This is a genomic window from Streptomyces sp. NPDC040432 (assembly GCF_055595445.1).
In genome coordinates this window covers 56651-168307 of sequence record NZ_JBVIVP010000015.1, presented here as the reverse complement: position 1 = coordinate 168307, position 111657 = coordinate 56651, and the positions used below count along the sequence as shown (strand labels likewise).

The window sequence follows — 111657 nt, the reverse complement described above, 5'->3', positions numbered from 1 at the left end:
CGTCCTCGGTCATCACGACCGTGTTGACCGCCTCCACCGAGGCGGCGGTGTCGCTGACGCCGTCGAGGAGCGGGATGACCGCCCGCTTGAGCGGCATCGTCAGCGACAGCCCGGCCCACTCGGGGCCGAGCCCGCCCACGAACGCCGGGAGGGCGGCCTCGTCGATCTCGAACCGGTCGTACGACCAGTCGTCGAGGCCGAGCTCCCGGTAGGCGGCGCGGTGCAGCACCGGTGAGAGGGAGTGCTCGATGGGCGAACCCAGCACCGCGGCCCGTATCCGTGACATGTCGTGCCTATCCGCCGTTCTTCTGGTTCTGCCGCGCGAGGAACTCGTCCACCAGTTTCTGGTGTTCCTCGTAGGTCTTGGTGAAGGTCGTCGTCTTGCTGTCGACCGACACGAAGAACATCCAACCGCCGTGGTCGGGGTTGAGCGTGGCGTTCAGCGCTTCCTCGCCGGGGTTCCCGATCGGACCGGGGGGCAGGCCCTTGACGAAGTGCGTGTTGTAGGGGTTGTCGAGCGCCCTGGCTTCCTTGATGTTGAAGTTCAGGTGGCTGGTGCGCTTGATGTAGTTGTAGGTCGAGTCGAATTCGATCTTCTGGTTGGTGACGTCGTTCGTCTTCTTCAGACGGTTGTAGACGACCTCGGACATCTTCCGGAAGTCCTCGTGGTGCTTGCCCTCGGCGTTGACGAGGCTGGCCACCGTGATCACCTGGAGCGGGTTCTCCAGGCCGAGTTCCTTGGCCTTGCCCTCGACGCCCAGCTCGGTGTACTTGTCGGACGCGTTCTTGACCATCTGCCGGAGGATCGTCTCCGGCGTGCTGTCCTTGCCGATGTCGTAGCGCGCCGGGAAGAGGAAACCCTCCAGCGGGTCGATGAGCTTCGGGTTGTTGCCGGCCCAGGCGGGCAGACCGAGGTTCTTGGCGTCGCGCTTGGCGATCTCCTCGGTGGTGCCGGCCTGCTTGCCGAGGCGCTTGTCGATGAGCTCGTAGACCTCGTAGGTCCGCTTGCCCTCCGGCACGGTGAGCACGTTCAGCTTGCTCGGGTCCAGCATGACGGTGACGGCGGCGGCGGCCGACATCTTCTTCTTCAGCGGGTAGACACCCGGCTGGATCGCCTTGCCCTTGGCGCCGGCCGCCGCCGTGAACGCGTCGACGCTCGCGACGATGCCGTTCTTCTTCAGGATGTTGCCGATCTGCGCGATGGTGGACCCCTGGGGGATCTCCACGTCGATCGCCTCGCCGCTGCCCTCGCCCGCGAAGTCGGCGGCCGTCGCGAACCGCTCCTTGATGTAGGAGTAGCCGTAGTAGCCGCCACCGCCGACCACACCGACGATGACCAGGGCCGCGACCAGGCAGGCCGTGCCGCTGCGCTTCTTCTCCTTGGTCTTCTTGCCGCCGCCCTTGCGGTCGCCGCGACGGCCGCGCGGCTCGTCGTCGTCGCCCCCGCCACCCGTGGCGAGCAGCTCGGACTCGGCCTCCTCCTCCGGCTCGTCGACCGGATCGGGCTCCAGGTGTCGCCGACCCGGCGGCTGCGGCGGCGGGTAGGCGTCCTCGGTGGTGTACAGGTCGGGGGCCTCACCGGGGTAGCCGGTGACGGACTGTTGCGCGTACGGATCGACCACCGCGTAGGGGTCGGCCTGGACGGCGGCGACGTACTGGCCCTGGCCGGTGTCCCAGCCCTGGGCGTCGTACCCCGGCTGCTGGGGCTGCGCCTGCGGCTGGGCGCCGGGGTGCTGCGGGGCGTAGCCCTGCTGCTGGTCGGCGTACTGCGGGTACGGGGCGGCGTACTGCTGCTGGTACTGCGGGTCCGGGTACTGCTGGTCCGGGTACTGCTGCGGACCTCCCTGGTACTGCGGTACCTGCTCCTGGTACTGGTACTGGGGCACCTGCTCCTGGTACTGCGGCGCCTGCTGCTGCGGTGCGCCGCCGTACGGCACCTGGCCCTGCTGGGTCTGGTGCGCGGTCCACCCCTGGTCCCCGTAGAGGGGATCCTCGGGATGCCACGGTTCGGAGCCGCCGCCCCGGCCATACTCAGTCATCGGTCCCCTAGAGCCGCGAGACGAAGGCCACGGCTTTTCGTCGGCCGCGACACCCGGTTCCGCCTCTTTAGTGGTGGCGACGGCTGTTCGAATGCCGTCTCATTTCGCGGAACGTTACCGTATCGCGATCAGACAACCACTTCGACGCACTCGCCGGGCGGATTACCTGATACCCGTTCGGTCTCCAGGGCGTTCTGCAGGATCACCACGGCGGCCGCCTGGTCGATGACCGAACGGCCTTTCTTGGCGTTCTTGCCCGATGCCCGGAGCCCCTGGGCGGCGGTGACCGTGGTCATCCGCTCGTCCACCAGTCGGACCGTCACCGGTTTGATGCCCTTGGCCAGCTCGTTCGCGAAGGCGCGCACCTTGACCGCGGCCGGGCCCTCCCGCCCGCTGAGCGAGCGGGGAAGACCGACGACGACCTCCAGCGGCTCGTATTCCGCGACGAGCTGCCGCAACCGCCGGTGGGCGGCCGGAACGTCCCGGCCCGGGACGGTTTCCACCGGTGTGGCCAGCACCCCGTCGGGGTCGCAGGACGCGACCCCGATACGGGCGTCACCGACGTCTACGGCCAGCCGGCGGCCGCGGCGCAGCGTCATCGTCAGGCCGTCTCGGCGACGAGGCGCTCGACGGCGCCGATGGCCTCCGGGACGGCGGCCGCGTTCTGGCCACCGCCCTGGGCGACGTCCGGCTTGCCGCCACCGCCGCCGCCGAGGGTCTTGGCGGCGGCGCGCACCAGGTCACCGGCCTTGAGGCCGCGCTCGCGGGCCGCCTCGTTGGTGGCGATGACGGTGAGCGGGCGGTCGTTCGCCACGGTGAACAGGGCCACGACGGCCGGACGGTCGCCCTGGATGCGGCCGCGCACGTCGAGGACGAGCTTGCGCAGGTCGTCGGCGCCGGTGCCGTCCGGCACCTGGCCGACGACGAGGGCGACGCCGCGGATGTCCTGGGCGGCGGCGGCCAGACCGGCCGCGGCCTGGAGGACCTTCTCCGCGCGGAACTTCTCGATCTCCTTCTCGGCGTCCTTCAGCTTGCCGAGCATGGAGGCGATCTTCTCCGGGAGCTCCTCGGGGCGGCCCTTGACCAGTTCCTGGAGCTGGGCGACGACCGTGTGCTCCTTGGCGAGGAAGTTGTACGCGTCCACGCCCACCAGCGCCTCGACGCGGCGCACGCCGGAACCGATGGAGGATTCGCCGAGCAGCTTCACCAGGCCCAGCTGGGCGGTGTTGCCGACGTGCGTACCGCCGCACAGCTCCTTGGAGAAGTCACCGATCGTGACGACGCGCACGCGCTCGCCGTACTTCTCGCCGAATTCGGCGATGGCGCCCTGCTTCTTCGCCTCGTCGATGCTCATGATCTCGGCGGTGACGTCGAGCTCGCGCGACAGCACGTCGTTGATCTTCTGCTCGACGTCGGTGAGGACCGACCCGGGGACGGCGTTCGGCGAGCCGAAGTCGAAGCGGAAGCGACCGGGCGAGTTCTCGGAGCCGGCCTGGGCGGCCGTCGGGCCGAGGGCGTCGCGCAGTGCCTGGTGGGTCAGGTGGGTGGCCGAGTGGGCGCGGGCGATGGCCCGGCGGCGGTTGATGTCGATGGCGGCGTACGCGGAGGCACCGACCGTCACCTCGCCGACCTGGACGGAGCCCTTGTGCACGGAGACACCGGGGACCGGCTGCTGGACGTCGCGGATCTCGATCACGGCGCCGGAGTCGAGCCGGATCCGGCCCTGGTCGGCGAGCTGGCCGCCGCCCTCGGCGTAGAAGGGGGTGCGGTCGAGGACGACCTCGACCTCGTCGCCCTCGGTGGCGGCCGGCGAGGAGACGCCGTTGACCAGCAGGCCGACGATGGTGGACTCGCCCTGGGTGGTGGCGTAACCGGTGAACTCGGTGGCGCCGGAGCCGTCGGCGATCTCACGGTAGGCGGACATGTCCGCGTGCCCGGTCTTCTTGGCCCTGGCGTCGGCCTTGGCCCGGTCCCGCTGCTCCTGCATGAGGCGGCGGAACCCGGGCTCGTCCACGGCGAGGCCCTGCTCGGCGGCCATCTCCAGGGTGAGGTCGATCGGGAAGCCCCAGGTGTCGTGGAGCAGGAACGCCTTGTCGCCGGCGAGGACGGTGCCACCGGCGGCCTTGGTCTCCGACACGGCGGTGTCGAGGATGTTCGTGCCGCCCTTGATGGCCTTGAGGAAGGCGGCCTCCTCCGCGAGCGCGACGGTCTCGATGCGCTTGCGGTCGGTGATCAGCTCCGGGTACTGGGCGCCCATCGTGTCGATCACGACGCCGATGAGGTCCTGGACGACCGGGCCGGTGGCGCCCATGAGGCGCATGTTGCGGATGGCGCGGCGCATGATGCGGCGCAGGACGTAGCCGCGGCCCTCGTTGCCGGGGGTGACGCCGTCACCGATGAGCATGGCGGAGGTGCGGATGTGGTCGGCGACCACGCGGAGCGAGACGTCGGTGCCCTGGGCGGCGCCGTAGCGCACGCCGGTCAGCTCGGTGGCCTTGTCCATGACCACGCGCAGGGTGTCGGTCTCGTACATGTTCTGCACGCCCTGCAGGATCATGGCGAGACGTTCCAGGCCGAGGCCGGTGTCGATGTTCTTCGACGGCAGGTCGCCGAGGATCGGGAAGTCCTCCTTCCCGTCTCCGGCGCCGCGCTCGTACTGCATGAAGACCAGGTTCCAGATCTCCACGTAGCGCTCGTCGTTGACGGCGGGGCCGCCCTCGACGCCGAACTCGGGACCGCGGTCGTAGTTGATCTCCGAGCACGGGCCGCAGGGGCCGGGGACGCCCATGGACCAGAAGTTGTCCTTCTTGCCCAGACGCTGGATGCGCTCGGCGGGGACGCCGATGACGTCGCGCCAGATCTGCTCGGCCTCGTCGTCGTCGAGGTAGACGGTGATCCAGAGCTTCTCGGGCTCCAGGCCGTAGCCACCGTCCGCCACGGAGCTGGTCAGCAGCTCCCAGGCGAACTTGATGGCGCCTTCCTTGAAGTAGTCCCCGAAGGAGAAGTTGCCGCACATCTGGAAGAACGTGCCGTGGCGGGTGGTCTTGCCGACCTCTTCGATGTCCGGGGTGCGGACGCACTTCTGCACGCTGGTGAGCGTGGGGGCGGGCGGCTTGACCTCGCCCAGGAAGTACGGCTTGAACGGCACCATGCCCGCGGGCACCAGCAGCAGAGTCGGGTCGTCCGCGATGAGCGACGCCGAAGGGACAACGGCGTGACCGCGCTCCTCGAAGAAGCTCAGCCAGCGGCGGCGGATTTCAGCCGACTCCATCAGTGGTCCTCATTCCGGTTGTACGCAACCGCCGAGCGGTTGGTTCGGTGGGTGTTCTTGTCGTGCTCGATGGCCCGTAGCTGTCGCGGCCCGGGGAGGGCGGTGACGTTGCCGGGCCGATCGGGGTCCTGGGTCAACCCCAGTGCGTCGTTCAGCTCGTCCTCGCGCTGCGTCATTCCCGCCTTGACGTCGAGGGCGAAGTCCTTGAGGCGGTGCCCCGCCTCCACCGCCTTGTCCGCGGCCTGTGCGGCGAGGCTCTCCGGCGTCAGCTTCTTGAGCTGACGATTGACCTTGGTGGTGGCCCACACACCGGCGGCGGCGCCTGCGGTGAACCAGAAGGCTCGGCGGAACATCGGCGGTCTCAGCCCTTCTGCTTCCGGCGGCGGGGCGTCGGCACGGTGCGGCCGACGATCACGGTGCGCCGGGACGTCTTCTGCGGGTCGCGGCCGGTCGCCGCCCCGTCCGCGCGGCCGAGGGCCCGGCGGACGCCGTAGCCGAAGGCAGCGACCTTGACCAGCGGCCCGCCGAAGGTGGAGGCCACGGTGGAGGACAGGGCGGAGGCGTTGGAGGTGACCTCCTGCACGTCGCTGGCGATGGCGTCGACCCGGTCGATCTGGGTGCGCGCGGAGCGGACGGTGGTGGAGGCGTCCGCGAGCAGCGGCACGGCCTGCTCCGTCACGTCGGCCACCAGCTTCGTCGTCGCCTTCAGCACCTGGGCGAGCCTCACCAGTACGACGGCGAGGAAGGAGACCAGGATGGCCCAGAAGACGGCCACGAGGATCCCGGCCACCTCACCACCGGACACGATGCACCGCTCCCTGAATCGGAAAACCTATGGAGAAAGTCTCCTCCGACCTTATCGCGCCGGAGATCCGCCGCCGTACCGGAATTCGAGGGCCGGCGCCATCGCCTTGTACGCAGCGCGCCCGGACCAGTACCCTCCGTGTCCCATGCGACAGAGACCCTTCCGAATCAGGACCCGGGGCAATCTTCCCTCGGAGCTCAGCGGGTTCGTCGGGCGGGGTGGCGAACTGGCCCGACTGGGGCGGCTCCTGGATTCCGCGCGGCTGGTGACGGTCACCGGGGTGGGCGGGGTGGGCAAGTCCCGGCTGGCTCTGGCGGCGGCCCGGGCGGCCGCCGGTGCGCCGCCGGACGGGCTCGGTGAGGGGTCGGGGTCAAGCTCGGGGTGGGGTGCGCAGGAACGCCACTTCGACGGGGTGTGGCTGGTCGAGTTGTCGGGTGTCCGGGATCCGGCGTTGCTGGAGTTCACCCTCGCCGAGGCGCTCGGGCTGACGGACCACACCACCCGGCCGCCCCGGACCGTCCTGGCGGAGCACCTGTCGGGGCGGCGGCTGCTGCTGGTCGTGGACGGCTTCGAGCAGTTGGTCGAGGAGACGGCCGAGCTGCTGGCGGAGCTGCTGCGCCGCTCCCCCGGCCTGCGGGTGCTCGCGGCGGGCCGGCGCACGCTCGGCGTGGAGGGCGAACAGGTCTTCCCGCTGGCGCCGCTGGAGCCCGCCGGGGCCCTGGAGCTGCTGGTCGGGCGGGCGGTCGCCGCCGACCCGTCCTTCACCGTGACGGAGGCGGACCGTCCGCTGCTGATCGAGCTGTGCGCCCGGCTCGACGGGATCCCGCTGGCCCTGGAGCTGGCGGCGGGCCGGCTGCGGGCCCTGTCGCCCGCCCAGGTGCTCGCCCGGCTGGAGGACCGCTTCGCGCTGCTGACCGGTGGCGCGCGCGGGGCGCCGCCCCGGCACCGGGCGCTGAGGACGGCGATCGGGTGGAGCCACGAGCTGTGCGCCCCCGCCGAGCGGCTGTTGTGGGCCCGACTGTCGGTCTTCGCCGGGCAGTTCGACCTGGACGCCGCCGAGTACGTGTGCGCGGGCCCCGACCTGCCGGTGGACTCCGTGCTCGACGTGGTCGGGGAGCTCCTCGCCCAGTCCCTGCTGGTCCGGGAGGAGACCCCGGCCGGGGTCCGCTACCGGATGCTGGAGACCGTACGGCTGTACGGGGCGGGCTGGCTGGAGTCCCAGGGTGACGCCACCCGCCTGCGACGGCGCCACCGGGACTGGTACATGGGCCTGGCCACCTGGTGCGAGCTGGACTGGTTCAGCCCGCGCCAGCAGGAGGTGGCGGCCCTCGTGGAGGCCGAGCTGCCCAACCTGCGCCTCGCCCTGGAGTGCTGCCTGGACGAGCCGGAGGAACTGCACCTGGGCCAGTACCTGGCCGGCACCCTGTGGTTCTACTGGGCGGGGTGCGGCCGGCTGACGGAGGGCCGCCACTGGCTGGACCGGACCCTGGAGCCCCTCCCGGGCGACGGGCAGGACGAGTACGAGGGCTCCCGGCTCAAGGCGCTGTGGGTGCTCGGCTACGTGGCGGCGCTCCAGGGCGACGCGGTGGCGTCGATGAGCGCCCTCCACGAGTGCCGCGACGGCGCGCGGCGGACCGGGAACCGGGTGGCGGCGGCGTACGCGGTGCACCGGATGGGCTGCCTCGCCCTGGTCTCGGACGACATGGTGCGGGCCGGGGAGCTGCTGGGCTCGGCGCTGGACCTGTACCGGGAGGCCGGGGAGCTGAACAGCAACGTGCTGATGTGCCAGGTGGAGCTGGCGATGGCGATGGCCTTCCAGGGCGAGCTCGCGGGCGCGGCCACGCTGTGCGAGGAGGTCCGGGAGATCTGCGAGGACCGCGGGGAACGCTGGACGAAGGCGTACGCCCTGTACGTGTTGGCCTACGCGGCGCTGGACGCCGGGGACACGGTCGGCGCCCGGCGGCTGCTGACCGAGTGCGTGACCGTCAACCACGCGTTCCGGGACCTGGTGGGGCTGGTGCTGGCGGTGGAGCTGCTGGCCCTGGTCACCGTCACCGAGGGCAGGCCGGCCGAGGCGGCGGTGCTCCAGGGCGCGGCGGAGCCGATGTGGGGCGGGGTCGGGCTGCGGTTGTTCGGCTCGGGGTACTTCAACGCGCCCCGGCTGATGTGTCAGGAGCGGGCCGGTGAGGCGCTGGGTCCCGCGCGGTACGCGGCGCACGCCGCCGAGGGGCGGCAGTTGAGCGTGGACGCCCTGGTCCTGCGGGCGCGGTGGGTGCCCGGCCGGGACGGGGGTCCGAGAACGGGAAAACCCGCCGCCCCCCGGAGGGGACGACGGGTTGACACCAGCCTGTGAGGGCTACGCCTGCCGACGGATCAGCGGGCGTAGTACTCGACGACGAGCTGCTCGTCGCAGATGACCGGGATTTCCTTGCGGTTCGGGTCACGGTCCAGGCGGAAGGCCAGGGCCTTCAGGTTGACCTGCAGGTAGCGCGGGGTCTCGCCCTCGCCTGCGTAGCCACCCTCACGGGCAACCTGGAACGGAACCTTCTCGCGGCTGCGCTCGCGCACGGTGATGACGTCGTCCGGGCGGACACGGAACGACGGCTTGTCGACCTTGCCACCGTTGACCTCGATGTGGCCGTGCACGACCATCTGACGGGCCTGGTAGATGGTGCGGGCGATGCCCGAACGCAGGACCAGGGCGTCGAGGCGACGCTCAAGCTCGACGACGAGCGCCTCGCCGGTCTTGCCTTCGGCCTTCTTCGCGCGGTCGTACGCACGGGCCATCTGGCGCTCGGAGATGTCGTACTGCGCGCGCAGACGCTGCTTCTCCAGCAGACGGACCTTGTAGTCCGAGTTCTGCTTGCGGCCACGGCCGTGCTCGCCCGGCGGGTAGGGGCGGGCCTCGAAGTACTTGACGGCCTTCGGGGTCAGCGCGATGCCGAGGGCACGCGACTTCTTGACCTTGGGTCGCTTCTGGTTCACGTGGAACCTACCTCCATGTAAGTTAGGTGAGGCTTACCTTAGCGAGGAGGACGTAATGTCTCGACCACATGGGATCCCCCTGCCCAGTGCGCGGCGAAGTTCGGGTTCCAACGAAACGGAATCCGCTTTCGACGACGATAGGCAAGGTCAGCCGCGTCCCAGGGAAGGCGTTCGGCAGCTCACCGGAGCCGAACGCGTACGAACCCTCGTAGAGTCCAACGCCTCAGTATCCCTCACCCTGCCGGGTGCTCGTGACAGTCACGAGTCCGAAGAGTTCGGGATGGGGATGCCGGCCGCACGGACCGTCACCCCGGACGGGGACGTGATTCTCCTTGTTTCCGGGGAATCCACGGCTGCCAGGGCAGCCGCTCACGCCCAGGACGACGACCTCACGGCCGTGATCGAGATCACGGACGTGGCGCCGGTGTCCGTGCCACATCGTATCCGAGGCCGCGCATGGCTGGCCGGGTGGCTGACGCCGGTGCGCGGGGACGACCGCGCGACCTGCGCCGCGCTCCTCGCGGAGCGGCGCCCGGTGGGCGAACTGCTGGGCATGTCCGAGTCCCTCGACGCGCCCCACACCAGCCGACCCGCCTGGATGATGCTGCGCCTGGAGGTCGGCGAGATCTCGGTGGACGACCTGTGGGGCGCCGAGCACGTGGACCCCGAGGACCTCGCCGGGGCCGAGCCCGACCCGATGGTCGCGCACGAGACGGAGCTCCTCCAGCACCTGCACGCCTCCCACGGCGACCGGATCGCGGACCTGTGCGGACTCCTCGGGCCCCGCGAGGCGCAGGGCATGCGGGCCGTCCCGCTCGCCCTGGACCGCCTCGGCCTGCGCGTGCGCTTCAGCGGGGAGGCGCAGGAATCCTCCTTCGACGCCCGGTTCGACTTTCCCGAGCCGGTCACGGACATCTGCGGCCTGCGCCGCGCCATGCACACCCTCTTCTCGGCCGCGTCCCACTAACCGGGGCAGGTCGCCAGCAGCTCCTCCAGCGCCGCCTTCTCGGGCGGCGTCACGGAGAGCCCGTACTTGGCCTTGATGCCGGTGTACCGGCGTCCGTACTCGCACCAGGACGCGCGCCGCGGCGGTTTCCACTTGTCCGCGGTCCTGCTGCCCTTGTCCTGGTTCGTCTGCTTGTCCACGGCGAGCAGCACGTCGAGGTCGTTGGCGTACTCCAGCCTGCGCCCCGGCGTCCAGGCGTACGCGCCGCCCCGCCAGGCGGCGCCGAGGGCGACCACGTGGTCGGTCTGGATCTGCGAGGCGCGTCGGTAGGAGTAGGGGAGCCGGGTGCCGGTGTACGGGTCGTCCAGTACCCCGGAGATCACCACGCAGGGGTTCCGGTCGCCCTCGCGCAGCTCCTTCAGGTCCCGCCGCAGGACGTCGTCACGGGTGTCGCAGCCGTTGCGGCCGCCGATGGCGTCCGTCTCGTCCGACCAGTACCGGCCGAACTCCTCCCGCCGGTAGGTCTGCCAGTTCTTGCCCCATTCCACCTTCAGCCCCGCCAGCCGCTCCTTCGCGGCGGCCGCGGTGGGCGGGAATCCGGGGCTCGCCGTGGGGACCTTGGCGAGGAACGCCGGCGCGCTGCCCCGCACCGGGTCCGGTTGGTCGTGATGGCAGCCGCCGAGCAACAGCAGCGTCGCCGATGTCGCGGCGATGAGCGGAGCGCGGCGTCCCATGGCCCGGAGGGTACGCCCGACCCCGGCGCGGGATCCGGCGGCGCGCGACGCCCGACGTCAGGACCCGCCGCGCAGCCGCTCCCGCACCTTGTCCACCACGTCCGCGTACCTGGCCTCGGCTCCGTAGCGGGTCGGCTCGTAGTACCGCTTGCCGTGGATCTCGTCCGGGGCGTACTGCTGCGCCGCGATGGCGCCCGGCACGTCGTGCGGATAGACGTACCCCTGGGCGTGGCCCAGTTTGGCCGCCCCCTTGTAGTGCCCGTCGCGCAGGTGCGGCGGCACCGTGCCCGCCAGTCCGGCCCGTACGTCGGCCAGCGCGGCGCCGATGGCGGTGGTGGCGGTGTTCGACTTGGGGGCGAGCGCCAGGGCGATGGTGGCGTGCGACAGGGTGAGCGCCGCCTCCGGGAAGCCGATCATGGCGACGGCCTGGGCCGCCGCGACGGCGAGCGGCAGGGCCGTCGGGTCGGCCAGTCCGATGTCCTCGCTCGCGGAGATCATCAGGCGGCGGGCGATGAACCGGGGGTCCTCCCCCGCGTCGATCATCCGGGCCAGGTAGTGCAACGCCGCGTCCACGTCGGAGCCGCGGATCGATTTGATCAGCGCGCTCGCCACGTCGTAGTGCTGGTCGCCGTCCTTGTCGTACCGGACGGCCGCGCGGTCCACCGCCTCCTCGACGGTCTGCAGGGTGATCTCGCCCTCGCCCTTGGCGATGGCCGAGCCGGCCGCCGCCTCCAGGGCGGTGAGCGCCCGGCGGGCGTCGCCGCCGGCGATGCGCAGCAGGTGCGCCTCCGCGTCCGCCGGCAGGGTCACGGCTCCGTCGAGGCCACGGTCCTCGGTCAGCGCGCGGCGCATCAGCGCGCTCAGGTCCCCGTCCGTCAGGGGTTCGAGGGTGAGCAGCAGGGAGCGGGACAGCAGGGGCGAGATGATCGAGAAGTACGGGTTCTCCGTGGTCGCAGCGATCAGGGTGACCCAGCGGTTCTCCACGGCCGGGAGCAGGGAGTCCTGCTGGGCCTTGCTGAAGCGGTGGATCTCGTCGAGGAAGAGGACGGTGTCCTTGCCGTAGCCGCCGGCGGCCCGTTTGGCCCCCTCGATGACCGCGCGGACCTCCTTGACGCCCGCCGTGATCGCCGAGAGTTCCACGAAGCGCTTCTGCGTCGCCTGGCTGACCACGTAGGCGAGGGTCGTCTTGCCGATGCCGGGCGGCCCCCAGAGGATCACCGACGAGGCGCCGGCCGGGCCGCCGGCGCCCTCCCCCACCAGTCGGCGCAGCGGCGAGCCGGGCTTCAGCAGGTGCTGCTGCCCGACCACCTCGTCCAGGGTGCGGGGGCGCATCCGGACCGCCAGCGGCGAGGCCGAGGGGTCGTTCGCCCGGCGTTCCTCGGCGGCGGCGGTGAAGAGGTCTGGTTCCACACCGAAAGCCTATGCGAGGCCACCGACAGTCCCGGCCGGGTGGCTCAGGAGGTCCAGAAGTCCCACCAGCGGGTCAGGATCAGCATGCCGATGATCCCGACGTGCAGGACGGGCAGCACCCAGGTGAACTCGTCGAGGAAGCCGCGCAGCCAGGCAGGGGCGGGAATCAGGCCCTGGCGCACGTTGTGCGAGGTGACGTACCAGAACATGACGATCGTGGCGACCCAGGCGAGGCAGCACCACAGGCAGAGCGAGTTGATGTTGTACAGCGACTGGTAGGTGAGCCAGGCGCAGAACACGACACCGAAGAGGGTGCCCGCGTTGAGGGTCAGCCAGTACCAGGGGCGGAAGCGCGCCCCCGCGAGCAGGCTCATGCCGACGCAGACGACGATGCCGTAGGCGACCAGTCCGAGCATGGGGTTCGGGAAGCCGAACACGGCCGCCTGGTCGCTCTTCATGATGTTGCCGCAGGAGACGATCGGGTTCAGGCTGCAGCCCGGGGTGAAGTTCGGGTCCTCCAGCAGCTTGAACTTGTCGATCGTGATCACCCAGGCCGCGAGCAGGCCCGCGGCTCCCGTGATCACCAGCAGCAGCGCCAGGGCGCGGCTGCCGCCGAACGTCCGGGGGTCGGTTTCCGTGCCCGCACCTGTTGTCGTCATACCCGCCCGCTCCGCATCCGCAAGGTCATCAAGCACCGGCCATTGTGCCGTACGGGGGTACCTGTCGGCCGTTCGATGGGGATAAGGACGCGGGGGCGGTACGGGGACGGCCGGTCCCCGTACCGCCCCCGTGGGCGGGCTGTCGCCGGTCAGGCCAGGCGGGCCCGGACCTCGGCGACCAGGTCGGTCAGGGCCACCGGGCCCTGTTCGCCGGACTCCATGTCCTTGAGCTGGACGACGCCCTCGGCGATGTCGCGGTCGCCCGCGACGACGGCGAAGCGGGCACCGCTGCGGTTCGCGTCCTTCATGGCGCCCTTGAGGCCCTTGCCGCCGTACGACATGTCGGCGGCGACGCCCTCCTTGCGCAGCTGCGTCACCAGCCCGAACACCGTCGGCTTGGCCTCGCCCAGGGCCACCGCGAACACCGTCGTGGCCGCCGGGATGTCCAGGACGACGCCCTCGGCCTCCAGGGCGAGCACCGTGCGGTCCACGCCGAGCGCCCAGCCCACGGACGGCAGCGCCGGTCCGCCGATCATCTCGGACAGGCCGTCGTAGCGGCCCCCGCCGCCGACCGCGGACTGCGCGCCCAGCCCGTCGTGGACGAACTCGAAGGTGGTGCGCGTGTAGTAGTCGAGCCCGCGCACGAGCTTCTCGTCGTCCTCGAAGGCCACGCCCGCGGCCGTGATCAGCGCCCGGACCTCCTCGTGGTAGGCCTTGCAGGCGTCGCACAGGAAGTCGCGCAGCGCGGGGGCGCCGACCAGCTGCTTCTGGACCTCGGGGCGCTTGTCGTCGAGGACGCGCAGCGGGTTGATCTCCGCGCGGCGGACGGTCTCCTCGTCCAGGTCCAGTCCGCCCAGGAACGACTGGAGGGCCTCCCGGTAGACGGGACGGCACTCCTTGTCGCCGAGCGAGTTCAGCAGGATCCGGAAGTTGCTCAGGCCCAGACCTCGGTAGGCCTGGTCGGCCAGGATGATCAGCTCGGCGTCGAGGGCCGGGTCCTCGGCGCCGATCGCCTCGGCACCGACCTGCGAGAAGTGGCGGTAGCGGCCCTTCTGGGGGCGTTCGTAGCGGTAGTACGAGCCCGAGTACCAGAGCTTCGCCGGCAGGTTGCCCTGCTTGTGCAGGCTGGCCTCCAGGGCCGCGCGGAGCACGGAGGCGGTGCCCTCCGGGCGCAGGGCGAGGTTCGAACCGCCCTTGGTGGTGAGGGTGAACATCTCCTTGGTCACGATGTCGGTGGACTCCCCGACACCGCGCGCGAACAGGTTCACGTCCTCGAAGCCGGGGGTCTCGATGTAGCCGTATCCGGCCGTGCGCAGCGGGGCGGAGATGGCCTCGCGGACCGCCAGGTACTTCGCCGAGTGGGGCGGGATCAGGTCGTACGTGCCCTTGGGGGCCTTGAAGGTGCTCACGGAGCTCTCGTCACATTCCTCGTCGTGGAGCGGCTTTCGGGTCCGCTGCCGGGCCGGCGGCGACCTCCCGCAGGTACGGGTTGGTCGTCCGCTCGCGGCCGATGGTGGTCTGGGGGCCGTGGCCGGACAGCACCACGGTGGAGTCGTCGAGCGGCAGGCACACGCGGGCCAGCGATTCGAGGATCTCGGCGTGGGAGCCGCCGGGCAGGTCGGTACGTCCGATGGAGCCGGCGAAGAGCAGGTCACCCGAGAAGAGGACCGGCGGGACGTCGGCCAGCTCGGGCATCCTGAAGGTCACCGACCCCTTGGTATGCCCGGGCGCGTGCGCCACGGAGAACTCCATCCCGGCGAGCCTCAGGCTGCTGCCGTCGCTGAGCTCGCGGACGTCGTCCGGCTCCCCCACGGTCAGCTCCCCCATGAGCGGCATCCCGATCGAACGGCCGAGGGCCTTCTCCGGGTCGCTCATCATGTAGCGGTCCTCGGGGTGGATCCAGGCCGGTACGTCGTGCGCCCCGCACACCGGGACCACCGAGGCGACGTGGTCGATGTGGCCGTGGGTGAGGACGACCGCGACGGGCTTGAGCCGATGCTTCTTCAGCGTTTCCTCGACGCCCTGGGCCGCTTGGTGGCCCGGGTCGATGATCACGCACTCCTCACCCGCGGCGGGGGCGACCAGGTAGCAATTGGTCCCCCAGGCCCCGGCGGGGAACCCGGCAATCAGCACGTTCGTCCTCAATCGTCGTCCGGCGGGAGGCAGCGGATCGGAATCTGCTGCTCAGAGCCTACCGGCGCCGCTCATTACACAGCGAACCCATATACGGTACGGCCTAACCCAGCCCGGACAGCGGTACCAGAGACGCACAAGGAGACGACCCGGTGGTCACGAGCGATCAGCGTCGGCGACAGCTCGCCAGGGAGAAGTACGAGCGCCAGCAGCAGCGCAGGGCCGCGGCCCGGCGCAAGTCGAGGCAGCGGCTGGCCGTGATCGGCGCGGCCGCCGCGGTGGTGGTGGCCACTCTGGTGGGCCTCATCGCGGGCGGTGTCTTCGACAGCGAGGACAAGACGGTCGAGCCGGCCGCGGACGCGTCCCCCTCGGCCGCCCCCACTCCCACGCCCAAGCAGTCGCCGCCGGCCATGGCGATCGACGACAAGGCGAAGTACACGTTCGACCTGAAGACGAGCGCGGGCGCGATCAAGTTCGAGATGGACGCGGCGAAGACCCCGCAGACCGTGAACTCGTTCAAGGCGCTCGCCGACAAGGGCTTCTTCGACAACACGAAGTGCCACCGCCTGGTGACCGGCGGGATCTTCGTCCTTCAGTGCGGTGACCCCGAGGGCACCGGTTCCGGCGGCCCGGGCTACAACATCCCGGACGAGAACCTGGACGCGCTGGGCAAGCCGAACGAGCAGGGCCAGGTCATCTACCCGGCGGGCACCGTCGCGATGGCCAACACCGGTCAGCCCGGGAGCGGCGGCAGCCAGTTCTTCCTGGTCTACAAGGACAGCCCGCTGGCTCCCACGTACACGCCCTTCGGCAGGATCGACCCGGCCGGCGTGAAGGTCCTGGAGGAAGTCGCGAAGGCGGGTACGGCCACCGGGACCCCGGACGGCGCTCCGAAGACCCCCGTGACCATCGAGAAGGGCACGGTCACCAAGAACTGACCGGTCCGGCGACCGTCGGGCCGGGCCGGCCCGCCTCCCGCGGGTCCCCCGTACGTCGATATTCCGTCGTGCGGGATGCGGACAGCCGGCCCGGCGGTCGCCTATGTTGGCGTTGTGCAGGGCGGGCGCTGCCCGCCCCAGGAAACTGTGGACGATGCCCGGGGGGCGAACCCCCTCGACGGCATCAGGTGGAGGAGGCGCTGTGAGCAGCGACCCGTGGGGCCGAGTCGACGAGACCGGCACCGTGTACGTGCGTACTTCCGAGGGCGAGCAGGTCGTCGGCTCGTGGCAGGCGGGGACCCCTGAGGAGGCCCTGGCCTACTTCGAGCGCAAGTACGAGGGCCTGGTGGTCGAGATCGGCCTCCTCGAACGGCGGGTGCGGACCACCGATCTGTCCGCCAAGGACGCCCAGACGGCCATCGAACACCTGCGGACGCAGGTGGACGAGCACCACGCCGTGGGTGACCTGGCGGCGCTGCGCGTGCGGCTCGACAAGCTGGTGTCGACCGTCGACTCGCGGCGCGAGGAGCGCAAGGTCCAGAAGGCCAAGCAGGCGGACGAGGCCCGCGCGGCCAAGGACGCCCTGGTGACCGAGGCCGAGCAGCTGGCGCAGAGCGACCAGTGGCGCTCGGCGGGCGAGCGGCTGCGTGCCCTCGTCGACATCTGGAAGGGTCTGCCGCGGCTGGACCGCAAGTCGGACGACGAGCTGTGGCACCGCTTCTCGCACGCCCGGTCCGCCTTCTCCAAGCGCCGCAAGGCGCACTTCGCCGCTCTGGACGCCCAGCGCGAGGACGCGCGCAAGGCCAAGGAGAAGCTGGTCGCGGAGGCCGAGTCCCTGTCGAAGTCGACGGACTGGGGTCCGACGGCCGCCCGCTACCGCGAGCTGATGGACAGTTGGAAGGCGGCCGGCCGGGCGCAGCGCGAGTCCGAGGACGACCTGTGGAACCGCTTCCGCGGCGCGCAGGACGTGTTCTTCGCGGCGCGCGGCGAGGTCTTCGCCGAGCGGGACGCCGAGCAGGTCGAGAACCTGAAGCTGAAGGAGGAGCTGACCGTCGAGGCGGAGAAGCTCGTCCCGGTGACGGACCTGAAGGCGGCCCGCGCCGCGTTCCGCTCGCTGAACGAGCGTTGGGAGGCCATCGGCCACGTGCCGCGGGACGCCCGTCCCAAGGTCGAGGGTCGGATGCACGCGGTCGAGCGTGCCATCCAGGAGGCCGAGGAAGGCGAGTGGCGGCGGACGAACCCGGAGGCGCGGGCGCGTGCCGCCGGTCTGACGGGTCAGCTCCAGGCGGCCGTCGACAAGCTGCGCGGGCAGGTCGACGCCGCGCGCGCGGCCGGCAACAACGCGAAGGCCGACAAGCTGGCCCGTGAGCTGGAGGGCCGGCAGGCCCTGCTGGACCAGGCGCTGAAGGGCCTGGAGGAGTTCGGCGGCTGAGTCCGCGGTCTCCGTCGCGTACGGAAGTGATGGGCATCACCGGAATCGTCCGGTGATGCCCATCCGCTTGACGGTCCTCACGTCCCGGTTCACCGATTTGTCATGTGGTTTCCCCACAGGGTGCGCACTGGCAGCACCTGACCCCTGTGTACCGTTGTGCGGTGCCGCAGCCGGCGGCATTCATCGGGCGACGACCAGGATCGAATGTGACGCATACCCAGATACGCGCCGAAGTCCCGGACTCGGTACCCGTCTCCCCGCCGCTCGGCGGTCCGGGGGATTCCGGGCTCCGAGGTGTCGGACGGCGCGTACTCGCCGGCCTCGTGCGGGCCCGCAAGGCGTTGCTGATCCACATCGCACTCCGGGCGGTCGGACTGGCCGTCATGGCCGTCTGGGCCGAGCGCAAGGGCGTGCAGCCCCTGGAGATCCTGGGCGGCCGCTGGGACGCGCCCTATTACCTGCACATCGCCGAGAACGGTCTGACGACGCCGCTCGCCGATCCCTCCACGTGCCAGTTCGCGGGCGGGCCGAGCTGCCAGATGGCGTTCTTCCCCGTCTTCCCGATGTTGATCCGGTACTCGTCGTACCTCACCGGGCTGCCCATGAACTGGATGGCGATGGGCCTGGCGCTCCTCGCCTCGGTCATCGCCGCGTGGGGCGTCTTCGCCGTCACCGACAAGATCTACGGCCGCCGCGTCGCCCTGTTCACCTGCGCCCTGTTCGCCATCGTGCCGGCCGCCCTGGTCCAGTCGATGGCGTACACCGAGTCGCTGTTCCTCGCCCTGGCGGTGTGGGCGATGTACGCGGTGATGACGAGGTCCTGGCTGACGGCGGGCGTACTCGCCTTCACGGCGGGAGCGACCCGCCCCTCCGGTTCCGCGATCGTCGCCGCGGTGGTGTTGGCCGGGGTCTGGGAGTTCGTGCAGTGGCGGCGCGGCCGGCGCTCGCAACGGCCGCCGGTCGGGCGGATGGTCGTGGCCTCGCTGATCGCCCCGCTGGGCTGGTTCGGCTACGTCGGCTACGTGGGTCTGCACTTCGGACGTTGGGACGGGTACTTCGAGCTCCAGCGCCGGTGGGGCTCCGCCTACGACGGGGGCCTCGACACCCTGTCGGAGCTGAAGAAGACGTTCACCCGGCTGGACCTCTCCCTGAACCACATGGTCGTCTCGCTGACCCTGGTCACGGCCGTGGTGCTCTTCGTCGTGATGACCATGAGGCGCCGGCCCCCGATGGTCGTGTGGATCTTCACCGCCATGATCATGCTGACGGCGCTGGGCGGCGCGGGCTTCTACTTCTCGAAGATGCGCTTCCTCATGCCCGCCTTCCCACTGCTGTTCCCGTTCGCCCTGGCCCTCGCGAGGGCCCGCCGGAGCACGGTGCTGTGGATCGTCGGATCGGCGACGGCCGTGTCCGCGCTCTTCGGGGGCAACCTCAACTTCGTCTGGCCCGGCTCCCCCTGATCGGCGGCTTGACGCCACCTGCCCGGACATGACGGTGGGCGCCACCCCGAGGGGGGCGCCCACCGTCATGTCCGCGCGCTACGGCCTGCGGGCCGAGGTCACCCGGTAGACGTCGTACACGCCCTCGACCCCGCGGACCGCCTTCAGGACGTGGCCCAGGTGTTTCGGGTCGCCCATCTCGAAGGTGAACCGGGAGGTCGCCACCCGGTCGCGCGAGGTCTGCACGGCCGCGGAGAGGATGTTCACGTGCTGGTCCGACAGGACGCGGGTGACGTCGGACAGCAGCCGGGACCGGTCCAGCGCCTCGACCTGGATGGCGACCAGGAAGACGGAGGACTGGGTGGGCGCCCATTCCACTTCCAGCATCCGCTCGGGCTGCTGGGAGAGGGAGTCGACGTTGACGCAGTCCGCGCGGTGAACCGATACGCCACTGCCCCGGGTGACGAAGCCGATGATCGGGTCGCCCGGCACCGGGGTGCAGCAGCGGGCCAGCTTGACCCACACGTCGTCGACGCCCTTGACCACCACGCCGGGGTCGGCGTTGCCCCGCCGCTTGCTGCGGCCGCGGGCCGGCGGGATGCTCTCCTCGATGTCCTCGTTGGCCGCGTCCTCGCCGCCGAGAGCCTGCACCAGCTTCTGCACGACGCCCTGCGCGGCCACGTGGCCCTCGCCGATCGCCGCGTACAGGGAGGAGATGTCGGGGTAGCGCATCTCGTGGGCGAGCGTGACGAGGGAGTCGCCGGTGAGGATGCGTTGGATCGGCAGGTTCTGCTTGCGCATGGCCCGCGCGATGGCGTCCTTGCCGTGCTCGATGGCCTCGTCGCGGCGCTCCTTGGAGAACCAGCCGCGGATCTTGTTCCGGGCCCGGGGCGACTTGACGAAACCGAGCCAGTCCCGGGACGGGCCGGCGCCCTCGGCCTTGGAGGTGAAGACCTCGACCAGGTCTCCGTTGTCGAGGGTCGATTCGAGCGGTACCAGCCGCCCGTTGACCCGCGCCCCTATCGTCCGGTGACCGACCTCGGTGTGGACGGCGTACGCGAAGTCCACGGAGGTCGCGCCGGCGGGCAGCGCGATGACGTCGCCCTTGGGCGTGAAGACGAAGACCTCGTTGCGGGAGAGGTCGAAGCGCAGCGAGTCGAGGAACTCGCCCGGGTCCTCGGTCTCCTTCTGCCAGTCGAGCAACTGCCGCAGCCAGGCCATGTCGTTGACGGTGTCCTGGCCCGCGCTGCCCTTGGCCGCCTGCGGGACGTCGGTGCGGACCTTGGAGGTGCCGGCGACGGTCTGCTGCTTGTACTTCCAGTGCGCGGCGATGCCGTACTCGGCTCGACGGTGCATGTCGAAGGTGCGGATCTGCAGTTCGACCGGCTTGCCGCTGGGCCCGATGACCGTCGTGTGGAGCGACTGGTACATGTTGAACTTGGGCATCGCGATGTAGTCCTTGAACCGGCCGGGGACCGGGTTCCAGCGCGCGTGCACCGTGCCGAGGGCCGCGTAGCAGTCCCGGACGGTGTCCACGAGGACGCGGATGCCCACCAGGTCGTAGATCTCCGCGAAGTCACGGCCGCGGACGATCATCTTCTGGTAGACGCTGTAGTAGTGCTTGGGGCGTCCCGTGACCGTGGCCTTGATGCGGGCGGCCCGCAGGTCCGTCATCACCTCGTCGGTGACGACGGCGAGGTACTCGTCGCGCTTGGGGGCGCGCTCGGCGACCAGCCGCACGATCTCGTCGTACATCTTGGGGTAGAGGATCGCGAAGGCGAGGTCCTCCAGTTCCCACTTGATGGTGTTCATGCCGAGGCGGTGGGCCAGCGGCGCGTAGATCTCAAGGGTCTCGCGGGCCTTCTTCTCCTGCTTCTCCCGCTTGAGGTACCGCATGGTGCGCATGTTGTGCAGGCGGTCGGCGAGCTTGATGACCAGGACCCGGGGGTCCTTGGCCATGGCGACGACCATCTTGCGGACGGTCTCGGCCTGGGCGGCCTCGCCGAACTTGACCCGGTCCAGCTTGGTGACGCCGTCGACGAGCAGGGCGACGGCGTCGCCGAAGTCGCGGCGCAGCTGCTCCAGTCCGTACTCGGTGTCCTCGACGGTGTCGTGCAGCAGGCCCGCCATGAGGGTGGCGGGGTCCATGCCGAGCTCGGCGAGGATGGTGGTCACCGCGAGCGGGTGGGTGATGTACGGGTCGCCGCTCTTGCGCTTCTGGCCCCGGTGCCAGCGTTCGGCGACCTGGTAGGCCTGCTCGATCTGGCGCAGGGTCTCCGTGGAGATCTTCGGGTCGTTGCTGCGGACTATGCGGAGCAGCGGTTCCAGTACCGGGTTGTACGGGTTGGAACGCTGCACCCCGAGGCGGGCGAGCCGGGCGCGCACCCGGTTGGAGGACCCGGCCTGCTTCGCCGGAGCGGGCTTGACCGGCGGGGCCGGCGGCGCAGGCGGGGGCGTGGCGGCAGCCGCCGCGGCCGGCTCGGCCTGCGGGTCGGGCTGCGCGGCGGAGAGTGGCTGGACCTCGTCTGGCAAGAGTGCTCCTCATGCGGATCCGGGGCCCCGGTCAGGTCCGGATAACCCATGGTAGCGAGGGTTCCGCCGGCCCGTTCCCCGGCGCCCGTCCCTCGGGACGCCGCCCTCGCGGCCGCCGCCGGGCGGTGAACGGAAGCGGGGGGGCTCCGGGAGGTTTCCGGGGGCCCGCCGCTCCGGCAGGTGTTGCGGGGCGCTGCCGTGGGGCAGCTCGTGGCTCAGACCACGATCAGGGCGTCCAGCGGGGCGCCCGCGAGGGCGTCCGTCACCCGGGCCCGGCCCGGGAGGAACGACAGCTCCATCAGGACGGCGACGCCCGCGACCTCCGCGCCGGCCCGCCGGATCAGCTCCAGCGAGGCTCCGGCGGTGCCGCCGGTGGCGAGGACGTCGTCGATGACCATGACCTTGTCACCGGCGGTGAGGTCCTCCGCGTGGACCTCGATCTCCGCGGTGCCGTACTCCAGCTCGTAGGACTGCGCGAGCGTCGCGCCCGGCAGCTTGCCAGCCTTGCGGACCGGCACGAAGCCGATGCCCGCCTGTACGGCGACCGGGGCGGCCAGGATGAACCCGCGCGCCTCCAGGCCGACGATCTTCGTCGCGCCGTACCGGACGGCCAGCTCCGCCAGGGCGTCCGTCAGGGCCGCGAAGGCCTTCGGGTCGGCCAGCAGGGGGGTGATGTCCTTGAACATCACGCCCGGCTTCGGGTAGTCCGGTACGTCCTTGATCCGACTGAGCAGCAGCTCGCGGACCTCGGGGGAACAGGAGGTCACCGGCGCCGCCTCCCGTTGCCGCCGGAGACGGCCTCGGAGGAGTCGCCGGACTCCGCGTCCTCGCCCCCGTCGACCGGCTCGCCCTTGGCCGCGGCGGCGGCGCGCTTGGCGAGGACCCGCTTCTTGAGGGCCTTCATCGCCGGCTCGCGCTCCTTCAGGTCCACGACCAGCGGGGTCGCGATGAAGATCGAGGAGTACGCACCGGCCGCGAGGCCGACGAACAGCGACAACGAGATGTCGTTGAGCATGCCCGCGCCCAGGAACCCGCCACCGATGAACAGCAGGGCGGCGACGGGGAGCAGGGCCACGACCGTGGTGTTGATCGAGCGGACCAGCGTGCCGTTGATGCTGCGGTTGGCGATCTCGCTGAAGGTGAAGCGGGTCTGCTTCGTGATGTCCTTCGAGCCCTCCTTCAGACCGTCGAAGACGACGACGGTGTCGTAGAGGGAGTAACCGAGGATGGTCAGCAGACCGATGACCGTGCCCGGGGTGACCTCGAACCCGACCAGCGCGTACACGCCGACCGTGATCGTGAGGTCGTGGATCAGGGCGATCAGCGCGGCGACGGCCATGCGCCACTCGAAGGCGATCGCGAGGTAGATCACCACGAGGATCATGAAGATGCCGAGGCCGGTCCAGGCCTTGTTGGCGATCTGCTCGCCCCAGCTCGGGCCCACGAGGTCGGCGTTGATGTCGGCCGCGTTGACCTTGAGGTCGGTGGCGAGCTTGCCCTTGACGTCGGCGGCGGCGGCGGTGTCCAGACCGGAGATCTGGACGCGCATGCCGCCGGAGCCGAGCTCCTGGACGATCGCGTCGTGGCCGGAGATCTTCTCCGCGGCCTCGGTCACGTGGGCGACGGAGGCGGTGGTCTTCGGGGTGGTGAAGACCGCGCCGCCCTTGAACTCGATGCCCATGTTGAGGCCCTGGACGGCCAGGGCGACGATCGCCGTGATGGTGATCAGGATGGAAACGCCGTACCAGAGAAAGCGCTTGCCGACGAAGTCGTAGCCGACCTCACCGCGGTACAGCCTGGCGCCGAGATCTCCCAGCTTCGACATCTCTCACGCCTCCTTTGCGTCGACGGGGGCGGGTACGGGACCGGTGCGGCGGGATCCGCGCAGCGGGGGCTTGGCACCGAGCCGCTTGGGGTCGAGCCCGGACCACGGGTGACCGCTGGAGAAGAACTTCGTACGGGCCAGCAGCGTCATGATCGGCTTGGTGAAGAGGAACACCACGACCACGTCGAGCAGGGTCGTCAGACCCAGTGTGAAGGCGAAGCCCTGGACCTTGCCCACCGTGACGATGAACAGCACCGCGGCGGCGAGGAAGGACACGAAGTCCGACACCAGGATGGTGCGCCGGGCGCGCGGCCACGCGCGCTCGACGGCCGGACGCAGGGTGCGGCCCTCGCGGATCTCGTCCCGGATGCGTTCGAAGTACACGATGAACGAGTCCGCCGTGATGCCGATGGCCACGATGGCGCCGCAGACCGCCGGCAGGTTGAGGGCGAAGCCGATGCCCTTGCCGAGGAGCGACATGATCGTGTAGGTCAGCACCGCGGACACCAGGAGGCTGACGATCGCGATGAAGGCCAGGCCGCGGTAGTAGACCAGCAGGTAGATCACCACGAGGGCGAGGCCGATGGCGCCGGCGATGAGACCGGCCCGCAGCTGCTCGCCGCCGAGCGCGGGGGTGACGGTCGTGACGCTGTCCTCCTGGAAGGACAGGGGCAGGGCGCCGTAGGACAGCATGTTGCCCAGGTCCTGGGCGCTCTCCTGGGTGAAGCCGCCGGAGATCTCGGCGTTGCCGCCGGTCAGTGCCTGGCTGACGGAGGGGTCGGAGATGACCTTGCCGTCGAGGACGATCGCGAACTGGTTCTGCGGGGACTGCTTGGTGGCCAGCTCGCCGGTGATCTTGGCGAACTTGTCGGCGCCCTTGTCGGTGAACTGCATCTGGACGATCCAGCCGCCACCGCGCTGCGTGTCGACGACGCCCTTGGCGTCCTTGACGTCCTGACCGTCGACCTGGGCCGGACCGAGGACCCACTTGAACCACTGGGTGTCACGCTGACCGCAGGCGATCATCGAGTCCTCGGGCTTGGCGCCCTGACCGGCGGCGGTGCGCTGGGCCGGGTCGGTGCAGTCCAGTGCCGCGAACTTCTTCTGCAGGTCGGCGACCGCGGGGTCCACCGGCGGCGCGCTCGCGTCGGGGGACGCGGACGGCGACCCGGAGGGGGCACCGGAAGCCGAGGCGGAGGGGGTCGCCTTGTTGTCGTCTGCCTTCTTCGACCCGCTCGCGGACGGCGAGGGGGTGGGGGCGTCGGGGGCCTTGAGGGCCTCGCTGAGCGCACGGCCCTGGGAAGTGGCGCTGGACGACGGGGTGGCCTGGGCGGACGGCTTGCCGCTGCCTTCGGCCTTCGGCGGCGCGGAACCGCTCGCGGAGGGGCTCGGAGAGCCGCTCGGGGTGGCCTCCGGGGCGATCGGGGCGCCGTCGGCGACGGCGAGCACCGGACGGAAGTAGAGCTGCGCGGTGGTACCGACCTGCTCGCGCGCCTGCTGCTCGTTCACACCCTTGGGGATGTTCACGATGATGTGGTCGGTGCCCTGCGTCTGGACCTCGGCCTCCGAGACGCCGAGACCGTTGACACGGCGGTCGATGATGCCGACCGCGGTGTTCATGTTGGTCTCGTTGATGGCGTTCGGCTTGCCGGGCTCGCTCTTCGCCTTGAGCGTGATGCTCGTACCGCCCGCGAGGTCGATGCCCAGGCGGGGAGTCGTCTGCTTCGAGAGGAACATCCCCGCGGTGAGCGCCACCATCGCGATCAGGATGATGGCCAGGGCGCGCCCCGGCCTCCCCTGAGCCCCCGTGGGCCGCCGGCCCTTCTTCGGTGCTGCCACCTTGTCGTTTCTCCCTGTCCAACCGTCCCGCGCCGGGTCAGCGCGCGGACGGCCACGAAATGTGTGGTGGGGACCCCTGCCCCCCGCAGAAGTTCACTGCGGGTACCGCGGCGGTCGCCGGTCGGGCGCCACCGCGGTTCCCGGCCCGGTGCTACTTGGCGCCGGGCTCGCCGTCCTTCGGCTCGTCGCCCTTGGGCTCGTCGCTCTTGCCCAGGTCGAGCTTCGGGGCGTCGGTGGACGCGTCCTTCGACAGATCGGCCTTGGGCTGGTCCGTCTTCGGGGCGTCGGCCTCGGTCAGCGAGGAGGCGTCGTCCGGGACGACCGGCGTGTCGTTCGTCGGATCATCGTTGATTCCGTGGACGATGCGGTTGTACTCCTCGTCCTCCAGGACGGCGCCGATGGAGTTCTTCGCGTAGATCGCGTGGACACCGGGAGCCACCTCAAGGGTGACCGTGTCCTCACCGATCTCCTTCACCGTGGCGTACATGCCACCGATGGTGCGGACGCCGGTGCCGGGCGTCATTTCGTTGCGCATCTGCGCGGCCGCCTGCTGCTTCTTCTTGGCGGAGCGGGTCATCAGGAACATGGCCCCGATGAGCACGATGAACGGGAGGAGTGTCACGAGATTCACGGGACGAAGATCCTTCGCACGACCGTACGGACGACGGCCTTTTTCTACGGGGGTGGGCACGCCGACCCGAAGGGTCGGCATCGGCGGAGTCTAGGCGAGTCCGCACCGATGGAACAACGCCCAGCATGGCACCGCAGTTCCTGACCGGGCGAACCTCCGCGCCGTCAGGCCCCGAACAAGCCCTGTTGTCCGCTTGATCCACTCACCCCGTGCTGCGGGGGTACGAGCCCCAGGTGGGCCCATGCGGCGGGGGTCGCGACCCGACCGCGCGGGGTACGGGCCAGCAGGCCCTCCCGGACCAGGAACGGCTCGGCGACCTCCTCGACCGTCTCCCGCTCCTCCCCCACGGCCACCGCCAGGGTCGACAGCCCGACGGGACCGCCGCCGAACAGCTTGAGCAGGGCCTCCAGCACGGCCCGGTCCAGCCGGTCGAGGCCCCGCGCGTCGACCTCGTAGACCTGGAGGGCGGTTTCGGCCACGTCCCGGGTGATCACTCCGTCGGCCCTGACCTGTGCGTAGTCCCGGACCCGGCGCAGGAGCCGGTTGGCGATGCGGGGCGTGCCGCGGGAGCGCCCGGCGATCTCGGCGGCGCCCGCGGTGTCGATCTCGACGTCGAGGAGGCGGGCGGAGCGGTGGATGACGCGTTCCAGCTCCTCGGGGACGTAGAACTCCATGTGCCCGGTGAAGCCGAAGCGGTCGCGCAGCGGCGGGGGCAGCAGCCCGGCGCGGGTGGTGGCGCCCACGAGGGTGAACGGCGGCAGTTCGAGGGGGATGGCGGTGGCTCCGGGGCCCTTGCCGACGATCACATCGACGCGGAAGTCCTCCATGGCCATGTACAGCATCTCCTCGGCGGGCCGGGACATGCGGTGGATCTCGTCGAGGAAGAGGACCTCGCCCTCCTGGAGGGAGGAGAGGATCGCGGCGAGGTCGCCCGCGTGCTGGATGGCGGGCCCGGAGGTGATCCGGATCGGGGCGCCCATCTCGGCGGCGATGATCATGGAGAGGGTGGTCTTGCCGAGACCGGGCGCGCCGGAGAGCAGGACGTGGTCGGCGGTGGCGCCGCGCTGCTTGGCCGCCTTGAGGACGAGGTCCAGTTGCTGGCGGACCTTCTCCTGACCGACGAACTCGCCGAGGTCCTTGGGGCGCAGGGCGGCCTCGACCGCCGTGTCCTCCCCGTCGGCGGCGGAGGCGACGATGCGGGCCTCGTCCTCGGCGGTGGTCTCGTCGTCCCAGTTCACGGTGTCGCTCTGCCTTCTCGGTATGCGCTGTGGCTTCTCTGTGCGCGGTGGTCGGTCGTACGCGGCGTCGGTCAGCGGGCGCGGTTGAGGGACTGGAGGGCCGCGCGCAGCAGCTGCGGGACCGGGGCGGATCCGCCGGCGGCGATGGCGGCCTCGGCCTGCGGGGTCACGGCGCCGACCGCCTCGTCCGCGTCTCGGGGGGCGTAGCCGAGGCCGATCAGGGCGGCCTGGAGCTGTTCGCTCCAGGGGGCGGGGCCGGTGGCCGCGGCCCGCTGGGCTCCGACGAGGCCGCCGGTGCCCAGGGGGGAGCCCAGTTTGTCCTTGAGTTCGAGGAGGAGTTTCTGGGCGCCCTTCTTGCCGATGCCGGGCACGGCCGTCAGGGACTTCTCGTCGCCCGTCGAGACGGCCAGGCGCAGCGCGTCGGGGCTGTGCACGCCGAGCATCGCCTGCGCGAGCCTGGGGCCGACCCCGCTGGCGGTCTGGAGGAGCTCGAAGACCTGGCGTTCGTCGTCATCGGCGAATCCGTACAGGGTGAGGGAGTCCTCCCGGACGACCAGGGAGGTGGCCAGCCGGGCCGGCTCGCCGACGCGCAGGGCGGCGATGGTGTTCGGCGTGCAGTGGACGGCCATGCCCACTCCCCCGACCTCGACGACGGCCAGGGTGGGGGCGAGGGCGGCGACGGGGCCGCTGACGAAGGCGATCATCGGGTACGGCCTTTCGAGGCGTGCAGGGCGACCGCCTGCTGGAGGCGGTTCTGGGCGGGGGCCCGCCAGATGTGACAGATGGCGAGGGCGAGGGCGTCGGCGGCGTCGGCGGGCTTCGGCGGCTCGGCCAGCCGGAGCAGGCGGGTCACCATGGCGCCGACCTGTGCCTTGTCGGCCCGGCCGGTGCCGGTGACGGCGGCCTTGACCTCGCTGGGGGTGTGCAGGGCGACGGGGATGCCGCGCCGGGAGGCGCACAGCATGGCGACGGCGCTGGCCTGGGCGGTGCCCATGACGGTGCTGACGTTGTGCTGGCTGAAGACCCGCTCCACGGCGACGACCTCGGGCCGGTGCGCGTCGAGCCATTCCTCGATGCCCTGTTCGATGGCGACGAGCCGGTTCCCCAGCTCGGCGTCCGCCGGCGTCCGTACGACACCGACGCCGATCATGGTCAGGGGGCGACCGGCGACGCCCTCGACCACGCCGACGCCGCACCGCGTCAGTCCCGGGTCCACACCGAGCACTCGCACCGCGTCCCCCTCCCTCGCTCACCCGTCCGCGTCCGTGCAGGTTAGCGGGCGCCACTGACAAAGCGACGGGCCGACGGGGTGTGTCCCCGTCGGCCCGTCGCTGGTGCCCGGTCAGGCGTCGACCTGCTCCATGACCTCGTCCGAGACGTCGAAGTTGGCGAAGACGTTCTGCACGTCGTCGCTGTCCTCCAGCGCGTCGATCAGCTTGAAGATCTTGCGCGCGCCCTCTTCGTCCAGCTCGACCTGCATGGTCGGCAGGAAGTTGGAGTCGGCCGAGTCGTAGTCGATGCCCGCCTCCTGCAGCGCGGTGCGGACCGCGACCATGTCGGTGGCCTCGCTGATGATCTCGAAGCTCTCGCCGAGGTCGTTGACCTCCTCGGCGCCCGCCTCCAGCACCGTCTCCAGGACGTCGTCCTCGGAGAGCTCGCCCTTGGGCAGGAGCACGACGCCCTTGCGGTTGAACAGGTACGAGACCGAGCCCGGGTCGGCCATCGAGCCGCCGTTGCGGGTCATGGCGACGCGGACGTCGGAGGCGGCACGGTTGCGGTTGTCGGTGAGGCACTCGATGAGCACCGCGACGCCGTTGGGGCCGTAGCCCTCGTACATGATCGTCTCGTAGTCGGCGCCGCCGGCCTCCAGGCCGCCGCCGCGCTTGACCGCGGAGTCGATGTTCTTGTTCGGGACCGAGCTCTTCTTGGCCTTCTGGATGGCGTCGAAGAGGGTCGGGTTGCCATCGATGTCGGCGCCGCCCATACGGGCCGCGACCTCGATGTTCTTGATCAGCTTCGCGAAGAGCTTGCCGCGCTTGGCGTCAACCACGGCCTTCTTGTGCTTCGTCGTAGCCCATTTAGAGTGGCCGGACATCTGCCTGTCTCCTTCGCGTCACCAACAGTGTTCGCCTCAGATCCTACCGGGACGCCGTTACGAGCCCGCGCGCACCATGTCGACGAAGTACGCGTGGACGCGGTCGTCGCCGGTCAGTTCGGGGTGGAACGAGGTGGCCAGCACGTTGCCCTGCCGCACGGCCACGGTGTGGCCCTCGTACGTGGCCAGCACCTCGACGGCGCCGCCGACGGACTCGACCCACGGGGCGCGGATGAAGACGCCCTCGACGGGGCCGCCCGCTATGCCCGCGAAGTCGATCGTCGCCTCGAAGGACTCGTTCTGCCGGCCGAAGGCGTTGCGGCGCACGATCATGTCGATGCCGCCGAGCGTCTCCTGGTCGTCACGGCCGTCCAGGAGCTTGTCCGCGAGCATGATCATGCCGGCGCAGGTGCCGTACACGGGCATACCGGCCCGCACGCGCTCGCGCAGCGGCTCCAGCATGCCGAACAGCACGGCGAGCTTCGACATGGTCGTGGACTCGCCGCCGGGGATCACCAGGGCGTCGACCTCGGCGAGCTCCTCGGGACGCCGGACCGGCCTGGCCACGGCGTCCGCCGCGGCCAGGGCGATCAGGTGCTCCCGTACGTCGCCCTGGAGAGCCAGGACACCAATCACGGGGTTGGTCATGGCAGTGACTACCAGCCGCGGTTGGCGTAGCGCTCGGCCTCGGGCAGGGTGTCGCAGTTGATGCCGACCATGGCCTCGCCCAGGTTGCGGGAGGCGTCCGCGATGATCTTCGGGTCGTCGTAGAAGGTGGTGGCCTTCACGATGGCGGCGGCGCGCTTGGCCGGGTCGCCCGACTTGAAGATGCCGGAGCCGACGAAGACGCCCTCGGCACCGAGCTGGCGCATCAGCGCGGCGTCGGCGGGGGTGGCGACGCCACCGGCGGAGAACAGCACGACCGGGAGCTTGCCGAGCTCGGCGACCTCCTTGACCAGCTCGTACGGGGCGCGCAGCTCCTTGGCGGCGGCGAACAGCTCGTTGTTGTCGTAGCCGCGCAGGCGGGCGATCTCGTTCTTGATCTGGCGCAGGTGACGGACGGCCTCGACGACGTTGCCGGTACCGGCCTCGCCCTTGGAACGGATCATGGCCGCGCCCTCGGCGATGCGGCGCAGGGCCTCGCCCAGGTTGGTGGCGCCACACACGAAGGGGGTCGTGAACGCCCACTTGTCGGAGTGGTTGACCTCGTCGGCCGGGGTCAGGACCTCGGACTCGTCGATGTAGTCGACGCCGAGGGACTGCAGGACCTGCGCCTCGACGAAGTGGCCGATGCGGGACTTGGCCATGACGGGGATCGAGACGGCCTCGATGATCTCTTCGATCATGTTCGGGTCGGACATGCGGGCCACGCCGCCGTCCTTGCGGATGTCCGCGGGGACCCGCTCCAGGGCCATGACGGCGACGGCGCCGGCGTCCTCGGCGATCTTCGCCTGCTCGGCGTTGACCACGTCCATGATCACACCGCCCTTGAGCTGCTCGGCCATGCCGCGCTTGACGCGGGAGGTGCCGATGGCCGACTCAGCGGACTGGGGGGAGGTGGGAAGCGTGCTCACGGGTTGACCTCACTCGAAAGGAAGACGGGTGCTACTCCACCGAGAAAACCCCACCGACCAGGCCACGGCAAGGGCCAATGTGGAGCCGGTGGCCTCTCCATTTGTCCCTCGCGGCTCTAGGACGGCCGGTCCGCGAGGTCCGCCGGGGGTTCGTCGTCCATTTCGAAGGCCAGCGGGAACGGGGCGTGTCCCGCCAGTCGGAACCAGCGCACCTTGCGGTGCCGGCGCAGCGCGCGGGCCGCGCGGACCGCGTCGTTGAGGAACCGCCGCGCCATCGGCACCCGGCGCACCGCCGCCGCCAGTTCCTCGGCGGCGGCCTCGCCGCCCGGCGCGGCCTTCAGCGCCTCGACCTGATCGATGTCGGCGAACACCGCGCGCAGGGCCTGGCTGAGTTCGCTCTCGGCGACCTCGCGGTGTTCCTCCTCGGCCTGCCGGGCGGCGTGGGCGGCCTCGTACAGGACGAGGGAGGACGCGGGGTCGAGCGCCCCGGAGGTCGCCACCTCCACGACCACCGAGGCCCGCCGCACGAGCTGTGCGTCGAGTGCGGCCCGAGCGGCGTCCATCCGCGTGTGCAGCCGGTCGAGACGGCCGGCGGTCCAGCTGAGGTAGACACCGACGACGCCCAGCGCCACGGCGATCCAGACAAGGTTTTCGATCACGGGCCGCGACATTACCCTTCCGGGCGCGGCGCCCGCTCACCGCTGCCCACGGGGCACGTGGGACGCCCCGGGCGCGACCGGGGCGTCCGGCCGCGCGGGCGGACCTCAGGAGCCCGCGGAGTCCCGCGAGAAGCCCAGTCGGGTGCGCAGGGGCACCCGCTCGTCGGCGGCGACCGCCGCCGCGCCGTCGGTGACGGTCTCGTAGACGGCGAGGATGTCCGCGCCGACCGTCGACCAGTCGAAGCGCCGTACGTGGGCGGAGCCGCGGGCGCTCAGTTCGGCCCGTCGGGCCGGGTCACGGAGCAGGGCGACGGCCGCGGCGGCCAGGGAGGCGGAGTCCTCGTTCGCGAAGAGTTCGCCCGCCGCGCCCTGGTCCAGGACCTGGGCGAAGGCGTCGAGGTCGGAGGCCAGCACGGCGGCTCCGGCGGACAGCGCCTCCACGAGGATGATCCCGAAGCTCTCGCCGCCGGTGTTGGGGGCGACGTAGACGTCGACGCTGCGCAGCAGGCGGGCCTTGTCCTCGTCGGAGACCATGCCGAGGAACTCCACGCGGGAGCGCAGCTCCGCGGGCAGGGAGGCGACCGCCTCCTCCTCGTCACCGCGGCCGGCGACCAGCAGGCGCACGTCCGGGCAGGCCTCGACGATCCGCGGGAAGGCGTCCATGAGGACGGGCAGGCCCTTGCGGGGTTCGTCGATGCGGCCGATGAAACCGAGCGTCTGCCCGCCCCACTCCGCCTTGGGATCGGCGTCGGCGAAGAAGTCGACGTCCACCCCGTTCGGGATGACGACGGCGTCCCCGCCCAGGTGCTCCACGAGGGTGCGCCGGGCGTACTCGCTGACCGCGATCCGCGCGCTGATCTTCTCCAGGGCCGGCTGGAGGATCGGGTACGCGGCGATCATGGCGCGGGAGCGCGGGTTGGAGGTGTGGAAGGTGGCCACGATCGGCCCCTGGGCGGCCCAGCAGGACAGCAGCCCCAGCGAGGGGGAGGCCGGCTCGTGGATGTGGATGACGTCGAACACCCCGTCGTGCAGCCAACGTCGGACGCGGGCCGCGGAGAGGAAGCCGAAGTTCAGTCGGGCGACGGACCCGTTGTAGGGCACCGGCACCGCCCGTCCCGCCGAGACCACGTAGGGCGGCAGGGGGGTCTCGTCGTCGGCCGGGGCCAGCACCGACACCTCGTGGCCGAGGCGGATCAGGTGTTCCGCCAGGTCACGAATGTGGAACTGGACGCCGCCCGGGACGTCCCACGAGTACGGGCACACGATGCCGATCTTCACTACGGGCGCTCCTCCAGGTCGTCCAGCCACAGCCGTTGCAGCATGTGCCAGTCCTGCGGGTGTTCGGCGATGCCCTCGGCGAAGGCGTCGGCGACGGCCTGCGTCATCGTGGCGGTCTTCTCGATCCGCGTCCCGGTCCCCGGCACCGGGACCTCGGGGTGGATCCGGCCGTACATCGTCGGCGTGTCCCCGTAGTGCAGGGTCGCCGGGAGCAGCACCGCCCCCGTCTGCTGGGCCAGCAGGGCGGGCCCGGCGGGCATGCGGGCGGTGGCGCCGAAGAAGTCCACCTCGACGCCGGAGGACGACAGGTCCCGGTCCGCGACGAGGCATACGAGGCCGCCGGAGCGCAGCCGGCGGGCCAGGGTGCCGAAGGCGGCGCCGCCGCTGTGCGGCAGGACCTCCATGCCGAGGCTCTCGCGGTACGCCACGAAGCGGTCGTAGAGGGACTCGGGCTTGAGGCGTTCGGCGACGGTGGTGAACGGGACGCCGATGTGGCCGATGGCCCAGGCCCCGGCGAGGTCCCAGTTGGCCAGGTGGGGCAGGGCGACGACGACCCCGCGCCCACTGGCGAGGGCTTCGCGCAGCAGGTGCTCGTCCTGGAACAGGACTTCCTTGCCGAAGCGTTCCGGGTTCATCGTCGGCAGCCGGAACGATTCCATCCAGTAGCGCATGTACGAGCGCATGCCCGCCTTGGAGAGTTCCCGCAGCCGCTCGGGTGAGGCGTCCGGGACCACCCTGGCCAGGTTGGACTCCAGGCGGAGCACGCTCTTGCCCCGGCGCTTCCAGACCACGTCCGCGATCCTGCGGCCGAGGGCGACCGCGGCCGGCTCGGGGAGCTTCTTCACCCCCGCCCAGCCGAGCCCGTAGAGACCGTCGACCAGCTTGTCCTGCGCCGTGCCCATCAGGTGGTACCGCTCTCGGTGGAGGACTGGGGTCCGGCAGCCGCCTCGGCGGCGTCCGCCTCGGCCGCCTCACGGCGTACGGTGACCACCCGCTGGATCAGGGTGACGAGCGATCCGACGGCGACGACCCACAGCGCGATCGGCAGCAGGACGCCGATCCACGAGGGCACCCCGAAGGTCTGGAGGCCGGACAGGCCCGCCGCGACGAGGGAGATCACCAGCCGCTCGGCCCGCTCGATGAGCCCGTTCACGGCGACCGGGAGCCCGATCGACTCGCCGCGGGCCTTGGTGTAGGAGACCACCTGGCCACTGGCCAGGCAGAAGATCGCCACCGCGCAGAGGACGTTGTCGTGCCCGGAGCCCGCGTACCAGAGCGCGAGCCCGCCGAAGATCGCCGCGTCCGCCACCCGGTCGAGGGTGGAGTCGAGGAACGCGCCCCACCGGCTGGAGACGCCGGCCTGGCGGGCCATGTTCCCGTCCACCAGGTCGGAGAACACGAAGAGGGTGATGGTGATCGTGCCCCAGAAGAACTCGCCCCTGGGGAAGAAGACCAGCGCTCCGGCCACCACGCCGGCGGTGCCGATCAGGGTGACCGCGTCGGGGCTCACCCCCCGACGGAGGAGAAACGCGGCGAACGGCGTGAGAACACGCGTGAAGAATGCACGCGCGTACTTGTTCAGCATGGCCTTCCCGGAGGGTCGCTGGGCCGCACGGCCACCACGGCCACCGGCTGGCCCATCGTAGCCGGCGCCCGGGGCCCGCACGGCCGCGCACCCACCGGTTCGCTCCCGCCAATCCGCCCGGAGGGTCCGGTTCCCGCCCGGGGCCGGCCGGGGTACGACGTATGGACGCAGTGTGACGGCGGTGCAAAGCTCGTAGGACCCCGATCACCCCTCCTCACCGCGACACCGGGAGGCACGAGCACCATGGGAGCCACATCACACCAAGCCGGGGCCGCCGGCAGGGCACTGACGGCCGACCGCCCCGCTTCCGTACGGAACGTCGTGCTGGTCGGCCACAGCGGTGCCGGAAAGACCACTCTGGTCGAGGCGCTGGCCCTGACCTCCGGGGCCGTGAACAGGGCCGGTCGGGTCGAGGACGGCACGTCCGTCTCCGACTACGACGAGATCGAGCAGCGCCGGCACCGGTCCGTCCAGCTCGCGCTGGTCCCCGTCGAATGGGCCGGCATCAAGATCAACATCTTGGACACTCCCGGATACGCCGACTTCGTCGGGGAACTCAGGGCCGGTCTGCGCGCCGCGGACGCGGCCCTCTTCGTCGTCTCGGCCTCGGACGGCATCGACGGGGCCACCCGGATGGTCTGGGACGAATGCGAGGCCGTCGGCATGCCGCGCGCCATCGTCGTCACCCATTTGGAGGCAGCCCGCGCCGACTACGCGCAGATGACCGACATCTGCGGGGAGATCTTCGGCGGGGACGACCCGGACGCCGTCATCCCCCTGTACCTGCCGCTGCACGGACCGGCCGGCGCCGACGGCCACGCCCCGGTCACGGGCCTGCTGGGCCTCCTCTCCCGGCGCGTGCACGACTACACCTCGGGCGAGCGCGCGGAGCGCGATCCGGACCCCGCCGAACTCGCCCTCATCGACTCCGCCCGCTCGCGCCTCATCGAGGGGATCATCGCGGAGAGCGAGGACGAGGGCCTGATGGACCGCTACCTCGGCGGCGAGGACATCGACCTGAAGACCCTGGTCGACGACCTGGAGCGGGCCGTCGCCCGCGGCACCTTCCACCCCGTGCTGATGGCCGCTCCCGCCGTCGACGGCGCCCGCCAGGGCCTCGGCACGGTGGAACTCCTCGAACTGATCACGGGCGGCTTCCCCACCCCCCTGGAACGCGCCCCGCTCACCGTCACCTCGCCCGACGGCGCCCCGCGCCCCGAGGCCACCTGCGATCCGGCCGGACCGCTGCTCGCCGAGGTCGTCAAGACGTCCTCCGACCCCTACGTCGGCCGCGTCTCCCTCGTCCGCGTCTTCTCCGGCACGCTGCGCCCCGAGCAGGCCGTCCACGTCAGCGGCCACGGCCTCGCGGACCGCGGCCACGAGGACCACGACGTCGACGAGCGGACCGGCGCCCTCACCTCGCCCTTCGGCAAGCAGCAGCGCATCCTCGGCCAGTGCATCGCGGGCGACCTCGCCTGCGTGGCCAAACTCACCCGCGCCGAGACCGGGGACACGCTGTCCGCCAAGGAGTCCCCGCTCCTGATGGAGCCGTGGCGCATGCCGGAGCCGCTGCTCCCCCTCGCCATCGAGGCCCACAGCAAGGCCGACGAGGACAAGCTGTCCCAAGGACTGGCCCGCCTCGTCGCCGAGGACCCCACCATGCGGCTGGAGCAGAACCCGCACACGCACCAGCTCGTCCTGTGGTGCCTCGGCGAGGCCCACCAGGACGTCGCGCTGGAGCGGCTGCGGAGCCGGTACGGAGTCCAGGTCGACCCCGTGGCCCACAAGGTGAGCCTGCGCGAGACCTTCGGCGCCAAGGCCGCCGGCCGCGGCCGGCACGTCAAGCAGTCCGGCGGCCACGGCCAGTTCGCCATCTGCGAGATCGAGGTGGAGCCGCTGCCGCCCGGCAGCGGCATCGAGTTCGTCGACAAGGTCGTCGGCGGCTCGGTCCCCCGCCAGTTCATCCCGTCCGTGGAGAAGGGCGTCCGCGCCCAGGCCGCCCGGGGGCTGGCGACGGGCCATCCGCTGGTCGACGTACGGATCATCCTGCGCGACGGCAAGGCCCACTCCGTGGACTCCTCCGACGCCGCGTTCCAGACCGCGGGCGCCCTGGCCCTGCGCGAGGCCGCCGCGGGCGTCGCGATCCACCTCCTGGAGCCCGTCGCGGAACTCGACGTCCTCGTGCCCGACGAGTACGTCGGTCCGGTCATGAGCGACCTCGCCGGTCGGCGCGGCCGCGTCGTCGGCACCGAGCAGTCGGGCGCCGGACGGACCCGGGTGCGCGCCGAGGTCCCGGAGATCGAGATCGACCGGTACGCCGTGGACCTGCGCTCCGTCTCGCACGGCACCGGCCGGTTCACGCGGGCGTACGCGCGGCACGAGCCGATGCCCGCGCCGATCGCGGACAAGGTGCGCGAACAGGCGGAGAAGGGAAGTCATCTGACATAGCGCCAGGGCTACCGCCCGTCCAACCGGCTTGCGGTGGGCGGTATTTCCCTGTCCCATGACCATGCGGCGACGTCCGCCGATAAGCTCTTCGGCGCGGCGGGGAGCAGATCGGGCGGCACGGCGGCACGGCGGCGGGCCGCACGCCGCGGGGCGGCACGAGAACAGCACGACAAAGAGCACAGTGGCACGGCGATGGGGGCAGCGGTGGCGGACGACGGATTCGACTTCAGGCCCGGGGCACAGATTCCTCTCCAGGGGAGCGGCGGCCAGACCGCGGCGACGAACGCGCTGGCCTCCGCCGCGTACCGCGACGGCGGCAAGGACACCAAGCTGTCCTCCATACTCGGGGCCAACAGCGAGCTGCACCCGGCCTCGATCAAGGAGCCCAAGCTCTCCCTCTTCGAACCGAACCTCGGGGAGGCCTTCTGCCGCGCGGTGGAGGCCCGCACCCTGGGCGCCGGCCGCAAACCCCTCATCCAGTCCTTCGGCGCCGACCCGCAGACCGTCGTGGAGCACTGCCTGGCCGCCTCCCGCATCCGCAAGGACCGCGACCGCCGCCTCCGCATGATCACGCTGGTCTGCGGGGTGCTGTTCCTCCCGGGGACGCTGCTGTGGCTGGGCCTCTTCCAGCTGCGCAAGACCCTGTCGAAGGGCGAGGGCCGCAAGACCGGCTGGATCGGGACGGCGCTGCTCGTCGCCATCGCCCTCTTCGCCGCGATCCTCCTGTACCGGGTGATCAAGCGCGAGCCCGGCAGCGGCTTCCTGGAGCTCTACCTGCTCGCCTCGCTCGCCGCCCCGGTCATCGGCTGGTACCTGGCCCGCCGGATCTGCGAGAACACCGCCGCGGACCTGCGGTCGCGCTGGGACGGGCTGCTCGGCGGCGGCGGGGTCGCCGCCAAGATCCCCGACGCGGTGCCCGGCAATCCCGACGAGAAGGCCCGCGAGGACCTGCGCCACCAGCTGGCGAAGCTCACCGCCGAGGACCGCAGCAACTCCGTGTTCTACGCCGGCCCCAAGGGCATCCTCGGCATGGGCACGCGCTGGGGCAGCTGGCAGATGGCCGAGGAACTGACCCCCGCGACCGAGGGCCACGAGATCCACCCCTTCCGCAGCTGGGACGTCATACGCGCGATCGACACCCAGTTGCGCAAGCTGGAGCGCGGGCCCCTGCACACCGGTGGCTTCCCGGCGGCCTCCGTCCAGCACTGGATCGTCACGCCCGTCGGCGAGGGCGCGGGCGAGGTGGCCCGGCCGGGCGGCGAGAACGTGGACACCTTCCTGGTGAAGCCGCACGAGATCACCCGCATCTGCAACGAGCAGCAGTTCAGCGCGGGCAACCGGCACTACCTGGGCATCCAGTACCCGCTCTGGGACGGCCAGCTGGTCATCACCATGCTGGTCACCGTGACCGTGCTCTACAAGACGCTGCGCGTGGACGTCACCGCCCACGCCCTCGGCCCCGTCCACGGCCTGTTCACCACCAAGTCGAAGGCCCCGGTGGTCGAGGTCCCGAAGTCGGTGCGCTTCTGGGAGACCGTGGAGCGTCCGCTGCGGCTCGTCGACGCGTCCGAGGTCGTGCGGCTGGCCGTGCGCGCGCCGCTGACCTGGTACCCGCCGCTGCTGGAGCACTTCGGCGGCAAGCTGGTCCTGCCCGAGCCCTTCGGTCTGCGGCACGTCTGGGCCGGCTCGATGTGGCGCCACCGCTTCATGGCGGACGACGCGCTGCGCACGGTCGCCCCGGTGCTGCGGTCCGTGCACGCGGCGACGTTCAAGGTGCTGGAGGAGAACGGCGTCGACACCGAACGCTTCACCACCCGTTCGTCGATCATGAGCGGCATGGTCCAGGAGCCTTCCCCCCGCAAGGCGGACGTGTACGAGTAAGTACGCTGGAGGAGTCCCGCCCCGGGCGGGGGAACCCGAGGAGGTGCCGTGACCGAGCGCAAACCGCCCGGCGTCAGCTTCGAGTCCTTCGTGGACCGGCAGATCCGCGAGGCCGAGGCCCGGGGCGAGTTCGAGAAGCTGCCGGGCTGGGGCAAGCCGATGGCCTCGCTGGACGCGCCGTACGACGAGCTGTGGTGGATCAAGGGGAAGATGCACCGCGAGGGCTTCTCCTCCCTGCCGCCGGCGCTCGCGCTGCGCAAGGAGGCCGAGGACGCCCTGGAGGCGGCCCGCGCGGCCCGTTCCGAGCGGGAGGCGAGGGCGGTCCTCACCGAGGTGAACGTGAAGATCGCGGCGGCCCTGCGCATGCCCCCGCCGGGTCCGCCCCTGAACCTGACCGAGTTCGACATCGAGGCCGTCCTGGCCGAATGGCGCGCCGCGCGCCCGTCCTGAGCACGGGGACGGGGCGGCCCCGTGGGCCCGCCCCGCTCGTGGAAGTCAGTCGACCGGCCAGGCGTCCGAGAGCATCTGGCGGGTCTCCGCGAGGAGTTGCGGCAGCACCCTGGTGTGCCCGACGACCGGCATGAAGTTCGCGTCACCGCCCCAGCGCGGCACGATGTGCTGGTGCAGGTGGGCCGCGATGCCGGCGCCGGCGGCCGCCCCCTGGTTCAGGCCGATGTTGAAGCCGTGCGCCCCGGAGGCCTTGCGCAGCGCCGTCATGGCCCGCTTCGTCAGGTCCGCCAGCTCGGCCGTCTCGGGGCCGTCGAGCTCCGTGTAGTCGGCGACGTGCCGGTACGGGACGACCAGCAGGTGGCCACCGTTGTAGGGGTAGAGGTTGAGCACCGCGTACACGTGCTCGCCCCGTGCCACGATCAGCCCGTCCTCGTCGGACATCTCCCGAAGCCCGCAGAAGGGACAGCCGTCCCCGGCCTCCGGGCCGGTCGGCTTGTTCTCCCCCTGGATGTAGGCCATCCGGTGGGGCGTCCACAGACGCTGGAACGCGTCCTGCGTGCCCACTCCGCCCTGCTGCTCCGGCTCAATCGTCATGGGATGCAGCATATGACCTCGCCCGCACGTACGAGGAAGGCCCCCGGAAAGTGATCACTTCCCGGGGGCCCGCCGTGCCGTCGTGCCCCGGATCAGACCTGGACGCGGTCGGCGACGACCTTGGCCAGCTTGGCCAGCGCCTCGTCCTTGGCGATGCCGTTCTCCTGCGAACCGTCGCGGTAGCGGAAGGAGACGGTGCCCGCGGCCATGTCCTCGTCACCGACGATGATCATGAACGGGACCTTGAGCTTCTGGTGGTTGCGGATCTTCTTCTGCATGCGGTCGGAGGAGGCGTCCACCTCGACCCGCAGGCCCTGCCCCTTCGCCTCGGCGGCGAACTCCTGGAGGTACTCCACGTGCCCGTCGCCGATCGGGATGCCGACGGCCTGGACCGGGGCGAGCCACGGCGGCATGGCGCCCGCGTAGTGCTCCAGCAGGACCGCGAAGAACCGCTCGATCGAACCGAACAGGGCGCGGTGGATCATGACCGGGCGCTGGCGCGACCCGTCCGGGCCGGTGTACTCCAGGTCGAAGCGCTCCGGCAGGTTGAAGTCCAGCTGGACGGTCGACATCTGCCAGGTGCGGCCGATGGCGTCCCGCGCCTGTACGGAGATCTTCGGGCCGTAGAAGGCCGCGCCGCCCGGGTCGGGGGTCAGCGGGAGGCCCTGCTTCTCGGCGACCTGCTGGAGGACGGCGGTGGCCTCCTCCCAGGCCTCGTCCGAGCCGACGAACTTCTCCGGGTCCTTGGTGGACAGTTCCAGGTAGAAGTCGGTCAGACCGTAGTCGCGCAGCAGGTTCAGCACGAAGGTGAGCGTGCGGTCGAGCTCCTCCGCCATCTGCTCACGGGTGCAGTAGATGTGCGCGTCGTCCTGGGTGAAGCCCCGGGCGCGGGTCAGGCCGTGCACCACGCCGGACTTCTCGTACCGGTACACGGTTCCGAACTCGAAGAGGCGCAGCGGCAGTTCGCGGTAGGAGCGGCCGCGCGCGTCGAAGATCAGGTTGTGCATCGGGCAGTTCATGGGCTTGAGGTAGTAGTCGGTACCACCGTCGAGCTGCATGGGGGGGTACATGCCCTCCGCGTACCAGTCCAGGTGACCGCTCTTCTCGAAGAGGGCGCCCTTGGTGGCGTGCGGGGTGTAGACGAACTCGTACCCCTCCTCCTCGTGGCGGCGGCGCGAGTAGTCCTCCATGGTCCGGCGGATGATGCCGCCGCGCGGGTGGAAGACGGCGAGGCCGGAGCCGATCTCGTCCGGGACGGAGAAGAGGTCGAGCTCGTTGCCGAGCTTGCGGTGGTCGCGCTTCTCGGCCTCGGCGAGGAAGTCGAGGTGGGCCTTCAGCTCGTCCTTCGACGGCCACGCGGTGCCGTAGATGCGCTGGAGCATCGGGTTCTTCTCGCTGCCGCGCCAGTAGGCGGCCGCGTTGCGCATCAGCTTGAACGCCGGGATGTTGCGGGTGGTGGGCAGGTGGGGACCGCGACAGAGGTCCTTCCAGCACAGCTCGCCCGTCTTGGCGTCGAGGTTGTCGTAGATGGTCAGCTCGCCGCCGCCCACCTCGACGTTCGCGCCGTCGTCGGTGGAGGCCGAACCCTTGATGCCGATGAGCTCCAGCTTGTACGGCTCGTCTGCGAGCTCCTCGCGGGCCGCCTCGTCGGAGACCACGCGGCGGGCGAACTTCTGCCCGCGCTTCTGGATCTCCTGCATCTTCTTCTCGATGACCTTGAGGTCCTCGGGGGTGAAGGGCTTCGCGACGTCGAAGTCGTAGTAGAACCCGTCCCGGACCGGCGGGCCGATGCCCAGCTTGGCCTCGGGGAAGAGCTCCTGCACGGCCTGCGCCATGACGTGCGCGGTCGAGTGCCGCAGGATGTTGAGGCCGTCCTCGGAGGAGATCTCCACCGGCTCGACGGTCTCGCCGTCCTTCACCTCGTACGCGAGGTCCTTCAGCTCGCCCGCGACGCGCGCGGCGACGATGGTGCGCTCGCCGGCGAAGAGCTCGGCCGCCGTAGTGCCCGTGGCCACCACGCGCTCGTCCCGCTCGGAATCGCGTTGGATGATCACACGGACGTCTGACACCGGTCTCTCCTGACTCAGGGGGTGCGCGAGCGAACACTGCGCGCCTGAATCGTACCGAGCCGAGTGCCCGGGCAGCGAAACGGATAACGGTCGTACGCGTCCGGCGGCCCCGGCCGGGGCCGGCGGGGGCCGCGCCCGGCGGCCCCGTGGATAGCGTGGGGACCGCCCGCGCCCCGTCCCGCCCGCCCGAAGGGAACCCCGCATGCCGAACCTGCTCCTGCGTCCGCTCGACCTGACCGACGAGGTCACCGCCGTCGCGGTGCACCGGATCGGCCGCGCCTCCTACGCGGTGGAGGCGGCCCTGATCGGCTTCGACGGCATACCCGCGCTGCGCGAGAGCCTCCGGGAGATGCGGGAGCGTCCGCTGCACTGGTCGGGGGCCGTCTCCGACGACGGCTCGATCGCGGGCTTCCTCGCCTGGGCCCAGGAGCCCGACGGGGCCATCGGGATCGACCGGCTGTGCGTGGACCCGGCGTGGTTCCGCCGGGGAATCGCCTCCAGGCTGATGCGCCACCTCCTCGCCGAGACCTTCCCGGACCGTGCCGTCGAGGTCACCACGGGCGCGGCGAACGCCCCCGCCGTGGCCCTGTACGAGGGCCTCGGCCTGGTCCGGGGCGCGGACTTCTCGCCGGTCCCGGACCTGCTCATGGCCCGCTTCACGCGCCCCGCGCCCTGACCGCCGGGGCCGCGCGCCTGGGCTATTCGTCCGAGGGGAGCACGTCCTGCGGGTCGAAGGCCGCGTCCAGGGTCTTCATCAGGCGGTCCCGCTCGACCTCGTCCAGCGGCACCGGCGTCACGTCGGTCGCCCCGGTGAGCCGGCGGAAGCCGCCGCGCCGCTGGAGCCGGCCGCTGACCCGGACGGGCAGTCCGACGAGGTGCGCGTGGCCCGCGATGCGGTAGGCCTCCTCGTCGAGCGCGGCCCTTACGTACGGCACCTCGGCGCCCGCCAGCACCCGCAGCCGCACGGTGCCCCCTCCCCCGGCGGCCGAGCGGCGCATCCGCACCACCGCGCCGGCGACGCGGACGGCGACGGCCGGCTCGTCCCGGGTGTACCGGTCGGCGGCCTCGCGCAGCACGGGCAGGTCTCCCGGCGAGAACTCCACCGGCTCGGGCCGGGCGGCGCACCCTGCGGGGACCCCGGCGGCGGGCGCCCAGGCCAGCGCGACGCGGACCCCCTCCGAGCCGCGCACCAGGGCGATGAGCGCGTCGGCGAGTTCCCGGCTGACGCCGGCGGCGACGGCCGCGTCGAAGGCCTCCATGCCTCCGGTGGCCCGTCGGTAGTCCACGGCCTCGCGGGCCGCGTGCAGCGCGTGGTGCAGCCGGGTCACGGGGCCCCGGCCGCCGCCGACGGGGACGTAGGCGGTGAGCCTGCGACCGCCCGGGGAGGGGCCCACCAGGACCCCGTCCAGGGTGCGTTCGGCCTGGGCGCGGTGGCGGGCTCCGTAGTAGCCGGCCCGCGCCCGGTCGGCGAGCGCCCCGGCCAGCAGCATCCGACGGGCCGCCGAGCGCAGTTGCTCCTGCACCGTCCAGACCGCGTCGCCCTGGCGGCCGTACGGGCCCTCGGGGATGATCTCGCGTTCCCAGCGGACCTCGTCGCTGGGAACGCTCAGGCCGAAGAGGACCTCGCGGGCCGACGGGAGCCCGCTGCGGGAGAGGGCCGTCAGCGCTTCCTCCAGCAGGTCGGAGCAGTCGGGGAAGGCGCGGCTCTCGGGGACGAGCAGGCTGGCGGCGCCGCCGCCCGGCCGGCCCGGCGGCGGCGTCCAACGGCCGTAGCGGCCCGCCGCGCCGCCGCGCCGGAGCCAGCCGTGGCGGCGCAGGAGGGCGCCGAGCACCTGTGGGTCGACCTGGGCGGGATCGGGCGCACCCGGCTCCGGTTCCGGGGACGACAGCGGTTCGAGGTGCGGTGGCTGCCGGTTCATCAAGGTGTCCCTCCCGACCCGACCCGGGTCATGATCTCGCACAGCGCCCGGTCGTCGAAGATCCGCGCGGTCGGGATCCGTACGGTGGTCCGGCGCCGGCCGGTGACGGGGTGTCCGGCGAGGTTGGTCCAGTAACAGCAGTGCCGCAGGTCGAGCCGGTCGTGTCCGGCGCTCAGCCACTGGTCACGCTCCCGCGGTACGAGCATGACGACGAGGATCTTGTGGACGGCGACCGGCGTCCGGGCCAGTTTCACCAGGTGTTCGTTGTCGAGGGTGAAGCCGAAGGTGTCACCCGCCGGCCTCGGCGGCACCTGGTAGGTGGCCTTCAGTTGCACCTTGACGGTCACCTCGTCGTCGACGACGTGTTCGGGCGCGCCGTGGCTGACGTGCCAGTCGATGCCGTTGTCCGGAAAGGGCTGGGACAGCGAGCAGCCGGCCGCGGCGGCGACGGCGTGGAGGTAGCCCACCTGGAGCGTCTCCATGCAGGCGGTGGTGGCGAGCGTGCCCCGCAGCGGTCCGGTCGCGGGACCGGTCCGTGTCTGCAGCACCCCGCCCGGTTCGGGCTGTGCGAGCGCCATGGCCGGCTCCCCATGCCTTCCGGGCCCTGCCGTGAGTGGTGTCGGGGTGATGGCCGGTCATGTGTGCGGCCCCCTTGTTGAGTTGTCTCCGCAGCCGGGGGGCGGCAAACGGCGTACGGGGCAAACAGCCCGGGTATCACCGAAGCGGGCGGGGGCGGCACGTTCCGGGACGACGGCGTCCGGGTGCTCCCCATCTGCCGACCGGGGACGAGGAGTTCGCCATGACGCGCTGGTACGAAGGCCCGTTGGCCTCATTCGACACGGAGACGACCGGAGTGGACGTCGAGCAGGACCGGATCGTGTCCGCCGCGCTCGTCGTGCAGGAATGTGCGGGCGGCCGGGTCCGCACCACCCGCTGGCTGGTCAATCCCGGCATCCCGGTACCGCCGGGAGCCACGGAAGTGCACGGCCTGACCGATGAGCACCTCCAGCGCCACGGCCGTTGGCCGGCGCCGGTGGTGGAGGAGATAGCCCGCGCGCTGGGGGAACAGCAGGTGGCGGGGCGGCCGGTGGTGGTGATGAACGCCCCGTTCGACCTGACGCTGCTGGACCGGGAGTTGCGCCGACACCGGGCCTCCTCGCTGTCGCGGTACCTGGACAACAGGCCGTTGACGGTGCTGGATCCGCGGGTGTTGGACAAGCACCTGGACCGCTACCGCAAGGGTCGTCGCACGCTGACGGACCTGTGCGCGCACTACGGGATAGAGCTGGAGGGCGCGCACGACGCGTCGGCGGACGCGTTGGCGTCCCTGGAGGTCGTACGGGCCGTGGGTCGCAGGTTCGCGGGGAGGCTGGAGCGGCTGACCCCGGCCGAGCTGCACACCTTGCAGGCGGTGTGGCACGCGGCGCAGGCGCGCGGCCTGCAGGCGTGGTTCGCGCGGCAGGGGACGCCCGAATCGGTGGATCCGCACTGGCCGCTGCGGCCGGAACTGAACCAGGCCGCCTAGGACCTGTCGTGCGCGCCGCTCGGCGGGGCCCTGCATGCGGAAGGCCGGTCCGTCATCAGACGGACCGGCCTGTCCCGGTGGGCGATACTGGGATCGAACCAGTGACCCCTTCGGTGTGAACGAAGTGCTCTCCCGCTGAGCTAATCGCCCGGGAACGGACTGAACAATACAAGAGGCGTGGGGTCTGTTCAAACCGCTTCCGGGCCGGCCGTCAGCCGGGCCGCGAGACCGCGCCGGCCGGCCCGCATCATCAGGGCGTGGTTGAGCCTGAACAGCGGCCGGGCGGGCACCGAGAGTCGGCGCAGCAGGGGCGCCCTGACCTCGACCTCCTGCTCGTACAGGGCCCGGGTGCGGGTGGCTCCGGGGCCGCCGCGCCGACGTACGGTCCACCGCGCCCAGCCCTCGATGTCACCGCGCAGGGCGACCTCCAGCACGCCCCGGGCGGGGTCGCGGAGCAGGCCGGTGATGTCGACGTGGATGCCGTACGGGAGGGCCGAGCGGATCAGGGCGTTGCCGGTGCCCTCCCCCGCCGGTTCGACCCGGCGCACCTGGGGCCACCACGAGGGGTACTGCCCGGGGTCCTCCAGCAGGGAGAAGACGAGGGCGGGCGGGGCCTGCAGGTCCCACACGCTGCGGAAGCGGTAGTGCGTCCAGCGGTGCATGACTCCAGTCTGACCCGCCGGGCGGTTTCGCGTGGGCGGTTCCGCGGACCCGACCTCAGCGCGTACTCAGGGTCGATCTGAGTACGCACGCCCATGTCCTGATGCCGTGACGGGCGACACACTCCGCGTATGAACACCCCCTTCCCGCCAGGATCGTCCCCGGCCCTGCCCCCGGCCGAGGAGTTGGCGCTCATCGACCGCGAGCTGACCCAACTGGACGCCCGGCGGCACTACTTGCTGTCCCGACGGAACTGGCTGATCGGCTTCCTCGCGCAGGGCGCGCCGACCCCGGCAGGTCCTGCGCGGCCGACGGGTCCCGCGATGCCGGCGGTGCCCGGGGCGGCTCCGGCGCGCGGCGCGCAGAACGTGCTGTTGACGTTGGGCGCGGTGCTGTTGGCGGTGGCCGCGCTGGCCTTCACCCTGGTGAGCTGGGGTTCGCTCGGCATCGCCGGGCGTTCGGTGGTGCTGGCCCTGGTGACGGGGGCCGCGCTGGCCGCGCCCGTGGCGCTGCTGCGGCGGGGGCTGCGTTCCACCGCGGAGTCGGTGGCGGCCGTGGGTCTGCTGCTGACGGTGTTGGACGCGTACGCGCTGCACGCGACCGGGCTGTCGGGGGTCGGGGGGACCGCGTACGCGGCGGGGGCCTCGGCGGTGCTCGCGGCGCTCTGGGCGGGCTACGGGTCGGCGCTCCCCCGGCTGCGGCTGCCGCTGCTCGCGGCGGTGCTGGTGGCTCAGCTGCCGCTGCCGCTGGCCGCGGCCGCCTCGGGTGCGCGGCCGTTGGGCACCGGCTGGTCGGTGCTGGTGACGGCAGCATTGGACGCCGCCCTCGCGGTGGTGGTGACGCGGCGGTCGGTGCGGGTGACCGCCTGGGTGGTGGCTTCGGTGACGGGCGCGGTCGCGCTGCTGACGGGTGCGGTGCTGTCCCTGACCGGTCCGGGGTCGGTCGGTCCGGCGTTGCTGCTGATGGCGGGGGCCGGCCTGGGCGTGGCGGTCGCCTGGCGCGAGGCACGGGCGTGGCCGGCGGCGCTGGTGGGCGGGTTGGCCGCGGTGATGGCGGTCGGGGCGCTGGTCCCGGCCGGGCACGCGGCCCGGGGGGACATGTGGCCGGTGGTGGTGCACCTGGTGGCGGCGCTGCCGTTGGCGGCGGCCGTACGGGCGTCCGCCCTGCCGGGGCAGGTCCGGCGCGGCCTGCTGTGGGCGGGCGCGGGGGTGGCCGCGGTCGCGGCGCTGAGCACGGTGCCGACGGTCGGCCTCGTGCTCGCGGCCCGGGTCGGCGTGCTGGGCGAGGTCTGGGCGTCGACCAGCCCGTCCGGGGGCGGGTCCGGGGCGGGCGGCGCGGTACCGGTGGCGCTGCTGCTGGTGGCGGGGGTCGGCTGGTGGGCGTCCCGGGAGCTGCCGCGCCGGGAGCCCGTGGTGGTGGCCGTGGTGGCCGGCTGGGCGGGGTTGTTCACGGCTCCGGTGCTGCTGGGGCTGCCCGTGGCGGCGGTCCTGGGGGCGCAGACGCTGGTGGTGGCGGCGGCCGGCGCGCTCGCGGTGCGGGCGTCGGAACGGTCCGTCGTCCCGGCCGCCGCGGTGTGCGCCGTGGTGGGGGCGCTGAACGTGTCCCTGGGGGCGCTGGACGGCCGTGTGGCGACGTTCGCGGTGTTCGGGCTGCTGGGGGCCGGTGCCGCGCTCGGAGCGGCGTACGGGCCCGCCCGGCCGGCCGTGCGGGCCGGTGGGGCGGTGGCGGCCGTCGGGTACGCGGTTGCGGTCTCCGTGGCGGTCGCGGCGGTGGGCGGGCTCGCCCAGGCCTGGCTCGGGGTGGCGGCCCTCGCGGCTCCCGCGGTGGTGGCGGCCCTGGCGCCGCGGCTGGGGCAGGTGCGGATCCCGGCGGAGTGCGCGGCGGCCGCGGCGGGCACGGTGGCGGTGGTGCTCGCGGCCGGTGATCCGCCGGTGCTGGCCCTGACGCTCGCCCTGGGCGGGGTGCTGTGCGCCGGCGCGGCGTTGCGGGCGGACCGGCGGCGCCTCGGCTGGGCGGCCACGGCACTGTTCGTGTCGGCGACCTGGGTCCGCCTCGCCGCGTCGGGGGTGACGGTGCCGGAGGCGTACGCGCTGCCGGTGTCGGTGCCGGCCCTCCTGGTGGGCTTCCTGTCCCGCCGCAAGGACCCGGCGGTCTCCTCCTGGACGGCGTACGGGCCGGGGCTCGGGGCGACCCTGCTGCCGAGCCTGGTCGCGGCCTGGGGGGACGCGCACTGGCTGCGCCCGCTGCTGCTGGGGTCGGCGGCGCTGGCCCTGACCCTGGCGGGCGCGCACCGGCGGCTCGGTGCCCCGCTGCTGCTGGGCGGCGTCACGCTGGCGGTGGTGGCCCTGCACGAGCTGGCCCCGTACGTGGTGCAGGTGGCGGGGGCCCTGCCGCGGTGGCTGCCGCCGGCGCTGGCGGGCCTGCTGCTGCTGATGGTGGGCGCGACGTACGAGAAGCGGCTGCGCGAGGCCCGGCGGCTGCGGGAGGCGCTGGGACGGCTCCGCTGAGGCGGGCGGGAGGCGGAAACGCCGAGGGCCCGGAGACTCTCACGGAGTCTCCGGGCCCTCGGTCCGGGTGGGCGATACTGGGTTCGAACCAGTGACCCCTTCGGTGTGAACGAAGTGCTCTCCCACTGAGCTAATCGCCCGGACGCACCGCAAACATTACCGCATGTCAGCGGCGCTCCGTGACCACCTCCGGCGGCCTACTGGTCCTTGATGTCCCAGGGCAGGACCAGCCCGTACTTCCACAGGTAGAAGCCGATCAGCGCGCCCGCGATGACGAGGCCCGCGCTGGTCAGAATGATGTTGCGGCGCCGGACCTTCGGGTCGAGCGCCTTCTGCGCGGCCTCGCTGACCTTGCGCTTGGTCCAGCGCAGGACGAGGTGGGCCCAGGCGAACTCGGTGGCCCAGATCGCCAGGCCGGCGAAGATCGCCACCCAGCCCGGTCCGGGCAGGACGAGCATGGCGATGCCGGCCCCGATGACGGCCAGGCCGACGATGAAGACGCCGACCTGCCAGCTCAGGTGGAGGCTGCGGTTCGCCTTGATGAAGGCGGGCGCCTTCGACACGTGCGGCGTCTCCTCGGCGGGCGCCCCACCGGTGGTGGACTCGTTGGTCTCGCGGTCACTCCCCGTATTCATGCCGCCGAATCTACCGGAGGTCGAAGCACACGTGAACGCCCCTTTGGATCCGCCGTCCGAGGGACCCAGAGGTCCGCAAAACGGTCAGAGGGGTTTACAACGCCACCGTAGGTGGCATGTCGATTTCGCCGACGTGCGAATCCCCGAGCGCACACTGAGCGAAAGGCCCTGGCGCTTATGAACACCACGGTCAGCTGCGAGCTGCACCTGCGCCTCGTTGTGTCGAGCGAGTCCTCACTGCCTGTTCCCGCGGGCCTGCGGTATGACACGGCCGACCCCTACGCCGTGCACGCCACCTTCCACACCGGCGCCGAGGAGACGGTCGAATGGGTATTCGCCCGCGACCTCCTCGCGGAGGGCCTGCACCGGCCCACCGGTACCGGCGACGTCCGCGTCTGGCCGTCCCGCAGCCACGGTCAGGGCGTCGTCTGCATCGCCCTGAGCTCTCCGGAGGGAGAAGCACTGCTCGAAGCACCCGCCCGAGCACTCGAATCGTTCCTCAAGCGGACGGACGCCGCGGTTCCACCCGGGACCGAACACCGGCACTTCGACCTCGACAAGGAGCTCTCCCACATCCTGGCCGAAAGCTGAGCCAGGCCTACCGCCGCTCGACACCGTCCGACTCGGGGCGACGGTGCGGGTCGGACAACCACATACGCACGCGCCGGCGCTGTTCTCGCGGAAGCCAACCGCGAGGGCGGCGCCGCGGCGCTCGGGGCTCCGGCGCCACCCGCTCCTCCGGGTAACCCCTTGCGGGAAGGCGCTAGAGTCGGCCACCAGCGGCGGCAGCCGACCGTCGCCGCAGGCCCGGCCTTCAGGGAGCGACCCCGTGCAGATCCCCCACGACACCCGTCGCGCGCTCGACGTCGTCGTCGCGCTGGTGAACACCGCGGCCGAACCGGACCAGCCCGACGGGCTCGCCGACATCGGCGCGCTGCGCGGCTTCGTCCAGGAGTACGCGATCAGCGACGTCGGCGAGCTCAGCGCCCGCGACCTCGCCGGGGTGCGCACGGTGCGCGGCAAGTTCGCCCAGGTCTTCGCGGCCCCGAACTCCCGTGCGGCGTCCGTACTGATCAACGAGCTGGTCGCCACGGCCGGCACCACGCCCCAGCTGACGGACCACGACGGCTACGACTGGCACGTGCACTACTTCGCGCCGGGCGCCTCGGTGGGCGACCACCTCGCGGCCGACGGCGGGATGGCACTGGCCTTCATCGTGGTCTCGGGCGAGCAGGAACGGCTGCGGCGCTGCGAGGCGCCGGACTGCCGGCGGGCCTTCGTCGACCTGTCACGAAACCGCTCCCGGCGCTACTGCGACAGCCGGACCTGCGGGAACCGCCTCCACGTGGCCGCGTACCGGGCGCGGCGCAAGGAGGCGGACGCCCATCCCGAGGCGGCGTCAGAGCATGAAGAGGTCGTGCACGGCGGCGAGTAGCAGCAGGGTCCCGATCACCCCCAGGAAGATCATCAATGGGGGTTGGGAGAGGGCGAACAGGCACCCTCTTCCTTCCTCGGCGAGTGGGGCCTCGGCGACGGGGGCGGGGGCCGGCGGATCGCCCGGCGATGTTTCGAGCATGTCGGGGCGATGATCGCGCAGCGCCCGGCCGATCCGCCCCCAACACGCCAGTACCGACGCGGTAGTTCGCCCGCACTCGTCACTTCAGGTGGTTCCCCGGGGCTTGCCCACCGCCGGGGGCCCCGCATGCGGTAGGGCGTCGGCCGGACCCTGCGGAGCCGCGGTCAGATGCCGTGCTTCTTGAGGATGGCCTCGATGTCGGAGAAGTCGTCCGCCGGAGCCGCCGGAGCCTGTCGGGCCGTGGGCGCCGGCCGGGATCCCGTGCCGAGCGAGGGCGCGGACGCGGTCGGGGCGACGGCATCGCGGGCCCGGTCTCCCCTGCCGACCTTCGCGGGCCCCGCCGCCGGACCCTTCGCGACGCGGCGGCGTTCGACCGTCCGCGTGATCACGAAGAGCAGCCAGGCCAGGCCCAACAGTCCGAAGCCGACCCACACCGACGGCTTGAAGACCATGCCCGACACCCACGCCACGACGCCCGTCAGCACCAGGCCGACCGGCACCAGCGAGTACGCCGCGATGCGCGTGGCGGCCAGGAACCGCTTGCGGTAGGCGGTCACCGCGGCGAGGCCCAGGCCGGCCGCGGACACCGCGGAACATATGGTCTCGGCAATCATGCGGTCCTCCGGCGGTGGTGGGGCGGGCGGGCGATCCGTCCCATACATCCTGCACCGGTCGGGGCCGTCCCGGCCATGCCCCGGGCCCGGGGCGGCCCGATCTCCGGGACATCTCCGGGTACCGCCTCCTCCCCAGGTCCCGGTCGGTGCGCGGGTACGGGGCTGGGAGACTGTTCCCATGACCGATTCCGTGATCCTCGACGTCTGGTGCGAACTCCAGTGCCCGGACTGCCACAGCGCCCTGGACGACGTACGCGCCCTGCGGGCCCGCTACGGCGACCGGCTGGACATCCGGCTGCGCCACTTCCCCCTGGAGAAGCACAAGCACGGCTTCGCCGCGGCACAGGCCGCCGAGGAGGCCGTGGAGCAGGGGCAGGGTTGGCCGTACGCGGAGGCCGTGCTGGCGCGGACCGCCGAGCTGGGCTCCCGCGGCGAGGCGCTGCTCCTCGATGTCGCGCGTGAACTCGGCCTGGACGTCGAGGAGTTCGACACCGCGCTGATCGACGGCCGACACATCCTGATCGTCGACGCCGACCAGGCCGAGGGCAAGGCCATCGGCGTGACCGGCACCCCGACCTACGTGATCGACGGCGTCCGTCTCGACGGCGGCAAGAGCCAGGAGGGCCTGCGCGCCCGCATCGAGGAGATCGCCGACCGGCTCCTCGCGGGCTGACGCCGGCCGGCCGCGGGGACCGGCGGGGTGCGGTGGAAGTCCCGCCCGGCCCGCGGGCCGCAGCCTTCGCGCGTCCGACGCCACTGTCACCACACCCCCTAGATCAGCTCCTTCGCGAGGTTGAGGGACGTCGTCCGGTAGCCGAGCGACGCGTACAGCCGCACGGCCGGGGTGTTGGCGCTGAAGACGTGCAGCGCCAGGATCCGGTGGCCCGCGTCGAGGGCGGTCCGCTCCGCCAGGAGCATCAGGTCGCGCCCGTGCCCGCGGCCCCGGTGTTCCTCGGCGACCTCGACGTCGAAGACGTACCCGTTCCCGTCGAGCGGGGCGACCCACACCTGCCCGACGGGCGTTCCCCCGGCCTCCAGGACGCGCAGGGCGACCCCGGGGGTGTCCAGCCCCCGGGACAGTTGCCGGTCGTGGTCGGCGGCCGACTTGGCGGCCGCGGCCTCGGGGGACAGGCCCCGTTCCACCCAGTTCGCGGCGTACGACTCCCGAGCCCGGGCGTTCCACACCTCGTACTCGGCCTCCGTCATGGGGCGGCCGAGCACCCCGGCCGGGAGCGCGGGCGGTTCGGCGGGGAGCTCCTTGGCCATGTTGCGGCTGTACTCGACGTATCCGAGGGCCCCGGCGAGCCGGATCCCTCCCGCGGACCCGGCCGGGACGGCGATCCGCACCCGTCGACAGCCCCAGCCCCGCAGGACCTCCTCGGCGGCGAGCGCGGCGACGGTCGCCCTGCCCCGTCGGCGGTCCGGCTCGTCGACGGCCAGCTCACGGATCTCACCGACCGTCGGCCCGAAGGGCGTGTCGGCGGCGATCAGGAGCGTCCCGACGCGCCTGCTGTTGACCCGGACCTCGTAGGGGCGCGAACGCGCGCCGCCCTCGCTCTGCTGAAGCGGCCCGCTCGGCCGCAGGGTGGTGGTCATCGTCGATTTGTACCCGCCCCGCGGCCCCGTGACTACGGGTCCAGGTCCGAGCCCGCGCGCTCGTCGAAGACCCGCATGGCCTTCGCGGTGACCGGACCGGGGGCACCCAGGCTCCGGCCGTCGACGCGGTGGACGCCCTGGACGTCGCGCAGGGTGGAGGTGAGGAAGACCTCGTCGGCGCGCTCCAGCACCGCGAAGGGGAGGTCGGTCTCCTTGGCGCCGGTCCACTCCACGGCGAGAGCCCGGGTGATTCCCGCGAGGCAGCCGGAGGCCACGGGCGGGGTGTGCAGTTCACCGTCCAGGACGACGAACACGTTGGAGCCGGTGCCCTCGCAGAGCTGCCCGACGGTGTTGGCGAAGAGGGCTTCGGACGCCTCCTCCCGGTGTGCGCGGGCCAGGGCGACCACGTTCTCCGCGTACGAGGTGGTCTTCAAGCCGGTCAGCGGGGACCGTTCGTTGCGGACCCAGGGGACGGTGATCACCGCGGTGGTGTCGGGGCGTCGGGTGGTGGCGCCGAGGGCGACGACCAGGGTGGGTCCGCTCCCGCCGCGGTCGGAGCCCAGCGGGGAGGGGCCGCCCGTGTAGGTGATCCGCAGCCGGCCGAGCTCGACCGGGTTGGCCTCCAGTACGGCGGCGCAGGCCCGGCGCACCTCGTCGAGGTCGGGGTCGGGCAGGCCGAGGCCGCGGGCCGAGCGGGTCAGTCGGTCGAGGTGGCGGGTGAGGGCGAAGACGCGGCCGCGCTGCGCCTTGAGCGTTTCGAAGACGCCGTCGCCCACGGTCATGCCGTGGTCCAGTACGGACACCTTCGCGTCCTCGGCGTCCCGCAGTGCCCCGTCGAGCCAGATCCTCACCGTACGGTCCCTCCACTCAGGTCGTGCGTCTCGTGTGTGCCCGACGCTACAGCCAGCAACCGGGCGGCCTTCAGCTCCGTCTCGGCCCATTCGCGGTCGGGGTCGGACCCCCAGGTGATGCCGGCGCCGGTGCCGAAGCACAGGCGGGGCCCGCCGGGCGCCTCACGGTCGATCCAGAACGTCCGGATGCCGACGGCGAGCCCCGCCGTGCGCCGGTCGGCGTCGACCCAGCCGATGCCACCGCAGTACGGGCCCCGCGGGACGGTCTCCAGCGCTTCGATGATCCGCAGCGCGGAGGACTTGGGGGCTCCCGTGACCGAGCCGGGCGGGAAGGTCGCGGCCAGCAGCTCGGGCCAGCCGGCGCCGTCGGCCAGTTCGCCGCCGACCGTGGAGACGAGGTGGACCAGGCCCGGGTGCTCCTCCACCGCGCAGAGCGCGGGGACGGTGACGGACCCGGTGGCGCAGACCCGGCCCAGGTCGTTGCGGACGAGGTCCACGATCATCACGTTTTCGGCGTGGTCCTTGGGGAGGAGGTCGCCCACGGTGCGGCCGGTGCCCTTGATCGGGCCGGACTCGACGTACCGTCCGGAGCGGCTCAGGAAGAGCTCCGGGGAGGCGGTGGCGATCTCCACGCCGTGCGCGGGGAGCCGAATCGTTCCTGCATAGGGCGCGGGGTTGCCGCGCGCGAGCAGGCTCGTCAGGGCGTCCACGTCGGCGGAGTCCGGGTCGGGCAGCGGGGCGGACATCACCCGGCAGAGGTTGGCCTGGTAGACCTCCCCCGCCGCGATGTGCTCCCGGATCCTGCGGACACCGGTGACGTACGCGGCCCGGTCCAGGGAGGAGGACCACTGGTCCGGATCGGGCCCGGACCAGGCGCCCGGCACGGGCGGGGGCACGGGATCGGGGCGCACGTCCCCGAAGCGCGCGCAGACCAGCCGGCCCTCGAAGTCGGCGGCCACCGCCCAGAACCCGGTCGAGTCCAGGGCGGAGGCGTCACTGGTGACGTCTCGGAGGTCGGTCGCGAGGAGGCCGCCGAAGCGGGCCAGGGGAGGCAGGTCGTGAGGCAGGTCGTGCACGGCTGCGAGTCTATGACCGGTGACGTGATGGCGCCGGAGAGGTGACGGTCGGGTGACCGGCGGTGATCGTGCGGCAGCACGCTGCGGAAACGCGTTTTTGAGCTGGCCCTGGAATCCGCTAGAGTTCAACACGTCGCCAGGGAGCGAAGGGGGAAAACCCCGGAGCGAACACGGTGACCTGCGGACGTAGCTCAGTTGGTAGAGCACCACCTTGCCAAGGTGGATGTCGCGAGTTCGAGTCTCGTCGTCCGCTCGAAGTGGGGGATTTCTTCCCGATGACCCCCGCAGCTCCATGGTGGAGTGGCCGAGAGGCGAGGCAACGGCCTGCAAAGCCGTCTACACGGGTTCAAATCCCGTCTCCACCTCCAAGGACGATTAGCTCAGCGGGAGAGCGCTTCCCTGACACGGAAGAGGTCACTGGTTCAATCCCAGTATCGTCCACTGATCCGCAAGGATCCCCGCGCGATTAGCTCAGCGGGAGAGCGCTTCCCTGACACGGAAGAGGTCACTGGTTCAATCCCAGTATCGCGCACGCAGTACACGGCACCAGATGTAGTACCGTTCCACCTGCGGCTTTCGAGCCGTGCATCCCGCGCGATTAGCTCAGCGGGAGAGCGCTTCCCTGACACGGAAGAGGTCACTGGTTCAATCCCAGTATCGCGCACCACCCGGAAGCCCCGGCCGTCGAAAGACGGCCGGGGCTTCCGCTTTGCCCGTACGGGCCGGCGGTCGGGATCGCACCGGCCCGTACGGTCCGGGTCGCGCGGGCCCGGTCGCGCGGGGCCGGTCGCGCGGGGCCGGTCGCGCGGGGCCGGTCGCGCGGGGCCGGTCGCGCGGGGCCGGTCAGGAGGAGAACAGCATCCGGCCGAAGCCGCCCTTGTGGTGGCCGTGGTGCCCGTGGTGGCCGTGTCCCCCGTGCTGCGGGGCGCCCCAGGCGGGGGCCGGGGCGGCGTGCGGGGCCGGGTACGGGGCCGGCGGTGCGGCGGGCGGCGGAACCTGGGGGTACTGCTGGGCCGTGTACTGCGACTCCAGCCGGGTCAACGCCTCCAGCTCGCCGTAGTCGAGGAAGATGCCGCGGCAGCCGCTGCACTGCTCTATCTGGACACCGTTGCGGTTGTACGTGTGCATCATCGCGTGACACTTCGGACACTGCATGACCCGATCAACTCCTCGCCGTCTGCTTCGACACCGGATGCATGCCCGGTGACGCGGCCCTCACCCTACGACGGGGCCTGCGGCTCCAACTCCGGCGGGAACGTGGCGATTCGGGCACAGGAATCCACCATCAGGCGTTCCGCCCCGTCGAGGGGGCGCCGTTCGGCCGCCGCCTTGGCCAGGGCCAGCGCCGCGCCCTGCACGGTCAGCGCCCTGGCCGCCAGGTCGAGTTCGGGCCAGGGGTCGCTGCCGGGCGGGCCGGCCGCCGGGCCGCCCGCGGCCCGATAGGTGTCCAAGAAGCGCAGCCACACCTCCGGGGCGAGCAGCCCGGCCGCGAACCAGGCCGCCGGTCGGGCCAGGTCCCAGGCGGGGGTGCCGAGTCCGAGGTCGTCCACGTCGATGAGCCGCCAGGGGCCACCGGGGGCGGGGTGCCGGACGAGCTGCCCGAGGTGGAGGTCTCCGTGGCACAGCACGCCGCCGGGCGGAGCCTGCCGCTCTCCCCGGACCCAGTCGGGCAGCGTCGCGGCCGCCGCCCGCACGGCACGGGCGGCGGGGGCGGGGCCAGGGAGGTGCGGGGGAAGACGCCGGGACGCGGGGGCGACCTGCTCCGTCGGGGACGGCTCCGGGTGCCGGGGCGCGGGAGGCGGCTCCGCGGCCCGGGCGGCCGTGGTGTGCGGGACGGCCTGTGCGAGGCGGCTCAGGGCGCGGGCCAGTTTGGCGGGGCCGCGCATCGGGGGAACCGGGCCGGGCAGGGAGTCCGGCGGGGTGCGGTGCAGGGCGGCCAGCAGTCGGGCGGCGGCCTCCCAGGGGGCGTCCTCGGGGCGCTCCGGGTCCACGGGGGTCCCGTACGGCCAGAGGGAGACGGGACGGCCGTGGAGGGTCCCGGTGCGCAGCGGGGGCAGCAGCACCCCGGCCAGGGGGCCGGCTCCGGCGATCCGCAACCGCAGGGCGAGTGCCTCCGGATCGGTGTCGGGGGCGTGCGCCTTGGCGACGGCGTCCCCGCAGCGCACCACGGTGCCGTCGTGCCGGTCCGCGAGGAGGGCGTACGGGCGGCCGCTGCCGCCCGACCCCCAGGCGGCGAGCGCGGCGGGCAGCACGGCGCTCACCGGGCGGCCCACCCGTGGGCAGGGGCATCGGCGGGCGTGACCGGTGACGCGACGGGCATGCACGGGCGTGTGGCGGACGTCGTGAGCGACGCGACGGGCGGGTACCGCCGCGCGGAGGGTGTGATCGGTGACGCGGCGGACGGGTACCGCCGCGCGGAGGGTGTGATCGGTGACGCGGCGGACGCTTTCGCGTCTGCGGCGCGCCGGCCTGTGGTGGCTTCGGCGCGTGTGGTCGTGCCCGGTGCGGTGTCCCGGATCATCCGGCCCCCTTCTCCCATCAGGAGGGTACGACCGATCGCGCCCCGGGGACGGAGGTGGCGCGGGGAGCCCTCGTGATGTCGCCGCGACGCCCGCCGGGGGGCGGGTGGGGAGCTCGGGGCGTGCCCGCGCCTTCGCGGCGGTGCCGGGGGCGGGGCGTTCCACGGTGACGCGGTCGCGCCCGCGACGATCCACCGGTCGGAGCTGCCCGAGCCCCCCGGCCCCTCGACCGCGCTCGGCATGGCGGACGAGGTCGTGCCGTGCCGCCGGGGCCGATGCCGAGGAGGGCGCTCCAGGTGTCCTTCGGGATGATCCTGAAAGCCCCACCTGCTCGGTTCCGAGCCGCAGTTGACCGGAGCGGGGGGGCGTTCCGACGCCTCCTCGTGGCCGCGGCCCGAGGTGTCGGCTCCGGGCAGGGCGATCCCGGTGACCGGGTCGGGGGTCGCCCCGCCCGGTGTGGGCGTTGAAAGTTGAAAAGGGTGCTGCCCGTCCGGCTCCCCAGCCGTACGGGCAGCACCCTTCACCTGCCGTCCGTCGCGCCCCCGTCCCCACGGGGTTCGACAGGCCGATGTCCCGGTCCGGGCCGCTCTCCCGGACCTGGTGCGCCGCTCAGCGCCCCAGCATCACGCCCACGGACGACGCCTGCGCCACCACCTGGTCGAAGCCTCCGAAGAGGAAGAGCAGGATGGCGGCCAGGGGGAGCACCATGGCCGCGGCCACCAGCGGGTGACGCGTACCGGACTCATGGCCGTTGAACGCGAATGCCTTGCGTCCCTGCCGTGCGATGTCCGCCATGGTCCTCTCCCTGTCGTTTGGCAGCGGCGGGCTTGACCTCGGGGGACGAGTGCGTCACCCGCCGCTTGTTCTCAACACTAGGCGGGCGCAAGGCCGCCGGCCTCATGCCCTCGTACCCATTGGCGGGCCTCCAGGAGGATGACGTACCCGCCCCCGACTACTCCCCTGGGTGGAGACCGCTCCCCCGTTGTGAGGGTCTTCCCGGAGGGGATGACCGGAGGGTAGTGACTTCGCTCACTTCCGTCACTCCCCGCGCACGCGTGTCCTCGTACGGGACGTTGACGCGCCCCTGCGGCCGTTCGGCCCGCCGGGGGCCGCGTCCACCGGTCCGGGCGGGCCGGTGGACTTCCAACCACCTTGGGGCGAGGGGCCCTTGGGGAATGTCACGGGTTCGGGGCAAAGAGTGCCCGATCGGGCGGCGCAACCCCCAAGTGGCCTGCCCCGTACTGACGATCGAATCCTCCGGCGAGGGCGCGGCCTCTGAGCGCGCATGGCGGATGGTCCGTAAGCTGTGCCAGGTCAACAGGACGACCGGTCAGCGGGGTGGACATGGCGATGATGCGGCTCCGGCGCGAGGACCCGCGTGTCGTCGGCTCGTTCAGACTGCACCGACGGCTCGGTGCGGGCGGCATGGGCGTGGTCTACCTGGGGTCCGACCGGCGCGGGCAGCGCGTCGCCCTCAAGGTGATCCGGCCCGATCTCGCCGAGGACCAGGAGTTCCGGTCGCGCTTCGCGCGCGAGGTGTCCGCCGCCCGGCGGATCCGCGGCGGGTGCACGGCGCGGCTGGTGGCCGCCGACCTGGACGCGGAGCGCCCCTGGTTCGCGACGCAGTACGTGCCCGGCCCCTCGTTGCACGACAAGGTCGCCGAGGAGGGCCCGCTGACGGCGGCGCAGATCGCCGCGATCGGCGCGGCGCTGTCCGAGGGCCTGGTCGCCGTGCACGAGGCGGGGGTGGTCCACCGGGACCTCAAGCCCTCGAACATCCTGCTGTCCCCCAAGGGACCCCGGATCATCGACTTCGGCATCGCCTGGGCTACCGGTGCGAGCACCCTCACCCATGTGGGTACGGCCGTCGGCTCCCCCGGCTTCCTCGCTCCCGAACAGGTACGCGGCGCAGCGGTCACCCCGGCCACGGACGTGTTCGCGCTCGGTGCCACCCTGGCCTACGCGGCGACCGCCGACTCGCCCTTCGGGCACGGCAGTTCCGAGGTCATGCTGTACCGGGTCGTGCACGAGGAGGCCCACCTCCAGGGAGTGCCGGACGCCCTCGCACCGCTGGTCTCGGCCTGCCTGGCCAAGGACCCGGAGGACAGGCCGACCACGCTCCAACTGTCGATGCGGCTGAAGGAGATCGCCGCCCGCGAGGCTCAGGGGCTCGGCGACGGCAGGCCGCCCGCGCAGCGCGCCCGGGCCGAGCGGCCGACGGGACGGATCGCCGACGAGTACGCCGAGCAGCGCACGGAGCGTCGTACGGGTGGCGGTACGCCCACGCCCCGGGCGCAGGCGCCGAACGGTGGGCCGCCGTCGCGTCCGTCGTCGCCGCGCAACCAGCCGGGCTCCACCGCGGGGCGTACGGCCGGGCGTACCGGCGGTGGGCGGCAGGCGCCGCGGACGACCGGGGCGGGACGGCGGCCGTCCCGGCCCGATCCGAAGCTGATGCGGCAGCGGCTGATCGTGTTCGTCGTGGTGACGTTGGTCGTCGCCCTGGGCATCGCCTTCGCGCAGCGGCTCTGAGGACGCCCGGGCGGACCGGCCGGAGCCGGTCCGCGGGCGCGTGCGGCGGGGGTTACGCCCCGGAGGCGCCGGCCACCGCGTAGAAGGCGACGGCCGCGGCCGCGCCCACGTTGAGCGAGTCGACGCCGTGCGCCATCGGGATGCGCACCCATTCGTCGGCGGCGACCAGGGCCTGCGTGGACAGGCCGTCGCCCTCCGCGCCGAGCATCAGCGCGACCCGGTCCAGGGTGCGGGGAGCCGCCCGGTCGATCGGGGAGGCCTTCTCGTGCGGGGTGAGGGCGAGCAACTTGAAGCCCGCCTCCCGTACCGAGTCCAGGCTCTTGGGCCAGGCGTCGAGGCGGGCGTAGGGGACGGAGAACACGGCGCCCATGGAGACCTTCACCGAGCGGCGGTAGAGCGGGTCCGCGCAGTCGGGGGACAGCAGGACGGCGTCCATGCCGAGGGCGGCGGCGCTGCGGAAGATGGCGCCGATGTTGGTGTGGTCGTTGACGGCTTCCATGACGGCGACCCGGCGGGCCGTGGACAGCAGTTCCTCGGCCGTGGGCAGCGGCTTGCGCTGCATGGAGGCGAGGGCGCCGCGGTGCACGTGATAGCCGGTGACGCGTTCGGCGAGCTCCGGGCTGACGGCGTAGACCGGGGCGGGGAGCTCGTCGATGACGTCGCGCATGACGTCGACCCACTTGGCGGAGAGCAGCATGGAGCGCATCTCGTAACCGGCGTCCTTGGCCCGTCTGATGACCTTCTCGCCCTCGGCGATGAACAGGCCTTCGGCGGGCTCGCGCCGGCGCCGGAGTTCGACGTCGGTCAGGCCCGTGTAGTCGCGCAGGCGCGGGTCGTCGGGGTCTTCGACGGTGATGAGATCAGCCACAGGGTGATACTGCCTTGTCCTGGGTGTGGTGCCAACGGCCTGTCAGGCGCCGGCGGTGGGGAGTTCGGGGGTCGATCCGGAGACGGGGGCCGCGGGGTGCGCGGGGGTTCCGGGGGTCGCGGGGGTTCCGACACGGACGACCTCGCCGATGACGATGACGGCGGGCGGCCGGACCTCCTGGGCGCGGACGGTCTCGCCGACGGTGGCCAGGGTGGCGTCCACCCGGCGCTGGGTGGCGGTGGTCCCCTCCTGGATCACGGCGACGGGGGTGCCGGCGGAACGGCCGTGGCGGACCAGGGCCTCGGCGATCAGACCGATCTTGTCGACGCCCATCAGGATGACCAGGGTGCCGGTGAGCTTGGCGAGGGAGGCCCAGTCCACCAGGGAACGCTCGTCGTCGGGCCCGACGTGGCCGCTGACCACGGTGAACTCGTGCGCGACGCCGCGGTGGGTGACCGGAATGCCCGCCGCGCCGGGTACCGAGATGGAGCTGGAGATGCCGGGCACGACGGTGCAGGCGATGCCCGCCTCCGCCAGGGCCTGGAGTTCCTCCATGCCGCGACCGAAGACGTACGGGTCGCCGCCCTTGAGCCGGACCACGGCCTTGCCGGCCTTCGCGTGCTCGATCAGGGCGTTGTTGATGGCCTCCTGGGCCATGAACCGCCCGTACGGGATCTTCGCCGCGTCGATGACCTCGACGTGCGGCGGGAGTTCGTCGAGGAGGTCGCGGGGGCCGAGCCGGTCCGCGATGACGACGTCGGCCTCGGCCAGCAGACGACGGCCACGGACGGTGATCAGGTCCGGGTCGCCCGGGCCGCCACCGACGAGGGCGACGCCGGGGGTGTTCTTGTGACGGTGGCCGGGGGCCACGAGGGAACCGTCGCGCAGGCCCTCGACGACGGCGTCCCGGACGGCGGCGGAACGGCGCGGGTCGTTCCCGGTCAGCACGGCGACGGTGACGCCCTCGACGCGGCCGGTGGCCGGGGTCCAGGCGGTCGCGGCGGAGGCGTCGTCGGCGCGGACGCACCAGACCCGCTCGCGTTCGGCCTCCGCGGAGGCGCGCTCGTTGTCGTCCCGGTTCTGCGTCGCGATCAGGGCGTACCAGGCCCCGGCGAGGTCGCCGTCCTGGTACCGGCGGCGCTCCCACCGGATCTCGCCGGTCTCGGCCATCGCGTCCACGGAGGGGGTCGCGGAGGGCGAGATGAGCAGGACGTCGGCACCGGCCGCGATCAGCGCGGGCAGACGGCGCTGGGCCACCTGGCCGCCACCGATGACGACGACGCGGCGCCCGGCGAGGCGGAGGCCGACGGGGTAGGCGGGGTATGCCGGGTTTGCCATGGCGGTTGCGGCTCCTGATGCGGCGGGGGTTGCGTGCCGCTGCGGCGCTGGAGCGGCGGGGGGACTGACGTGCGGTTTGTGGTCCGGGTCCACCTTACGGCGCGGGTGCCCCGGCCGGGCGTGGCGGGGTAGGACGGGTGCCCTGGCCGGGCGGGCCGGGGTAGGGCGGGTGCCCTGGCCGAGCGGGCCGGGGTAGGGCGTCGGTGAGCCGGCCGGGCAGGGCGGGGAGGGACGGGTGCCGTGACCGGGCCGGGCGGGGTAGGGCCGGTGCCTTGGCCGGGCCGGGCGGGAGGGGCGTCGGCAAGCCTGTGGAGATCGCCCGTGGGCGTGACGGAGAGCCTCGCGGGACCCCGCGGACGGGTTCCCCGGGGGCGGCCGGCGGGCCGGGTGCTGGTGGCGGCCGGCCCGGGGTACCTCGCGGGGGTGCCGGGGCACCTCGCCGGACGTCCGGGCCGCGCCGGCCGGGCGGAGCCGACACCGGCGGGCGGAGCCGGGAGGCGGCCGGGCCGGGGTTCCACACGGGCGTACCCGGCTGTCCATCGCGGTATGCCTCACGAGGTGCCCGGGGTACCTCGCAGAGCGGACGCCGGCGGGCGGAGCCGGGACGTGGCCGCGCCTGGTGGCCGGGCCGCGCCAGCCGGGCGGAGCCGACGCCGGCGGGCGGAGCCGGGTTCCCCGGGGGGCGGCCCGCCCGGAGTGCCTCGCGGCGTGCCCGGGGAACCGCGCCGACTGTCTGGGCCGCTCCTGCCCGGCGGAGCCGACACCGGCGGGCGGAGCCGGGTTCCCCGGGGGGCGGCCCGCCCGGAGTGCCTCGCGGCGGCCGGGCCACGCCAGCCGGGCAGAACGAACGCCGGCCGGCGATGCCGGGACGTAGCCGGTCCGGGGTTCCTCACCATGTGCCCCGGGTGTCCATCGCGGCATGCCTCACAGGGTGCCCGGGGCACCACGCAGGGCGGACGGGCCGCCCCTGCCAGGCAGAACGAACGCCGGCCGGCGATGCCGGGACGTAGCCGGTCCGGGGTTCCTCACGAGGTGCCCCGGGTGTCCACCGCAGCATGCCGCGCCAGTTGGCCGGGGAACCGCGCCAGGTGCCCGAGCCACTCCTGCCGGGCGGAGCCGACACCGGCGGGCGGAGCCTGGAGGCACCCCCGCCCGGAGTGCCTCGCGGGGGTGCCCGAGGAACCACGCAGGGCGGCCGGGCCGCGCCAGCCGGGCAGAACGGACGTCGGCCGGCGGAGCCGGGACGTGGCGGGCCGGGGTTCCTCGCGGCGTGCGCCGGTGTCCCTCGCCGGGCGAAGCCGGCGCCCGCGACGGACGGGGCCCGGAGGGCGACCCGCCCGAGATACCTCACGGGGTGCGCGGGGCACCTCGCGGGCCGGGGCCCGGAGGTGGACCGCCCGGGGGGCATCGCGAGGGCCGGGGCGTGTGCTCGCCGGGGTATCCGGCGGTCCCGTGGGTCCGACCGGGGAGGGGCGGTGTGGCGGACGGGGGGTTCGCGCGTTGTGGGGGGCGCGGGGCCGGGACGTGTTGAGCCCGGTTCCCTTGGGGGGAACCGGGCTCGGGGCTCCGGGTGGAGGGGCCCGGTGGCCTACTTCTCGGTGACGCCCGCCGAGTCGAAGGTGGCCACCTCGTGCATCGCGCGGGCCGCGCTCTGGACCAGCGGGAGGGCCAGCAGGGCACCCGTACCCTCGCCGAGGCGCAGGTCCAGGTCGACCAGCGGGCGCAGGCCGAGCTTGTTCAGGGCCGCCACGTGACCGGGCTCCGCGCTGCGGTGGCCGGCGATGCAGGCCGACAGCGACTCGGGGGCGATGGCGCGGGCCACCAGGGCGGCCGCGCCGGCGCTGACGCCGTCCAGGATCACCGGGGTGCGCAGGGAGGCACCGCCGAGGAGCAGGCCGACGATCGCCGCGTGCTCCAGGCCGCCGACGGCCGCGAGGACGCCGATCGGGTCGGCCGGGTCGGGCTGGTGGAGTTCCAGGGCCCGACGTACGACCTCGATCTTGCGGGTGTGGGTCTCGTCGTTGATGCCGGTGCCACGACCGGTGACCTCCGCCGGGTCGACGCCGGTGAACACCGAGATCAGGGCCGCGGACACGGTGGTGTTCGCGATGCCCATCTCGCCGGTCAGCAGCGCCTTGTTGCCGGCCGCGACGAGGTCCCGGGCCGTCTCGATGCCGACCTCGATGGCCGCGATCGCTTCCTCGCGGGTCATCGCGGGGCCGACGGAGAGGTCGGCCGTGCCCGGGCGGACCTTGCGAGGGAGCAGTCCGGGCGTGGCGGGCAGGTCGCCGGCCACGCCGACGTCGATGACGCAGACCTCGGCGCCGACCTGGTTGGCGAAGGCGTTGCAGACGGCTCCGCCGCCCAGGAAGTTCGCGACCATCTGGGTCGTGACCTCCTGCGGCCACGGGGTGACGCCCTGGGCGTGGACCCCGTGGTCGCCGGCGAAGATCGCGACGGCCGCGGGCTCGGGGATCGGCGGCGGGCAGACCCGGGAGAGGCCGGACAGCTGGGCGGAGATGATCTCCAGCATGCCCAGCGCCCCGGCGGGCTTGGTCATGCGCTTCTGCCGCTCCCAGGCCTCGCCGAGGGCCTTCGCGTCGAGCGGGCGGATGCCGGCGACGGTCTCGGAGAGGAGGTCGTGGGGTTCCTCGCCGGGCAGCGCGCGGCGCCCGTACGTCTCCTCGTGGACGACCCAGGCCAGCGGGCGGCGCTGGGACCAACCGGCCTGCGCCAGCTCGGGCTCCTCGGGGAACTCGTCGACGTACCCGACGCACAGGTAGGCGACGACCTCCAGGTGCTCCGGCAGGCCGAGCGCACGGACCATCTCGCGCTCGTCGAAGAAGCTGACCCAGCCGACGCCGAGGCCTTCGGCACGGGCGGCGAGCCAGAGGTTCTCGACGGCGAGCGCCGAGGAGTACGGGGCCATCTGCGGCTGCGTGTGCCGGCCGAGGGTGTGGCGGCCGCCGCGGGTGGGGTCGGCGGTGACGACGATGTTCACCGGCGTGTCGAGGATGGCCTCGATCTTGAGTTCCTTGAACTGCTTCGCCCGGCCCTTGGGCAGCGACTTGGCGTACGCCTCGCGCTGGCGCTGGGCGAGCTCGTGCATGGTCCGGCGGGTCTCGGCCGACCGGATGACGACGAAGTCCCAGGGCTGCGAGTGGCCGACGCTGGGGGCCGTGTGGGCCGCCTCCAGGACGCGCAGGAGCACCTCGTGCGGGATGGGGTCGGTACGGAAGCCCTTGCGGATGTCGCGGCGCTCACGCATGACGCGCAGGACGGCCTCGCGCTCGGCGTCGGCGTACCCGGGGGCCGCCTCTCCCACGGACGCGGCGACGGCCTCGGGGAGACCGGGTGCCTCGGGCTGCTCCACGGCCCCGGGGGCCTCGACGGCGGGCGCCGCCTCGGGGGCGGCGGCCTCGGCCGGGACGTCGGCCGGTGCGGGCACCGCCTCGGCGGGGGGCTCGACGGCGTCGGGGGCCGTCTGCTCCACGGCCTCGGCGGGCGCGGGGTGGGCGGGCGCCTCGACTGCTTCGGGGGCGGCTTCGATCGCCGCGTCGGCCGGGGCGGCAACCGCGAGGTCGGCCGGGGCGTCGGGCACCTCGGCCGGGACGGGCTCGGGCTGCGGCTCGACGGGGGCCTGAACCACCGTTTCTGCGGGGGCCGGCTCGACCTGCGCGACGGGCTCCGCGGGAACCGGCGGGGCGGCGGGGCCGTCGGGTGCGGCAGGCACCTCGGCGGGCACGGGTTCGGCGGGGACCTCGACGGCGGCCGGCGCCTCGGGGGCCGGGGCCGCATCGGGCCGGTCGACGGCCTCCGGGAGCTCCGGCGCGACCGGCTCGGACTCCGGCACGGTGACGGAAGCGGCCTCGGGTACGCCGGGGGCCTCAGGAGCGACGGCCTCGGAGGCCGCGAGGGGCTCGGGCACGGCGACGGGCTCAGCGGGCGCGACGGGCTCAGTGGCCGCGACGACCTCGGGAGCCTCCACGACCGGCTCCGGAGCGGATCCCGGCTCGGGCACCGGCACGGCGACGGGCTCGCCCTGCTCGGCCGTGGGCTCCACCGGCTGCTCCACCGGCTGCTCGGGCCGGTATTCGGCCTGCGGCTCGGGGACCACCTCGGCGGCCGGCTCGGGCGACGGGACGGCCTCGGGCGCGGGCACGACGACCGACTCCGGCGCGGCCGGTTCGGGCGCGGGCTCCTGCGTCGGCTCCCCCGCGGCGCCGGTGACGGCCGGGTCGACGCCGTCCGCGGTCGGAAGGGCGTCGGACGCGGCGGGCGCCGGATCGGCGGCGTGAGTGGGCCCGGCGGCGGGCGTGGGCTCGGCGGCGCTCTCGGCGGGTGCGAGGTCGGCGGCGGGCTCCGGCGCCCATGCGTTCCCGGCCTGCGCCGGGATCTCGCCGGACTGCTGCGGGGCGGGTCGGGCGGCGGCCTCGACGTGGGAGAAGTCCAGGTACTCGGGGCCGGTGGTCGGCGGCCCGGCGTGACGCACGGGAACGGGCTGCGGCATGCCGGCCAGGCCGGGCACGCCGGCCGCCGGCGCCGCGGCCGGGCCGCGGTCGGCGAGGGAACGGACGACTCCGCCGGTGGCCTCGGGCACCGGCGGGCCCATGTGCAGCGGGCGACGGGGCGGGGTGACCGGGGCCACGGGAGCCGCCGGCGAGGCGGGCGGGGGCGTGAGGAGGCCGCCGAGGTCGAGGGCGCCGGAGTCGCGGCCGCCGGTCTCGTGAGCGCCGGCGCTGTAGGCGGCGGGCTCGGCGTACGCGTCGGGGAACCCGGCCGGCGGGAGGGTGCCGTCGGGGAACGCGCCCTCGGCGTAGGAGCCCTCGGGGAAGCCGGTTCCCGGCTGCGCGGGGAGCGGGTATCCGGCGTCCGGGAAGCCCGCCTCGGGGAATCCGGGGTGGGTGGGCTGCTGGTAGCCGGGCGCGGGGTGCTGCGGGTACTCGGTGTACACGGGCTCGGCGGGGAGGTCGGTGGGGAAGGCAGGCACCGGCGGGACCACCTGCGGGTCGCTCCAGGCGCCCTGGCCGCTCGGCATCAGGAGCAGTTCCTCGTCCTCCGCCTCGGCCGGGTCGTCGACGAGGTCCTGGAAGGCGTAGCCCGCCGGCACCTGGGGCGGTACGGGGGGCAGCGGCGGAAGCGGCGGGACCTGAGCGGGGATGCCCTGCTGATCCACCATGCCCGCGTCGTCCGGGTGGCCCTCGCCCGGAATCCGGCCGGTGTCAGTCATGCGTACCCCTCGCCCATCGATGTTGCCTCTTCGATCGCCCGGTGGCCCACGAGGCCGCCGAGCGGAGTCGCCGTGCGGGGTTGCCGTGCGACATGCCGCCGCACCTGCGCCTTCACAACAACTCCTGAGCATTGTCGCGCTCGTCGGCCACCCTGTCGGCCATAAACCGGCGCGGTCGGCTGTGGACTGCGCCACGTCATGCGTGCCGCAGGGCGGTACGACGATCGGCCAGCCTACCCCGGGCTCCGCTCTAGCGGCTCACGGGGCGTTCGGCTGCCAGGAGGAACACGACGGAACGGTCCTGTTCCGCCCAGGTGCGGGTGTCGAGGCCGACGGACTGCAGGAGGGCGCACTCGACGACGTACCCGTGTTCGGTGAGGGTGCGGCCGATGGCCTCGGCATCGTCGCGCGTGGAGGCGTGGCTGACGATCCGTTCGGGGCGCCGGTCGGCGACCGCGGCGACGACCTCCGCTCCCCCGCCGCCGACGCGGACGACGTCGGGTTCGGGCAGGTACTCCAGTACGACGGGTGCACGGCCGGCGAGGACCTGGAGTTGGACACCGCGCTTGCGGGCGGCGGCGGTTGCCCGGTCGCAGGCGCGCGGGTCGGCGTCGACGGCGATGACGGCGGCTCCGAGGACCGCCGCGTCCACCGCGAAGGCTCCGGAGCCGGTGCCGATGTCCCAGACGAGGTCGCCGGTTCGGGGGCCGAGGCGGGCGAGTTGCGCGGCGCGCAGCTGTGTCGACTCCCCTTCGCCGAGGGTCCCGGGGCCTTCGGGGCCCTCGGGAAGGTCCTGGGGGCGTGCCCAGCCGCGGCCCGCGGCGGGGGTGCGGCCGAGGAGCCAGCCGGCTTCGGCGGGTGCGGCGGAGTGCCCGGCTCCGCCGATGACGATGACGACGTTCGGGTCGCGCCAGGTGTGATCGGCGACCTTGTCGGAGGTGAGGACGGTGACGCGCTCGCGTTCGGTGCCCAGTTCCTCGCAGATGACGAAGGTGCGGTGGACCCCGTCGAGCAGCAGGGCGAGTTCCACCGGTCCGGCGCCGGGCGAGGTGAGGACGGCCACCTTGCCGTGGGCCCGGCAGACGTTGACGGCCCGGCGCAGGGTTCGGGGGTGGGCGACGACGACCTGGGCGTCGTCCCAGGGCATGCCGGCGCGGGCGAAGGCGGCCGCGACGGCGGACACCGCGGGGACGACCTCGACCTCCAGGCCGTGCTCCGGGGCGCGCAGGGTGCGTACGACGCCGAAGAAGCCGGGGTCACCGTCGGCGAAGACCACGGCGGTGCCGCGGTGGCCGGCGATGCGGCGCGCGGCGAGGCCGAGGCTGCCGAGGCGGACGCGCTCCGCGGTGGGCGGGACCTCGGGGAGCGCGAGGTGGTGGGCGGCGCCGGCCACGAGGGTGGCGGCCGAGAGCGCGGACCTGGCGGCGGCGGTGAGCGCCGAACCGTCCCAGCCGATCACAGTGACCCGATCGGCCATCGTCGTCAGTCTCCTGTGGTGGGGGGCAGGCGAAGCTGTGTCGCGGGGTCGGGCACGGTGAGACTACCTGGTCACGGGGTGGTGCCGGTCGGCACCGGTCAGTGCCAGTCGGCGCCGACGGCGTACCCGCCGACGTCGGCCCGGCGGCCGTAGGCGTACTGGTCCTCGTCGCCGGAACGGCCGGACCGGCCGGGGTGGTCCGCGCCGCTCCCCCGGACGTCGTATCCGTCGTACCCGTCGGCGTCGTCGAAGTCGTCGAGGTCCTCGGGGACGAGGCTCCAGACGATGAGGTCGGTACGGGTCTCGACCCAACTGCCGTCGGCCGCCTGGGTGCGCACTATCCAGGCGTTGCGCAGGACGCCCTCGCTGATGCAGCCGATCTTCTGCGCTACCTGTTGGGAGGCGGTGTTGTCGGCGGCGGTGCGCAGTTCGAGGCGCTCGAACCGCCGGTCGCGGAAGAGCCATTGGGCGACGGCGAGCACGGACTCGCTGGCGTATCCCTCGCCGCGGGCCCAGGGGGCGGTGACGTAGCCGACCTCGGTGGTGCGGGTGTGCCAGTTGGTGTTCTGGAGGTGGACGATGCCGACGAGTCGCTGGGTGAGGAACTCGGTGACGGCGAAGACGATTCCCCGGCCCTCGGTGCGTTCCGCGTGGGCCTGGCGGGTGGCCCAGGCTTCGGCATCGGCGTGGGTGTAGGGGTGCGGCACCGAGGTCCAGGCGGTGATGTGTTCGTCGTTCATCATTTCGGCGAGCGCGGTGACGTCCTCTTCCTCGAAGGCCCGCAGCACCAGCCGGTCCGTGCTGATGGTGACGTCCGGGAAGGTGGTAGTCATGCGCAGCTCCATGCCTGAGAACGTGGGGCGACCGTGGTGCGGGACCGTTCATGCGGGTCGTAGGCCACAGCATGCAGCATCGACCGGGGGATGTGCAGGGTCGGGCTGCCCGGAAGCGGGCAGCCGCGGGCCCCGCGCCCATGCGTCCGGCCCCGCGCGCCCTGGTGGGTGCGCGGGGCCGGAATTCCGCCGTCGGCGGGGCGGTCCGCCCTCGGCGGGGTGGTGCGTCAGGAGGCGGCGGGTGCGCCGAAGGCCGGGGTGACCGAGCCCTGGTACTTCTCCTCGATGAACTTCTTGACCTCGTCGGAGTTCAGGAGCTTGGCGAGCTTCTGGACGCGCGGGTCGTTCTGGTTGCCGTCCTTGACCGCCAGGAAGTTGGCGTACGGGTTGCCCTCGGCCTTCTCCAGGACCAGGGCGTCCTTGGCCGGCGACAGGTTGGCCTCAAGGGCGTAGTTGCCGTTGATGATCGCGGCGTCTACGTCGTTCAGGGCGCGCGGGACCGTGGCGGCCTCCAGCTCCTTGAACTCCAGGCCCTTCTTGTCGGTGATGTCGGACAGCTTGGCGCCGGTGCCGACGCCTTCCTTGAGGGTGATCAGGTTGTTCGCGGCGAGCAGCTGGAGCGCGCGACCCTCGTTGGTGGTGTCGTTCGGGACGGCGATGGTCTGGCCGGCCTTGATGTCGGCGAGCGACTTGACCTTCTTGGAGTAGAGGCCGAGGGGCTCCAGGTGCACGTTCACGACGGGCACGATGTGCGTGCCGTTCTTCTTGTTGAAGTCGTCGAGGTACGGCTTGTGCTGGAAGTAGTTGCCGTCGACCTGGCCCTGCTCGGTGGCGGTGTTGGGCAGGACGTAGTCCGTGAACTCCTTCACCTCCAGCTTGAGGCCGTCCTTCGCCGCGAGCTTGTCCTTGACGAAGTTCAGGATGTCGGCGTGCGGGCTCGGGGAGGCCGCGATGACCAGGGCCTTGCTCTCGTCGACCTTGGCGCCGTCGGCCTTGGTGGAGGAGGACGGGTCCGAGGAGCTGCCGCAGGCGGTGAGGCCGAGGGCGAGCGCGGCGGAGGCGGCGGCGAATGCGGTGAGCTTGATGTTCTTGCGCACGAAGAGTGCCTTTCTTGCTGCGGGTACCGGGGTGCCCGCTGGGTGGTGGCCCAAGCACGACAAGTGCGGGCTCTCTGGGGAGGGGGAAATCGTTCGTGCCGCGTCGGGCGGTCAGGCCGTCCGGCCCCTGCGGGACAGGATGCGGACCACTCCGTCGCCGATCAGCTGGATCACCGTGACGAGGGCGATCAGGATGACGACGGTGGCGACCATGAAACCGGTCTCGAAGCGCTGGAAGCCGTAGGTGATGGCCTTGGATCCGAGCCCTTCGCCGCCGACGGCACCAGCCATGGCCGAGTAGCCGATCAGGGTGATCAGGGTGGTGGTGACGCCGGCGATCAGCGAGGGCAGGGCCTGCGGCAGCAGCACCTTGCCGACGAGGGTCGGGATGCCGCCGCCCATGGACTCGACGGCCTCGATCAGGCCGTGGTCCACCTCGCGGACGGCGGTCTCGACGAGCCGGGCGAAGAAGGGGATGGCTCCGATGGACAGCGGGACGATCATGGCCGTGGGGCCGATGAAGGTGCCGACGACCGCGGTGGTGAAGGGGATCACGGCGATGAGCAGGATGATGAACGGCAGCGAGCGGCCGATGTTCACGATCACGCCGAGGACCTTGTTGAGCGGCTGGTTCTGCAGGAGGCCGCCCTTGTCGGTGAGGACGAGCAGGACGCCGATGGGCAGTCCGCCGAGGACGGTCACCAGGGTGGACCACAGCACCATGTAGAGGGTGTCGTAGGTGCCCTGGGTGAGCAGGGGCTGCATCTCGGACCAGGTCACTTGGCACCATCCTCGACCAGTGCGGCCAGCTCGGAGTCGACGTCCTGCGTCGTGGGTTCGTCGTCGACGACGTCGACCTGGAGGCCCTGCTCGCGCAGGAAGCCGACGGGGACCACGTTGTCCTCGTAGCGGCCCGGGAGCTCGATGCGCATGCGGCCCACCTGCCGGCCGCCGACGGTGTCCATCGCCGCGCCGAGGATCGAGATGTCGATGTTGTAGGTCCGCGACAGCTGGGAGATGACCGGCTGGGTGGCGGCGTCGCCGTGGAAGGTGACGTCGACGACGGTGCGGTCCGGGCCGGTGGCGTTGCCGCTGACCGGGAAGAGCTCCCCGGCCAGTTCGGAGCCGGGGGTGGCCAGCAGTTCGGCGACGGTGCCGGACTCGATGATCCGGCCCCGCTTCATCAGCGCGGCGGAGTCGCAGACGGACTTGACGACGTCCATCTCGTGCGTGATGAGCAGGACGGTCAGGCCGAGCTGCTGGTTGAGGTCGCGCAGCAGCTGGAGGATCGAGCGGGTGGTCTCGGGGTCCAGGGCGCTGGTGGCCTCGTCGGAGAGCAGCACCTTGGGGTCGCCGGCCAGGGCGCGGGCGATGCCGACGCGCTGCTTCTGGCCGCCTGAGAGCTGGGCGGGGTAGGCCTTGGCCTTGTCGGCGAGGCCCACGAGGTCGAGGAGTTCGGTGGCCTTGCGGGAGCGCTCGCGGCCGGAGACCCCGAGGATCTCCAGGGGCAGCTCGACGTTGGCCTGCACGGTCCGCGACGACAGCAGGTTGAAGTGCTGGAACACCATGCCGATGCGGCTGCGGGCCTCGCGGAGGTCCTTGCCGGCGCGCCGGCCTCGACCGGCCAGCGCGGTGAGGTCGACGCCGTCGACGGTCACCGTGCCGGTGGTGGGACGCTCCAGCAGGTTCACGCAGCGGATGAGGGAGGACTTGCCGGCTCCGCTCTGGCCGATGACTCCGTACACCTCGCCCTCGCGGACGTGGAGGTCGACGCCGTCCAGGGCGGTGACCTCGCGGCCACGGGACTGGTAGACCTTCGTGAGGCCCGATGTGGTGATCACAGGAATTCCGTCGCTGTCGAGTGCGCGGCGCAGCGGGGTGCCGGGCACGGGGCAAACATCTGGGGACGCAATACGGGTCCGACCGTCACAAATGGATGACGTCGACACGTGCGCGGGGCAGGAGCGGTCCGTACGGGTCGGTCAGGTGCCGACGTGGTGGCGGAGCGGCTCGGCCGGTCTCGCTTCGGGGCGCGGGACTGCAGGAAAAGGGGCCCTCAGAAGGCGCACATTCGACACATACAACGAGCACCGGGCGTCGTGGTCGCCTCGGTCGCAAGGGTGCGGCTGCTCGTCGTGGTCATGGACCCAAGTAAAGCAGACATGACGACTCACCGATCAACACTGTCCGTATAGCGGACGGATTCTGGCCGCATTACGGACAAGCCCGGTCACCTTCCGTCGGTCGTCCCAAGCGTGACGCCGGCGTCCGTGACCAGTGCCGACACGGCCGAGAGGTCCCGCACGACCATGTCCGCGTCGAGCTCCGCGGCGGGGTGCGTTGTGGTCAAGGCCACGGTCCGCATGCCGGCCGCGCGACCGGCGGCCAGACCTGCGGGGGCGTCCTCGAAGACCACGCAGCGGGCCGGATCGACGCCCAGACGACGGGCGGCGAGCAGGAACGGCTCGGGGTCGGGCTTGCCGCGCGTGATGTCGTCGGCGGCCACCAGCTCGGGGAAGTCGATGCCCACCTCGCGGAGCCGGGCCTCGGCCAGCGGGCGGGTCGCGGAGGTGACCACGGCCCAGCGGCCCGCGGGCAGCGCGGACAGCAGTTCCTTCGTGCCCGGGAGGAGGACGACTCCGCCGGGGACGTCCGCCACCTCCAGGGCCTCGATGCGGGCGAGGGCCTCGGCCCGCACCTCCTCGGGCAGCAGCTCGGCGATGATCTCCGTCGCGGGGCGGCCGTGCAGCACGACCCGGGCGAAGGCCTCCTCGGTGATCCCGTACTCCCGGGCCCAGCGGTCCCAGCAGCGGTGGACGGAGTCCATGGACGACACGAGGGTGCCGTCGTTGTCGAACAGCAGGGCTTCGGCATGCATCTTCATGCCTTCCAGCAAAGCCCGCGCCCAGGGGTGAGCGCATCGGGTCTTTCGGCCCGTAATACCCTCGCTGCATGCTCGACGCCCTGACGGTCGCCATCGGCGCGGCCGCCCTCGCCCTCGCCGCCTGGTGCGGCCACGCCGCCTGGCGGGACCAGCCGACCAAGGACTGGCACTTCATCGGCATGGCCGTGGTGACCGTCCTGGTCCTGGCCCAGCTGGTGATCGGCCTGGTCCAGCTGGGTCGGGGCGAGAAGCCCGGCCAGGGCACGGTGATCTTCGTGGCCTACCTGTTGGGCGCCTTCGCGGCGGTCCCGGCCGCCGGAATGCTCTCGCTGACCGAGCGGACGAAGTGGGGTTCGGTGACGGTGGCCGCGGGCGCGGTCGTCCTCGCCGTCCTCGAAGTACGGCTCTACGACATCTGGGGAAGCGCCGGTGCCTGACACCAACACGACCGCGACCGAGCCCGCCGGACGGCGCCGCCTCGTCTCCGGACCGGGACTGCTGCTGGTCTGGCTGTACGGGGTGATGGTGGTCGGCGCCGTCTCGCGCTCGGCGTACCAGATGTCCACCGAGTTCGACCGGGCGCCGCTGGCGTACTCGCTGTCCGGGGCGGCCGCGCTGGCCTACGCCTTCATCACGTACTCACTGGTGCGGGGCGGGGAGAGGGCCCGCAGGGCGGCCCTGGTGTGCTGCGCCGTCGAACTCGCCGGCGTGCTGGCCGTCGGCACCTGGACCCTGGTCCGCCCGGAGGCGTTCCCCGACGCGACCGTCTGGTCGGACTTCGGCATGGGGTACCTGTTCATCCCGGTGATCCTGCCGATCACCGGAATGCTCTGGCTGCGCGCCCGGCGCGACACCGCGTAGGACGGGACCCGGGGTGGGCCGAACCCGGCGGCGTAAGGCGGAGGACGCGGCACCACGGTCCCGGCCGGCGTCCGCGGCCCGTGCCGGTACGCCGGCCCCGCCGGAAACGACGGCCAACGACACGAACGGCCCCGCGGTGCGGGGCCGTTCGCGCGAGCGGTCGGGCCCTACGCGCTGACCGCGAAGTCCGTGGCGTCCTTGGCTTCCTTCTCCAGGATCACCAGCACCACGCCGTCGGAGGCGGTGCGGTTGCCCACGGCCAGGTAGCCGGCCTTGCGGTAGAGCCGCAGGTTCGACTCGCTCTTGTGGCCCGTGTGCAGGCGGAAACGGGTCGGGGAGGTCAGGTCCGCGAGGGCCTCCTCGACGCCGCGCAGCAGACGGGCGCCGAGGCCGTGGCCCTGGAGCCGGGGGTGCACGCACAGCTTGGCGATGCTCGCCGTGCCGTCCTCGCCGACGCGACCGCGGACCGTGCCGACCACCTCGTCGCCGAGCCGGGCCACCAGGACGGTGTCCGAGGCCAGCTCCGCCTTGAGGGAGTCCAGGGACTGGGTGAGCGGCTGGATGAGGTAGTTGCCGTAGAGCTCGGCCTCCCGCTGGAACGCCAGATACTGCAGCTTGAAGATCTGCTCGGCGTCCTCGGCGGTCGCCGCCGAAATCGTCACGCTCATGCCCATGTGCGCATGCCTCCCGCTCACCTGGTGGCCCCTTGGTCTACCGCTCCTTTCCCCGCAGGCCAGGAGCCGCAACCTCTGCAGCGAGCATTCTGCGCAGACATCCCAGGCAACGGGAACGGACGGGCCCCAAACTTCCTTGTGAGATACCCAACTCTCCTGCGATTTCACGGTAGGTGAGGTCTCTTGGCGAAAGAAGTGCTCCCATGAGTTCCGGACAGCGTCCGGGCAACCGGGCGACCGCCGAGCGGAGGGCCCGGTTGTCCTCGCCGTGCAGCAGGGCGCCCTCGGGTTCCCCGCCGGCGTCGGCCGGCGATCCGCCGTACGGGACCTCGCGCCGGGCCCGGCGCCGGGCGAGCCGGGCCTCGGCCCGCACCGCCCGCCGCAACCAGCGGGCCCGGCCGGTGGGCCCGGCGGGTTCGGTCCCGCGCGGGCCGTGCTCCAGCAGCCTTACCCAGACGGCCTGTTCCAGATCGGCGGCGTCGACCCCGGCGGCCGGGGCTTCCGCGGCGGCCTCGGCGGAGAGCAGCGGGCCGAGTTCGGTCAGCAGGTCGGAGTCCTTCAGGAGGTCCATGCCGGGCGGGACGCGGGGGCCGGCCCGGACGGTTTCCCCGCCGGACCCGGCCCACCCGTACGGGGACGGGAGCTTGCCGGTTGACGCCCGCGGTGTCGGTTCCGCCCGGGCGCTCGCCGCCGCCCGGGCCCGACGGTCGGTGCCGTCCGGGCCCGGCAGTCGGTGCCGTCCGGCCTAGCGGTCGGTGCCGCGGCCGGGGCGGAAGGCCTCCGCGGCGAGCAGGCCGGTGTCGGGGTTGTCGGTGAAGATCCCGTCGATGCCCTGTTCGAAGTACTTCGCGTACGCGCCGAAGGCGTCCCCGTATTCGGCCGGATCGGTGCCCTTGCGGTACTCGGCCGGCAGGAAGCTGTTCTCGTTGCGCGCGGTGTAGGGGTGCAGCAGCAGCCCCCGTGCGTGGGCGTCCCTGACGAGGGTGGTGGGCGCGGCGAGCCTTCCGGCCGCGTCGCGCGGGATGACCAGGTCCAGGGTGGGGCCGATGCCCTGGGCGAAGCCGGAGATCCACTTGAGGCCCTCGGGCTTGACGAGGTCGGCGACGGTTCGGGGGTCCTTGGCCACCTCGAAGTCCCAGGGCCGGGTGTTCGCGGCGGAGAGCAGCACGACGCGCGGGGCGGAGACCAGCCGGGAGAGCCGCTGGATGCTGGAGGGTTCGAAGGACTGGAGGAACACGGCGGCGTCCCGGCCGTCGCGTCCGTAGCGGCGCAGGAGCCGGGCGAGGGGCTCCTCCAGGCCGAGGCCCAGGCCCCGGAAGTAGCTGGGGTGCTTGGTCTCGACGTGCAGCCAGACCTGCTTGTCGCGCCGTCGGCCCTCCCGGTTCGCCCAGCGCAGCACCTCTTCGAAGGTGGGGACGGCCCACCGGCCGTCGTAGAGGGTGTTGCGCCGGCGGACCGCGGGGATCCGTTCCTTCGCGCGGAGGGTCTTCAGCTCGGCGAGGGTGAAGTCCTCGGTGAACCAGCCGGTGACGGGGACCCCGTCGATGGACTTGGTGGTGCGCCGGGCGGCGAAGGCGGGATGGTCGGCGACGTCGGTGGTGCCGCCGATCTCGTTCTCGTGGCGGCAGACCAGGTGGCCGTCCTTGGTGGGGACGAGGTCCTGTTCGATCACGTCGGCGCCCAGGTCGAGGGCCAGCTGGTAGGAGCCCAGGGTGTGCTCGGGCCGGTAGCCGCTCGCGCCCCGGTGCCCGATCACCGTCGGGACCGGCAGATCCCGGTAGCCGCCGCCCCTGCCCTGCGCGTCGGCGGCCCGTTCGCCGCCGGCCGCGGAGGCCGTGCCCGCCCCGAGGGCGGTCATCGAGGTTCCGGCCGCCAGGACCGCCGCCCCCAGGACCGTGCGCCGCGCTGCCCCACCCTGTGTCATCCGTGCACTCCTCGGTCTGAAAGGGGCTCGCTCTCCCGGGGTTCCGGGTGTCCCGCGGCCCGAATCGGCGTGCCGATGGTAGGCAAGGGAGGGTGACGGGAACGCGGTCCACCGCGGAACATGGCGGAAACGTGCGTCAACATCACGTATCCGCCTCGTGAACCCGATGTGCGATCAGGGCTGACCCGCGAGTATCGTCCTCACCTGCACTACCGCCGTGTGGTGCGAAACCGCTTTTCGATGCCGGAGGGCTCACGTTGTTCCGTACCGCGCTCATCAAAGCCACTGTCGGACCGGTCATGCGCCTGATGTTCCGCACCCGCGTGGAGGGCATCGAGAACATTCCCGGCACCGGTGCGGTGATCCTGGCGGGCAACCACCTCACCTTCATCGACTCGATGATCCTCCCGCTGGTCTGCGACCGTACGGTCCACTTCATCGGCAAGGACGAGTACGTGACGGGCAAGGGCCTCAAGGGCCGGCTGATGGCGTGGTTCTTCACCGGCGCCGGCATGATCCCCGTCGACCGTGACGGTGCGAACGGCGGGGTCGCGGCCCTGATGACCGGTCGACGCATCCTCGACGAGGGCAAGATCTTCGGCATCTACCCCGAGGGCACCCGCTCCCCCGACGGCCGCCTGTACCGGGGCCGCACCGGCATCGCCCGCCTGACCCTGATGACCGGCGCGCCCGTCGTCCCCTTCGCGATGATCGGCACCGACAAGCTCCAGCCCGGCGGCGCGGGCATGCCCCGCCCGGGCCGGGTCACCGTCCGCTTCGGCGAGCCGATGGAGTTCTCCCGCTACGAGGGCATGGACCGCGACCGCTACGTGCTGCGCGCCGTCACGGACTCGGTGATGGCCGAGGTCATGCGCCTGTCGGGTCAGGAGTACGTGGACATGTACGCCACCAAGGCGAAGGCCGCCTGACGCCCGTTCACTGGCGTTGGAGGGACCGGCTGACGCCCGCCGCCGTCGTGGTGGCGAGGATCCAGCCGGTCACGATGAGCAGGTACGACAGCCACTGGTACCAGCCGCCCGGCGCGTACGCCGACTCCTGGCCGAAGCCGACGATCGGCACCATCAGGTCGATCGTGTAGAAGACCGCGTTGAAGTCGGGGGCCTCCCCCGGTTTCAGTGCCCTCGGCGGGCGCAGTCCGTAGGCGATCGCCCCGGTCATCAGCAGCGCCGCGAGCCATCCGGCCGCGCGCAGCGGCCGGAAACCGTAGCCGACGGTGACGTCCTGGAGCAGCCCCCACAGTCGCGCGGGCCGGGGCAGGGTGCGGCGGTGCCGGCGGAGCTTGGCGAGCTGCACGGTCCGGGCCGCCGTCTCGTCGCCGACCGTACGGTAGGCCGCCGCCAGTTGTTCGTAGGCGTACGGGAGGTAGCCGGACTCCTCCCGTTCCAGGGCGGGCAGCCGGTCCGTGGCGGGCAGGTGGGGGGCGAGGGTGCGGTAGGTGAGGCCGTCGATGCGGATCCGCGACGGCCAGGTTCCCGGCGGCACGTGCAGGAGGTCGATCTGGGAGCGGCGCAGGTTCACGTCGCCCTCGACCGTGGGGCAGGCACGCAGCCATACCTCCCCGATGGCGCAGCTGGAGGCGCGCAGCGCCACCGCGCCGGGGTTGCGCAGGCGGGCGTGGGCGAGGTTGAGCTGGCCCGGTATGCGGGAGCCGGTGAGGTTGATCCGGCCCCGGAACTCAGCCCGCATCGCCCGCAGGTCGCTGCCGACGGTGAGGTTCTCCGCGTGCAGGGCGGTGTCCCCGGGCGCCAGCAGCCGGGCGTCGTCGAGGTTGAGCAGGCCGGCGACGGTGGAGCCGTTGGCGCGGGTCTCGCCGTGCACGGTGACCCCGACGGCGATGACGTCAGCGCCTATCTCCGCATGGTTGACCTGGAGCGGAGGCTCCGCCGCCTCCTCCGGGTCGCCCTCGCCCGGGAGGACTCCGATGACCGACCTGGACAGGAAGAGGCCGCCGGCGATCCGGGCCCCGGAGAGCCGGACCGGTCCGGTGAGGCGGCAGCAGGACAGTTTGAGCGCGACGTCGAAGCGGGCCATGCCGGCGGTCAGGCCGGGGAGGGTGGAGTCGTTGACGACGAGGGACCTGAGCTGGGCCCCGTAGAGCACGGGTCGGCGTTCGAACCAGCAGGCCCGCAGCCGGACGGCGTGCTCGACGACGGCGTACTTGAGGTTCAGCGGGCCGGTGATCCGGGCGCCCCTGAGGTTGAGTCCGGGGACCCGCCCCTCGACGCGGGGGCCGTCCAGCAACAGGGCGGTGAGCACGTCGCCGCGCACGGTCCGCTCGGGGCCCCAGGTCGCCCCGCCGGCCCCGGTCTCGTCGGGATCCGTCCGGAAATCGACGCGAACGCCGCGCGGGAAGGCTTCCCATACGCGGCGTTCGGCCGGGGTCAGGTCGTTGATCTCCATCGCCGGGATGGTGTCCCGGCGTTCCGTGCGGTGTCAACCACGTTCGGGGCGGCTCCCCTTGACGTGCGGACGGCGGGTCAGTGCTCCAGTCCGTCCTGGAGCCGCTGGCCCCTGAGGAGGAACCAGGCGGCCGCGGCGGTGGCCAGGAGGACGGCCGCGCCGACGCCTGAGGCGAGCCGCAGGCCGTCGACGAAGGCCTCCTGGGCGGAACCGACCATCTGCGAGGCGGTCAGCGGGTCCAGGGACTTCGCGGCCTCCACCGCACCGCCCAGTGACTCGTGCGCGGCGTCGGCGACGGGGGCGGGGACGCCGGCGGGGGCGGTGAAGCTCTGGTAGACGCCGGTCACGATGGAGCCGAGCAGGGCGATGCCGAGCGCGGCGCCGAGTTCGTAGGCGGTCTCGGAGACGGCCGAGGCGGATCCGGCCTGTTCCTTGGGGACGCTGGAGAGGATCACGTCGGCGGTGACGGTGAAGGAGAAGCCCGCGCCGAGGCCGACGACGAGCAGGGCGGCGCCGAGCAGCGGGTAGCCGGTCTCCTTGTGGATCACGGTGAGCGCGGCCAGGGCCAGGCCGATGGCGGCGAGGCCGCCCGCGACGATGCCCCGTACCGAGTACTTGCGGGCGTAGCTGCCGGCGACGAGACCGGTGACGACCGCGCCGATCGCGGCGGGCAGTTCGGCCAGTCCCGCTTCCAGGGGGTCCCGGCCCTGCACGAGCTGGAGGAACTGGGAGAGGAAGAAGACCAGGCCGGAGAGGCCGAACACGGTGAGGAGGTCGGCGAGGACCGCGCCGGAGAAGCCGCGGTGCTTGAAGAGCCGCATGTCGAGGAGCGGGGACGGCAGGGTGAACTGGCGCCGGACGAAGGCGTACAGGCAGCCGGCTCCGATGACGGCGGCGGCCCACACGCCCCAGGTGAGGCCGTGGGTGGCGACTTCCTTGACGGCGTAGACGACGCCGATGATGCCGACGAGCGACAGGGCGACGCTGACCAGGTCCCAGGGGCCGGCCACCGGGTTCTTGGATTCGGGCAGGAGCTTGATGCCGACGAGCACCAGTGCGATCATGACCGGCAGGTTGATCAGGAAGACCGAGCCCCACCAGAAGTGCTGGAGGAGGGCTCCGCCGACGACCGGTCCGACGGCCGCGCCCGCCGAGGCGGTGGCGCCCCAGATGCCGATGGCGAGGCTGCGTTCCTTCGGGTCGTGGAAGATGTTGCGGATCAGCGCGAGGGTGGACGGCATCAGGGTGGCGCCGGCGACGCCGAGCAGGGCCCGGGCGACGATCATCATCTCGGGGCTCGTCGCGTAGGCGTTGAGGACCGAGACGGCGCCGAAGGCGGTGGCGCCGACGAGCAGCAGCTTCTTGCGTCCGATGCGGTCGCCGAGGGAGCCCATGGAGACGAGCAGTCCGGCGATCACGAACGAGTAGATGTCGCCGATCCAGAGCAGTTGCGTGCCGGACGGCTTGAGGTCCTCGCTCAGGGCAGGGGTGGCGAGACCGAGTACGGTGGCGTCCACCGCGACCAGCAGCACGGCCAGGACGAGCACGGACAGGGCGAGCCAACGTCCGCGACCCGCGCCCTCCGCTCCGGTCCGCCGGTTCAGCTGTTCGGTACGGCTCATCACTCCACACTCCGTCGTGCGCCACCGAGCAGCAACTCGATGATCATGTACTGGAAGTCCTTGGCGGCGACCCGGCCGTCCATCACGGCCCAGGCGCAGGCGCCGATGAGGCCGTAGAGGGCCTCCGTCAGCCAGGCGGTGCTCAGGTCGATCCTGATGTCGCCCTCCTGTTGGCCGCGCCGGAAGAGCGCGCTGACGCGGGCGTCGAGGCGGGCCCATCCCTCGTTGACCTGGTCGCCCTCGAAGAGCTGGTTCTCGGTGACGAGGAAGGCCAGCAGTTGGGCGTTCGGTTCGGCCTCGGCGACCAGGCGCCGCAGCGCGTCCACCGCCGTGTCCTCTTCGAGGCGGGCGTTGTCGAAGGCGACCTCGAACTCGCGGATGCCGAGTTCCTCCAGGGCCCGTACGAGGGCGTCCCGGCCGGCGAAGTGCCGGTGGAGGGTCGCGCGGCCGATTCCGGCGGCGCGGGCGACCTCGTCCATCGTCGCGGTCGATTTGCGGGAAAGCAGGGCGGCCGCAGAGCGGAGCACCTGGTCACGATCCATGGCCATGAGACGAGCATAACCCGAATGAGACGTTCTCGTCTCATTCGATCGATGGGTCAACCCGAAAATGAGCTGCCGGCCCCGGCGGCCGAAAGGAATTCTTGCGCGATGAGATCAAGGAAGCCACTGCTGCTGATCGACGTCGACGGCCCGCTGAACCCGTACGCGGCCAAGCCCCAACGCCGCCCCGAGGGCTACAGCACGCACCGGATGCGCCCCACGGGCTGGCGGGAGTCCGAGAGCGCGAAGCCGCTGCGGGTCTGGCTGAACCACGACCACGGAGCCGAGCTGCTGGCGCTGGCGGAGTCGTACGAACTGGTCTGGGCGACGACCTGGAAGGACGAGGCGAACGACTGGATAGGCCCGCACCTGGGACTGCCCCGGCTGCCGTTCATCGACTGGCCGCAGATGCACGGCCGGGCGCCGCGCGGCACGTTCTGGAAGACGCAGTACGTCCTGGAGTACGCGGGCGGGCGGGAGTTCGCCTGGATCGACGACGACATCGGCGACGCCGACCGGGAGTACGTCGAGGCGCGGCACCCGGCGCACGCGCTGCTGATGCGGATCGACGAGCGGTACGGCCTGCTACGGGAGGACTTCGACGCCCTGGCCTCCTGGGCCGAGGACGGGCACTGATCCCGGTCCCCACGCGGAGGGGGTGGGGAGCCCCGCCGACCGCCGACGCGGAAGGGGCGGGCGGGAGCACGGTCGGCTCCCGCCCGCCCCTTCGGGCACGGCCCCCAGGGGGGACTACTGCTTGTGGATCGCCCAGGCGTGCTGGATGACCAGGTCCGCCTTCAGCTCCGTGAGCTGGATCGCGACGGCCGAGGGGGCGGTGCCGCCCCGGCCGTTGCGGGAGGCGAGCGCGCCCTTCACGTTCAGGACGGTCCGGACCTCGGGGGTGAGGTGCTCCGAGATCTTGGCGAACTGGTCGTCGGTGAGCTGGTCGAGCTCGATGCCCTCGCCCTCGCACACCTTGACGCACTCGCCGGCCACCTCGTGCGCCACCCGGAACGGGACGCCCTGCTTGACCAGCCATTCCGCGATGTCGGTCGCGAGGGAGAAACCGGCCGGAGCCAGCTCCTCCATCCGCTCCCGGTTGACCGTGAGGGTCGCCATCATGCCGGTGAAGGCGGGGAGGAGGACTTCCAGGGTGTCGCAGGAGTCGAAGACCGGCTCCTTGTCCTCCTGGAGGTCACGGTTGTAGGCCAGCGGCAGCGCCTTGAGCGTGGCGAGCAGACCGGTCAGGTTGCCGATGAGCCGGCCCGACTTGCCGCGCGCCAGCTCCGCGATGTCGGGGTTCTTCTTCTGCGGCATGATCGACGAGCCGGTGGAGAAGGCGTCGTGGAGGGTGACGAAGGAGAACTCCTTCGTGTTCCAGAGGATGATCTCCTCGGCGATCCGGGAGAGGTTGATCCCGATCATCGCGGTCACGAAGGCGAACTCGGCGACGAAGTCGCGGGAGGCCGTGCCGTCGATCGAGTTGCCGACCGAACCCCGTTCGAAGCCCAGGTCGGCGGCCACCTGCTCCGGGTCCAGGCCCAGCGAGGAGCCGGCCAGCGCGCCCGAGCCGTACGGGGAGACGGCGGTGCGGGTGTCCCACTGCCGCAACCGCTCGGCGTCCCGGGACAGGGGCTGCACGTGGGCCAGTACGTGGTGGGCGAAGAGGACCGGCTGCGCGTGCTGGAGGTGCGTGCGGCCCGGCATCGCCACGTCCGGGTGCGCCTCGGCGAGGCCGATCAGGGCGTCCTGGAGGTCGGCGATCAGCCCGCCGATGATCCGCGCGTGGTCGCGCAGGTACATCCGGAAGAGGGTGGCCACCTGGTCGTTGCGCGAACGGCCGGCCCGCAGCTTGCCGCCGAGGTCGGCGCCGAGCCGCTCCAGCAGTCCCCGCTCCAGGGCGGTGTGGACGTCCTCGTCCGCGACGGTGCCCACGAAGGAGCCGTCGGCGACGTCGGCTTCGAGCCGGTCCAGCCCGGCCGTCATGCGGTCGAGTTCCTCGGAGGTGAGCAGACCCGCCTTGTGCAGGACGCGGGCGTGGGCGCGCGAGCCGGCGATGTCGTACGGGGCGAGCCGCCAGTCGAAGTGGACCGACGCGGAAAGCTTCGCGAGGGCCTCGGAAGGGCCATCGGCGAACCGGCCGCCCCAGAGCCGGACGTCACCGTTGTTGCTGCTCACAGCTACTGCTCCTCATGAGGGTGGTGGTGCGACGGCCTCCCCGTCGCGGAGGTTGCGGGGAGACCGTCCCGTACTGCGTGGTGAGAACGACCGGGATCGGGCGAGGTCGCGGCGTGCGGCGATCCTCGGAGCGGGACCGAAGATCTCGATGAACCCCTGGGCCGCACTGGGTCCGGCATGGTTCACCCAACGACAGGCATAACTATGCACTGCTCTGCATGTTTCGTCAATCGAGGGAATATCGGGAGGTCAGCCCCCACCCGACGGACCTAGGCTGCGCCCATGCAGCCACCCCCGCCCCTCGACCCCACCCGGTTCCGCTCCCCCGCACAGCGTCCGCTCCACGAGCCGGACTCCTCGCGGCGCCTCGACGGTGACGGCCCGCAGGCGTGGCGGCGGCTGGAGCGCGCGGTGCGGCGCGTCACGGGCCGCGCGCACGACGGCGGCACGGTCGAGGTGGGCGGGCACGAGGGCGCTCCCCTCGACACGGCGATCGACACCGGGAACCCCGACGCCTGGACGATGCTCGACCTCGGGGTCCGCCGACTACTGCCCCACCACCGCCTCGGGCGCGAGCCGGCCGGGATCGCGCTGTGCCACCCCGATGGCCGGGTCAGGGAGGCCGCGGTCCGCGCGGCGCCCGGGCATCCCGAACTGCTGCCGCTCGTCGTCCTGCGCTGCGCCGACTGGGTCCCCCAGGTGCGCGACGCCGCCCGGTCGGTCCTGCTCGCGGCGCTGGGCGAGTCGGGTCCGGGGACCCTGCGGGCGGCGATGCCCATGGCGACGCACGTGCGGGCACGGCGCGAGGGCCGCTGGGCCGTCGAGACGCTCCAGGCGGCACTGCGCGATCCCGCCCACGCGGAGGTCCTGACGGGGCTGTACCGCCACCACCACCTGCCGACCCGGCGGACGGCCGTCCGGATCACCCTCGAAACCACCCCGCCCACTGCCGCCGAGGCGGCCCGGCGGGCCGTCCGGGAACCCGATGCGGTGCTGCGCCGCCTGTGGACGGACGCCGCCCTGGCCGCCCTGGCCGCGCACGGCCCGGACCCGGAGGCCCTCGACGCCCTGTTGGGGGCCCGCTCCGGTTTCGTCCGGGCCTCCGGCGTCACGGCGCTGCGGGCGGCCGGGCGGGCCGGGGAGACCGAGCGTCACCTCGCCGACCCGTCCGCGCTGGTCCGGGCGTGCGCCCGGTGGCTGCTCCGGCAGCGGGACGGGCAGGGCGCCGACGCCCGGGAGCACTACCTGCGGCGGTGCGCCCGGGACCCGTCGCCCGGCGCCGTGCTCGGCCTGGCCGAATGCGCCCGGCGCGAGGATTCCACCGTGCTGGTCGGCCTGTTGGACCACCGCGACGGACCGGTCCGGGCGGCCGCCGTCGCCGCGCTCCGGCAGCTCGGCGGCCCCGGCTCCCGCCCGGAGGTGCTGCGTCCGCTGCTGGACGATCCGGCTCCGGCCGTGGCCCGCGAGGTGACGCTGTCGCTCCTGCCGGTGGCACGGCTGCTGCCGACCCACTGGCTGGCCTCCCGTGCCGGCCGGGACCGGGCCGCACACACCCGTAGGGCCGCCGTGCGCCTGCTGGCCGCGCAGGGGGCGGACGAGGGGCTGCGGGCGGCCGTGGCCCTGCTGGACGATCCCGACCCGGTGCTGCGGCACGTGGCCCTGCCGCTGCTGCGGCGCTGGGACTGGGCGACGACGGCCGCGCGGGGCGGATTCGATCCCCGGGAGCTTGCGGGGTTGTCGCGGCGGTACGTCCTGGAGAACGGCCGGTCGGCCGGCCCGAGCCGGCGTCCCGGGCGGTGAGGCCCGGCCCGACCGGTCGGCGGGCCCGCGCCCGTGTCGTCGCGGGGGTCGGGAGGTGCCGGGGCCCTGCCGGGCCCGGCAGGGGCGTACGGGTGCACCACGGCGGGGGGCGCGGCCTGTCTGCGGGGTGGTCGCCGCTCGGGCCCGTACCGTCCGACGGGTGCTGCGTACCGCCCTCGTCACCGGCTCGCTGATCGCCGCCGCCCTGCTCCCGCAGGGCCCGCCGGCCCCCCACGGACCCCCGCCGTTGCCCGCCCGTCTCGCCGACACCGGCGGCGGGAGCCAACTGATCACCGCCGTCGCGCCCGACGCCGGATCCACCACGGGGCTGCTGACCTGGTGGGACCGGCGCGCCGGCCGCTGGTACGAGGCCGGCAGCGCGCCCGCCCGGTTCGGTGCGAAGGGCCTGACCGACGGCGCGACCCGGACCCAGGGCACGAACACCACTCCGACGGGCCTGTACGACCTCCCGTACGCCTTCGGCATCGCGCACGCCCCGGCCGGAACCTCGTACGCCTACCGGCGGGTGACGGACCGTTCGTGGTGGTGCCAGGACAACGCCTCGGGCAGCTACAACCGTTGGGTCGAGCCGCTGCCCGCCGACTGCGCGGCCACCGAGGCGGAGCACCTCGTGACGTACGCGCGGCAGTACGCCCACGCCCTGGTCGTCGGCTTCAACTACGAGCGGCCGGTACGGGGTCGGGGCGCGGGCATCTTCCTGCACGTGAACGGCAAGGGCGCCACCGCCGGCTGCGTCTCGGTCCCGGAGGGCGCCATGCGCGAGATCCTCCGCTGGGCCGACCCCCGCCGCGCCCCGCACCTGGCGATCGGCACGGGGTCGGGCCCGCTGGACGTGACGCGGTACTGAGACGCCCGCCGGGGCGCCACACGGCGACCCGGCGCCCGCCGCGGGCCTCAGCTCTCCTTCTGGGCCAGCCGCAGGAGGTGGTCGGCGAGGGCCTGGCCGCCGGCCGGGTCGCGGCTGATCAGCATCAGCGTGTCATCGCCCGCGATGGTGCCGAGGATCGCCTGGAGTTCGGCCTGGTCGATCGCCGAGGCGAGGAACTGGGCCGCTCCGGGCGGGGTGCGCAGGACCACGAGGTTCGCGGAGGCCTCCGCCGAGATCAGCAGCTCCCCGGAGAGGCGCCGCATCCTTTCCTCCTTCGCCGACTCCCCGAGGGGGGCCTGCGGAGTGCGGAAGCCGCCCTCGCTGGGCACCGCGTAGATCAGCTCGCCGCCGGTGTTGCGGATCTTGACCGCGCCGAGTTCGTCGAGGTCCCGTGAGAGCGTCGCCTGGGTGACGCTCAGGCCGTCGTCGGCGAGCAGCTTCGCGAGCTGGCTCTGGGACCGGACCGGCTGCCGGTTGAGGATGTCCACGATCCGGCGGTGGCGGGCGGTGCGGGTCTGCGGGACGGACTGGCCGTTCTGCTCGTGTTCCTGCGCGTGACTCATCGTCGTCTCATTCTCCGGATCGTCCCGCTGCGTCGAGGATGCCGGGCAGGGCCTCGACGAACGCGTCCACCTCGGCCTCGGTGATGACGAACGGCGGCATCAGCCGTACGACGTCGGGGGCGGGCGCGTTGACCAGGAACCCGGCCTCCTGAGCCGCCTGCTGCACCTTCGCGGCGAGCGGCCCGGTCAGCACGATACCCAGCAGCAGGCCGGCGCCGCGGACGTGGGATACCAGTGGGTGGCCCCGGCCGTCGAGCAGGCCCTCGATTCCGGAGCGCAGCCGCTCGCCGCGCGCCTTCACCCGGTCGAGCAGTCCGTCGGCGGCGATGGTGTCGATCACGGCGAGGCCGGCGGCGCAGGCGACGGGGTTGCCACCGAAGGTGGTGCCGTGCTGGCCGGGCCGGAGGAGGTCGGCGCTCTCGCCGAAGGCGACGACGGCGCCGATCGGCAGGCCGCCGCCCAGGCCCTTCGCGAGGGTGACGAGGTCGGGCTCGACTCCCTCGTGGGCCTGGTGCTCGAACCACTGTCCGCAGCGGCCGATGCCGGTCTGGACCTCGTCGAGCGCGAGGAGCGTCCCGGTGGCCCGGGTGATCTCCCGGGCGGCCGTCAGGTACCCGGCGGGCGGGACGACCACGCCGTTCTCGCCCTGGATCGGTTCGATGAGGACGAGCGCCGTCTCCTCGGTGACGGCGGCACGCAGGGCCTCCACGTCGCCGTAGGGGACGTGCGTGACGTCACCGGGCAGCGGGAGGAAGGGGGTCTGCTTCGCGGGCTGACCGGTGAGGGCGAGCGCGCCCATGGTCCGGCCGTGGAAGCCGCCCGTGGTGGCGACCATGTGGGTGCGCCCGGTGAGCCGGCCGATCTTGAAGACGGCCTCGACGGCCTCGGCGCCGGAGTTGCAGAAGAAGACCCGCCCGTCGCGGCCGAAGAGCTGGAGCAGCCGCTCGCCGAGCGCGAGGACCGGCTCGGAGGCGTACAGGTTGGAGACGTGGCCGAGGGTGGAGATCTGTGCGGTGACGGCCGCGACGATCGCCGGGTGGGCGTGCCCGAGGGCGTTCACCGCGATGCCGCCGACGTAGTCGGTGTACCGCTTGCCGTCGGCGTCCCGGACCTGGGCGCCCTCGCCGTGCACGAGCGCGAGCGCGGGGGTGCCGTAGTTGTCGGTCAGCGCCCGCTGCCAGCGGGCGCCGTAACCCTCGTTGCCCGTTGCCGTCGTCATGCCGTTCCCCCTTGCTGTTCGTGGTGCCGTGCGGGCCGCGCGTCCTGCTGTCCGTCGGGCACGACCATCGTGCCGATTCCCTCGTCGGTGAAGATCTCCAGCAGGATCGAGTGCTGGACGCGCCCGTCGATCACGCGGGCGGTGCCGACGCCGCCGCGGACGGCGTGCAGGCAGCCCTCCATCTTGGGCACCATGCCGCTCGACAGCTCGGGCAGCAGCTTCTCCAGCTCGCTGACGGTGAGCCGGCTGATGACCTCGTCGCTGTTCGGCCAGTCCGCGTAGAGGCCCTCGACGTCGGTGAGGACCATCAGGGTCTCGGCTCCGAGCGCCGCGGCGAGGGCCGCGGCGGCGGTGTCGGCGTTCACGTTGTACACGTGGTGGTCGTCCGCGCTGCGCGCGATGGAGGAGATGACGGGGATCCTGCCGTCCGCGAGGAGGGCCTCGATCGCGCCGGTGTCGATCGCGGTGATCTCCCCGACCCGGCCGATGTCGACGAGCTCGCCGTCGATCTCCGGGCTGTGCCGGGTGGCGGTGATGGTGTGGGCGTCCTCGCCGGTCAGGCCGACGGCGAGCGGCCCGTGCTGGTTGAGCAGCCCGACCAGCTCGCGCTGGACCTGGCCGGCCAGAACCATCCGTACGACGTCCATGGCTTCCGGCGTCGTGACGCGCAGGCCCGCCTTGAACTCGCTGACCAGGCCCTGCTTGTCGAGCTGGGCGTTGATCTGGGGTCCGCCGCCGTGCACGACGACGGGCCGCAGGCCGGCTTGGCGCAGGAAGACGACGTCGGTGGCGAAGGCGGCCTTCAGCTCCTCGTCGATCATGGCGTTGCCGCCGAATTTGATCACGACGATCTTGCCGTTGTGCCGGGTGAGCCAGGGCAGGGCCTCGATGAGGATCTCCGCCTTGGGCAGGGCCGTGTGCTTGCGGGCACTTCCGGTGGCGGCGCTCATGAGGAGTACGCGCTGTTCTCGTGGACGTACTCGGCCGTCAGGTCGTTGGCCCAGATGACAGCGGACTCGGCGCCGGTGGACAGGTCCGCGGTGATGCGGACCTCGCGGCCCTTCATCGAGACCAGGTCCCGGTCCTCGCCGACGGAGCCGTTCCGGCAGACCCAGACGTCGTTGATGGCCACGTTCAGCCGGTCCGGGTCGAAGGCGGCCTTGGTGGTGCCGATGGCGGAGAGCACCCGGCCCCAGTTGGGGTCCTCGCCGTGGATGGCGCACTTGAGCAGGTTGTTGCGGGCGATGGACCGGCCGACCTCGACCGCGTCGTCCTCGGTGGCCGCCCCGATCACCTCGATGCGGATGTCCTTGCTCGCCCCCTCCGCGTCCCCGATCAGCTGACGGGCGAGGTCGTCGCAGACGGTCCGCACGGCCTGCGCGAAGTCCGCGTACGCCGGGACCAGGCCGGAGGCGCCGGAGGCCAGCAGCAGCACTGTGTCGTTGGTCGACATGCAGCCGTCGGAGTCGATCCGGTCGAAGGTGGTGCGCGTCGCGTCGCGCAGCGCCTTGTCCAGGGTGGCGCTGTCGAGGTCCGCGTCGGTGGTGAGCACCACGAGCATGGTGGCCAGGCCCGGGGCGAGCATGCCCGCGCCCTTGGCCATGCCGCCGACGGTCCAGCCGTCCTGGCCGGCGGTGGCCGTCTTGTGGACGGTGTCGGTGGTCTTGATGGCGACGGCCGCGGCCTCGCCGCCGTCGGTGTCGAGGACCGACGCGGCCGTGTCGATGCCCGGCAGCAGCTTGTCCATGGGGAGCAGTACGCCGATCAGGCCGGTCGAGGCGACCGCGATCTCACCGGCGTTGAACTCGATGCCGAGACCCCGGGCGTTCAGGGCTTCGGCGGTCCGCTCGGCGGTGGCGTGGGTGTCCTGGAAGCCCTTGGGGCCGGTGCAGGCGTTGGCGCCGCCGGAGTTGAGGATGACGGCGCCGACGGCGCCGCCGCGCAGGACCTGCTCGGACCAGTGCACGGGCGCGGCCTTGACGCGGTTGGAGGTGAAGACGCCCGCGGCTGCCAGTCGCGGCCCGTGGTTGACCACGAGGGCCAGGTCGGGGTTGCCGTTCGCCTTGATCCCGGCGGCGATGCCCGCCGCCGTGAATCCCTGTGCTGCCGTGACGCTCACTGCATCTCCTTGTTCGTTCCGCCGCTGCGGCGGGTGTCGCCGTCGCCCGTCCGGCGCTGCCGGACGGGGCTCACGGGGCGACTCCGATGGCGGAAAGTCCCAGCGCCTCGGGCAGGCCGAGGGCGATGTTCATGCTCTGCACCGCGCCGCCGGCGGTGCCCTTCGTCAGGTTGTCGATCGCGCTGATGGCGATGATCCGTCCGGCGGCCGTATCCAGGGCGACCTGGATCTGGACGGCGTTGGAACCGGTGACGGCCTTGGTGGTCGGCCAGCTGCCCTCGGGGAGCAGCCGGACGAACGGTTCGTCGGCGAACGCCTTCTCGTAGGCGGCGCGCAGGGATTCCGCGGTGGTGCCGGGGAGGGCCTTGGCCGAGCAGGTGGCGAGGATGCCGCGCGGCATGGGCACGAGGTTCGGGGTGAAGGAGACGCTGACGCGCTGCCCGGCCAGCGGCGAGAGGTTCTGCACCATCTCGGGGGTGTGCCGGTGCACGCCGCCCACCCCGTAGGGGGTCGCCGTGCCCATCACCTCGGAGCCGAGCAGGTTGGCCTTGAGCGCCTTGCCCGCGCCGGAGGTGCCGGTGGCGGCGACGATCACGGCCTCCGGTTCGGCGAGTCCGGCCTGGTAGGCGGGGTACAGGGCGAGGGAGACGGCCGTGGGGAAGCAGCCGGGTACCGCGATGCGCCGGGATCCTTCCAGGGCGGCCCGGCCGCCGGGGAGTTCGGGCAGGCCGTAGGGCCAGGTGCCGGCGTGCGGGGCCCCGTAGAAGGCGTCCCAGTCGGCGGAGTCCTTCAGTCGGTGGTCGGCCCCCATGTCGATGACGAGGACGTCCTCACCCAGTCGGGCGGCGACGGCGGCGGACTGGCCGTGCGGCAGGGCGAGGAACACGACGTCATGGTCGGCGAGGACCTCGGGGGTGGTCGGCTCCAGGATCCGGTCGGCGAGCGGCGCGAGGTGCGGCTGGAGCAGGCCGAGGGGCTGGCCGGCGTTGGAGTTGCCCGTCAGCGCGCCGATCTGCACCTCGGGGTGCGACAGGAGCAGGCGCAGGACCTCACCGCCCGCGTATCCGCTCGCACCGGCCACCGCTACACGTACCACCATCGGATCCTCCTCATCGATGGCATGACTATACGTAGCCCCGCACTTTTATGCAAAGCCCGTATGTCGCCCGCGCCGGCCGGGTGCGACGACATCGGAGGCGATGCCCATGCGCCCGTCGGAGGAGTGGCCGTCGGGGCGCGGACCTCCATTCTCCCGCTCCGTCGGACGCCGGGCAGTCCGGCTCCGGCAGCCCCGCTCCGGCAGCTCGCGACGACCCCCGGGGCGGCGGACCCGGCCGGCGGGGATCCCTACCCTTCCGGACGCCCGATCCACGCCCCACCGGGCGCCCGACGCGGCCCTTCCGCCGTCCGACGCGGACCTTCCCGCCGCCGGACGCGGGCCCCCGCCGTCCGGTGTGCGCCTGGCGCCGCCCGGGCCTACGGGGTCCCCGGCGCGGGTTCGGCGACGCCGGGCGCGGACTCCGTGACGGCGGGTGCGGGGGCCGCCGCGCCCGGAAGCACGGGCAGCAGGTCCGGACGCTTCGCGGTGCGCCCGTCGCCGGAGGAGCGGCCGCGCAGCCGGCGTCCGAGCCAGGGCCCGAGGAAACCGGCGGCCCAGGCCACCTCGGTGGAGACGGTCCGCAGGGCGGAGGGGGCGGGGCGCGGCGGCAGCGGGTGGGACCAGCTGTCGTCGCTGCCCGGCACACCGAGGGCCTCCGCCAGGGCGGCGGCGATCCGCGCGTGGCCCAGGGGCCCGGCGTGGAGCCGGTCGACGGCCCACAGGCGCGGGTCGGCCCCGACGTCGGACAGACCGGTCTCGGCGACCACGACCCCGTGCCGGGCGGCCGCCTCGCGGATGTGGGCGTTGAACGCGAGCAGGCGGGGGCGCAGCGGTCGGGCCGCGGGGGCTATCCGGCCGATGTCGGGGACGGTCGCCGTGGCGACCTGCGCCCCGGCGGCGACGAAGGCCGCGAAGGCCTCCTCCAACCGGCCCGCCACCCGGGCCGCGTCGAATCCGGGCCGGAGCAGGTCGTTGACCCCGGCGATGACGGTGACCAGATCCGGGCGCAGCGCCAGCGCCGGCTCCACCTGTTCGGCGACGACCTGTCCGGCGAGCCGGCCCCGGACGGCGAGGTTGGCGTACAGCAGGCCGGGGTTGGCCGCCGCGAGGTGCTCGGCGAGCCGGTCGGCGAAGCCCCGCAGGCCGGTGGTGTCGTCACCGTCGCCGACCCCCTCGGTCTGGCTGTCGCCGATGGCGACGTAGCGCGCGTACTCAGTCCTCGACATGGGCGGTTCCCCCTTCGCGCAGGCGCAGCACGGCGGCGGCCCGCAGGCACCAGTCGCGGTGGCCCTGCTCGAAGGCCAGACCGCGCAGGCAGGTCAGATAGGCGCCGGCCCGGGGGCCCGTACGCAGGTACTCCTCCTCGGCCGCGTCGCCGCGCAGGTTGCGCAGCAGCTTGCCGAGGAACTCGATCTTGCGGTCGGCGGCGACCGCCCGCTCCTCCAGCTGCGCGATCACCGCGGTGCCGCCGATGCTGTCGGACGCCTGGACCTTGACGAGGAGGTCGTCGCGGATGACGGAGGTCCTCACGTCCGCCACGGCGAACGCCTCCAGTTCGGCCCGACCGGCTTCGGTGACCTTGAACAGTCGTTTGTTGGGACGGGATTCCTGGATCACCTCCCGACCCGCGACGAGCCCGGCCTTCTCCAGCTTGGCGAGTTCCGCGTACACCTGCTGGGGCAGGGCGTGCCAGAAGTTCGCCACGCCGACGCCGAACTCCTTCGCCAGTTCGTACCCGCTGTACTCGTCGTCCAGCAGCGCCGCGAGTACGGCATGCCGCAAGGCCATCGAGGCTCAGCCCCTTCCCTTTTCCGGTCCGTCAGCCGCATGATACTCAAGAAAGTGATTAGTCATATTGATGAGTAGGAGGAGGGGTCATGGAGACTGCCGAACGCTTCCGCGCCGCCGTCGAGAAGGGGGACCTGGGAGCCCTGGACGACCTGTTCACGGACGACATCCGGCTCTACAGCCCGGTCAAGTTCAAGCCGTTCGAGGGCAAGGCCATGGTCATGGGCCTCTTCGGGGTCCTGCTGCGCACCTTCGAGGACCTCCGCTACCTCGGACGCCTGGACGGCGCCGCCGAGACGAGCGCGGACGGGCACGAGGCACCGTCGGTGATCCTGCCCTTCCGGGCCCTGGTGGACGGCAAGCAGATCCACGGCATCGACCTCCTCCAGTTCGACGAGGAGGGCCGGATCAAGGAGTTCACCGTCATGGTCCGCCCGCAGTCCGCCGTACGGACGCTGGGGCAGGCCGTCCTGACCGGCCTGGTGGCGGACGGCCTCGCACCGGCCCCCGACACGGACGCCTGAGCCCGCGCGGCCGGGGCGGACCCGCCCGGCCGCGCGGCGGTCACCGCTCAGCCCCCCGGCCACCAGAAGCCGGGGACGGCCACCATGACCGCGACCAGCAGCGCTCCGGCTCCGGCCGCCACGGCCCCCGCGGGCCCGCGCCGGGGGTCGGCGGCCGCCGCGAGCCACAGCAGCGCCGCCGACGGGAGGAAGACCACCATCCCGCCGAGGGCGCCGAGCACCGACCAGACCAGGATGACGACCCCGACGATGACGGCGGCCCGCACGAACGAGGCCCGGCGCCCGCCGAGGAAGAGCGGCAGCGCGACGAGCCCGGCCGTCGCGGCGCAGACCACGAGGTAGCACGGCCCGTCCACGAAGGAGTCGAAGCCCAGCACCGACGGCACGGGGAACAGCAGCGCGCACAGGGCGAGCGCGTACTGCCACGGATGGGCCCAGTCCCGCGCCCCGTCGCCGATCCCGGCGTGCACTCCCCCGCCCGTCACCTCTCCGACCCCCACGGTCGCCCCCTCGCCCCGGACCACGCGTCCGGATCCGATGAACACGTTCAACTGAACGCGTTCAAGCTACCGGACGTTCGCGCGCGAGCCGGCCGGGGACACCGTTGTGCCACCGGGAGGCCGTGCATATAGTCACTACGCATCCATCCAGTTACTCATGGTTACAGGGGGAATGGTGTTACGCACCCATCGGGGAATGGCCGCAGCCGCCGCCGGAGCACTGCTCGCACTGGGACTCGCCGCCACGCCGGCCGCAGGGGCGGCCCCCGTCGACAGGTGCGGGGCGGACGGTCGACTGCCGAGGCCCCAGGACCACCGCTTCTACGTGCAGTGCGCCGCCGGCGTCGCCACCGTGCACGCCTGCCCCACCGGTCAGGTCTTCGCCCCCGGCCCACAGGTCTGCGACACACCCGACCGCGTCCGCCCCGCCGTGGCCACGGTGGCGGGCGCCGGGCCGGCGAAGCTCAACGGGCTGCTGTTCGGCGTGAAGAACCTGAACGCCACCGTACGGATCGTCGACGCCCCCGCCGGGATCGACGGCGTGCCCGTCACCTTCACCACCCTCGGCGGGCGTCGGCTGTGCACCGCCGTCACCGACCAGTTCGGGGAGGCGCGCTGCGACAGCCCGCCCCGACTGACGATCCCGCTCGACGAGCTCCTGCGCGGCTACCGGGCCACCTACGCCGGCATCGACGGGATCTACCTCACCTCCTCGGCGACCGCCCCGGTCTCGCTGTTCTGAGTCGAGGCGTCCTCCCCGGTGGCGCCGAGCCCGTGCCGGACCCACACGTTCGGTTCCACGTAGACCGCGTGGCCGCGCTCCGGTTCGCAGTGGACGGGCGCCAACGCCCCGGGCACGTGGACGGGGCCGGGCTCGTCGAAGGGCAGCCCGGTCCACCCGCGCCACTCGTCGAGGGAGCCGTTGATCGTCATCGACAGCGGGGCCACCGAGTCGATCACCCCTCCCGCGCGCACGTGCACCCGCAGCCACGGGTCGTGGGGCAGGCCGTCCTCGCGGGTCCGGTACGCGTACTCCGCCATCGGCGCGTCCGGCTCGGCCTGCTTGCGGTTCGGCCGGACCGGGGCGACCAGTTCGGCGAAACCGGCGGCGCGGGCCCCCTCGCGCATCGCGGCCAGCATCCGGCCCGAGAGGCCCTCGCCCTGTCGACCGGTGGCGACGCTGACCTCGATCGCGCTGAGCGTGTCGGGGCGGACGCCGCGCCGGTGGTCGGAGAAGGCCCACATCAGGACGCGGTCCCAGCCCTGGCCGGGCAGCACCCCGTCCCGGCCGGCCGCGTGCAGGGCGAAGGGCACGGCGTAGGCACGGGCCACCACCTCGTCGCCCTCGGTCGCGACCCAGACGAACTCCGGGAAATCGGTGACGATGCGCGGATAGAGCAGCCACGCCAGCGGGTCGTGCGTGGAGAACTCCGGCCAGGAGTCCTCCATCTCGTGCAGGCGGGAGGCCAGTTCCGGGCAACGGGCCAGCGAGTCGATCTTCATACCGGTCATCCCCGCAGGTTAGGAGCGGGTCCGGGGGCTCTCAACCGATTTGATCCCCGCGGCCCGCCTCCCGGTCCAGGGCCGTCCGCAACCGCCGCACCGCCTCGACGAGTTCACCGGATCCCGGGACGCCGGAGAAGCTGAGTCGGACGTACGGGGCCGGCGGCTCGGCGCAGAAGTAGGGGCGCCCCGGGGCGACCGCGACCCCAGCGCGCAGGGCCGTCGCCTGGAAGTCGGAGTCGTCGCCCGGCCCGCCGGGGCGGACCCACAACTGGTAGCCCCCGGAGGGCAGATGGGGCAGCTCGACCGAGGGCAGATCACGCCTCAGGGCCCCGGCGAGCACGTCCCTCCGGTGGCGGAGTTCGGTGGCGACCGCCCGCAGGTGGCGGGGCCAGGCGGGCGAGCCGACCAGTTCGAGAGCGGCTTCCTGGAGGGGACGGGACACGAAGAAGCTGTCCACGATCTGGATGGCCCGCAGCCTGTCCAGCACGGGTCCGCGGGCGGCGATGGCCCCGACCCGCAGGCTGGGCGAGGTGGGTTTCGTGAGGGACCGGACGTGCACCACCACGGCGTCCGGATCCTCCGAGGCGAGGGTGGCGGGCAGCGGGCCGCTGTCGTCGTGGGCCATGTGGCGGGCGTAGTCGTCCTCCACCACGAAGGCGCCGGCGGCACGCGCGATCCGCAGCACCTCGGGCCGCCTCGCGGCGGAGAGCACCGCGCCGGTCGGGTTCTGGAACACCGGCTGACACACGAAGACCCGCGCGCCGGTGGCTTCGAAGGCGGCGGCCAGCAGCTCCGGTCGAACCCCGTCGGCGTCGACCGGCACCGGTACGGGCCGACAGCCCGAGGAGCGGGCGATGGCCAACAACCCGGGGTAGGTGGGCGACTCGACCAGCACCGGACTGCCGGGCGGGGCCAACGCCCGCAGGGCGGTGGTGAGGGCGCTCTGCCCGCCCGCCGAGATCAGCACGTCGGCGGCGCGTACGGACCCGGCGGCGCCGCCGATCTCCCGGGCGAACCAGTCGCGGAGCTCGGGCAGCCCCTCCACGGGCGGGCGGCCCCACGCCCCCGGCCGGCGCCCCGCGCGGGCCAGGGCGGCCGCCATCGCCCGCTCGGGCTGCATCGAGGGGTGCAGGTAGCCGCTGTTGAGCTCGATGACCCCGGGCTGTGGAGCGGCGAGCGAGATCAGCACCCCGGAGGCGTCCACGGAACGCGGCACGACGTCCCCGGCCCCCTCGGCACTGAGGGCGACCTCCTGCCAGGACGTGTCGGCCGGCGCGAGCGCCGTCGTACGCGGCCGGGCCCGGAACGCCCCGGCTCCGGGTCGAGTGACGACCAGCCCCTCGGCGGCGAGCTGGGCGAGGGCCCGGGTGACGGTGACGGGGCTGACCCGGTAGCGCTCCACCAGCGCCCGACTCGACGGCAGCTTTCCACCGATCGGATAGCGGTCGAGCTCGGACCGCAGGGAATCCGCGAGTTCCGCGACACTGCTACGCTCATACATGACAGCAAAGAATAGCGCTACTCGCTCCACCTCGATAGCGGTCCGGCCCACCGCCGCTCCGGCGACCGGCGCGGGACGCGGTGCGGGCGCAGGCGCGGGACGCGGTGCGGGCACGGCCATTGACTCCGCTCCCGGCACCGGCGCCTCCGACGGCAACGGCACCGCCGGTGACGCGGGTGGTCGCCGTTCGGGCACGCTGCTCGCCCTGCTCGGAGTCGTCGCGTTCTCGCTGACCTTCCCCGCCACCGCATGGGGCCTGGAGAGCTTCGGCCCCTGGTCCCTCGTCGCGCTGCGCAGTCTCCTCGCCGCGGCCATCGCCGGCGTCTTCCTGCTGGCGGGCCGGGTCCGACCGCCCGCCCGTGAGCACTGGGCCGGACTCGCCGTCGTGGCGGGCGGTGTGGTCGTGGGCTTCCCCCTGCTGACCACCCTGGCCCTGCAGACCTCGACCACCTCGCACGCGGCCGTCGTCGTCGGGCTGCTGCCGCTCACCACCGCCGCGCTGTCCGCCCTGCGCACCGGCGCGCGCCCCTCTCGACGGTTCTGGGCGGCGGCCGTCGCCGGCGCCGCGATCGTGCTCGGCTTCACCCTCGCCCAGAGCGGCGGCAGCGTCTCGACCGGGGACGCCTACCTGTTCGGGGCGCTGCTGGTGTGCGCCGCCGGGTACACCGAGGGCGCCCGGGTCGCGCGGACACTGCCGGGCTGGCAGGTGATCGGCTGGGCCCTGGTGCTGTGCCTGCCGCTCAGCGCGGCCGGTTCCGTCCTCGGTCTCGCGTACGAGCCGGTGCACCTCACCGGCCACGGCCTGGTCGGGCTCGTCTGGGCGGCGGCCGGATCGACCTTCCTCGGGCTGTACGTCTGGTACCGCGGCATGGCCGCGATCGGCGCCCCCCGCGCCAGCCAGCTCCAGCTCGCCCAGCCCCTGCTGACCCTGTTCTGGTCGGTGGTCCTGCTGGGCGAGGAACTGTCCCCCGCCACCCCGCTGGCCGCGTGCGCCGTACTGGTCTGCATCACCGCGACTCAGCGGGTCAAATAGCGGCGAACCGACCTAAACTGCTATCACCGGATCGGATCGGACCACCGTCGAGGAGGTTCACCATGCACGCCACCGAGGGCGACCAGATCGTGCAGCACGGCAGGGTGGTCGGGCAGAACGACAAGGTCGGCGAGATCACCCAGATCCTGGGGGAGAACGGAACCCCGCCCTACCGGGTCCGCTTCCAGGACGGGCACGAAGCACTCATGGCTCCCGGACCCGACTGCGTGGTCCGGCACCCCGCCGACCCCGCCCACTGACGGGCGGCCCGGGTTCAGCGCGGCGGCACGGCCGTGGGGTAGTGGTCGGCGACGACCCTGGACATCGCCCCGTTCGGGTCCGCGGCCACCTGCTTCGCCGAGAAGTAGACGTGACCGCGGACCTCCGCGTGGTCCCGGGCCAACCGGACGTGCCGTGACAGCTCCGCGGGGTCCCGCCAGGCGGGCGTGCTGCTGCGGGCGTCGCAGCGGTACAGCGCCTCCCCCACGTACAGGTCGACCCCGGTGCCCCGCACGGTGTCCGCCCACCAGGGCACGAGGGCGGCGTAGTCGGCGCTCGGGTGGCCGATGTGCCAGTACGCCTGCGGCGCGATGTAGTGGACCCAGCCCTCGGTGACCCACTTGCGGGTGTCCGCGTACAGGTCGTCGTACGTCGCCACGCCCGCCCGCGTCGCCGAGCCCAGGGGATCGCGATCGGAGTTGCGCCAGACCGCGAAGGGGCTGACCCCGAACCGCGCGGCGGGACGCACCGCGGGCAGCCTCCGCGACATCTCCCCCACGAGGGTGTCGATGTTGTTCCGGCGCCAGTCGGCGCGCGAGGCGAAGGCGGAGCCGTACTCCTCGAAGGTCGCGTCGTCGTCGAAGTACTGCCCCGTGACGGGATACGGGTAGAAGTAGTCGTCCCAGTGCACCCCGTCCACCGGGTAGCGCTCGACGGCGTCGAGCATCGCCCGCTGCACGAACTCGCGCACCTCCGGCAGTCCGGGGTCGTAGTAGAGCTTGCCGCCGTACGGAACGGTCCAGCCGGGGTTTCGGCGCGCGGGGTGCGTGGCGACCAGCCGGCCGCGGTCGGTGTGGTTGGCGACCCGGAACGGATTGAACCAGGCGTGCAGCTCCAGGCCGCGCGCGTGCGCCTCGGTGACCGCCGTGCCCAGCGGGTCCCAGCCCGGGTCGCGCCCCTGCTGCCCGGTCAGCCACTGCGACCAGGGCTCCCGGGTCGAGGGCCACAGGGCGTCGGCCGCGGGCCTGACCTGGAGGATGACGGCGTTCAGTCGGCGTTCGACGGCGGTGTCCAGCAGCGAGAGCAGTTCGGCGCGCTGCGTCGCGGCCGGCAGACCGCTCCTGGAGGGCCAGTCCACGTTCTCCACGGACGCGATCCACATGCCGCGGAACTCCCGGGCGGGCCCCCGGGTCGCCGCCCGATCCCCCGCCGGCCGCGCCCCCGGCGCCGCGCCCCCGCCCAGCGCGGCCGCGGGGCCGGCCGCCGCCGTGAAGGCCAGCGCACCCGCCGCTCCGGCCAGCAGCTGCCGCCGTCCGATGTACGTCATGTGACGACTCCGTTCCGTTCCGTGACAATGCGTTGCGTGCGCCCAGCATGCCCGCCCCGGCCCGCCACGGAGCTCAACGTCGGGGGTAACGTCGGGGGGCGTGGCGGGCGTCGGAACGCAGTTACCACTGTCGAGTACGGGGGACCCGCGATGGATGAGCAGCGAAAGGCACGACGTGACGGACCTCTCTACCCTCCCGACCGACATCACCCGGGTCGGCGTGGTGGGCTGTGGCCAGATGGGCGCGGGCATCGCCGAGGTGTGCGCCCGCAGCGGTCTTGAGGTGATGGTCGCCGAGACCACCGGCGAGGCGCTGGAGATCGGGCGGACCAGGCTGCACAACTCCCTGACCAAGGCCGCCGAACGCGGCAAGATCAGCGAGGAGGAGCGGGACGCCACCCTGGCCCGCCTCAGCTTCACCACGGACCTCGGCGAGTTCGCCGACCGGGACCTCGTCATCGAGGCGGTCGTCGAGAACGAACAGGTCAAGACGGAGATCTTCCAGGTCCTCGACCAGGTGATCACCCGGCCGGACGCGATCCTCGCCTCCAACACCTCCTCCATCCCGCTGGTGAAGCTGGCCGTCGCGACCTCGCGTCCGGACCAGGTCATCGGCATCCACTTCTTCAACCCGGCCCCGGTGCAGAAGCTCGTCGAGCTGATCCCGGCCCTGACCACCTCCGAGGAGACGGTCAAGCGGGCCGAGACCCTGGTGCGGGACGTGCTCGGCAAGCACGCGGTCCGCGCCCAGGACCGTTCCGGTTTCGTCGTCAACGCGCTGCTCGTGCCGTACCTGCTGTCCGCGATCCGGATGTTCGAGTCCGGCATCGCGAGCCGTGAGGACATCGACAACGGCATGGAGCTGGGCTGCGCCCACCCGATGGGCCCGCTCAAGCTGTCCGACCTGATCGGCCTGGACACCATCGCCTCGATCGCCGACTCCATGTACGCCGAGTACAAGGAGCCGCTGTACGCCGCTCCCCCGCTGCTCCAGCGGATGGTCGACGCCGGCCGTCTCGGCCGCAAGACCGGCTCGGGCTTCTACCCGTACGGCTGAGCCGCGCGGGGCCGCGGCCGGTGCCGGCCGCCGTGCACGGATGCCCCCGGCGGCCGGTGGCTACGGGCGACCGAGCCGCAGGTGGTGCAGCAGGAGCAGCCCGGCCGCCATGTTGGCGGCCGGGATCTCCCCGCGCGCGATCATGTCCGGCACCAGCTTGAGCGGGACCCACTCGCGGCGCGAGGACTCGAACGCGTCCTGCGGGTGCCCGGTCCAGGTCGCGCCGTCGGCCCAGTAGAGGTGGTGTCGGGCGTCCGTCAGGCCGTTGGACGGCTCGACGGTCATCAGGTGGTGCAGCGGGCCCGGTCGCCAGCCCGACTCCTCCTCCATCTCCCGGGCCGCAGCCGACGCGATGTCCTCCCCGTCCTCGACGACCCCGGCGGGGAGTTCCCAGCCCCAGCTGTCGGTGATGAACCGGTGCCGCCACAGCAGCAGCACCTCGTTGGCCTCGTTGACGGCGGTGGCGACGGCGACCGGCCGCAGCCTGATGACGAAGTGGTCCAGGTGCCGGCCGTCGGGGAGTTCCACGTCGGCGAGGTTCACGTCGAACCAGCGGTTCTTGTACACGGTCTGCTCACTCAAGTTCCTCCACTGCACGGTATTGCCACCTTCCGGTTCCGTTGGTGACAACATCGCAGCAGCTCACGCACTCACAGGGGAACGCGCAGCGCGTCGTCGATCAGCTGCGCGGTCTCCTCCACACCCGCCGAGCCGCAGGTCAACAGCTGTTCCCGGACCGTCCGCAGCCGATCGCGAAGGCGCAGCGACTCCATCCCCCTGGCCCGTTCGGCCATTTCGGCCGCCGTCGCCACCGCCCCGTCCGCCTCCCCCTGCCGCAGCTGGATCTCGCAGAGCATCGCCAGCCGGTGCACACGACCCCGGTCGTGCGCCGGGGTGCCCACGGCCTCGACGGCCTGGGCGTGCGCCGCCCGCAGATCGCCGAGGCCCAGCAGTGCCTCGGCGACCTGTACGTTCACCAGTCCGGGCTGCACGTACCCGGTCTCGTCGGGCTCGGCACCGGCCCGGATCCGCCCCGCCGCGGACTCGGCGCGCCGGATGCAGGACAACGCCGCCGCCGTCTCGCCGAGTTGGGCGTACGCCTTGGCCTGCATCGCGTGCAGGTCGGCGGCCAGGGCCGGGGTGGTGTGCCGGCCGGCGGCCCGCAGCGCGGCCTCGGCGAAGGCGACGGCCTGCCGGTGGTCCCGCAGGTGCAGGGACTGGTTGACCAGCAGGGCGATCACGTACGCGCCGAGCCCGCGGTCCCCGCTGGCCTTGGCGAGTCGCAGCGCCTGGTGGAAGTAGCGCTGGGCGAGCCCGTGGGCGTCGGAGTCGTACGCGCAGATCCCCGCCACCGCCACCAGGGAGCCGGCGGCCCGGTACAGCGGGCGTCCGACCGGGTCGGGATAACTGCCGCGCAGCATCGGGGCCGTCTCATTGCCGAGGAAGCGCACGATCCGGTCCCGGGTGGCGACACCGCCGGCCCGCCGGTACATCAACTCGTAGTGCGCGCGGGCGGCCCGCAGGATCTCGATGTGCTCGGGCCCGATCCGGTGCGGCCCCTCACGGGAGACGTCCGCGTCCTCCGGCGGGTTCTCCCACTCCCACACCGGGATCACGGCGTGGGTCCCGGTGACCGCCTCCGCGGTGAGCTGCCCGGGCCGGGCCGCCTCGTCGGAGCGCCACAGCGCGGTGGCCCGGTCGACGAACCCGCTGAGCCGGGTCGTGTGCGGGGCGGGCAGGCCGGGCACGCCGAGCCCGATGTCGTCCAGGGCCACGGGGCGGTGCAGGCGCCCCCCGAGGACCTCGCAGATCAGGTCGGGCACCTGGCCGCGCGGCCGCTGGCCCTTCAACCACCGCGACACCGCGGTGTGTTCGTACCGCAGCGCGAGACCTCGGGTCCGGCCCGCCTGGTTGACGTGCGCGGCGAGTCCGGCGTGGGACATGCCCGCCTCGGCGAGGAGGGCGTCGAGCAGGGCGTTGGGCTGCATGGGCCCTCCAGGGGCTCGTCGGAATTCAGGCTAGCGGGTGGGCACTTCACCGGAGGGGCAGTACGCCCGATTCACACGGGGTGCGAATCGAGTACGCGCATAAATGCGATCCGCACCCTGCCGCGGAGGGGGCCCGACGCGCTTCACTGAAGAGCCTCGCCAATGAGGCCGCTCGGGTCGTCGGCTCCCCCTCGTACAGTGCGACGACCCGGCACCGCGCCGCCCGCCTTGCTGTCTGCCCGACACTCCATGGCAGGCGGGCGGCGCGCCACGGCTGTCGAGGGCCCGGTTGGTCGCCGGGCCCCGCCGGCCGGGCCGTATCCGCACCGGGCCCGTCCACCGGCCCGGTGCGGAGCGGCACCACGGACGCGAAGGCGGCACCACCGGCCCGGATCGGAGCGGACCGGGGCCACGGCCCGGGACCGCCGGTGCGATGGGGTACGACCGGGTCGGTCGGACGAGGTCGTCGGCCATCGGGCGGACAACCCGCCGCCGACGTCGCCCCGGCGGCGCCCCGCCCGGGCCGCGACTCCCGCCCCGCCCGGGCCGCGACTCCCGCCCGGCCCGCCGGGGGCGTCCGCCCGCGCGTGATCATCCGTTGGTCGCTCCCCTCCGGCTCGCCGGCCGCAACGATTGTTTCGACCTCCGGACGTACCGGACTCGGGCCCCCGGGCTTCTCACCCGAACGAGTGAGATGGGGCTTCGCACCCTCGAAATGGCGGGAGGGGCGCATCCGGTGCTCCGGACACGCCCCTCCCGACCTGCTCTTTCCTACGGCGGCGCGATCACGCGCCGCGCAGCACCGCTCCGGTCCGTTCCGTCGCCAGCGCCACCGCCGCGTCGCGGGCGGCCGTGGACTCCTCGGCCGTCAGCGTGCGGTCGGTCGCGCGGAAGCGCAGCGCGTAGGCCAGGGACTTCTTGCCCTCACCCACCTGCTCACCGGTGAAGACGTCGAACAGCCGCAGGGACTCCAGGAGTTCACCCGCGCCCTTGCGCAGCGCCGCCTCCACGGAGGCGGCGGGCACGGAGGCGTCGACGATCAGCGCGACGTCCTGGGTCGCCACCGGGAAGGTGGAGATCCGCGGCGCCCGCAGGGCCTCGCCGCCGGCCGCCGCGAGACGGTCGAGGTCGAGCTCCATCGCGCTGGTGCGGGCCGGCAGGCCCATCGCCTTGACCACGCGGGGGTGCAGCTCACCGGCGTGGCCGATGACCGTCTCCACCCCGTCGAGGGTGACGACGAGCTCGGCGCACCGGCCGGGGTGCCACGGACCGTACTGCCCCTGACGGACGACCAGTTCGGTGCCCGCCTCGACGGCCAGCACGCGGGCGGCCTGGACCGCGTCCGCCCAGTCGGCCGGACGGCCCTTGCCCCACCAGCCGGCCTGTTCACGGCCACCGGCCAGCACGACCGCGGCGTACCGCGGCTGCGCGGGCAGGGCCGCGTTCAGGGTCTCGATCTCCTCGTCGGTGGGACGCCGGTCGACGGGCAGCCGTACGGCGACACCCGGCTGCGCGGCGGCCCGGAAGACCGAGCCGGTCTCGAAGAGCGCGAGGTCGTGGCTGCCGCGGCTGTCGTTGCGGCGCAGCGCTCCGAGCAGACCCGGCAGCAGCGTGGTGCGCAGCGCCGGCTCCTCATCGGAGATCGGGTTGACGAGCTTGACGACCTGACGGGAGGCGTCGTGGGCCGGGAGCTGGAGCTGGTCGAAGACCTGCTCGCCGATGAACGGGTAGCTCAGCGCCTCGACGTAGCCGGAGCCGGCCAGCGCGCGGCCGACCCGGCGGTGCAGCTGCTGCCGTGCGGTCAGACCGCGACCGGAGGGCACCTGCGGGAGGGTGGACGGGAGGTTCCCGTAGCCCTCCAGGCGGATGACCTCCTCGGCGAGGTCGTTGGGCTCGGCGAGGTCGGGCCGCCACGAGGGGACGGTCACGACGAGCTCGTCCTGGCCGTAGACGTCGCAGCCGATCTCCTGGAGGCGGCGGACGACGGTCTCGCGGCCGTAGTCCATGCCCGCCACGCGGTCGGGGTGGTCGGCGCGCATCGCGACGGTGCGCGGGGCGCCCGGGGCGGTGAGCTCGGTGACCCCGGCCTCGGCGGTGCCGCCCGCGAGCAGCACGAGCAGGTCGACGGTGCGCTGGGCGGCCGCGGCGGCGGCCTGCGGGTCGACGCCCCGCTCGAACCGCTTGGAGGCCTCCGAGGAGAGCTTCATGCGGCGGGCGGTGCGCGAGATCGCGATGGAGTCGAAGTGCGCGGCCTCGATGACGACGTCCGTGGTGCCCGTGACCTGCCCGGTCCCGGGGTCGGTGACGGAGTCGGCGATCTCGGTGTTGGCGCCGCCCATGACACCGGCGAGCCCGATCGGGCCGCTGTTGTCGGTGATCACCAGGTCCTCGGCGTCGAGGGTGCGCTTGACGCCGTCGAGGGTGGTGAACTTCTCGCCCTGCTCCGCGCGGCGGACGCCGATGGCGCCGTCGAGACGGGAGCGGTCGTAGGCGTGGAGCGGCTGGCCGAGCTCCAGCATCACGTAGTTGGTGACGTCGACGGCCAGCGAGATCGGCCGCATGCCCGCCTTCTGGAGGCGGCGCGTGAGCCAGATCGGGGACCGGGCCTCGGGGTCGAGGCCGGTCACCGTGCGGGCGGTGAAGCGGTCGCAGCCGGCCGGGTCGTCGATCTTGACCAGGTAGCCGTAGGAGTTGGGCGCCGGGACGTCGATCAGCGCCGGGTCGCGCAGCGGCAGGCCGTAGGCGGTGGCGGCCTCGCGGGCCACACCGCGCATCGACATGCAGTAGCCGCGGTCCGGGGTGATGTCGATGTCGAGGACCTCGTCGACGAGCTGGAGCAGCTCGATCGCGTCGGTGCCGACCTCGTACTCGGGCGGCAGCACGATGATGCCGTGCGTGCCGTCGTCGCCCATGCCGAGCTCTTCGCCGGAGCAGATCATGCCGTGCGAGGTCTTGCCGTAGGTCTTGCGCGAGGCGATCGCGAAGTCCCCGGGCAGGACGGCGCCGGGCAGGACCACGACGACCTTGTCGCCGACGGCGAAGTTCCGGGCACCGCAGACGATCTCCTGCGGTTCACCGGTGCCGTTGGCCGAGCCGACGTCGACGGTGCAGAACCGGATCGGCTTGCGGAAGCCTTCGAGCTCCTCGATGGTCAGCACCTTGCCGACGACGAGGGGGCCCTTGAGGCCGCCGCCGAGCTGCTCGACGGTCTCGACCTCAAGGCCGGCGTCGACGAGCTTGGCGGCCACGTCGCGGCCGGTTTCACCCGCGGGGAGGTCGACGTACTCCCGCAGCCAGGAAAGCGGGACGCGCATCAGATCTCACTCCCGAACGGCCGGGTGAAGCGAACGTCACCCTCGACCATGTCTCGCATGTCTTCAACGTTGTGACGGAACATCAGCATCCGCTCGATGCCGAACCCGAAGGCGAACCCGCTGTACTTCTCGGGATCCACGCCGCAGGCGGTCAGCACCTTGGGGTTGACCATGCCGCAGCCGCCGAGCTCGATCCAGCCCTCGCTGGAGCAGGTGCGGCAGGGGCGGTCGGGGTTGCCCACCGATTCGCCGCGGCACACGTAGCACTGCATGTCCATCTCGGCGGACGGCTCGGTGAAGGGGAAGAAGTGCGGGCGCAGGCGCGTGGTGGTGCCCTCGCCGAACAGCTCCTGGACCATGTGGTCCATGGTGCCCTTGAGGTCCGCCATGGTCAGGCCCTCGTCGACGGCGAGCAGCTCGACCTGGTGGAAGACCGGGGTGTGCGTCGCGTCGAGCTCGTCCGTCCGGTACACCCGGCCGGGGCAGACGATGTAGACGGGGGGCTTGCGCTCCAGCAGCGAGCGCGCCTGCACCGGGGAGGTGTGGGTGCGCAGCACGACGCCCGACTCGTCGCCCTCGGTGCCTTCCGGCCCCCGGACGAAGAAGGTGTCCTGCATCTGGCGCGCCGGGTGGTCGGGCGTGAAGTTGAGGGCGTCGAAGTTGAACCACTCCGCCTCGACCTCGGGACCTTCGGCGACCTCGTAGCCCATGGCCACGAAGATGTCCGCGATGCGGTCCATCAGCGTGGTCAGGGGGTGACGGGCGCCGGCGGGGACCCGGTCGTGGGGCAGCGTGACGTCCACCGCCTCCTCGACCAGTACCCGCTCGTCGCGCTCGGCCTCCAGCTCCACCGTGCGGGCCCCGAAGGCCTTGTTCACGGCGCCGCGGGCCTGACCGACGCGCTTGCCCGCCTCGGCCTTGGCCTGGGGCGGCAGGGCGCCGATCTCGCGGTTGGCGAGCGCCAGGGGCGAGCGGTCGCCCATGTGCGCGGTCTTCGCCTCGCGGAGCTCGTCGAGGTCGCCGGCGGACGCGAAGGCGGCGAGCGCCTCGTCCCGCATGCGCTCGATCTCTTCCGGTTTCAGTGCCTCGACCTCGACAGGGTCGTACGACTTGTTCGGTGCCGACATCTCTTCCCGTACTTCCGATGGCTGGCTGGTGGTCCCCGCACGACTCGATCGAAACGTCTCGCCGCGATCGGCACGTGGACACAAAGGTGCCAAAGGACGAGTCTAAAGGTCGTCGGGGGTGTGGGGCGCCCGTGGGCCGCCTGGCGAGATCCCGCGCGGTGTTACTGCGTGAGGTAGGCCGGTGCGGCGACGGGCAGGATAAATCGGAACCGGGCGCCGCCACCGGGTCCCCGGCCGACGGTGATGGTGCCGCCGTGGGCCTCCACGATGCCCTTGACGATGTACAGGCCCAGGCCGGTGCCGCCGCGCTTGCTCCCCCGCCAGAAACGGGTGAACACGCGGCCCATCGACTCCTCGGGGATCCCGGGGCCTTCGTCGGTCACGGTGACGGCGGTTCCCTTCTCGTGGGGCGACACGTCGATGGTGACCGTTCCGTCACCGTGGCGCACCGCATTTTCGAGCAGGTTGCCGAGGATCTGGTCGATCTTGTCGGGATCGGCCCACAGGTCGGGCAGGGGCCGGCAGACCCGGACGAGGAACCGCTCGGGGGCCTGACCGTTCGCGGTGAGGGCCTGGACGTGCCGACCCACGGCGGCGGCGATGTCCACCGGCTGCCGGCGGACCTCCAGCCGGCCGGAGTCGATGCGGGAGATGTCCAGGAGTTCGGCGATCAGCCGGGTAACGCGGTTGGCGTCGGCGTCGACGGTCTCCAGCATGAGCCGCTTCTGGTCGTCGGTGAACCGCTCCCACTTGGCGAGCAGGGTCGCGGTGAACCCCTTCACGGAGGTCAGCGGCGAGCGCAGCTCGTGGGCGACGGTCGCGATCAGCTCGGCGTGACTGCGTTCGGTGCGGCGGCGGGCCTCGGTGCCCCTCAGCGTGACCACGAGGCGGCAGAGCGGGCCGGTGGGGTGGGTGCGCACGTACCGGGCGGACACCAGCACCTCGCGGCCGCCGGGCAGCAGGAGGTTGCGCTCGGGCTGTCCGCGCCGGGTGGCGAGGCCTCCGTAGGGATCGGTCAGGGCCCACCAGCGGCGGCCTTCGAGGTCCTCCAGGGGCAGCGCGCGGTCGATGCGGCTGCCCAGGGCCTGACGGGGGTCGGTGGCGGTCATCCGGCCGGCGGCCCGGTTGAAGCAGATGACCCGGCCCGCGTGGTCGGCGACGACGAGCCCGTCGGGCAGGTCGTCGGGGTCGAGGCCGAAACCCGTGCCGGCACCGGCGCCGGGGGCGCCCGACTGGTGCGGTACGCCGGGCAGGCCGGCGGGGACGGCGGCTGCCGGGCCGGGCACCCCGGGGGCGTCCCCGGGCCGCTGCCCGGCCCCGGCCGCGGCTCCCGGCAGGCTGTTCGTACCGACGGTCATGTCCCCGTACCCCACATTTCCGAGTACCGCAGTGGGCCCCCGGGCCGTCACATTACTAGCTGGGGGTCACGGAGCGGCACCCTCCGGGCGCCCGCTGTGCTCGCGCGGACGCGTAGAGACACACGGCGGCGGCAGTCGCGAGGTTCAGGCTCTCCGCCTTGCCGTGGATCGGTACCCGCACGACGGCGTCCGCAAGCGCGCGGGTCTCCTCGGGCAGACCCCAGGCCTCGTTGCCGAACACCCAGGCCGAGGGGCCGCCCATGGTGCCGGCGTCCAGTTCGGCGTCGAGGTCGTCCTCGCCGGCCCCGTCGGCCGCGAGGATGCGTACGCCGGTCGCCCGCAACCCGTCCACGGCCTGGTCGACGGGTACGCCGACCGCGACCGGGAGGTGGAAGAGGGAGCCGACGGAGGCCCGCACGGACTTGGGGTTGTACAGGTCCACGGAGGCGTCGGTGAGGACCACCGCGTCGGCTCCGGCGGCGTCGGCGCAGCGCAGGACGGTACCGGCGTTGCCGGGATCACGGACGTGCGCGAGGACGGCGACCAGCTTGGGCCCGGCCTTGAGGATCTCCTCGAACGGCGAGTCGAGGAAGTGGCAGACGCCGACGAGCCCCTGCGGGGTGACGGTCTGGGACACCTCAGCGAGGACCTCGTCGGAGGCGTGGTGCACGCGGGCCCCGGAGAGCAGCGCGGCCTCGACGATGTCGGCGTAGCGCTCGGCGGCCTCGACGGTGACGAACAGCTCGATCAGGGTCGGCCCCTGGGCGCCGCGGTGCTCGACGGCCTCGCGTACGGCCTGCGGGCCCTCGGCGATGAACCGGCGCTCCTTGGTGCGGAAGTTGCGCCGCGCCAGGCGCCTGGCTGCGGCCACCCGCGGGGATCGGGGGGAGATCAGCTCGTCGGGGTAGCCCATGGGTCTCAGCGGTTCTCTCTACGGGGTCCGGGCGGGGAAAGCACGCGGACCCGCAGGCGTGAAGCCTGCGGGTCCGCGGTTGCCGGCCGCGTGACGCGGCCGGCGGGGCTTTAGGCAGCGGCCTTCGGCGCGTTGACGTCGGCCGGGAGGGCCTTCTGCGCGACCTCGACGAGGGCGGCGAACGCGTTGGCGTCGTTGACGGCCAGCTCCGCGAGGATCTTGCGGTCCACCTCGATGTTGGCGGCCTTCAGACCCTGGATGAGGCGGTTGTACGTCATGCCGTTCTGGCGGGCAGCGGCGTTGATGCGCTGGATCCACAGCTGACGGAAGTCGCCCTTGCGCTTCTTGCGGTCGTTGAAGTTGTAGACCAGCGAGTGGGTGACCTGCTCCTTGGCCTTGCGGTACAGGCGCGAACGCTGACCGCGGTAGCCGGAGGCCGCTTCGAGGATCGCCCGGCGCTTCTTGTGGGCGTTTACTGCCCGCTTGACGCGTGCCACTTTTTAACTCCTTGTAGCGGGGCCGTGGTTGTCTTCACACGACCCGAATTCGATGGGGTCCCGGTCTTGACGTCCCGCTCCCGGAAGGGAGCGGCGGACGTCACTTGCCGAGAAGCTTCTTGATCTTCGCGGCGTCGCCGGGGGCCATCTCCGCGGTGCCGGTCAGGCGGCGGGTGACACGGGACGACTTGTGTTCGAGCAGGTGGCGCTTGCCGGCGCGCTCACGGAGCACCTTGCCGGAGCCGGTGATCTTGAAGCGCTTCTTGGAACCGCTGTGCGTCTTGTTCTTCGGCATAGCGCCGTTATCTCCTCGTCGGTAACGCCCCCACCGGTCCTCGCGGACCGGCTTGCGGGAGCGTCATGTTGTGTCGGTGATCCGGGACGGGCTGCCCCGGAATCAGGCCTCGGCGTTCGCGTCGGCGTTCGCGTCGGCAGAGGGAGCCTCGTCGGAGGCGACCTCGGTGGTCTCCGCCTCGACGGGGGCGGTCTCCTCGGAAGGAGCTCCCTCGTCGCCTGCGACGACACCCTGGCGCTCGGCCTTGCGGGCAGCCTGCGCCTCGCGGGCTTCGGCCATCGCCTCGGTCTTCTTCTTGTGCGGACCGAGGACCATGATCATGTTTCGGCCGTCCTGCTTCGGGTTCGACTCGATGAACCCGAGGTCCTCGACGTCCGAAGCGAGGCGCTGCAGCAGTCGGTAGCCGAGTTCCGGCCGGGACTGCTCGCGACCACGGAACATGATCGTGATCTTGACCTTGTCGCCCTGCTTGAGGAACCGAACGACGTGACCCTTCTTGGTGTCATAGTCGTGCGGGTCGATCTTCGGCCGGAGCTTCATTTCCTTGATGACCGTGTGCGCCTGGTTCTTGCGCGCCTCACGGGCCTTCATGGCCGACTCGTACTTGAACTTGCCGTAGTCCATGAGCTTGCAGACCGGCGGGCGTGCGGACGCCGCGACCTCGACCAGGTCGAGGTCGTACTCCTGCGCCAGTTCAAGCGCCTTGGCAAGCGGCACGATGCCGACCTGCTCGCCGCTGGGACCGACGAGTCGAACCTCGGGAACGCGAATCCGGTCGTTGATGCGGGGCTCGGTGCTGATGGATCCTCCTCGGTAGCACCACACGGCTGCCTGGCAGACAGCCGCTGACGTCATGTGTCGTCCGACCTACCGCGGCGGGGAATGAAAAAAGCCCCGCCGGGCACAGGCAGGGGCTCCATAACAACCGGAGCACCGCCACGTGCGAACCGCGGGGCGCAAAATCGGGCAGCTTTCCATCGTCCGTACGGAACGATGGATACCGCCTGACCGGAAGACCTGCCTCCCCGGAGGGTGGTCAGGTGGGAGGGAGCCTCCACTTGTGGGCCGGGCACACAGGTGTCCGGCCGGTCGAAGTACATACTAGCACCCGCGTTGCAAGCCTGCCGCACGGCATATCGTGGGGCGCATGACTGACGCGACGCCCTCCGATTCCACCTTCCCCTCCGACGCCCCGGCCGCCCCGGATTACGACGAGATGACCCGCGACATCGCGGACGTCCCCGCCGTCGAGGTCATCACGACGGTGGCCGTCCACCTGCTGAGCGCCGCAGCGGTCAACCTGGGCCTGGACAAGCCGGACTCGGAGTACAAGGACCTCGACGAGGCCCGCAAGCTGATCACCGCCCTCGCCGGCCTGGTCACGGCGAGCGCCACCGAGATCAGCTCCTTCCACGCGGCTCCGCTGCGCGACGGTCTGAAGTCGCTGCAGCTGGCCTTCCGCGAGGCCTCGATCGTTCCGGACGAGCCGGGGCAGGGTCCGGGCGAGAAGTTCACCGGTCCCGTCTACGCCTGATCGGCCGTTCCGTACCGCGCGCGAGGGCCCGGCCCCCGGAGT

General features: G+C 72.5%; 104 protein-coding genes and 7 tRNA genes (1 of these 111 running past the window's edge). 32 read left to right on the top strand and 79 right to left on the bottom strand.

Translation table 11 applies throughout. The annotated features are described in order from the left end of the window. From ACZ58N_RS26900 to ACZ58N_RS26875, 6 genes are all read right to left on the bottom strand, one after another. Nucleotides 1-286: the 5' end (the start) of a shikimate dehydrogenase gene (locus ACZ58N_RS26900; RefSeq protein ID WP_471164718.1), read on the bottom strand. It extends 536 nt beyond the left edge of the window; only the first 286 of its 822 coding nucleotides appear in the window; its start codon is at nucleotides 284-286; its stop codon lies off the left edge, out of view. A gap of 7 nt (nucleotides 287-293) precedes the next feature. Next, a complete protein-coding gene (mltG, locus tag ACZ58N_RS26895) occupies nucleotides 294-2039 on the bottom strand; it encodes an endolytic transglycosylase MltG (RefSeq protein ID WP_471164716.1) in 1746 nt (581 codons plus the stop codon). 128 nt (nucleotides 2040-2167) lie between these two features. Further along, nucleotides 2168-2638: a Holliday junction resolvase RuvX gene (ruvX, locus tag ACZ58N_RS26890; RefSeq protein ID WP_471164713.1), complete on the bottom strand. Its 471-nt coding sequence runs from the start codon at nucleotides 2636-2638 to the stop codon at nucleotides 2168-2170. A 2-nt stretch (nucleotides 2639-2640) separates the two neighbouring features. Further along, nucleotides 2641-5310 (bottom strand): alanine--tRNA ligase, encoded by a 2670-nt coding sequence (gene alaS / locus ACZ58N_RS26885; protein ID WP_471164710.1) that lies wholly within the window; start codon nucleotides 5308-5310, stop codon nucleotides 2641-2643. Further along, nucleotides 5310-5663, bottom strand: a complete 354-nt coding sequence (locus ACZ58N_RS26880) for a DUF6167 family protein (RefSeq protein ID WP_471164707.1) — start codon at nucleotides 5661-5663, stop codon at nucleotides 5310-5312. Before ACZ58N_RS26880 ends, alaS begins: the two co-directional genes overlap by 1 nt. A gap of 8 nt (nucleotides 5664-5671) precedes the next feature. After that, entirely contained in the window at nucleotides 5672-6115 is a 444-nt protein-coding gene (locus tag ACZ58N_RS26875) for a DUF948 domain-containing protein (protein WP_471164704.1), read from the bottom strand. 145 nt (nucleotides 6116-6260) lie between these two features. Here ACZ58N_RS26875 and ACZ58N_RS26870 point away from each other — a divergent pair, with 145 nt between their 5' ends. After that, a complete protein-coding gene (locus tag ACZ58N_RS26870) occupies nucleotides 6261-8468 on the top strand; it encodes an ATP-binding protein (protein ID WP_471164703.1) in 2208 nt (735 codons plus the stop codon). A gap of 20 nt (nucleotides 8469-8488) precedes the next feature. Here ACZ58N_RS26870 and rpsD read toward each other — a convergent pair whose 3' ends face one another. Then, nucleotides 8489-9100, bottom strand: a complete 612-nt coding sequence (gene rpsD / locus ACZ58N_RS26865) for a 30S ribosomal protein S4 (RefSeq protein WP_030294564.1) — start codon at nucleotides 9098-9100, stop codon at nucleotides 8489-8491. A 55-nt stretch (nucleotides 9101-9155) separates the two neighbouring features. Here rpsD and ACZ58N_RS26860 point away from each other — a divergent pair, with 55 nt between their 5' ends. After that, entirely contained in the window at nucleotides 9156-10067 is a 912-nt protein-coding gene (locus ACZ58N_RS26860) for a DUF2470 domain-containing protein (protein WP_471164700.1), read from the top strand. On the opposite strand, the gene ACZ58N_RS26855 is transcribed toward ACZ58N_RS26860, so the two are convergent. The 5 genes from ACZ58N_RS26855 to ACZ58N_RS26835 all read right to left on the bottom strand — a co-directional run bounded on the left by ACZ58N_RS26855 (nucleotide 10064) and on the right by ACZ58N_RS26835 (nucleotide 14982). Further along, complete coding sequence (locus tag ACZ58N_RS26855; protein ID WP_471164698.1) at nucleotides 10064-10780, bottom strand: HNH endonuclease family protein; 717 nt, start codon at nucleotides 10778-10780, stop codon at nucleotides 10064-10066. The genes ACZ58N_RS26860 and ACZ58N_RS26855 overlap by 4 nt on opposite strands. Nucleotides 10781-10837: 57 nt before the next feature. Then, nucleotides 10838-12190 (bottom strand): replication-associated recombination protein A, encoded by a 1353-nt coding sequence (locus tag ACZ58N_RS26850; RefSeq protein ID WP_471164697.1) that lies wholly within the window; start codon nucleotides 12188-12190, stop codon nucleotides 10838-10840. Nucleotides 12191-12234: 44 nt separating this feature from the next. Then, nucleotides 12235-12849: a vitamin K epoxide reductase family protein gene (locus ACZ58N_RS26845; protein WP_471164695.1), complete on the bottom strand. Its 615-nt coding sequence runs from the start codon at nucleotides 12847-12849 to the stop codon at nucleotides 12235-12237. A gap of 149 nt (nucleotides 12850-12998) precedes the next feature. Beyond that, nucleotides 12999-14258 carry a histidine--tRNA ligase gene (hisS, locus tag ACZ58N_RS26840; RefSeq protein ID WP_471164693.1) on the bottom strand — a complete coding sequence of 420 codons (1260 nt, stop codon included), beginning with the start codon at nucleotides 14256-14258 and terminating at the stop codon, nucleotides 12999-13001. A 10-nt stretch (nucleotides 14259-14268) separates the two neighbouring features. Next, the gene (locus tag ACZ58N_RS26835; RefSeq protein WP_471164690.1) at nucleotides 14269-14982 is read right to left on the bottom strand and encodes an MBL fold metallo-hydrolase; all 714 of its coding nucleotides are present in this window, start codon (nucleotides 14980-14982) and stop codon (nucleotides 14269-14271) included. 152 nt (nucleotides 14983-15134) lie between these two features. Between ACZ58N_RS26835 and ACZ58N_RS26830 the strand changes: the two genes are divergently transcribed. From ACZ58N_RS26830 to ACZ58N_RS26820, 3 genes are all read left to right on the top strand, one after another. Beyond that, a complete protein-coding gene (locus ACZ58N_RS26830; protein ID WP_471164687.1) occupies nucleotides 15135-15920 on the top strand; it encodes a peptidylprolyl isomerase in 786 nt (261 codons plus the stop codon). Between the two features lie 202 nt (nucleotides 15921-16122). Further along, nucleotides 16123-17352 (top strand): DUF349 domain-containing protein, encoded by a 1230-nt coding sequence (locus ACZ58N_RS26825; RefSeq protein WP_471164684.1) that lies wholly within the window; start codon nucleotides 16123-16125, stop codon nucleotides 17350-17352. Nucleotides 17353-17558: 206 nt separating this feature from the next. Further along, on the top strand, nucleotides 17559-18812 hold the full coding sequence (locus tag ACZ58N_RS26820) for a glycosyltransferase family 39 protein (protein WP_471164682.1): 1254 nt from the start codon (nucleotides 17559-17561) through the stop codon (nucleotides 18810-18812). 78 nt (nucleotides 18813-18890) lie between these two features. On the opposite strand, the gene ACZ58N_RS26815 is transcribed toward ACZ58N_RS26820, so the two are convergent. The 15 genes from ACZ58N_RS26815 to pgsA all read right to left on the bottom strand — a co-directional run bounded on the left by ACZ58N_RS26815 (nucleotide 18891) and on the right by pgsA (nucleotide 34047). Further along, nucleotides 18891-21323 carry a RelA/SpoT family protein gene (locus tag ACZ58N_RS26815; protein WP_389707050.1) on the bottom strand — a complete coding sequence of 811 codons (2433 nt, stop codon included), beginning with the start codon at nucleotides 21321-21323 and terminating at the stop codon, nucleotides 18891-18893. A 215-nt stretch (nucleotides 21324-21538) separates the two neighbouring features. After that, entirely contained in the window at nucleotides 21539-22090 is a 552-nt protein-coding gene (locus ACZ58N_RS26810) for an adenine phosphoribosyltransferase (RefSeq protein WP_471164678.1), read from the bottom strand. Further along, nucleotides 22087-23148, bottom strand: a complete 1062-nt coding sequence (gene secF / locus ACZ58N_RS26805) for a protein translocase subunit SecF (protein WP_471164676.1) — start codon at nucleotides 23146-23148, stop codon at nucleotides 22087-22089. Before secF ends, ACZ58N_RS26810 begins: the two co-directional genes overlap by 4 nt. A gap of 3 nt (nucleotides 23149-23151) precedes the next feature. Further along, nucleotides 23152-24987, bottom strand: a complete 1836-nt coding sequence (secD, locus tag ACZ58N_RS26800) for a protein translocase subunit SecD (protein WP_471164674.1) — start codon at nucleotides 24985-24987, stop codon at nucleotides 23152-23154. A 151-nt stretch (nucleotides 24988-25138) separates the two neighbouring features. Continuing rightward, nucleotides 25139-25618 (bottom strand): preprotein translocase subunit YajC, encoded by a 480-nt coding sequence (yajC, locus tag ACZ58N_RS26795; protein WP_471164672.1) that lies wholly within the window; start codon nucleotides 25616-25618, stop codon nucleotides 25139-25141. Nucleotides 25619-25782: 164 nt separating this feature from the next. Beyond that, nucleotides 25783-26856: a Holliday junction branch migration DNA helicase RuvB gene (gene ruvB, locus ACZ58N_RS26790; RefSeq protein WP_471164671.1), complete on the bottom strand. Its 1074-nt coding sequence runs from the start codon at nucleotides 26854-26856 to the stop codon at nucleotides 25783-25785. Between the two features lie 71 nt (nucleotides 26857-26927). Then, entirely contained in the window at nucleotides 26928-27560 is a 633-nt protein-coding gene (gene ruvA, locus ACZ58N_RS26785; protein WP_471164669.1) for a Holliday junction branch migration protein RuvA, read from the bottom strand. Next, a complete protein-coding gene (ruvC, locus tag ACZ58N_RS26780; RefSeq protein WP_471164667.1) occupies nucleotides 27557-28087 on the bottom strand; it encodes a crossover junction endodeoxyribonuclease RuvC in 531 nt (176 codons plus the stop codon). The genes ruvA and ruvC overlap by 4 nt, the downstream gene beginning before the upstream one ends. Before the next feature lie 111 nt (nucleotides 28088-28198). Next, the gene (locus tag ACZ58N_RS26775; protein ID WP_281205810.1) at nucleotides 28199-28951 is read right to left on the bottom strand and encodes a YebC/PmpR family DNA-binding transcriptional regulator; all 753 of its coding nucleotides are present in this window, start codon (nucleotides 28949-28951) and stop codon (nucleotides 28199-28201) included. Between the two features lie 57 nt (nucleotides 28952-29008). After that, on the bottom strand, nucleotides 29009-29599 hold the full coding sequence (gene pdxT, locus ACZ58N_RS26770; protein WP_471164664.1) for a pyridoxal 5'-phosphate synthase glutaminase subunit PdxT: 591 nt from the start codon (nucleotides 29597-29599) through the stop codon (nucleotides 29009-29011). An 8-nt stretch (nucleotides 29600-29607) separates the two neighbouring features. Continuing rightward, the gene (gene pdxS, locus ACZ58N_RS26765) at nucleotides 29608-30525 is read right to left on the bottom strand and encodes a pyridoxal 5'-phosphate synthase lyase subunit PdxS (RefSeq protein ID WP_030706266.1); all 918 of its coding nucleotides are present in this window, start codon (nucleotides 30523-30525) and stop codon (nucleotides 29608-29610) included. A gap of 116 nt (nucleotides 30526-30641) precedes the next feature. Next, a complete protein-coding gene (locus ACZ58N_RS26760) occupies nucleotides 30642-31196 on the bottom strand; it encodes a hypothetical protein (RefSeq protein ID WP_471164662.1) in 555 nt (184 codons plus the stop codon). A gap of 93 nt (nucleotides 31197-31289) precedes the next feature. Then, nucleotides 31290-32462: a glycosyltransferase family 4 protein gene (locus ACZ58N_RS26755; RefSeq protein ID WP_471164660.1), complete on the bottom strand. Its 1173-nt coding sequence runs from the start codon at nucleotides 32460-32462 to the stop codon at nucleotides 31290-31292. Beyond that, a complete protein-coding gene (locus ACZ58N_RS26750; protein ID WP_471164658.1) occupies nucleotides 32462-33364 on the bottom strand; it encodes a phosphatidylinositol mannoside acyltransferase in 903 nt (300 codons plus the stop codon). The genes ACZ58N_RS26755 and ACZ58N_RS26750 overlap by 1 nt, the downstream gene beginning before the upstream one ends. Next, a complete protein-coding gene (gene pgsA, locus ACZ58N_RS26745; protein ID WP_471164657.1) occupies nucleotides 33364-34047 on the bottom strand; it encodes a phosphatidylinositol phosphate synthase in 684 nt (227 codons plus the stop codon). The genes ACZ58N_RS26750 and pgsA overlap by 1 nt, the downstream gene beginning before the upstream one ends. Nucleotides 34048-34290: 243 nt before the next feature. Here pgsA and ACZ58N_RS26740 point away from each other — a divergent pair, with 243 nt between their 5' ends. The 3 genes from ACZ58N_RS26740 to ACZ58N_RS26730 all read left to right on the top strand — a co-directional run bounded on the left by ACZ58N_RS26740 (nucleotide 34291) and on the right by ACZ58N_RS26730 (nucleotide 38826). Next, the gene (locus ACZ58N_RS26740) at nucleotides 34291-36495 is read left to right on the top strand and encodes an elongation factor G-like protein EF-G2 (RefSeq protein ID WP_471164654.1); all 2205 of its coding nucleotides are present in this window, start codon (nucleotides 34291-34293) and stop codon (nucleotides 36493-36495) included. A gap of 192 nt (nucleotides 36496-36687) precedes the next feature. Then, a complete protein-coding gene (locus ACZ58N_RS26735) occupies nucleotides 36688-38376 on the top strand; it encodes a hypothetical protein (RefSeq protein WP_471164652.1) in 1689 nt (562 codons plus the stop codon). Between the two features lie 48 nt (nucleotides 38377-38424). After that, a complete protein-coding gene (locus ACZ58N_RS26730) occupies nucleotides 38425-38826 on the top strand; it encodes a DnaJ family domain-containing protein (protein ID WP_471164649.1) in 402 nt (133 codons plus the stop codon). A 45-nt stretch (nucleotides 38827-38871) separates the two neighbouring features. On the opposite strand, the gene ACZ58N_RS26725 is transcribed toward ACZ58N_RS26730, so the two are convergent. Next, on the bottom strand, nucleotides 38872-39432 hold the full coding sequence (locus ACZ58N_RS26725; protein ID WP_281205820.1) for an HIT family protein: 561 nt from the start codon (nucleotides 39430-39432) through the stop codon (nucleotides 38872-38874). An 80-nt stretch (nucleotides 39433-39512) separates the two neighbouring features. After that, complete coding sequence (gene thrS, locus ACZ58N_RS26720) at nucleotides 39513-41489, bottom strand: threonine--tRNA ligase (RefSeq protein ID WP_471164645.1); 1977 nt, start codon at nucleotides 41487-41489, stop codon at nucleotides 39513-39515. Nucleotides 41490-41691: 202 nt separating this feature from the next. On the opposite strand from thrS, the gene ACZ58N_RS26715 reads away from it, so the two are divergent. Further along, nucleotides 41692-42165 carry a GNAT family N-acetyltransferase gene (locus ACZ58N_RS26715; protein ID WP_471164643.1) on the top strand — a complete coding sequence of 158 codons (474 nt, stop codon included), beginning with the start codon at nucleotides 41692-41694 and terminating at the stop codon, nucleotides 42163-42165. A 22-nt stretch (nucleotides 42166-42187) separates the two neighbouring features. Here ACZ58N_RS26715 and ACZ58N_RS26710 read toward each other — a convergent pair whose 3' ends face one another. Continuing rightward, nucleotides 42188-43408, bottom strand: coding sequence for a hypothetical protein (locus ACZ58N_RS26710; RefSeq protein WP_471164640.1), 1221 nt, complete (start codon nucleotides 43406-43408; stop codon nucleotides 42188-42190). Next, complete coding sequence (locus tag ACZ58N_RS26705; protein ID WP_471164637.1) at nucleotides 43408-43986, bottom strand: DUF4365 domain-containing protein; 579 nt, start codon at nucleotides 43984-43986, stop codon at nucleotides 43408-43410. The genes ACZ58N_RS26710 and ACZ58N_RS26705 overlap by 1 nt, the downstream gene beginning before the upstream one ends. Nucleotides 43987-44207: 221 nt before the next feature. Between ACZ58N_RS26705 and ACZ58N_RS26700 the strand changes: the two genes are divergently transcribed. After that, entirely contained in the window at nucleotides 44208-44933 is a 726-nt protein-coding gene (locus ACZ58N_RS26700; protein ID WP_388898779.1) for a 3'-5' exonuclease, read from the top strand. 78 nt (nucleotides 44934-45011) lie between these two features. On the opposite strand, the gene ACZ58N_RS26695 is transcribed toward ACZ58N_RS26700, so the two are convergent. Both ACZ58N_RS26695 and ACZ58N_RS26690 read right to left on the bottom strand, forming a co-directional pair. Next, nucleotides 45012-45083, bottom strand: a tRNA-Val gene (locus tag ACZ58N_RS26695). Nucleotides 45084-45121: 38 nt separating this feature from the next. After that, a complete protein-coding gene (locus ACZ58N_RS26690) occupies nucleotides 45122-45595 on the bottom strand; it encodes an SRPBCC family protein (RefSeq protein WP_471164634.1) in 474 nt (157 codons plus the stop codon). Nucleotides 45596-45724: 129 nt separating this feature from the next. Here ACZ58N_RS26690 and ACZ58N_RS26685 point away from each other — a divergent pair, with 129 nt between their 5' ends. Next, entirely contained in the window at nucleotides 45725-48100 is a 2376-nt protein-coding gene (locus ACZ58N_RS26685) for an SCO7613 C-terminal domain-containing membrane protein (protein ID WP_471164631.1), read from the top strand. Nucleotides 48101-48168: 68 nt separating this feature from the next. Here the strand turns inward: ACZ58N_RS26685 and ACZ58N_RS26680 are convergent. Together ACZ58N_RS26680 and ACZ58N_RS26675 are read right to left on the bottom strand one after the other, a co-directional pair. Then, nucleotides 48169-48240: transfer RNA gene (locus tag ACZ58N_RS26680), tRNA-Val, on the bottom strand. Between the two features lie 57 nt (nucleotides 48241-48297). After that, nucleotides 48298-48735, bottom strand: coding sequence for a TIGR02611 family protein (locus tag ACZ58N_RS26675; RefSeq protein WP_471164629.1), 438 nt, complete (start codon nucleotides 48733-48735; stop codon nucleotides 48298-48300). A gap of 177 nt (nucleotides 48736-48912) precedes the next feature. On the opposite strand from ACZ58N_RS26675, the gene ACZ58N_RS26670 reads away from it, so the two are divergent. Together ACZ58N_RS26670 and ACZ58N_RS26665 are read left to right on the top strand one after the other, a co-directional pair. Next, complete coding sequence (locus ACZ58N_RS26670; protein ID WP_030011909.1) at nucleotides 48913-49326, top strand: SsgA family sporulation/cell division regulator; 414 nt, start codon at nucleotides 48913-48915, stop codon at nucleotides 49324-49326. A gap of 238 nt (nucleotides 49327-49564) precedes the next feature. Beyond that, nucleotides 49565-50170 (top strand): CGNR zinc finger domain-containing protein, encoded by a 606-nt coding sequence (locus tag ACZ58N_RS26665; RefSeq protein WP_471164627.1) that lies wholly within the window; start codon nucleotides 49565-49567, stop codon nucleotides 50168-50170. Here the strand turns inward: ACZ58N_RS26665 and ACZ58N_RS26660 are convergent. Together ACZ58N_RS26660 and ACZ58N_RS26655 are read right to left on the bottom strand one after the other, a co-directional pair. Then, nucleotides 50135-50311: a hypothetical protein gene (locus ACZ58N_RS26660; RefSeq protein WP_281210944.1), complete on the bottom strand. Its 177-nt coding sequence runs from the start codon at nucleotides 50309-50311 to the stop codon at nucleotides 50135-50137. The two genes, ACZ58N_RS26665 and ACZ58N_RS26660, sit on opposite strands and share 36 nt — an antisense overlap. Nucleotides 50312-50475: 164 nt before the next feature. After that, nucleotides 50476-50925: a hypothetical protein gene (locus tag ACZ58N_RS26655; RefSeq protein ID WP_471164624.1), complete on the bottom strand. Its 450-nt coding sequence runs from the start codon at nucleotides 50923-50925 to the stop codon at nucleotides 50476-50478. Nucleotides 50926-51103: 178 nt separating this feature from the next. Between ACZ58N_RS26655 and ACZ58N_RS26650 the strand changes: the two genes are divergently transcribed. Beyond that, the gene (locus ACZ58N_RS26650; RefSeq protein WP_471164621.1) at nucleotides 51104-51598 is read left to right on the top strand and encodes a DsbA family protein; all 495 of its coding nucleotides are present in this window, start codon (nucleotides 51104-51106) and stop codon (nucleotides 51596-51598) included. Between the two features lie 98 nt (nucleotides 51599-51696). Here ACZ58N_RS26650 and ACZ58N_RS26645 read toward each other — a convergent pair whose 3' ends face one another. Genes ACZ58N_RS26645 through ACZ58N_RS26635 form a run of 3 tightly spaced genes read right to left on the bottom strand, consistent with a single transcriptional unit; the run spans nucleotide 51697 to nucleotide 54448 of the window. Continuing rightward, complete coding sequence (locus ACZ58N_RS26645; protein ID WP_471164618.1) at nucleotides 51697-52521, bottom strand: GNAT family N-acetyltransferase; 825 nt, start codon at nucleotides 52519-52521, stop codon at nucleotides 51697-51699. A gap of 32 nt (nucleotides 52522-52553) precedes the next feature. Then, the gene (locus ACZ58N_RS26640; RefSeq protein WP_471164615.1) at nucleotides 52554-53372 is read right to left on the bottom strand and encodes an aminotransferase class IV; all 819 of its coding nucleotides are present in this window, start codon (nucleotides 53370-53372) and stop codon (nucleotides 52554-52556) included. Beyond that, a complete protein-coding gene (locus tag ACZ58N_RS26635) occupies nucleotides 53369-54448 on the bottom strand; it encodes a chorismate-binding protein (protein WP_471164613.1) in 1080 nt (359 codons plus the stop codon). Before ACZ58N_RS26635 ends, ACZ58N_RS26640 begins: the two co-directional genes overlap by 4 nt. A 180-nt stretch (nucleotides 54449-54628) precedes the next feature. Between ACZ58N_RS26635 and ACZ58N_RS26630 the strand changes: the two genes are divergently transcribed. From ACZ58N_RS26630 to ACZ58N_RS26610, 5 genes are all read left to right on the top strand, one after another. Beyond that, nucleotides 54629-54701, top strand: a tRNA-Gly gene (locus tag ACZ58N_RS26630). A gap of 41 nt (nucleotides 54702-54742) precedes the next feature. Then, a tRNA-Cys gene (locus tag ACZ58N_RS26625) sits at nucleotides 54743-54816 on the top strand. A 1-nt stretch (nucleotide 54817) separates the two neighbouring features. Continuing rightward, nucleotides 54818-54889: transfer RNA gene (locus tag ACZ58N_RS26620), tRNA-Val, on the top strand. Nucleotides 54890-54908: 19 nt separating this feature from the next. Continuing rightward, nucleotides 54909-54980: transfer RNA gene (locus tag ACZ58N_RS26615), tRNA-Val, on the top strand. Between the two features lie 60 nt (nucleotides 54981-55040). Beyond that, nucleotides 55041-55115, top strand: a tRNA-Val gene (locus ACZ58N_RS26610). Between the two features lie 176 nt (nucleotides 55116-55291). Here the strand turns inward: ACZ58N_RS26610 and ACZ58N_RS26605 are convergent. The 3 genes from ACZ58N_RS26605 to ACZ58N_RS26595 form a co-directional block, all read right to left on the bottom strand. Then, nucleotides 55292-55603: a TFIIB-type zinc ribbon-containing protein gene (locus ACZ58N_RS26605; protein ID WP_471164610.1), complete on the bottom strand. Its 312-nt coding sequence runs from the start codon at nucleotides 55601-55603 to the stop codon at nucleotides 55292-55294. 65 nt (nucleotides 55604-55668) lie between these two features. Next, nucleotides 55669-56616: a phosphotransferase gene (locus tag ACZ58N_RS26600; RefSeq protein WP_471164761.1), complete on the bottom strand. Its 948-nt coding sequence runs from the start codon at nucleotides 56614-56616 to the stop codon at nucleotides 55669-55671. Between the two features lie 960 nt (nucleotides 56617-57576). Further along, nucleotides 57577-57762: a hypothetical protein gene (locus tag ACZ58N_RS26595; RefSeq protein WP_389707103.1), complete on the bottom strand. Its 186-nt coding sequence runs from the start codon at nucleotides 57760-57762 to the stop codon at nucleotides 57577-57579. 543 nt (nucleotides 57763-58305) lie between these two features. On the opposite strand from ACZ58N_RS26595, the gene ACZ58N_RS26590 reads away from it, so the two are divergent. Next, nucleotides 58306-59496 carry a serine/threonine-protein kinase gene (locus ACZ58N_RS26590; RefSeq protein WP_471164607.1) on the top strand — a complete coding sequence of 397 codons (1191 nt, stop codon included), beginning with the start codon at nucleotides 58306-58308 and terminating at the stop codon, nucleotides 59494-59496. A gap of 52 nt (nucleotides 59497-59548) precedes the next feature. Here the strand turns inward: ACZ58N_RS26590 and ACZ58N_RS26585 are convergent, their stop codons facing one another. The 9 genes from ACZ58N_RS26585 to ACZ58N_RS26545 form a co-directional block, all read right to left on the bottom strand. After that, complete coding sequence (locus ACZ58N_RS26585; protein ID WP_471164604.1) at nucleotides 59549-60364, bottom strand: TrmH family RNA methyltransferase; 816 nt, start codon at nucleotides 60362-60364, stop codon at nucleotides 59549-59551. A gap of 42 nt (nucleotides 60365-60406) precedes the next feature. Next, on the bottom strand, nucleotides 60407-61702 hold the full coding sequence (cobA, locus tag ACZ58N_RS26580) for a uroporphyrinogen-III C-methyltransferase (protein ID WP_471164601.1): 1296 nt from the start codon (nucleotides 61700-61702) through the stop codon (nucleotides 60407-60409). 1588 nt (nucleotides 61703-63290) lie between these two features. Next, the gene (gene cobT / locus ACZ58N_RS26575; protein ID WP_471164599.1) at nucleotides 63291-66932 is read right to left on the bottom strand and encodes a nicotinate-nucleotide--dimethylbenzimidazole phosphoribosyltransferase; all 3642 of its coding nucleotides are present in this window, start codon (nucleotides 66930-66932) and stop codon (nucleotides 63291-63293) included. Between the two features lie 250 nt (nucleotides 66933-67182). Beyond that, complete coding sequence (gene cbiE, locus ACZ58N_RS26570; RefSeq protein ID WP_471164596.1) at nucleotides 67183-68409, bottom strand: precorrin-6y C5,15-methyltransferase (decarboxylating) subunit CbiE; 1227 nt, start codon at nucleotides 68407-68409, stop codon at nucleotides 67183-67185. A 98-nt stretch (nucleotides 68410-68507) separates the two neighbouring features. Further along, nucleotides 68508-69242: a GNAT family N-acetyltransferase gene (locus ACZ58N_RS26565; RefSeq protein WP_471164594.1), complete on the bottom strand. Its 735-nt coding sequence runs from the start codon at nucleotides 69240-69242 to the stop codon at nucleotides 68508-68510. 227 nt (nucleotides 69243-69469) lie between these two features. Next, nucleotides 69470-70339, bottom strand: coding sequence for a MetQ/NlpA family ABC transporter substrate-binding protein (locus ACZ58N_RS26560; protein ID WP_471164592.1), 870 nt, complete (start codon nucleotides 70337-70339; stop codon nucleotides 69470-69472). A gap of 111 nt (nucleotides 70340-70450) precedes the next feature. Next, nucleotides 70451-71119, bottom strand: coding sequence for a methionine ABC transporter permease (locus tag ACZ58N_RS26555; protein ID WP_471164589.1), 669 nt, complete (start codon nucleotides 71117-71119; stop codon nucleotides 70451-70453). After that, nucleotides 71116-72180, bottom strand: coding sequence for a methionine ABC transporter ATP-binding protein (locus ACZ58N_RS26550; RefSeq protein ID WP_471164759.1), 1065 nt, complete (start codon nucleotides 72178-72180; stop codon nucleotides 71116-71118). Before ACZ58N_RS26550 ends, ACZ58N_RS26555 begins: the two co-directional genes overlap by 4 nt. A gap of 389 nt (nucleotides 72181-72569) precedes the next feature. Continuing rightward, nucleotides 72570-73223: an HAD-IA family hydrolase gene (locus tag ACZ58N_RS26545; RefSeq protein ID WP_471164586.1), complete on the bottom strand. Its 654-nt coding sequence runs from the start codon at nucleotides 73221-73223 to the stop codon at nucleotides 72570-72572. A gap of 68 nt (nucleotides 73224-73291) precedes the next feature. Between ACZ58N_RS26545 and ACZ58N_RS26540 the strand changes: the two genes are divergently transcribed. Then, nucleotides 73292-73660, top strand: coding sequence for a hypothetical protein (locus tag ACZ58N_RS26540; RefSeq protein WP_471164584.1), 369 nt, complete (start codon nucleotides 73292-73294; stop codon nucleotides 73658-73660). Further along, entirely contained in the window at nucleotides 73653-74084 is a 432-nt protein-coding gene (locus tag ACZ58N_RS26535) for a hypothetical protein (protein WP_471164582.1), read from the top strand. The genes ACZ58N_RS26540 and ACZ58N_RS26535 overlap by 8 nt, the downstream gene beginning before the upstream one ends. Before the next feature lie 167 nt (nucleotides 74085-74251). Here ACZ58N_RS26535 and ACZ58N_RS26530 read toward each other — a convergent pair whose 3' ends face one another. From ACZ58N_RS26530 to ACZ58N_RS26520, 3 genes are all read right to left on the bottom strand, one after another. Continuing rightward, the gene (locus ACZ58N_RS26530) at nucleotides 74252-74758 is read right to left on the bottom strand and encodes a GNAT family N-acetyltransferase (protein WP_389707173.1); all 507 of its coding nucleotides are present in this window, start codon (nucleotides 74756-74758) and stop codon (nucleotides 74252-74254) included. Nucleotides 74759-74795: 37 nt separating this feature from the next. After that, a complete protein-coding gene (locus ACZ58N_RS26525; protein WP_471164579.1) occupies nucleotides 74796-75329 on the bottom strand; it encodes a sigma-70 family RNA polymerase sigma factor in 534 nt (177 codons plus the stop codon). A gap of 174 nt (nucleotides 75330-75503) precedes the next feature. After that, entirely contained in the window at nucleotides 75504-76682 is a 1179-nt protein-coding gene (locus tag ACZ58N_RS26520; protein WP_471164577.1) for a glycerophosphodiester phosphodiesterase, read from the bottom strand. A 299-nt stretch (nucleotides 76683-76981) separates the two neighbouring features. Between ACZ58N_RS26520 and ACZ58N_RS26515 the strand changes: the two genes are divergently transcribed. Beyond that, nucleotides 76982-77611 (top strand): lysophospholipid acyltransferase family protein, encoded by a 630-nt coding sequence (locus tag ACZ58N_RS26515; RefSeq protein ID WP_319192810.1) that lies wholly within the window; start codon nucleotides 76982-76984, stop codon nucleotides 77609-77611. A gap of 7 nt (nucleotides 77612-77618) precedes the next feature. Here the strand turns inward: ACZ58N_RS26515 and ACZ58N_RS26510 are convergent, their stop codons facing one another. The 3 genes from ACZ58N_RS26510 to ACZ58N_RS26500 form a co-directional block, all read right to left on the bottom strand. Further along, complete coding sequence (locus ACZ58N_RS26510; RefSeq protein WP_471164574.1) at nucleotides 77619-79103, bottom strand: membrane-associated oxidoreductase; 1485 nt, start codon at nucleotides 79101-79103, stop codon at nucleotides 77619-77621. 77 nt (nucleotides 79104-79180) lie between these two features. Further along, complete coding sequence (locus ACZ58N_RS26505; protein WP_471164571.1) at nucleotides 79181-80725, bottom strand: MFS transporter; 1545 nt, start codon at nucleotides 80723-80725, stop codon at nucleotides 79181-79183. Continuing rightward, nucleotides 80725-81273 (bottom strand): TetR/AcrR family transcriptional regulator, encoded by a 549-nt coding sequence (locus ACZ58N_RS26500; RefSeq protein ID WP_471164568.1) that lies wholly within the window; start codon nucleotides 81271-81273, stop codon nucleotides 80725-80727. The genes ACZ58N_RS26505 and ACZ58N_RS26500 overlap by 1 nt, the downstream gene beginning before the upstream one ends. Before the next feature lie 102 nt (nucleotides 81274-81375). Between ACZ58N_RS26500 and ACZ58N_RS26495 the strand changes: the two genes are divergently transcribed. Next, a complete protein-coding gene (locus ACZ58N_RS26495) occupies nucleotides 81376-81903 on the top strand; it encodes an HAD domain-containing protein (protein ID WP_471164566.1) in 528 nt (175 codons plus the stop codon). Nucleotides 81904-82017: 114 nt separating this feature from the next. Here the strand turns inward: ACZ58N_RS26495 and argH are convergent, their stop codons facing one another. Beyond that, nucleotides 82018-83445, bottom strand: coding sequence for an argininosuccinate lyase (gene argH / locus ACZ58N_RS26490; RefSeq protein WP_471164564.1), 1428 nt, complete (start codon nucleotides 83443-83445; stop codon nucleotides 82018-82020). Between the two features lie 282 nt (nucleotides 83446-83727). Here argH and ACZ58N_RS26485 point away from each other — a divergent pair, with 282 nt between their 5' ends. Beyond that, nucleotides 83728-85245, top strand: a complete 1518-nt coding sequence (locus ACZ58N_RS26485) for a hypothetical protein (protein WP_471164561.1) — start codon at nucleotides 83728-83730, stop codon at nucleotides 85243-85245. 163 nt (nucleotides 85246-85408) lie between these two features. After that, the gene (locus tag ACZ58N_RS26480) at nucleotides 85409-86113 is read left to right on the top strand and encodes a L,D-transpeptidase family protein (RefSeq protein WP_471164756.1); all 705 of its coding nucleotides are present in this window, start codon (nucleotides 85409-85411) and stop codon (nucleotides 86111-86113) included. A 47-nt stretch (nucleotides 86114-86160) separates the two neighbouring features. On the opposite strand, the gene ACZ58N_RS26475 is transcribed toward ACZ58N_RS26480, so the two are convergent. From ACZ58N_RS26475 to ACZ58N_RS26445, 7 genes are all read right to left on the bottom strand, one after another. Beyond that, nucleotides 86161-86697, bottom strand: coding sequence for an arginine repressor (locus ACZ58N_RS26475; RefSeq protein ID WP_389707140.1), 537 nt, complete (start codon nucleotides 86695-86697; stop codon nucleotides 86161-86163). A gap of 7 nt (nucleotides 86698-86704) precedes the next feature. Then, complete coding sequence (locus ACZ58N_RS26470) at nucleotides 86705-87916, bottom strand: acetylornithine transaminase (RefSeq protein WP_471164558.1); 1212 nt, start codon at nucleotides 87914-87916, stop codon at nucleotides 86705-86707. Beyond that, the gene (gene argB / locus ACZ58N_RS26465; protein ID WP_471164556.1) at nucleotides 87913-88866 is read right to left on the bottom strand and encodes an acetylglutamate kinase; all 954 of its coding nucleotides are present in this window, start codon (nucleotides 88864-88866) and stop codon (nucleotides 87913-87915) included. The genes ACZ58N_RS26470 and argB overlap by 4 nt, the downstream gene beginning before the upstream one ends. Continuing rightward, nucleotides 88863-90035 (bottom strand): bifunctional glutamate N-acetyltransferase/amino-acid acetyltransferase ArgJ, encoded by a 1173-nt coding sequence (argJ, locus tag ACZ58N_RS26460; RefSeq protein ID WP_471164553.1) that lies wholly within the window; start codon nucleotides 90033-90035, stop codon nucleotides 88863-88865. Before argJ ends, argB begins: the two co-directional genes overlap by 4 nt. Nucleotides 90036-90105: 70 nt before the next feature. Continuing rightward, on the bottom strand, nucleotides 90106-91134 hold the full coding sequence (gene argC / locus ACZ58N_RS26455) for an N-acetyl-gamma-glutamyl-phosphate reductase (protein WP_471164550.1): 1029 nt from the start codon (nucleotides 91132-91134) through the stop codon (nucleotides 90106-90108). A gap of 377 nt (nucleotides 91135-91511) precedes the next feature. Next, complete coding sequence (locus tag ACZ58N_RS26450) at nucleotides 91512-92360, bottom strand: SGNH/GDSL hydrolase family protein (protein ID WP_471164548.1); 849 nt, start codon at nucleotides 92358-92360, stop codon at nucleotides 91512-91514. After that, complete coding sequence (locus ACZ58N_RS26445) at nucleotides 92347-92922, bottom strand: PadR family transcriptional regulator (RefSeq protein ID WP_471164545.1); 576 nt, start codon at nucleotides 92920-92922, stop codon at nucleotides 92347-92349. Before ACZ58N_RS26445 ends, ACZ58N_RS26450 begins: the two co-directional genes overlap by 14 nt. A gap of 89 nt (nucleotides 92923-93011) precedes the next feature. On the opposite strand from ACZ58N_RS26445, the gene ACZ58N_RS26440 reads away from it, so the two are divergent. Continuing rightward, a complete protein-coding gene (locus tag ACZ58N_RS26440; protein ID WP_471164542.1) occupies nucleotides 93012-93446 on the top strand; it encodes a nuclear transport factor 2 family protein in 435 nt (144 codons plus the stop codon). A gap of 47 nt (nucleotides 93447-93493) precedes the next feature. On the opposite strand, the gene ACZ58N_RS26435 is transcribed toward ACZ58N_RS26440, so the two are convergent. Beyond that, nucleotides 93494-93946 (bottom strand): hypothetical protein, encoded by a 453-nt coding sequence (locus tag ACZ58N_RS26435; RefSeq protein ID WP_471164540.1) that lies wholly within the window; start codon nucleotides 93944-93946, stop codon nucleotides 93494-93496. Nucleotides 93947-94142: 196 nt separating this feature from the next. On the opposite strand from ACZ58N_RS26435, the gene ACZ58N_RS26430 reads away from it, so the two are divergent. Continuing rightward, a complete protein-coding gene (locus ACZ58N_RS26430) occupies nucleotides 94143-94688 on the top strand; it encodes a chitin binding peritrophin-A domain-containing protein (protein WP_471164539.1) in 546 nt (181 codons plus the stop codon). On the opposite strand, the gene ACZ58N_RS26425 is transcribed toward ACZ58N_RS26430, so the two are convergent. Next, a complete protein-coding gene (locus ACZ58N_RS26425; protein WP_471164536.1) occupies nucleotides 94646-95458 on the bottom strand; it encodes an N-acetyltransferase in 813 nt (270 codons plus the stop codon). The two genes, ACZ58N_RS26430 and ACZ58N_RS26425, sit on opposite strands and share 43 nt — an antisense overlap. 31 nt (nucleotides 95459-95489) lie before the next feature. Beyond that, nucleotides 95490-96953 carry an aminotransferase-like domain-containing protein gene (locus ACZ58N_RS26420; RefSeq protein WP_471164534.1) on the bottom strand — a complete coding sequence of 488 codons (1464 nt, stop codon included), beginning with the start codon at nucleotides 96951-96953 and terminating at the stop codon, nucleotides 95490-95492. Here ACZ58N_RS26420 and ACZ58N_RS26415 point away from each other — a divergent pair. Both ACZ58N_RS26415 and ACZ58N_RS26410 read left to right on the top strand, forming a co-directional pair. Then, complete coding sequence (locus ACZ58N_RS26415; protein WP_471164531.1) at nucleotides 96952-97986, top strand: DMT family transporter; 1035 nt, start codon at nucleotides 96952-96954, stop codon at nucleotides 97984-97986. The two genes, ACZ58N_RS26420 and ACZ58N_RS26415, sit on opposite strands and share 2 nt — an antisense overlap. A gap of 62 nt (nucleotides 97987-98048) precedes the next feature. Further along, nucleotides 98049-98246 (top strand): DUF1918 domain-containing protein, encoded by a 198-nt coding sequence (locus tag ACZ58N_RS26410; protein ID WP_281209903.1) that lies wholly within the window; start codon nucleotides 98049-98051, stop codon nucleotides 98244-98246. A 14-nt stretch (nucleotides 98247-98260) separates the two neighbouring features. Here the strand turns inward: ACZ58N_RS26410 and ACZ58N_RS26405 are convergent, their stop codons facing one another. Continuing rightward, on the bottom strand, nucleotides 98261-99532 hold the full coding sequence (locus tag ACZ58N_RS26405; RefSeq protein WP_471164528.1) for a glycoside hydrolase family 10-like protein: 1272 nt from the start codon (nucleotides 99530-99532) through the stop codon (nucleotides 98261-98263). 154 nt (nucleotides 99533-99686) lie between these two features. Here ACZ58N_RS26405 and ACZ58N_RS26400 point away from each other — a divergent pair, with 154 nt between their 5' ends. Then, nucleotides 99687-100589, top strand: a complete 903-nt coding sequence (locus ACZ58N_RS26400) for a 3-hydroxybutyryl-CoA dehydrogenase (protein ID WP_471164525.1) — start codon at nucleotides 99687-99689, stop codon at nucleotides 100587-100589. Between the two features lie 60 nt (nucleotides 100590-100649). On the opposite strand, the gene ACZ58N_RS26395 is transcribed toward ACZ58N_RS26400, so the two are convergent. From ACZ58N_RS26395 to infC, 9 genes are all read right to left on the bottom strand, one after another. Continuing rightward, nucleotides 100650-101186: an NUDIX hydrolase gene (locus ACZ58N_RS26395; RefSeq protein ID WP_471164524.1), complete on the bottom strand. Its 537-nt coding sequence runs from the start codon at nucleotides 101184-101186 to the stop codon at nucleotides 100650-100652. A gap of 53 nt (nucleotides 101187-101239) precedes the next feature. Then, the gene (locus tag ACZ58N_RS26390; RefSeq protein ID WP_471164522.1) at nucleotides 101240-102577 is read right to left on the bottom strand and encodes a transcriptional regulator; all 1338 of its coding nucleotides are present in this window, start codon (nucleotides 102575-102577) and stop codon (nucleotides 101240-101242) included. Nucleotides 102578-103362: 785 nt separating this feature from the next. Then, nucleotides 103363-105891 carry a phenylalanine--tRNA ligase subunit beta gene (pheT, locus tag ACZ58N_RS26385; protein ID WP_471164519.1) on the bottom strand — a complete coding sequence of 843 codons (2529 nt, stop codon included), beginning with the start codon at nucleotides 105889-105891 and terminating at the stop codon, nucleotides 103363-103365. Beyond that, complete coding sequence (gene pheS / locus ACZ58N_RS26380) at nucleotides 105891-107018, bottom strand: phenylalanine--tRNA ligase subunit alpha (RefSeq protein WP_471164518.1); 1128 nt, start codon at nucleotides 107016-107018, stop codon at nucleotides 105891-105893. The genes pheT and pheS overlap by 1 nt, the downstream gene beginning before the upstream one ends. Before the next feature lie 161 nt (nucleotides 107019-107179). Further along, on the bottom strand, nucleotides 107180-108376 hold the full coding sequence (locus ACZ58N_RS26375) for a sensor histidine kinase (RefSeq protein ID WP_471164515.1): 1197 nt from the start codon (nucleotides 108374-108376) through the stop codon (nucleotides 107180-107182). Between the two features lie 55 nt (nucleotides 108377-108431). Beyond that, nucleotides 108432-109289: a TrmH family RNA methyltransferase gene (locus ACZ58N_RS26370; protein ID WP_471164512.1), complete on the bottom strand. Its 858-nt coding sequence runs from the start codon at nucleotides 109287-109289 to the stop codon at nucleotides 108432-108434. A 110-nt stretch (nucleotides 109290-109399) separates the two neighbouring features. Continuing rightward, entirely contained in the window at nucleotides 109400-109786 is a 387-nt protein-coding gene (gene rplT, locus ACZ58N_RS26365) for a 50S ribosomal protein L20 (protein WP_007263143.1), read from the bottom strand. A gap of 100 nt (nucleotides 109787-109886) precedes the next feature. Further along, nucleotides 109887-110081, bottom strand: coding sequence for a 50S ribosomal protein L35 (gene rpmI, locus ACZ58N_RS26360; protein WP_030387121.1), 195 nt, complete (start codon nucleotides 110079-110081; stop codon nucleotides 109887-109889). 102 nt (nucleotides 110082-110183) lie between these two features. Then, on the bottom strand, nucleotides 110184-110906 hold the full coding sequence (gene infC / locus ACZ58N_RS26355; protein WP_471164753.1) for a translation initiation factor IF-3: 723 nt from the start codon (nucleotides 110904-110906) through the stop codon (nucleotides 110184-110186). A gap of 322 nt (nucleotides 110907-111228) precedes the next feature. On the opposite strand from infC, the gene ACZ58N_RS26350 reads away from it, so the two are divergent. Next, nucleotides 111229-111615, top strand: a complete 387-nt coding sequence (locus tag ACZ58N_RS26350) for a DUF1844 domain-containing protein (protein WP_471164509.1) — start codon at nucleotides 111229-111231, stop codon at nucleotides 111613-111615. Nucleotides 111616-111657: the final 42 nt, after the last annotated feature.

What these genes read in the sequence shown, in the direction of transcription:
- mltG (WP_471164716.1), bottom strand. Translation starts at nt 2,039, where the DNA reads ATGACTGAGTATGGCCGGGGCGGCGGCTCCGAACCGTGGCATCCCGAG.
- ruvX (WP_471164713.1), bottom strand. Translation starts at nt 2,638, where the DNA reads ATGACGCTGCGCCGCGGCCGCCGGCTGGCCGTAGACGTCGGTGACGCC.
- alaS (WP_471164710.1), bottom strand. Translation starts at nt 5,310, where the DNA reads ATGGAGTCGGCTGAAATCCGCCGCCGCTGGCTGAGCTTCTTCGAGGAG.
- ACZ58N_RS26880 (WP_471164707.1), bottom strand. Translation starts at nt 5,663, where the DNA reads ATGTTCCGCCGAGCCTTCTGGTTCACCGCAGGCGCCGCCGCCGGTGTG.
- ACZ58N_RS26870 (WP_471164703.1), top strand. Translation starts at nt 6,261, where the DNA reads ATGCGACAGAGACCCTTCCGAATCAGGACCCGGGGCAATCTTCCCTCG.
- ACZ58N_RS26860 (WP_471164700.1), top strand. Translation starts at nt 9,156, where the DNA reads ATGTCTCGACCACATGGGATCCCCCTGCCCAGTGCGCGGCGAAGTTCG.
- ACZ58N_RS26855 (WP_471164698.1), bottom strand. Translation starts at nt 10,780, where the DNA reads ATGGGACGCCGCGCTCCGCTCATCGCCGCGACATCGGCGACGCTGCTG.
- ACZ58N_RS26845 (WP_471164695.1), bottom strand. Translation starts at nt 12,849, where the DNA reads ATGACGACAACAGGTGCGGGCACGGAAACCGACCCCCGGACGTTCGGC.
- secF (WP_471164676.1), bottom strand. Translation starts at nt 23,148, where the DNA reads ATGTCGAAGCTGGGAGATCTCGGCGCCAGGCTGTACCGCGGTGAGGTC.
- ruvA (WP_471164669.1), bottom strand. Translation starts at nt 27,560, where the DNA reads ATGATCGCCTTCGTCAGCGGCCCCGTCGCCGCCCTCGCCCCCACCCTG.
- ACZ58N_RS26775 (WP_281205810.1), bottom strand. Translation starts at nt 28,951, where the DNA reads ATGTCCGGCCACTCTAAATGGGCTACGACGAAGCACAAGAAGGCCGTG.
- pdxT (WP_471164664.1), bottom strand. Translation starts at nt 29,599, where the DNA reads ATGACCAACCCCGTGATTGGTGTCCTGGCTCTCCAGGGCGACGTACGG.
- ACZ58N_RS26760 (WP_471164662.1), bottom strand. Translation starts at nt 31,196, where the DNA reads ATGTCGCGGCCCGTGATCGAAAACCTTGTCTGGATCGCCGTGGCGCTG.
- ACZ58N_RS26750 (WP_471164658.1), bottom strand. Translation starts at nt 33,364, where the DNA reads ATGGGCACGGCGCAGGACAAGCTGGTCGACGGTCTCTACGGGCTCGGC.
- pgsA (WP_471164657.1), bottom strand. Translation starts at nt 34,047, where the DNA reads ATGCTGAACAAGTACGCGCGTGCATTCTTCACGCGTGTTCTCACGCCG.
- ACZ58N_RS26740 (WP_471164654.1), top strand. Translation starts at nt 34,291, where the DNA reads ATGGGAGCCACATCACACCAAGCCGGGGCCGCCGGCAGGGCACTGACG.
- ACZ58N_RS26735 (WP_471164652.1), top strand. Translation starts at nt 36,688, where the DNA reads ATGGGGGCAGCGGTGGCGGACGACGGATTCGACTTCAGGCCCGGGGCA.
- ACZ58N_RS26725 (WP_281205820.1), bottom strand. Translation starts at nt 39,432, where the DNA reads ATGCTGCATCCCATGACGATTGAGCCGGAGCAGCAGGGCGGAGTGGGC.
- ACZ58N_RS26715 (WP_471164643.1), top strand. Translation starts at nt 41,692, where the DNA reads ATGCCGAACCTGCTCCTGCGTCCGCTCGACCTGACCGACGAGGTCACC.
- ACZ58N_RS26710 (WP_471164640.1), bottom strand. Translation starts at nt 43,408, where the DNA reads ATGAACCGGCAGCCACCGCACCTCGAACCGCTGTCGTCCCCGGAACCG.
- ACZ58N_RS26705 (WP_471164637.1), bottom strand. Translation starts at nt 43,986, where the DNA reads ATGGCGCTCGCACAGCCCGAACCGGGCGGGGTGCTGCAGACACGGACC.
- ACZ58N_RS26700 (WP_388898779.1), top strand. Translation starts at nt 44,208, where the DNA reads ATGACGCGCTGGTACGAAGGCCCGTTGGCCTCATTCGACACGGAGACG.
- ACZ58N_RS26690 (WP_471164634.1), bottom strand. Translation starts at nt 45,595, where the DNA reads ATGCACCGCTGGACGCACTACCGCTTCCGCAGCGTGTGGGACCTGCAG.
- ACZ58N_RS26685 (WP_471164631.1), top strand. Translation starts at nt 45,725, where the DNA reads ATGAACACCCCCTTCCCGCCAGGATCGTCCCCGGCCCTGCCCCCGGCC.
- ACZ58N_RS26675 (WP_471164629.1), bottom strand. Translation starts at nt 48,735, where the DNA reads ATGAATACGGGGAGTGACCGCGAGACCAACGAGTCCACCACCGGTGGG.
- ACZ58N_RS26670 (WP_030011909.1), top strand. Translation starts at nt 48,913, where the DNA reads ATGAACACCACGGTCAGCTGCGAGCTGCACCTGCGCCTCGTTGTGTCG.
- ACZ58N_RS26660 (WP_281210944.1), bottom strand. Translation starts at nt 50,311, where the DNA reads ATGCTCGAAACATCGCCGGGCGATCCGCCGGCCCCCGCCCCCGTCGCC.
- ACZ58N_RS26655 (WP_471164624.1), bottom strand. Translation starts at nt 50,925, where the DNA reads ATGATTGCCGAGACCATATGTTCCGCGGTGTCCGCGGCCGGCCTGGGC.
- ACZ58N_RS26650 (WP_471164621.1), top strand. Translation starts at nt 51,104, where the DNA reads ATGACCGATTCCGTGATCCTCGACGTCTGGTGCGAACTCCAGTGCCCG.
- ACZ58N_RS26645 (WP_471164618.1), bottom strand. Translation starts at nt 52,521, where the DNA reads ATGACCACCACCCTGCGGCCGAGCGGGCCGCTTCAGCAGAGCGAGGGC.
- ACZ58N_RS26605 (WP_471164610.1), bottom strand. Translation starts at nt 55,603, where the DNA reads ATGCAGTGTCCGAAGTGTCACGCGATGATGCACACGTACAACCGCAAC.
- ACZ58N_RS26595 (WP_389707103.1), bottom strand. Translation starts at nt 57,762, where the DNA reads ATGGCGGACATCGCACGGCAGGGACGCAAGGCATTCGCGTTCAACGGC.
- cobA (WP_471164601.1), bottom strand. Translation starts at nt 61,702, where the DNA reads ATGGCAAACCCGGCATACCCCGCCTACCCCGTCGGCCTCCGCCTCGCC.
- cobT (WP_471164599.1), bottom strand. Translation starts at nt 66,932, where the DNA reads ATGACTGACACCGGCCGGATTCCGGGCGAGGGCCACCCGGACGACGCG.
- cbiE (WP_471164596.1), bottom strand. Translation starts at nt 68,409, where the DNA reads ATGGCCGATCGGGTCACTGTGATCGGCTGGGACGGTTCGGCGCTCACC.
- ACZ58N_RS26565 (WP_471164594.1), bottom strand. Translation starts at nt 69,242, where the DNA reads ATGACTACCACCTTCCCGGACGTCACCATCAGCACGGACCGGCTGGTG.
- ACZ58N_RS26545 (WP_471164586.1), bottom strand. Translation starts at nt 73,223, where the DNA reads ATGAAGATGCATGCCGAAGCCCTGCTGTTCGACAACGACGGCACCCTC.
- ACZ58N_RS26540 (WP_471164584.1), top strand. Translation starts at nt 73,292, where the DNA reads ATGCTCGACGCCCTGACGGTCGCCATCGGCGCGGCCGCCCTCGCCCTC.
- ACZ58N_RS26530 (WP_389707173.1), bottom strand. Translation starts at nt 74,758, where the DNA reads ATGGGCATGAGCGTGACGATTTCGGCGGCGACCGCCGAGGACGCCGAG.
- ACZ58N_RS26525 (WP_471164579.1), bottom strand. Translation starts at nt 75,329, where the DNA reads ATGGACCTCCTGAAGGACTCCGACCTGCTGACCGAACTCGGCCCGCTG.
- ACZ58N_RS26520 (WP_471164577.1), bottom strand. Translation starts at nt 76,682, where the DNA reads ATGACACAGGGTGGGGCAGCGCGGCGCACGGTCCTGGGGGCGGCGGTC.
- ACZ58N_RS26515 (WP_319192810.1), top strand. Translation starts at nt 76,982, where the DNA reads ATGCGCCTGATGTTCCGCACCCGCGTGGAGGGCATCGAGAACATTCCC.
- ACZ58N_RS26510 (WP_471164574.1), bottom strand. Translation starts at nt 79,103, where the DNA reads ATGGAGATCAACGACCTGACCCCGGCCGAACGCCGCGTATGGGAAGCC.
- ACZ58N_RS26505 (WP_471164571.1), bottom strand. Translation starts at nt 80,725, where the DNA reads ATGAGCCGTACCGAACAGCTGAACCGGCGGACCGGAGCGGAGGGCGCG.
- ACZ58N_RS26500 (WP_471164568.1), bottom strand. Translation starts at nt 81,273, where the DNA reads ATGGCCATGGATCGTGACCAGGTGCTCCGCTCTGCGGCCGCCCTGCTT.
- ACZ58N_RS26495 (WP_471164566.1), top strand. Translation starts at nt 81,376, where the DNA reads ATGAGATCAAGGAAGCCACTGCTGCTGATCGACGTCGACGGCCCGCTG.
- ACZ58N_RS26485 (WP_471164561.1), top strand. Translation starts at nt 83,728, where the DNA reads ATGCAGCCACCCCCGCCCCTCGACCCCACCCGGTTCCGCTCCCCCGCA.
- ACZ58N_RS26475 (WP_389707140.1), bottom strand. Translation starts at nt 86,697, where the DNA reads ATGAGTCACGCGCAGGAACACGAGCAGAACGGCCAGTCCGTCCCGCAG.
- ACZ58N_RS26470 (WP_471164558.1), bottom strand. Translation starts at nt 87,916, where the DNA reads ATGACGACGGCAACGGGCAACGAGGGTTACGGCGCCCGCTGGCAGCGG.
- argB (WP_471164556.1), bottom strand. Translation starts at nt 88,866, where the DNA reads ATGAGCGCCGCCACCGGAAGTGCCCGCAAGCACACGGCCCTGCCCAAG.
- argC (WP_471164550.1), bottom strand. Translation starts at nt 91,134, where the DNA reads ATGGTGGTACGTGTAGCGGTGGCCGGTGCGAGCGGATACGCGGGCGGT.
- ACZ58N_RS26450 (WP_471164548.1), bottom strand. Translation starts at nt 92,360, where the DNA reads ATGTCGAGGACTGAGTACGCGCGCTACGTCGCCATCGGCGACAGCCAG.
- ACZ58N_RS26445 (WP_471164545.1), bottom strand. Translation starts at nt 92,922, where the DNA reads ATGGCCTTGCGGCATGCCGTACTCGCGGCGCTGCTGGACGACGAGTAC.
- ACZ58N_RS26440 (WP_471164542.1), top strand. Translation starts at nt 93,012, where the DNA reads ATGGAGACTGCCGAACGCTTCCGCGCCGCCGTCGAGAAGGGGGACCTG.
- ACZ58N_RS26430 (WP_471164539.1), top strand. Translation starts at nt 94,143, where the DNA reads ATGGCCGCAGCCGCCGCCGGAGCACTGCTCGCACTGGGACTCGCCGCC.
- ACZ58N_RS26425 (WP_471164536.1), bottom strand. Translation starts at nt 95,458, where the DNA reads ATGACCGGTATGAAGATCGACTCGCTGGCCCGTTGCCCGGAACTGGCC.
- ACZ58N_RS26415 (WP_471164531.1), top strand. Translation starts at nt 96,952, where the DNA reads ATGACAGCAAAGAATAGCGCTACTCGCTCCACCTCGATAGCGGTCCGG.
- ACZ58N_RS26420 (WP_471164534.1), bottom strand. Translation starts at nt 96,953, where the DNA reads ATGTATGAGCGTAGCAGTGTCGCGGAACTCGCGGATTCCCTGCGGTCC.
- ACZ58N_RS26410 (WP_281209903.1), top strand. Translation starts at nt 98,049, where the DNA reads ATGCACGCCACCGAGGGCGACCAGATCGTGCAGCACGGCAGGGTGGTC.
- ACZ58N_RS26405 (WP_471164528.1), bottom strand. Translation starts at nt 99,532, where the DNA reads ATGACGTACATCGGACGGCGGCAGCTGCTGGCCGGAGCGGCGGGTGCG.
- ACZ58N_RS26400 (WP_471164525.1), top strand. Translation starts at nt 99,687, where the DNA reads ATGAGCAGCGAAAGGCACGACGTGACGGACCTCTCTACCCTCCCGACC.
- ACZ58N_RS26390 (WP_471164522.1), bottom strand. Translation starts at nt 102,577, where the DNA reads ATGCAGCCCAACGCCCTGCTCGACGCCCTCCTCGCCGAGGCGGGCATG.
- pheT (WP_471164519.1), bottom strand. Translation starts at nt 105,891, where the DNA reads ATGCGCGTCCCGCTTTCCTGGCTGCGGGAGTACGTCGACCTCCCCGCG.
- pheS (WP_471164518.1), bottom strand. Translation starts at nt 107,018, where the DNA reads ATGTCGGCACCGAACAAGTCGTACGACCCTGTCGAGGTCGAGGCACTG.
- ACZ58N_RS26375 (WP_471164515.1), bottom strand. Translation starts at nt 108,376, where the DNA reads ATGACCGTCGGTACGAACAGCCTGCCGGGAGCCGCGGCCGGGGCCGGG.
- ACZ58N_RS26370 (WP_471164512.1), bottom strand. Translation starts at nt 109,289, where the DNA reads ATGGGCTACCCCGACGAGCTGATCTCCCCCCGATCCCCGCGGGTGGCC.
- rpmI (WP_030387121.1), bottom strand. Translation starts at nt 110,081, where the DNA reads ATGCCGAAGAACAAGACGCACAGCGGTTCCAAGAAGCGCTTCAAGATC.
- ACZ58N_RS26350 (WP_471164509.1), top strand. Translation starts at nt 111,229, where the DNA reads ATGACTGACGCGACGCCCTCCGATTCCACCTTCCCCTCCGACGCCCCG.